Source organism: Empedobacter sp. ULE_I140, from assembly GCF_053482575.1.
This window is the reverse complement of record NZ_JBQMTX010000001.1, coordinates 1,614,799-1,730,141: the sequence shown is the minus strand read 5'-3', so window position 1 is coordinate 1,730,141 and position 115,343 is coordinate 1,614,799. Positions and strand designations below refer to the sequence as shown.

Here is a 115,343-nt window from a genome sequence, read left to right as displayed (position 1 = left end):
GTTAATTAAAGGAAAAGAAAATAATCCTTTGATGGGTCGCGCTTATTTATTGATTGGAAAATCATTATTTTATCAAAAAAAATACTTTGAAGCGCTTGATGCTTTAAACTATGTTGTCAAAAATTTCAAAGATTCTAAATACGCGCAAGAAGCGCATGTTTACAAAACTGTTGCCGAAATAAAAGGTGGAAATTACTTTGATGGAATCGAAACTTTACAAAAACTTTACGAAAACGATCCGTATAAAAGTAAAGAATTAAAAACAATGATTGCGCGTACCTATGCTCAATTTTTAATTGATCAAAAAAAGTACGAAGAAGCACTTGATCCATTGCAAAAAGCCGAATATTTTTCTACAAATAAAGATGAACGAGTTCGAATATTTTATACGTTAGGACAAGTTTTTTCTAAATTAGGAAAACAACAAGAAGCTGGTGAAGCTTTCACGCAAGTTTATAAAATGAAGCCTGGATTTGATATGGAAATCAAATCGCAGTTGGCGATTGCAGCTAATTTTGATCCAAAAATTAATAATTACGGAAATTACAAGCAAAACTTGTTGGACATCTCGAATAAAGGAATTTATGCATCGAAGAAAAACGAGTTATATTACGGAATTTCTGAAATGGCTTTTCGAGCTGACAAAATGGATGATGCTGTAGAATATGCAAAATTGAGTTTGAAGGAACCAATGTCTGATCCTTATATTCGTGGGCGCGCTTTCGAAAATTATGGTGATATAAAGTTCAAGCAAAACGATTATGTTTACGCATCGGCTTATTATGATTCGGCACAAACAAGTTATAATTTGCCAGAAGATCAAACGCGTATTCAGAAACGAAATGATGTTTTGAAAAAATTGATGGAAAAACATTATTTAGTTCAGAAAAATGATTCAATTCTAAAACTTGCTGCACTTCCAAAAGAAGATCAATCAAAATTCTTCACAGATTATATTGAAAAATTAAAGAAAAAAGAAGAAAAGCAAGCTATAGAAGAGCAAAAAGAAATGGAAACTTTTCAGTTAGAGAATAAAACAGCAAGTTTTACGACGAGTTTCAATAATGCTGATAAAGGAAAATTCTATTTCTATAATCAAAATTTAAAATCGACTGGACAGCAAGAATTCCAACGTATTTGGGGAGGAATTTCGTTGAAAGATAATTGGAGAAATTCGAATGCGATAAGTACTGTAATTGAGGACAAACAGAATGAATTGACAGGGCAAATTGCTGCTGGCGATCCAAGACGTTTTGAACTTGATTATTATTTAGATCAAATTCCAACTTCTCAAAAAGCATTGAATGAGTTGAAAGTTGTGAGAGATACAACGCAATTGTCTTTAGGTACTGGATATTTTGATATTTTCAATAACTCAGAATTAGCTGGAAAAGAGTTGAAAGCCTTGGTTGCTTCGCCTCCAAAATCGGAAGATGTGTTATTAAAAGCGACTTATCAATTGTATCGTATTTATAAAAATCGTGATCAAAAATTAGAAGATGAATACAAAAATATCATTCTAACAAAATATCCAAATACGATTTATGCAGGTTATATTCTTAATCCAGAAGTTGAATACATCACTGCTGAAACAAAAGAAGCTTTAGAAGCCTACAAAGTTGCATACACGTTGTATCAAGATAAAAAATATGATGACGTAAAGAAAAAAGTACAAGAAGCAATTGTGAAATTTCCGACAGAAATTATCGTTGCTAAATTTGCTTTATTAAATGCTTATGCAATCAAACAAACTGGAAAAGATAGCGATTTTGAGCAAGCTTTAGAAATTGTAGTTACCGCTTATGACGGAACTGAAGAAGCTAAGCAAGCAAAACGTTTGTTGGATAAATTGCGTAACACCAACCGAAAAACTACTGAAAATCAAAAGATTGAAGAAAACCAACCACAAATTAATGCTGTAGATAGATCACCTACACAAATCATTGAAAAAGAAATAAATCAACCGAAGAATAACAATGATGATAAAAATGTTCTTAAAAAAACTGTAAAAGAATCAAATACAGTTAGTCTTGAAGGAGGGGATACGAATTATTAAAATATAAATTAAATTAACACCATGAAAACAATTCATTACATCTTATTCTCTCTTTCCGTTTTGGTTGGAGGAAATGTAATCGCACAACAAACAAAAACTTATGACATTCCTTTGGTTGGAAATGCTTTTGAAGTCGGTCATAAAGAAGGATCATCTTCTACAGTTACAAAAGTGAATGCTTTAATTTCTCCACAAACTAAAAATGTAACAAAAACGTATTTCAAAGTTTTAGGAACTGGAAATGTTAATATTCAATTAAAGGGTGAAGCTAAAAATGACGCTCAATTAAATGTTGGTTTCAATAAAAAAACAAAAAAATACAATTGGAAATCTACTGATAAAACTATTTCTGTAGGTACATTCGCTATTTCAAAACCGGGTTATGTTTCTGTTGATTTAAGCGGATTGAAAGGCGAAATCCCTATTACAGATTTGATAGTTAGTGGAACTGCAGTAGACAACGGAATTATTTATAGCAACGATCCGCAGTACTATTATTGGGCGAGACGTGGACCTTCTTGCCATTTGGCTTACGAAATCCCTACAGAGAAAAATGTTTCATATTACTACAATGAAATCGTTGTACCAAAAGACGCTGATATAATTGGTTCTTATTATATGGCAAACGGTTTTGGAGAAGGATATTTCGGAATTCAAGCTAATTCACAAACGGAAAGACGTATTTTGTTTTCAGTTTGGAGTCCTTTCGTAACTGATGACCCAAAAAGTATTCCTGATGATGAAAAAATCGTTTTGTTAAAGAAAGGAGACAATGTGAAAACAGGAGAATTCGGTAACGAAGGTTCTGGTGGACAAAGTTATATGAAATACAATTGGAAAGCCGATACAACGTATAAATTCTTATTGAAAGGTGTTCCAAATGGTGATAATTCGACAACTTATACAGCTTGGTTTTTTATGCCAGAAACGAATAATTGGCAAATCATCGCAAGCTTTAAACGCCCTAAAACAAATACATACCTAAAAAGATTTCACTCTTTCCTAGAAAATTTTATGCCAACACAAGGTTACTTAACTAGAAAAGTAAACTTCAACAATCAATGGGTTTATGATGGAGAATGGAAAAAAGTAAATGGAGCAAAATTAACTGTTGATGCAACTTATAAAGCAAATCAACGTATTGATGCAACTGGAGGAACAACATCTACTGGATATTTCTTGAAGATGGGAGGCTTTTTTAATGAAATTGAACAACCTGGAACAGCTTTCAAGTTTGATAACAAACAAACTGCACCACAAATTGATTTTTCGAAATTACAATAATCAATATTGTATAAACTAAATAAAAAATCGGTTGGAATTATCCAACCGATTTTTTATTTACCTCAACTTCATATCACCATCTTTTATCCAGTTTTTCTTTTTCATGAAAATGTAAATTAAATATGAAATAATTGCTGGAGCAATGATTTGCAAAATTAATATTGAAGTTAAAATATATGAAGTATCATATTTAGATTTCATAGCATTGAAAGTTCCTATTTGTCCAACCAAACCACAAGAACCCATCCCCGATTCTAGAGCTGTATTTTCCATATTGAAATAAATAATTGCAATTGGACCTATAATCGCTGAAGCTAAAGTTGGTGGAATCCAAATTTTCCAATTTTTATAAATGTTCGGAACCTGTAACATACTTGTCCCTAATCCTTGTGCTAAAACACCTTTCAAACCATTATCCTTAAAACTGATTGTAGCAAATCCAATCATTTGTGCACAACAACCTATTGTTGCAGCTCCAGCTGCTGAACCGTCTAATTCTAACATTAGACACAAAGCAGCTGATGAAATTGGTAAAGTCAAAACCATACCGACAATTACAGCAATTACAACTCCCATTATCAAAGGATTAGAATCGGTTGAAAATATAATTATTTCACCAATCCATTTCATCATTTGTTGAACAGAAGGACCAATGATTTGTGCTAAGATTACTCCAACCAAAACAGTAATAATCGGTGTAATTACAATATCTATACGTGTTTCGCCTGCTACCATTTTTCCCACTTCAACCGCTACAATTGTCGCTATAAAAACACCTAAAGGTCCACCTAATTGATATGCTGCAATTCCTATAACTGCTGACGAAAATAACACCAATTGAGGTGCTCGTAAACTATAAGCAATAGCCAATGCTATCGCAGGTCCTGTCGCTTGATTCGCAACTGGCCAAACAATATCAGTTAAAAAAGAAATATCTAACTCTTCACCAATAGTTTTCAAAATTGTACCAACCAATAAAGTCGCAAATAAACCATAAGCCATTGCGCCCATTGCATCGATAAAATATCGTTTTGCAGAAATTTGTATATCTTTTTTGAGTAGGAAATTTTTCATGTTTGAAATTAAAAAAATCTATTATTTGTATAAAAAACTAATCTATTTCATTCTCTTTTTTACACCAATCAAGCATATATTCATATAAATCAGTCATATTAATTGATGGATTTTCTTTGTACTTTGCAAGCATTACTTGATTAAAATCTGTAAATTTCGCAAAACCTCTCATATTACTCATCATTCCATTCAATTCTGGCAAATATTTATCCAAATCTGTTTTGCTATAATTATCATGAACATATAATATATAAACAGCAAAAGTCATGTATTCGTTAAAAACCTTGTAAGGTGATTCATACATATCAGTTATTGTAGGTTTCGCCCACTTTTTACGATTTGACAATGCTTCATTGATTTGTTTCACATATTTATCAGAAACAGGATTTACATAATTATGATCGATTTCAGTAAATACAACACGTGATTCTAACAATTCATTTTGCGTAGGAGTCAATTTTGAATCAAAATCTGCACGAGCAATGAACATAATAGTTTGTGTAAATCCGTTATCCTCAAAACGCGATGTAGAATGCGCTCCATAAATTAACGGCGAAAAATATACTGCGTATGAACCATAACCAAATCCGAACTTTTTATCCAACCAATTTTGCATTTTCTGAATTGGATTTAATTGATTATACCTTTGCAAAAGTTCTGTATAATACGGTTGGTTGTTCTTATAGAATACTCTAAAATTACTCACTTTTGCAAAATCTTGGAACACTTTTGCATCTTTCATCGGATCAAACGTATACCAGCCTTTTGCCATTTGACCTATGTTTCCATTATTTTTAATCTCTCCGTTTTTATCAAAATTATATGCACAAGCATTCATTTTCAAGGCATAATAATAGCGATAACTTGTATTAGAAAACATATTTCCTTTGTAATCCTCAATATACTGTAAATCTGTAATATATTTTTTAATCGTATCTATCGCAGGATGATTCAAATAAGGCTTAAAGTACTCTTTTACTTGTTTATAATATTCTGTTTTGGTGTCAAACATATTAATTTCTTTCTCAGCATCGGGATGCAAAGCCATTAAAATATTGACCAATTCACTCACTTCCGGAATCGCAACTTCAGTTTTTCCTTTATATTTATTGATATAATCTTTTGTAAAATTTACGTTAGGTGCAATTCCAATAATACGTTGATAAGCGGTATCTTTCTTATTCTGAATGATTAAAAAATCAATCGTTTCACCTTTTTTTAAATCAAAAGAAAGATTATTCTTTCCATCAGAATAAATCACTTCACTCTTTTCATTTGAAACTTCTGCCATAAAAACATCTGGCTTAATTTTAGAATTAATAGCCCAAGATTTGCTTGATATTTTACCATTTACTTTTATTTCAAGCATTTTTTCATTGGTATGTAAAACTTTTTGTGCAAAACTTGGCATTGCTAACAAGGTGAATAAAGCTACAATTACATTTTTTTTCATATTAGTTTATAAGTATTTTTAAAAGAAAACAACCCCATCAAAAGATGAGGCTGTTAAAGTATTATTAATAAAAAAATTACATATTTCTACGGTACTGTCCGCCTACTTCGAATAAGGCAGAAGTGATTTGTCCTAATGAACAAACTTTGGTTGCTTCCATCAACACTTCAAAAATATTTTGATTGTTAATAGCCGCTTGTTGTGCAGTTTCTAATGCACTTTCAGCTTGTTGTTCATTAATTTTATTCAAGTTTTCTTTAGTTTTAATTTGAAATTGTTTTTCCTCTTCTGTTGCACGAATAACCTCCGCAGGAACCACTGTTGGCGAACCTTTTGAACTTAAGAACGTATTTACACCAATAATTGGGAACGTTCCGTTGTGTTTCAATGTTTCGTAATACAATGATTCTTCCTGAATTTTAGAACGTTGATACATCGTTTCCATCGCTCCTAAAACGCCACCACGTTCTGTAATACGATCAAATTCTTGTAAAACTGCTTCTTCTACTAAATCCGTTAATTCTTCAATTATAAATGAACCTTGAATTGGATTTTCGTTCTTCGCTAAACCTAATTCTTTATTGATAATCAACTGAATAGCCATTGCACGGCGAACCGATTCTTCTGTTGGCGTTGTAATTGCTTCATCGTACGCATTGGTATGTAACGAGTTACAGTTGTCGTAAATCGCATATAAAGCTTGCAACGTCGTACGAATATCGTTGAAATCAATTTCTTGCGCGTGTAACGATCGACCCGAAGTTTGAATATGGTATTTCAACATTTGTGCACGTTCGTTAGCTCCGTATTTATTTTTCAAGGCTTTTGCCCAAATTTTACGCGCCACACGACCAATTACTGAATATTCTGGATCGATACCATTGGAGAAGAAAAACGATAAGTTTGGCCCAAACGCATTGATATCCATTCCGCGAGATAAATAATACTCAACATACGTAAATCCGTTAGCTAACGTAAACGCTAACTGCGTAATAGGATTCGCTCCTGCTTCAGCAATATGGTAACCCGAAATAGAAACCGAATAAAAATTACGTACATTTTGATTGATGAAATATTCTTGCACATCGCCCATTAAACGCAACGCAAATTCTGTTGAGAAAATACACGTATTTTGTGCTTGGTCTTCTTTTAAAATATCTGCCTGAACAGTTCCACGAACCTGAGCTAACGTATTTTTCTTAATTTCAGCATAAACTTCTGCAGGTAAAACCTGATCACCAGTTACACCCAAAAGCATTAACCCCAAACCATCATTTCCTTCTGGTAAATCGCCATTATAACGAGGTCTTTCCAAACCTTTGTCTTCGTAAATAGCTTTGATTTTTGCTTCAATTTCAGTTTCTAAACCATTTTCTTTGATGTATTTTTCACAATTTTGATCAATTGCGGCATTCATAAAGAAACCTAACAACATAGGCGCAGGACCGTTAATCGTCATAGAAACCGAAGTAGCTGGATGTGATAAATCGAAACCAGAATATAATTTCTTCGCATCATCTAAACAACAAATCGAAACTCCAGCATTACCAATTTTTCCGTAAATATCAGGACGATGACCTGGATCATTTCCATACAAAGTTACCGAATCAAACGCTGTAGACAAACGCTTTGCTGGCATTCCTTTCGATACATAATGGAAACGACGATTGGTACGCTCTGGTCCACCTTCACCCGCAAACATACGCGTTGGATCCTCACCTTCACGTTTAAATGGATATAATCCCGAAGTAAAAGGAAACTCACCCGGTACGTTTTCTTGTAAAACCCAACGTAAAATATCGCCCCAAGCTTCGTACTTTGGCAATGCAATTTTAGGGATTTGTAAATGCGATAAAGACTCAGAATGTGTCTGAATTTTAATTTCTTTATCACGCACTTTAAATGTATAAACTGGATTTTTATATTTGTTTACCTTTTCGTCCCAAGTCGTGATTACTTCCCAGTTGAAAGGATCTAAATTCATTTTTAATTTATCAAATTCAGCTAAAAGAATTTTAACTAAATCTGCATTTTCAGTTCCAGAAATATCAATTCCGTGTTGAAAAATTGTTGGCTTTTTTCCAGAAAGTGTTTCAATTGTTTTAAAGAAACCATATAGTTTTTGAGCTACATCTCTCTGTGCATTTGCACGAACATCATATCCACGATTATTTTCAGCAATCTCTGATAAATAACGCGTTCTTGATGGTGGAATAACAAAGATTTTCTCTGACATTTCTTTTGTAATTTGAAAAGAAGATTTCAAATCTGCATTTGTTTTTTCAACCACTTTATCAATGATTGATTGGTATAATTGATTGGTTCCTGGATCGTTAAATTGTGAAGCAATTGTTCCAAAAACAGGCATTTCATCAGGATTTATATCCCAAAGATTATGATTACGTTGGTATTGTTTTTTTACATCGCGTAAGGCATCTAACGCACCACGTTTATCGAATTTATTAATCGCCACAATGTCAGCAAAATCTAACATATCAATCTTCTCTAATTGCGTTGCAGCACCAAATTCTGGCGTCATGATATACAATGAAGCATCAGAATGATCTAAAATTTCGGTATCTGACTGACCAATTCCAGAAGTTTCTAAAATAATCAAATCATATTTCGCAGCTTTCAACACCTGAATCGCTTCCTCCACATATTTCGATAACGCTAAATTTGATTGACGAGTAGCCAGCGAACGCATATAAACACGAGGATTGTTGATAGAATTCATTCGAATACGATCTCCTAACAAAGCACCACCCGTTTTCTTTTTTGATGGATCGACAGAAACCAAAGCAATTGATTTTTCTGGAAAATCAATCAAAAAACGACGCACTAATTCATCTACCATAGACGATTTTCCTGCTCCTCCTGTTCCCGTAATTCCTAAAACCGGTGCAGATTTATCAGCTACTTTATCGAAATCAAATGCCTTCAAAAAATCTTCTTCACGATTTTCTGCCAACGAAATTAGTCGCGCAATCGTCGTGATATCTTTATCTTCTAATGATTGATAAACATCTTTTCCTTCTGGCAATTCTAATGGCCCTGTCGGAAAATCTGCTTTCTCCACCATATCATTAATCATTCCTTGCAAACCTAATTCGCGACCATCATCAGGAGAGTATAAACGTGTAATTCCGTAATCCATCAACTCTTTAATTTCTGACGGTAAAATTACACCTCCACCTCCACCTACGATGCGGATGTGACCTGCTCCTTTTTCTTGAAGCAAATCGTACATATATTTGAAATATTCGTTGTGACCTCCTTGATAAGATGTCATTGCAATTGCATTTGCATCTTCTTGTATTGCAGTATTTACAACATCTTCAACCGATTTATCGTGACCTAAATGGATTACCTCGCAACCCGTTGCTTGAATAATGCGACGCATAATATTAATCGACGCATCGTGCCCATCAAACAAAGCAGCAGCAGTTACAATACGTACTTTGTTTTTAGGAGTGTATACTTCTTGTATTGGATGTACAAACTTTTCTTTCTTTTCTTCTTGAGTAATTTGTGACATTTATTTGTGATTTTGATTTTTTATGACTCTTGCTAAGATAACATAAATTTCAATGTTTTTCGTGCAGATGAAATTATCATATTCAGTAAAATATTGATGTTTTATTAATAAATCACTATAGTTTATATTGATTTATTTACAATATATTATTAACTTTAAAGAGAACTATTTTAGAATTCTACTTATGAATACTTATTCTCTAAAAGATCTATCAGATCTGTCAAGACTAGATGAACAAATAATTGTTTTATGGGATAAAAAGTTCAAATTGTTTAACGAGGATAAGATTGATAAAAATTCATTATTTAACCACGATCACTTAAAAAAAATTATTATTATTTCTTTTTTAATTGAATCAAACAAAAAATATACAGTAGAAAATTTAAGTGTAAAATCACTTTCAGAAATACAAATTTTATCCGAATTTGAAATTCAAAATTATATCCAGAAAAACAAAAGTTATGAACCAATTATTGTGTTATTAATCTGTTCTTGTTTTTCATATGATACACGTTTCTTTGACGCTATTCTTACACTTTGTTTCAATAAAATTGGAATCGAAAAATGTTGTATAGATATTGTTTTTCCTTTTTTAAGCAAAATGTCTATCATTATGGAAAAGTATACTATTCAAGAATCGGTTATTTCGTTTTCTAAAAACCTAATTAGAAAACATCTTTTTTATTTGATTAAATCAATTCCATATTCAGATCAAAATTCTCGTAAATGGCTTTTATTTTTACCTGAAAAAGAAAATGAAGATTTAGAATTAATTTATACCTATCTTCTTTTAAAAATTAATAACGAAAAAGGAATTTATTTAGGGGAAAATCAGAGTTTAAATTCTATTTTAGAATGTATTGAAAATACTCAAATAACACATATTTTTATTTATATCTCTAAAAATTATGATTCCACTTCTCTTGAAATTTATCTCGAATCAATCACGAAAAATCTTCCAAATGTTACCATTTTTGTAGCTACTTATACTATTCTAAAAGAAAAAATAACCGAAAAAGTTCCGTATATAAACGTAAACACCCCAACAGCTTTTAATTCTTATTTACAAAAAATTATGGCGATGTAAATTATTTACTTTTGATTTCCCAATTTATAGGTTGTAGATTCTTACTTTTCAAAAAATTATTAGTTTTCGAAAAAGGTTTACTTCCCCAAAAACCTCTGTAAGCTCCTAATGGAGAAGGATGAGCAGATTCTATAACAACATGCTTATTTCGGTCAATTTTTGCTCCTTTTTTTTGAGCATAAGCTCCCCAAAGTATAAAAACTAAATTTTCTTTTTGATCAGAAAGCTTCTGTATTACAGCATCTGTAAATATTTCCCAACCTTTTTTCTGGTGCGAACCTGCCTTAGAAGCTTCAACCGTCAATGTTGCATTTAATAATAATACACCTTGTTTAGCCCATGTTTCCAAATTTCCAGAAGTAGAAATTCTTATTCCTAAATCATCATTCAACTCTTTATAAATATTTTGCAAACTTGGAGGTAATTTAATTCCATCGACAACCGAAAAAGACAAACCATTTGCTTGTCCAATCCCATGATAAGGATCTTGACCAATCAAAACCACTTTAACATCATCAAAAGGCGTATAATCTAATGCAGAAAATATTTTGGATGCGGGAGGATATATTGTTTTTGTTTCATACTCATTTCGTACAAAATCTGTCAATATTTTAAAGTAATCTTTTTCAAATTCATTCTTTAAAACTTCTTTCCAAGAAGCATCTAATTTCACATCCATTTTCATATATTTATACAGAAACAAAATTAACCAATTTTAACCTCTATGAAAAAGTTTCTTTACCTAATTCCCTTTTTTATACTAAATTCTTGTATAGATTTTGCTGATGATGATCCTTATGATTTAGGCCGGAAAATTGAAAATAATATAAAAGTTTTGAATACAGATATGATATATAATGCAGACCGAACATACAACATAAGCACTGAAGTGAAGAATAAAAACAAGGATTTTTCAGTAAAAGTTAAATTAACTTTTGAATTTAAAAATCCAAATCCGACAATCAATTCCGAAACTTTAACTATTGATTTAAAACCAAATGAAACTAAAAAATCAGTTTTCAGAAGTAGCAAAGCAAATACTAACACAGATCAAATGACATATATTAATAAGGTCAAAATTAATGTCATTCACTTTGATCGGTCATAAAAAATCACGGATTTCAAAGTATTTCATGATTTTGAATTTGTCGAAATTTTATCCGTAATTTTGCGTTAATGCAAATATCAGAACAAACTTTAAAAGATTTAGAATTTAATGCGGTTCAAAAAGAAATCGCAGAATTTGCTTATACAGAAAAGGTTGAGGCACTTATTTTTAACTTAAAACCTTATCAGGATCACCAACTTTTGGTACAAGATCTACAAACGACAAACGAATATTTAACAAGTTTCGAGACGGGAAATCGTTTTCCGTTTTCAGAATATTATATTTTAGATGAAAATCTAAACCGATTAGAAATTGAGAATTATTATTTGCCTGCAGAAGAATTCTTCAAAATCAAGGCAAATACGCTTCAAGTGAAAGAAATCTTGAAATATTTGACAGCTTTCAACGAATATGCACCTGTTTTGTTTGAGAAAGCTTCAACGATTACTTACGAAAAAAATATCATAAAATTAATCGATCAAGTATTCAATAAATTTGGAGAAATCAAGGACGACGCAAGTCCTGAACTGAAAATTGTACGCGATCGTTTGCGTCATTTGAATGGACGAATTACCGAATTATTCAATAAATCGATGTCTTATCATTCGGATTATTTGGATGACATTCGTGAATCTGTTGTTGGAAATCGTCGCGTTTTGGCCGTTAAATCTGCTTTGAGAAAACGTGTGAAAGGGCAATTTTTAGGTACTTCTAAAACTGGATCGATTACGTTTATTGAGCCAGAAAGTGTACAAAATCCTCGTCGTGAATGGGAAGAATTAAAAGAAGAAGAAAAACATTTGGTTATTCAGATTTTATTAGATTTAACTGCTCAAATTGCAGAATACAAACCAAATCTTGAAGAATATCAAACGTTTTTAGAATACATCGATTTTACACAAGCGAAAGCAAATTATGCTTTTTTGATTAATGGAATTTTACCTCAACTTTCTGAGAATCGAATTATCAAATTAGTCGATGCTTATCATCCTGTTTTATTTTTAAACAATAAAAGAAAAGCTCAAAAAACGATTCCGCAGAGTTTAGAAATTAACGAAGATTGTCGAATTATCATTATTTCTGGTCCAAATGCTGGAGGAAAATCAATTACGTTAAAAACAATTGGTTTACTTCAAATTATGATTCAGAGCGGTCTTTTAGTTCCTGTAAAAGATGAAAGTCAATTTGGATTCTTTAATCAAATTTTCACAGATATTGGAGATAATCAATCCATTGAAAATCACTTATCAACATACAGTTATCGTCTAAAACAAATGTCGTATTTCTTGAAAAATGCTGATGATAAAACATTATTGTTAGTTGATGAATTTGGGACAGGTTCTGATCCAGAATTGGGTGGAGCTTTGGCCGAAGTTTTCTTTGAAGAATTTTATGAACGTAATTCTTTCGGTGTTTTTACGACGCATTATACCAATATCAAATTGAGTGCAGAAAGTTTGCCAGAAGCGATCAACGCATGTATGTTGTTCGATAAAAAAAGTTTGGAACCGCTTTATCGTTTAGAAATTGGACAAGCCGGAAGTTCGTTTACATTTGAGGTTGCAGAGAAAAATAAAATTCCGTTTCGTTTGATTAATCGCGCAAAGAAAAAGGTTGAAAGTGAAAAAGTGAGTTTGGATAAAACCATTTTGAAACTTCAACAGGAAAAATTTGAGATTCAGAAAACAAAAGATCATGTTGAAGAGTTGCGCGAAACGAATATTGAACACAATGAAAAATTAGAACAAACAAACGAAAAAATTCAACAAAAACTATACGATTTTCAGCAATTATATGATCGTGAACAAAAACGTTTGAAACTTGGAGAACGTATTTCAGACATGGCGGATTTTTACTTGAAAACGAAAAATAAAAAGCAAATGATTTCGAATTTCTTGAAATTAATTGAAATGGAAAACTCGAAAAAAACGAAAGAAGTTCAACAATTAAAGAAAATCGAAAAGATTGTAGAGAAAGAAGTTAAACGCGAATTAAAAGAAAATTCAGAAACAATTTCTCAACAAAAAGAAGTCATCGAAAAGAAAGAAAAAGCAGCTACTCAGAAAAAAATTGATGCTTTGAAAGTTGGTGATCGAGTAAAAATTCATGGTTCGTCGAGTGTTGGAACAATTGATAAAATCAAAAAAGAAATTGTTTTTGTAAACTATGGTTTATTTACAACACAGATTAATGTCAATGAAGTTAATAAAATCTAATATGATCAATCAAAAAATAATAACATTCCTCCTATTCCTTATTTTTTCTAATTTAGGTTTTGCACAAACAAATCAAAATTGGAATTGGTTAATCGGAAATTGGGAAGGTATTGGAAACGGAAAACCAGGAGAAGGAAAAGGTGTTTTTTCTTTTGAATATCAATTAGATCAAAATGTAATTGTTAGAAAAAGTCGTTCCGAGTATCCTTCGCGAGATTCTAAAAAAATGACCGTACATGATGATTTATTGGTTGTTTATTTAGATGAAAATAAAAATTTATCGAAAGCCATTTATTTTGATAACGAAGGTCATGTTATCAATTATTCGATTACTTATACCGAAAAAACGATTACATTTCTGAGTGAAACAAAACCCGATCAACCTACATTTAGATTGATTTACTCACTACTCGAAAATAATGAAGTTAACACAGCTTTTGAAATTTCAATGGATGGAAAAAATTTCAAAACATATATCAAAGGAAAAAGTAAAAAAATATAAAAACGAAAAAGGTTAGTGAATTCACTAACCTTTTTCGTTTTATCTCTTAATCTTTCTCAACTACTTGAGAACGTAATTACTTTTGCCTTTCATTGATTTTTTAGCTTTTTCTTGAAAAACTTCTTTCTCAACTACTTTAGTATTTTTTGGTATTTCTATTTTCCCTGCGTATGGTTTTAAATCAATTGCCGTAAAACTAACATTTGTATCCATATCACTTGTAAATGGTAATTTGAATTTAATTTTTAAAATCAAACCTGGTAATCCATTAAAACGAGAAGGTCCATCACGAAAAATTAAATCTGGAGCGTACCATGCTTCTACTGTCTGTGTTGGATTTATAAGTGTTGCTTTTCTAACATTATAACCTAAAATTGTTGATTCTTCTTCACTCAAAATCCATGGAAAAGACTGAATTGAATCTTTAATAAACAACTTCGGTTTCATTATACTATTTTTCATATAACTCTTTTGCATTGAAATCTTTAAAAATAGTTGCGCTTATATTAGTTGTCAATCCAAAAGAAGTTCCTCGATTTTGTTCATTATTGATCCGTTCAATTTCTGTAAAATTAGAATTTGTAGCATTTACAAATAACTCAAAATAATATCGTTTATTTTCTGAATTGACAAGCATTTCTTCCATTCTAGCAGATGTTTGTTTTAAATTACTTCTATCAAATTCTTGACGAACTTCATATTCTACACGAACAGCATCTTGGGCAAATCCAATTATTGGAAGTATTAAAAATAAATATTTTAGCATTCTATAGTGTTTATTATTCTACTAATATAGAAATAAAATTTAATTCATTTTAAATAATCATCAACATAAGGAATATCATTCTTTAAGGTAAATAATCTTCGTAAATTAGCGTAGAGGTAAGATAAAAAGGCTTGTTGTATTGAATTTCAATAAAATATTAACTCAATAATTATTATTATTAATCATATATCATAAATATAATTTATAGTTTAATCTATATTTGAAATTGAAAATATATGGACAGTTTAAAATATCAGTCTAAATTTGCATCAGTAAAAGAGATAAAAACTATTATAAGTTTTATCTAATCGAGAAGTAAAAAACAAAATATAAAAAATTAAAATTATGTCATTAGTAGGAAAAAAAGCGCCTTTATTCACAGCGCCAGCAGTAATTGATGGAGACGAAATCGTAGAAAACTTTTCAATGCCAATCGGAGAGAAAAACATCGTTTTATTCTTCTACCCAAAAGATTTTACATTTGTTTGTCCAACAGAATTACACGCATTCCAAGCTAAATTAGCTGAATTCGAAAAAAGAGATGCTGTTGTAATCGCTGCTTCTTGTGATTCAGAAGAAACTCACTTAGCGTGGTTAAACACTGCAAAAGATAACGGAGGTATCGAAGGTGTTACTTACCCAATCGTTGCTGACTTAGCAAAAACTATCGCTATGGATTACGGAGTTTTAGCTGGTGAGTATGTTTACAATGAAGAAAATGATTCTTTAAAATTTGAAGGAGCTCCAGTTGCTTACCGTGGTACTTTCATCATCGACAAAAATGGTGTTGTTCGTCACGAAACAATCAACGATTTACCATTAGGACGTAACATCGATGAGTATGTACGTTTATTAGATGCAATTTTACACGTTGAGAAATATGGTGAAGTTTGTCCAGCAAACTGGGAAGAAGGAAAAGATGCTATGAACGCTACTAAAGATGGTGTAGCTTCTTACTTAGCTTCTCACTAAAAATAACTTGAAAATCTTTTGATTTTCAAAATTCACGAAGAGGCTGTCTAAAAAATTTGACAGGAGATTTTAACGAATTCATTTTCAATAAAAATCACTAAGCTCAACACTTAGACAGCCTTTTTTATACCCAATTTTTAACTTATAAAAATTAATAAAATGTTTGCAGAATTAGAACAAGATAACTTAGCACAAGTAGTTGCTGATAACAATATAGTAATTGTACAATATGGTGCTGGATGGTGTGGAAACTGCCGTTTAGTAAAACCAAAATTCAAAAAATTAGCGGCTGAATATGAAGGTCAAGCTGAGTTTTTATATGTTGATGCTGAAAAATTAGTAGAATCAAGAAAATTAGCTGAAGTTCCAAATTTACCAACTTTCGCGGTTTTCAAAGGAGGAGAAAATGTAGGACAAGTAACTGCGTCTAAAATTGATGCTGTAAAAGAATTGATCAATGAAGTTGCCGGTATTTAAGAATTTAGCAAAAAACGTTTCTATTGAAGCAATGGAAACAGCTTTAGAAGTTTTGGAAGTTTATGCTGATTCTCCAGCTGTAAAGGAGCCAGAACAAGAAGTAATTGGAGAAATGATTTCTAACATTTGTGGAGCTATGGAAATGAAGCAAATGATGGAAGAAGAAGGATTGGACGAGCGTACTGCTGCCAATACTTTTATGCAACGCGTAATGGGTTCGATTGATAAATAATTTTATCAATTAGTTAGTATAGAAAAAGGATTTCAATTGAAATCCTTTTTTGGTTTTATATAATTAATGTTGAATCTTATAAATAATCTTCAATATCACCCTTACCTTCACGTAAAACCTCTACTCCATCCGTCATATCAACAACAGTAGACGCAATATTATCTCCATAACCACTATCAATGACAGCATCTACAAGCTTCTCCCATTTTTCAAAAATCAATTCAGGATCTGTTGTATATTCTACAATTTCATCTTCATCATAAATAGAAGTTGAAGCAATAGGATTTCCTAATTTTTCGACAATCATTTGCGGAACAGCATGATCTGGAACACGAATACCAACCGTTTTTTTACCTTTGTAAGCGACAGGTAAATTGCGCGATGCATTCATGACAAATGTAAAAGGACCTGGTAAAGCGCGTTTCAAAATTTTGAACGTACTGTTATCAATCGGTAAAGTATATTGTGACAAATGGCTTAAATCATTACAAACAATAGAGAAATGAGATTTTTCAAGTTTAACACCTTTCAATCGAGCAAGTTTCTCCATTGCTTTAATATTCGTAATATCACATCCTAATCCATACACAGTATCGGAAGGATAAATAATTAAACCTCCATTTTGTAGAATCTTAACCACTTGATCAATCGCTTTTTCTTGTGGATTTTCTGGGTGAATTCTGATATAATCTGCCATTTGTAAATCTTTATTCAAAGATACGAAATAGTTAACAATTCTTTTCGAAATCTATCTATCTCCTAACCTTTAGCTAAACCTATTATTTTCTTAACTATTGTGACAATTACCACAACCAATAATCCTGCAATCAAAGCAATCAAAGCTTCACTAATCATCATTGGAATTGCTGTAGGTAAATGGTGATGAATATAATCGATGTTATGAACAAATATCCCACCTGAAACCAATAAAAGTGCAACAGTCCCTACAAATCCTAAAATTTTGATCACATAAGGTAATGCGTCAACCAAAAAATGTCCTAATTTAGAAACAGCTCCTTTGTCATGTGATGCTTTTATAAGTTTAAAACCAGCATCATCCATACGAACAATTAAGGTTACAATCCCGTAAACACCAATGGTTGCTAAAATTGCAATAAACGAAACTGTAAAAACTTGTGTCAACATCGGTTGTTCCAAAACTGTACTCAATGCAATAATCACAATTTCTATCGAAAGGATAAAGTCCGTAATAATCGCAGATTTCACTTTTGATTTTTCCGAAACTTGCTTCTTATCTTCTACTTTATCTTCATGAATAACTTCTGAACCTTTTTTTGGACGGTGAAAAATAAACTCGATTATTTTCTCTACACCTTCAAAAGCTAAATAAAAACCTCCCAAAATCAAAACATATTTTATCACTTCTGGCATATAATGATTTAGTGTCAAAACAATTGGAACAATGATCAATTTATTGATAAAAGAGCCTTTTGTTATTGCCCATAAAACTGGTATTTCGCGCGAAGATAAAAATCCCGTTGCTTTCTCAGCATTTACAGCCAAATCATCTCCTAAAATCCCTGCTGTTTTACTCGCTGCTACTTTACTTGTAACCGCTACATCATCCATCAATGCTGCAATATCATCTAAAATTGCAAATATTCCTGAAGCCATATTATTGTTATTTTTTGGTTCGTAAAAGTAAAAAATAATGTCAAATCTTTATAGATTATTTTTATGTTCTTTCGACGATTCATTTCAAGTAAATTGCACTCCAAATTCTGACTATAAACCTGATTAATTTTAAACTAAATTAAGTCCTTTCGGAAACTAATCATTAATTTTAAAGAGAAATATATTAAGCTTATAAAATGGAAAATTCTTTCGGTCAGTTAAAGAAACATATTCAAATTTTCACTTCAATTTCTGAAGAAGAATTTCACGATTCAGTCCAATATTTTGAGAAATTTTCGGTGAAGAAAAAAGAAATGATTCATAAAGCTGGAACAGTTTGTACGTACAATTATTTTATTATTTCTGGATGTATTCGATTATTTTTCATCAATGAAAAAGGTGTAGAACAAACCATTGATTTTGCTATCGAAAATTGGTGGTTGACAGATTTGTTTTCTTACATTAATCAACAAAGTTCTGAGTTTTATATTCAAGCTGTAGAAAATGCAATTATTATGAAAATGAGTAAAACGAACGAAGAAATTTTATGCGAAAAACATCCTATTTTCAATTCGTATTTCAAACAAATTTATCAAAAAGCAAATGCTGCTGCTCAAATGCGTTCCAAATATTTGAAAGAGTTTTCGAAAGAGGAGTTTTATCTTCACTTCAAGAAAAATTTTCCTGAGTTTTTACAACGTGTTCCGCAATATTTATTAGCTTCTTATTTAGGTTTCACACCCGAATATTTAAGCGAAATCCGAAAGAAAGAGTTTTCTTAAACCAGTTTAATTTTATTGAATAAATAATCAACGAACTTTGTAAAAAATTAAGAAATGAAATCACGATTAAACATTCAAAAATTAGAACCAAAAGCTTACGAAGCAATGTATGGTCTAGAGAATTATTTAGCAAATTCTGAATTAGATAAATTACATTTAGAACTTATTAAAATCAAAGCTTCACAAATCAATGGTTGTGCTTTTTGTATTAATATGCACACCAAAGACGCGATGAAATTAGGCGAAACAAATCAACGTATTTTTTTGTTGAATGCGTGGCGAGAAACGACACTTTTTACAGAAGAAGAGCGTGTGATATTGGAGATGACAGAAGAAATTACAAATATTAGTCAACATGGTTTATCAGAAGAAACTTATCAAAAAGCATTAACACTTTTTTCTGAAAATTATATTGCGATTATCATTATTGCAATTACCACGATTAATGCTTGGAATAGAATTGCAATCAGTTCTCATATGACGGTTTAAAATTTTAGCTTCAGAAATCTGAAGCTTTTTTTGTGCTAAAAATCGGCTTTCGGATTAAAATAGTTTATTTTTGAGTCTTGAAGTAAAATTGATATGAATATTTACGATTTAATTGTTGACGATAAGGAAGAAATTTCTTTGAATGATGTTTTTTTAGATGATCAAAATCTTGCTCAAGTAAAACAACTTATCAAAGAACATAGATATATAGAGGAATTGAGTAAATATAATTTACCTGTCAATAATAAAATTTTGTTGCATGGATTTTCAGGTTGTGGAAAAACAACAACTGCAAAAGCAATTGCAAATGAAATCGGAAAACCAATATTGATTTTGAATTTAAGTAATATTGTTTCATCAAGAATTGGTGAAACTTCGCAAAATATTCGAATGCTTTTTGATAAAGCTGCTCGTGAAAAAGCAATTCTATTTTTGGATGAGTTTGACCAAATCGGAAAAGCGCGTGGAAATGATGACAAAGATGTTGGCGAAATGCGTCGTTTAGTGAACACAGTAATTCAATTAATTGATTATTTGCCACAAAATTCGTTGTTGATAGCCGCAACAAATCATCCACATATTATTGATGTTGCATTGTTGAGAAGATTTCAATTAAAAATTGATTTCAAAATGCCAACTTCTGAAATGTTAGATGTTTATTATGATAAACTTTTAAACGATTTACCAAAAGATATTCAATCACTCAAACGAAAATATAACGTTTCATTTGCAGAAGCTAAAGATTATGCACTTACAAACGCAAAAGCATTACTGATTGAAAAATTAGAACGTCAAGCAAATTCTTAAAACCAAAATATGGAAGACGAATTAATTTATTTCAGAGAACTTTTGGACACTGATGTAGCACGACTTTTCGAAATTTATTCGAATGCAAAAGCCATGAAATACCGCGAAACCGCTCCAATGAAAACAATCGAAGATTCGTACAAAATGCTGGAAAGAGATAAAGAAAAAAAGAATTCTGGATATGAATTTCGTTTTGCTGTTATCGAAAAATCTTCTGAAACCTTGATTGGTACTGTGATGTTTCAACCTGTTCACGACAAAGCGATTATTGGCTATTCGATTGATGAACAATTTTGGAACAGAGGTTACGCAACACGAATCATCAATCTGATTTCGAAAGAGTTGAAATCGAGAAAATATATGCTGATTGAAGCTTGGGTGAAAAAAGAAAATATCGCCTCGTCTAAAGCCTTATTAAAAAATAATTTTCAACAGATTTCGCAAACAATTTATCCGAAAAATCATCTTTTTCAATTAAGATTTACTTATTCTTAAGTTTTACTTAAGATAAGTCTTTAAGCATTAATTTCTAAAATCATCGTCCTAATTTTGTAACAGAATAAAATTTCTGGTCATGATTTTTACTATTTTTCTCCTATTTATTGGAGCTATTTTAGCATTTTGGATAAGTGCAATTTGTGGCGGTGGCGCAAGTTTAATCTTAATTCCAATCCTCAATCTTATTATTCCAACTTCGTTAGTCCCTTTTTCGTTAACAATCGGAACATTTACAAGTTCTGCCTCTCGAATAGCGGCTTTCAGAAAATCTGTACATTGGAAAATCTTCTTTTGGTTCGTGCCATTTTCGATTCCAGCAGTTTTAATGGGCGCTTATTTAATCAAATTTATCAACCCAATTTATTTACAAATTATTGTAGCTGTATTATTGATTTCAAATGTTCCACAATTATTTCTAAACAAAAAACAACAAGACAATGAAGAAAAACCTTCACCAAAATATATTTTGGCCATTGTTGGTTTTTTAGCTGGATTCGTTTCTGGAATAACAGGAGCAATAGGTTTATTATTCAATAGATTTTATTTAAAATATGGATTAACAAAAGAAGAAATTATTGCAACGCGAGCTGCCAACGAAATTATACTTCATATCATAAAATTAATCATTTATATTGTTCTTGCTTTATACTCAAAGAACGCATTATTACTTGGATTGACGATTGCAATTGCCTCAATTATTTCTTCTTATACGGTCAAATATATTTTACCTTATTTTAGCGATTTTATTTTCAGAAAAGTTGGCTATGCAGCGATGGTTATTTCTGGAATTACACTTTTTTATACAAGTTCCCAAAAAATCATTCAAGAAGATAAAGTTCAACTTACAACAACAAGTAAAGGTGACGAAAATGAAACCACTTTAAAATGGCGAAACAGCGATTTTGTGATGGAATATTCGTTAGATGGTGAATTTGAGATTGAACGTCCAATTCAACCGAATGAATTACCTAAAAATTTATTAAAGAAATACAATGAAATTTTACCTAATTACGATAAAATCCATCTCGAAAAAGTATTCAGAATTGGAGAAGATAGTTATGAGTTTTATTGTTACAAAGACAATAAACTGACCAAATTTGAACTGAAAGAATAGAAGATTGAACAATTAATTTTTACGAAACATTATTTTTGATAAATTATTCTTAAGTTTAACCAACATTACTATAAAAAATTTATGAATACAAAAGATAATCCCAAACTAATACGAGCTTGGATTTCTTACGACTGGGCAAATTCTGTTCATTCTTTAGTTATTGCCTCTGCTATTTTTCCGGTTTATTACACTTTAATGACCTATGATGCGAACGATCACCCAATTAAATTTTTAGGATTATTACCAGAGTCCGCATTCAATTTTTCATTGGCAATTGCTTTCTTTTTTGTGATTGTTTTGTCTCCTGTTTTATCTTCAATTGCAGATTTAATCGGAAATAAAATAAAATTTCTTCGCTTTTTTTGCTATTTAGGATCTTTCTCATGCATCGGAATGTTTTTCTTTACATCAAGCGATTTAGTTTGGTTAGCTTTATTACTCAATATCACTGCAAGCATAGGTTTTTGGGGAAGTTTAGTTTTTTACAACGCCTATTTACCAGAAATTGTCTCAGACGAAAAAATGGACAAAGTTTCGGCGCAAGGTTATATGTTTGGTTATATTGGTTCTGTCATTTTATTGACGATTTGTTTGGCAATGATACAATTCGCCCCAGAAGAACAACAAGCTATGTTTACTCGAATAAGTTTCTTATTAACAGGAATTTGGTGGTTAGGATTTGGACAAATTGCATTAAGTAAATTACCAAACCACAAATATGATCGCGAAATTCCAAAAGATATCATCAAATCGAGTTTTAGAAATTTAAAACATACCTTCAAAGATCTTAATCAATACAAAAATATTCGTGTTTTTTTGGCTGGATTTTTCTTTTACAGTTTAGCAATGCAAACTATCTTTTTGATGGCGGCAATGTTTGGAAGTTCAGAAATAGGAATGGAATCTTCAGAATTGATTATGACCATTTTATTAATTCAAATTGAAGCTGTTTTAGGTGCATGGTTATTCTCTTTTCTATCAGGAAAAATAGGAAATAAGAAAACCTTATTAATCGGGATTTTTATCTGGATTATTACATGTATTATTGGTTATTTGATTAATAAAAATGATCCTAATGTAAAAACTCAATTTTACGTAATGGCTGCAATGGTTGGTCTTGTAATGGGAGGTTTGCAAGCTTTATCACGTTCTACATACGCCAAATTATTACCAGAAACAGAAGATACTACAACCTATTTTAGCTTTTACGATGTTTTCGAAAAATTTGCCTTATTTTTAGGTTTAGTTATTTATGGATTATTGATTGAATATTCTGGCGGAATGAAAGCTTCGGCACTTGCAATGGGCGTTTCGTTTGCGATTAGTTTCGTTATTTTATTGTTCTATAAAATGGAAAAGAAGTAAAGTCATTTATATCAAATAAAAAAATAAACCCCAATATTTTAAATCAATATTGGGGTTTATTTTTAACAATTTACAATCTTCCTTTTTCCGAACTACTTTTTGATTGTTCTATTGTGAATGATTTTCCGAAATTGTATCGAATTCCAACACGATAATAGCGAGCGGATTGTCCTGTATAAACAAATTTTGTATCGTTACTAAAACTTTGATCTTGCCAAGCTCTATCTTTAAATACATTGTTCACATTAAACGAAACCTCGAATTTTTTATCCAAAAATAACGCTCTCAAACCAAAAGCTGTACTCCAATTAGCGCGACTTCTTGACATGGCATCAATTGTTTTTGTTGTATAATTTGTGGTATGATTAAACAATAATGTTTTCGATTTATTCAATTCTAAATTATTTGTCAAACGAAATTCTCCATTAAATCCATCCAATACATAATTGTATTCAGGAATAATTCCTTTTGTTTTCTTGTAATACAAATCAATCGTTCCATTGACTTTCCACCATTTTACAAGCTTGAAATTTAGATTTTCACTAATTCCAAAACTCTCCGAATCAGCATAATTATATGGAATCCAATTTTGTGTATTTTCTGTTGGATTTACAACCACAATTTGATTGATTTCATCCGTAGAATTTCTGTAATATAATGTTGTAACTGCCAAATCTTTGTATGCATATTCCAACTCATAATTATACGAATAAGAAGGTTTTAATTTCGGATTTCCTTCGGCAAAAGAATAAGGAGAATAAATGGTACGAAACGGATTCAATTGTCCCATAAAAGGTCGATCAATACGACGCCCAACATTAATACTTAACGAATGATTTTCAGCAGGTTTATACATCAAATAAGCGGTTGGAAATAATCCATCATATTTATAGGTATCATGTTGATTTTCTTGCGGAGAAAAACCTTTTGCATCTGTATTTTCGTATCTCAAACCAACTTTTGCAGACCATTTTTCTGAAATATCTTTTTCAATACTCGCATAAAAAGCCAAAATATTTTCGTCATAATAAAAACCATTACTCAACTTTTCATCATAAACAGGCGACCCAGAAGATGTGTTGTAAAATAAATTATCGCTATTATTTTTCGTCCAACTATAACGTCCACCATAATTTAGTTTCCAAGTATTAACGGGATGTTCCATATCAATATTCAAACTATAATTATTTGCTTTTTGGTCGGACAAACTTTTATTTCCTTGATATTCTGTTTTATTTTCAACATCTTCTGAATTAAAAAATCGGTTTGAAGTTACACTTGTATTGTTATTATTAAAATTTACCCAATCAAAATCAAATGTCAGTTTTTTTCCGATCGTATCCATTTTATAAATCACATGATAATTCAGCGTATTGTATTTCGTGTTTCCTTTGCTTCCATTTCGATCATTCAGAATATAACTCAACAATTCAACTTTATCCAAACTATTTATCGTTGTTTTCGTGCCACCAGTTCCTTTTCGATTTCCAGCATATAAATCAACCGTAAAACCAGTCGTCAATTTATCTGAAACTTTATAATCCAATCCTAATTTTCCGCCAATATTTCTATTTTTTCCACTATTTTTTTCTCTTTCAGTCCAAACTTCATTAGTCTTTCTAAAATAAATATCAGATTGTCCAATTCCATCATATTCACCAAAACCACCAAAAATATTCGAAACTAAAGTCCATTTATTTTTTCGGTAATTAAACGATGCACTATTGTTCCAATATGGTTTGTTATAATGTTGCAATGATGACGACAAACTTCCATTCCACGAGTCTTTTTTGCCTGATTTCAGTACAATATTGAGAATTCCACTATTTCCTATTGCTTGATATTTTGCGGGTGGATTTGTAATTACTTCAATTTTCTCAATATCATCTGCACGAAGCGTTTTTAAATAATTTGTCAATTGATCACCAGACATTTCCAATAAACGATCGTCCACCATCACACGCAAATTACTTTTACCAATTATCGAAACTACATCATTATCAACCTTTACACGAGGCGCCAATTTTAGCAAATCTAATGCATCTCCGCCTTTTGCTCCCTCCGCTAAATCAGCATTAAAAACAAGTCGATCAACTTTCTTTTCTATTAATTTTTTCTGACTCTTTACAACCGTTTCATTTAATGTAATATTTTCAGTTTTAGGAAGAATAATAACGCCTAAATCCTGATTTTTTCCACATAAAATCGTTTGAGTATGAAGCAAAACACCAGCTTCTTCTATTCGAAACATATAATTTCCTTCGGCTAAATCAACTGTAAAACTTCCTTTATCATCAGTTGAAATTTCTTCAATAATTTGATCATCTTTCAGAATAATCACATCTGCTAGACTAACAGGCATTTGATTCGTATATTGCAAGCTTCCTTTATATTGTTGTTGCGCAAAAATCGAGGTCGAGGCAAATAATAAAATTGGTATATATAATTTAGACATATTAGGTTTGTTTACTATAATGACGTGTGAATTACAGAAAAGTTACATAGAAAATGAATAATAATTGAATTTGTCTTTAAAAAATAAATTAACAATGATTTAATATTTAAAGAATTTTACTACATTTCAAAAAATAATTTTAACCGATTAAAAAAATATAAATGAATGGATTTTAATGAATTAAAAAACAAATTAGTGCAATCAACCAAACAAGCCTTTTTGAAAATTTATAACGAAAATCCTTCCCAAGACCTTTACGCTTTTGCCTTGTGCAATAACGACTCGAAAATAGCTATTCATCCTTCGGCAAATTCTGTAGAACATTTGGAAAAAGTTTCGGATGAAGACGATTTTTGTTACTACAAATACGAGCCTTCTGAATGGAAATATGATTATTTAGGAGCTGAAAATTCTTTTCAAGAAATCAATCAAATGTGTAAAGAAATCGTTGATGAACACGACGATGACGAAGATTGGTTTTATCAATTTCAGAATAAAATTAATGAAAAATGTATCGAAGTGTTGGAAGAATTAAAGAATGAAAATTTCTTTTCTAAATTAATCGGTAAAGATATTTTCTTGAACTTTTCTGTGATTGATGATGATTTGAATGTAGAAAAACAACAAAAAATTATTACGCAATTGAATGATAATTCATACAAAGAAGATTATTTTGAATGGATGACAACTTGGGGTAAAAACAAAAAAAGAGCTTTATAAAAAGCTCTTTTTTTATTGATTATATTCTAAAAATTTTAGATTTCTTTTCTCAATCTTGCAACTGGAATATTTAGTTGTTCGCGATATTTTGCAATTGTACGACGAGCAATTGGATAACCTTTTTCTTTCAAAATTTCAGTTAATTTTTCGTCTGTCAAAGGTTTACGCTTATCTTCATCTGCAATTACATCTTGCAAAATTCGTTTGATTTCGCGCGTCGAAACCTCTTCACCTTCATCATTTGTTAACGATTCTGAGAACAAATCCTTTATCAAAAATGTTCCGTAAGGCGTTGTGACATATTTTGAATTCGCAACACGAGAAACTGTCGAAATATCCATTCCAATTCTGTCTGAAATATCTTTCAAAATCATCGGTTTGATTTTCGTTTCATCTCCAGTTAAGAAATACTCTTTTTGAAATTTCATAATCGCTTCCATCGTATACAAAAGCGTATTACGGCGTTGCTGAACCGCATCAATAAACCATTTCGCAGAATCTAACTTTTGTTTGACAAACATTACAGCTTCTTTCTGTTGATTCGATTTATTTTCGGTTTTTTTGTATGTATCTAACATTTCTGCAAACGCACTCGAAATTTTCAATTCTGGTACATTACGTCCATTTAATGACAATTCTAAATCGCCATCGTTGATATGAATCGTAAAATCTGGCGTTATTTGCTCTACAATTTTACTACTACTCGAAAATGATTTTCCTGGTTTTGGATTCAAACGTTCAATCTCCGAAATTGCATCACGCAACTCATCATCATCCGCATCATATTTTGCCATCAATTTCGAATAATGCTTTTTCGTAAATGCATCAAACGATTCTGAAATTAATTTTTCGGCTAATTCTACTGCTTCTGTTTGATTTTTATTTTCTAATTGAATCAATAAACATTCTTGCAAATCTCGCGCACCTACTCCAACTGGATCCATTCGTTGAATATAATTAATCAACAAATTTTCGACCTCTTCTGGCGAAGTGTAAATATTTTGCGAGAATGCTAAATCGTCAACCAACGATTTAATATCACGACGCATGTAACCATCATCGTCAATATTTCCTAATATAAATTCAGCAATTTGAAATTGTTCCGAAGTTAATCGATTCGTATATAATTGCGAAGTCAAAAACTCGATAAAACTCTCTCCTTGTGCGTAAGTAACAGATTTATCTTCGTCATCATCACTATAATTATTCGTATACGTTTTATAATTTGGGATATCGTCATCGCTCAAATAATCATCAATATTGATATCACTTGTATCAATCACTTGTTCGTCGCCAAAATCATCACTCTGATTGTCCCATTCTTCCTGCTCTCCTCCGTAATCTTCATCATATTCAGAAGATTGATCATCCAAAGCAGGGTTTTCTTCCAACTCTTCCTTTACGCGTTGTTCAAAAGCAACCGTAGGAAGTTGAACCAACTTCATTAATTGGATTTGTTGTGGCGATAGTTTTTGTTGTAATTTTAAATTTAATTCCTGCTTTAACATATTTTGGGTTTTGGCTTATATAAAAAACGGATTTAGCTTAAAGTTACAATTTTTAAGCATAATCCGTAAAAATATTTTGATTAAAATTCAGCGTTATTCGGTGTTCTAGGGAAAGGAATCACGTCACGAATGTTACCCATTCCTGTAACGAATAATACCAAACGCTCTAAACCTAAACCGAAACCTGAATGTGGCACAGAACCGAAACGTCTTGTGTCACGGTACCACCATAATTCTTCTTTATCAATTCCGAATTTTTCCATTTTTTCGTCTAAAACTTCTAAACGCTCTTCACGTTCAGAACCTCCGATAATTTCTCCGATTCCAGGGAATAAAACGTCCATTGCGCGAACTGTTTTTCCATCATCATTCATACGCATGTAAAATGCTTTGATTTCTGCAGGATAATCAAATAAAATAACTGGCGTTTTGAAATGTTTCTCAACTAAATAACGTTCGTGTTCTGATTGTAAATCTGCTCCCCAACCTTCGATTGGATATTTGAATTTACCTTTTTTATTTGGTTTAGAATCTTTTAAGATATCTATTGCTTCTGTATAAGTTAAACGAATGAATTTGTTATTTAAAACATATTCTAAACGCTCAATTAAACCTAATTCATAACGCTCTGCTTCTGGTTTTTGTTTTTGTTCTTTGTCAAAACGTTCAGCTAAGAATTTCAAATCATCTTTACACGTTTCCATTGCATAAGTGATAACAGATTTCATAAAATCTTCTGCCAAATCCATATTTTGATCTAAACGGAAAAACGCAACTTCTGGCTCAATCATCCAGAATTCAGCTAAGTGACGAGAAGTATTCGAGTTTTCTGCACGGAAAGTAGGTCCAAATGTATAAATTTTCCCTAATCCCATTGCTGCTGTTTCTCCTTCTAACTGTCCAGAAACCGTTAAGTTAGTCGATTTACCAAAGAAATCTTGTGTATAATCTACTTTACCTTCTTCATTTTTAGGTAAGTTTTCCATATCCAAGTTTGTGATATGAAACATCTCTCCTGCTCCTTCAGCATCAGATCCTGTAATAATTGGCGTGTTGATGTAAACGAATCCATTTTCGTTGAAATACTTGTGAATCCCGAACATTAACGCGTTACGAACACGCATAGTTGCAGCAAAAACATTTGTTCTGAAACGTAAATGTGCTTGCTCACGCAAAATCTCTAAACTGTGTTGTTTTGGTTGTAAAATTGTTCCTTTTAAATCATCAGATGGCGCAGTTCCTAAAATTTTGATTTCTTTCGCAACAATTTCAATCTCTTGACCAGCTCCTTCACTTTCTACCACTTCTCCTTTTACTTGTAAAGAAGCTGCTGTAGAAATTTGTTTTATAATTGATTCGTCAAAATTTTCGAAATCTACTACTACTTGAATATTATTAATTGTAGAACCGTCATTCAACGCGATGAAACGATTACTTCTGAACGATCTTACCCATCCATTTACAACTACTTCCTGTAGCAACAAATCCTTGCCTTTTTCTAATAAGGCTTTAATTCCGTACGATTGCATAATTTTTTAATTTATCCTTACAAATTTAGTTATTATTTAAAGTTATAAAAATTATAGGCATAATTTTTGCGAATATTTTTCAACCAACCTAAAAATCCTTTACAATTTCAATGAAAATGTAAAGGATTTTTGATTTTAGTTTATTTTTTGAAGTGAAATTATTCTAGTTCTTAGATTCAAAACGCAAAAGAAGTTCATTTATTCTTTGAATAAGAACTTTATCAGAATTATTATTTTGAATTAAATAATCTACATAATTTTTTAATTCGTAAAATTGACTATCAGTTTTAATTTGATCTTTCTCAATTATCTTTTCGATTCTTTTAAAATATGATTCAAAAATATCAATGTCATAATTGGTTGTCTTTATCAAATATTCATTAAAACCAAAATCTCTATCTTCGATAAAATCAGACGTTAAATCTTTAAACCAGTTTTTTAAAATAGTTAATTTTCTTTTTGAATAATACTCCTCTGTTTGAGTTTTTAGACGAATATATTCATCTTTCATTTCATTATTAAAAGCAAGATGAACAATATAATAATCTATAGTCGCAAGTACTAAATCTCTATATTTTTTAAGTTCAAACTCTTTATTCATAAATTTAAATCAATATATACGATTCTGAAACGAGTCCAGAATGACAAAATCTAAATACCTACAAAAAATTCAAATTTACAGTTAATTTTAAATAGAAATTATCTTGGAATTTTTCTTCTGAATAAGCACCTAAACGGTAAAATGCTCCCAATCCAAATGTTTTGAAAATTAAATTATTTACTTCAACTCCTGTTTCGTGGTAATAATGATTCAATGTTTTGAAATCTAAATTTTGATGATCTGTTTTATCTTTCATATCACCTAAAACTCCACGGTAAACGAATTGTGGGAAAATAATTTTGTTTCCGACTTTAACGCCAGCAAAAATATGTTTCAATTGAAAGGATACAAATCGATCCGAATAAAATTCTCCAGGACGCATTGTTTCGAAATTTGTTAAACCTCCTACTCCAAAGTTTGCAAAATCATTACGTTTTGCGTTTCCTTGTCCTTCGAACAAGTTCATCAACGGCATTTTTCCTTCAACCCAACCCGCATTTACATTGAAATTTGTTTTACCAACTCGCGTATCGAACACATCAAAATAAGAAATATTGAAACGAAGTGGATCATAATCAGAATTGAAAATATCCCAATATTTCGTCAACATTGCATAGAAAACAGATTTCCCGCTATTCACCGTCACTTTTCCGTAAGGCGTGCGGATAAACTTGTCTTTTGGTGCAAAACGGATCGCTAATTGCGTATTATACAAATCGTACCAACCTATATTATTCAGGAAAGAATAATCAAATTCTGCTTGTTGTTTTTCATAATTTGCCGAAATATTGAAGGTTACATTCTTGAAAATATCTTGCTCATATCCAAAAGAATAATGTTTATACGAAAAATATTCGTGATTATAAATATTACTAAAAGCTCCAGAAATTAGACGTGTATAATTCGATTGTAATAAAATTGGCGTTTTCCCAGAAGCCGAAACATCTTGCGAGTATTTTGCAAAAATTCGACCCGAATAAGGCTTATTTACATAATAATCTCCACCAAATCCAAACTTGAATGTTTCATCTTTGAAACCATAAGCTGAATACGCATTCAACGAATATTTATCGCTCCAATTTTCATTTGTATTAAACGCGGCACCAAGTCTAAAACCTTCGTAATCATTAAACGCTAAGATTTTTGTTAAATCTAAATCAACTTTTCCTAATGATAATTTCCCACCAGAATTGATGATTCTCATCAATTTCATTTGACGTTCTAACTTATATTTATCGCCAATACTATCAATTGTCGTATAAGTATTTCGCTCTTTGTTTGATAATGACGAATCGCGGTAATCTTCCATCACATTGTCCCATTTCTTTTCGTTCATATTTTGAAAAGAAATTTCGTCTTCGTAACCTAAAAATTCGTTGCGTTTGAAATGTGCTGGATTTTGAATATCCTTGAAAGTTGTTTCAAGATTAATCCAAATTTTTTCTTTTTTATCAATAAAATCATCATCGGATAATTTCTCTGTAATCTTAAAATTACCAGCTTCCATGCGATATTTTTGTTGATTTGGAATCCAAGAACCATTATTCAATTTCCAATCTGCTTCTAATTCTGCAACATAATTTGAAATCGTATTTTCTGCTTCAATTTTGATTAAAGCATACGTTCTATCATCAATCCAAAGTGTTCCTTTAATTTGTCTTTTATCCGTTTTGATTGAAGGGAAAAAGCTAATAACAGCCGTTTTTCGCCCATCAATAAAAATATCCTCTTTGAAACCATAACGGTAATGCGAAAGACCTTCTCGACTTACTGGATTAATAATTCCTTTGAAGAAAAAATTGATTTTATCTTGATCAAAATTGAACGCAATTGGTTGCATCGCCAAATATTCGTACAAAGGCGAACGCATTCCAGAAATACGAGAAGATTGCACGATATTTTTTAGTCCAAAACGCTTCGAAACTTTATGATCCATTGCACGTTCTCCCAAAAATAAATGACTGTTGTCTAACAATTTTTTCCATTGATTATTGACAGAATCTTTGTGATTTTGAGGTTGAATGATAAACGGAATCGAATCGTTATTTACTGTACTCCAAAATTTAGTGTATGATTTTAGGAAAATATTTCCTCCGTTTCTGATTGTATTTTTGGATTGATTGCGAATTGCTTTGATAATCAAATTACGACCAACAGAATCATTTGTCGTAAAACTAACCTCATCCAAACTAATGAAAGAAGGTTTCATCATAATTTCCACCAACTTTTTACCATCAGTCTGAATACTTTCTGAGAAATATCCGTTTTTGATTATATCAATAAAATGAACAGAATCATTGATATCCAATTCTCCTAATTCGTCTGTTTGACCAAGAAATTGTTTGGTATCGCTGTAAACATTAGCACCAGTTAAACGAAATTCGTCTTGAGCATCGAATACTCTCACTTTAATTTGAGCAAATGTGGCAATTGAAATACAGAAATTTAGCAGGAATATATAGTTCTTCATCTTTTGAAATTGATTATGCAAATAAATAAAAAAAGCAGCGAAACGCTGCCTTAAAATATTTTTTTTTCAAGAAAGATTAAACTTTCATGATTTCAGCTTCTTTTTTCGTTAAAGCTTCTTCTAATTTCTTAGAAAACTTGTCTGTTAATCCTTGAACACGTGTTTCGTAATCTTTCACCATGTCTTCAGAAGCTTCTTTTACAGCTTTTAACGCTTTGTTCGCATCTTGACGTGCATTACGAAGAGAAATTTTAGCAGTTTCCATATCCGATTTGGCCATTTTCACCAACTCTTTACGACGTTCTTCTGTTACTGGAGGAATACTGATAATAATTGTATCTCCATTGTTAGAAGGTGCAAAACCTAAATTAGCATTGATGATTGCTTTTTCAATTTCATGAATTAAATTTCTCTCGTATGGTTGAATGCTCAATGTCATTGCATCTGGTGTATTTACATTTGCAATTTGAGTTAACGGAGATAAACTTCCGTAGTAATCAACACGAACTGAACTTAACATTGCAGGAGTAGCTTTACCTGCTCTTAATTTGTCGAATGCAACCTCTAAGTGACTTACAGTTCCCTGCATTTGCTCCTTAGCCGTTTCTAAAATAATATCTAATTCTTCCATTTCGGGATTTATTTATTTGTTACTAGAGTACCTACGTTATCTCCTAAAATTAATTTTTTCAAGTTACCATCTGTATTCATATCAAATACAATAATAGGTAAATTATTTTCTTCACTCAAAGTAAAAGCTGTCATATCCATTACTTTTAAGTTTTTATCGTAAACTTCTTGATAAGAAATTGTTTCGAATTTCTCTGCTGTTGGATCTTTTTCTGGATCTGCAGTATAAATTCCATCAACACGAGTTCCTTTCAAAATAACATCAGCTTGCGTTTCAATTGCTCTCAAAACGGCTGCTGTATCTGTTGTAAAATATGGATTTCCTGTTCCTGCACCAAAAATTACGACACGACCTTTTTCTAGATGACGCGTAGCTCTTCTTTTGATAAATGGTTCTGCGATTTGCTCCATACGAATAGCCGTTTGTAAACGTGTATTAACACCAGCATCTTCCAAAGCTCCTTGCAATGCCATACTGTTAATCACAGTTGCCAACATTCCCATATAATCTCCTTGTACACGATCCATACCAGAAGCAACACCTTGTACACCTCTAAAAATATTACCACCTCCGATTACGATTGCCACTTCGCAACCAAGTTCAGCAACTTCTCTAATTTGTTGCGCATATTGTTTCAGCATATTTGGATCAATACCATATTGTAAATCTCCCATTAATGCTTCACCACTCAATTTAAGTAATATTCTTTTGTATTTCATCTTGTCAAAGGTTTTCTTTTGCAAATATAATTTTTCTATTCTGATTTATCCTAACGTTCGAAAATGTCAAACGCATTTTTTGTTGTAATTGCTGCAATTTCAGCTGGTGTTTGATGGTAAATATCAACCAACTTATCGCAAACATGTGTCAAATAACTACTTTCATTTCGTTTTCCACGAAACGGAACTGGCGCTAAATAAGGTGAATCTGTTTCGAGAACGATATGTTTGATATCAAAATCACCTAAAAATTGATCTATTTTACCATTTTTAAAGGTTACAACTCCACCAATTCCTAATTTCAAATTGAAATCTATTGCGCGTTGTGCATCTTCTTTTGTTCCTGAAAAACAATGAAAAATTCCGAATAATTTTTCATCTTTCACTTCTTCTAACACTTCAAAAACTTCATTGAAAGCATCTCGACAATGAATGATAATTGGTAAATTCTTTTCTTTTGCCCATTCAATTTGCATTTTAAATGCATCTTGTTGCGTTTGTAAAAATTCTTTTTCCCAATACAAATCAATTCCGATTTCGCCAATTGCTTTAAATGGTCGTTTATCAATCCATTCGCGCACATGAGCCAATTCGTCTTCTATTGTATCTGGATGAACCGAACACGGATGCAAACCCATCATCGCAAACATCGAATCTTGGTGAGCAGCTTCTAACGCCAACATTCTATCCGTGTAACTTTTATCAATTGCTGGCAAATAAAATCGCTCTACTCCATTTTGCTTTGCTCGCGCAATTACTTCATCTATATCATTCTCAAATTGCTCCGAATATAGATGTGTATGTGTATCAATTAACATGTTTTATTTTTGATTTCAAAAGTTCATTTTCAACTGAAAAATCAAGTTGATTTCCTTTTTCTAATTCATTCATCAATGTAATCGTTTTTACTAAAAATTGTTGATAATTGTCTGATCCTTCATTAAAAGGGCGATGATTAATTGCTGAAATAACTTTATTTATTTTTTGAATAATTGTTTGCGTTGATTGCTCGAAATAAGTTTCTGAAAACTTTTCCCAAATATAATCAACGGCTTGTTTCGATGGATGAATCAAATCTTCTTTGAAAAAACGATAATCTCTCAAATCATCTAAAACTAATTCATATGACGGGAAATATTCAACTTGATTATTTTGAAGACTTAATTGATATAAAGCATCCAACAGTCTAGCTTTACTTACATTATTTTCGATCATTCCATCTTTTGTATGACGAACAGGACTAACTGTTGTAATGATGCGAATAGTTGGATTAATTTTCTTCAAATCTGAAACAATCAATTCCAACGATTTTAGATTATCTTCTGTTGTTAATAATCTTTTTTCAAATTGTTTTGCCTCAACTTTATGACAATTCGCGACAACTTGATTTGAAGTTTTCCATTCATAAATCCACGATGTTCCCAATGTAATCATCAACACATCACAAGAATGAATGTAATCATGAACCTGATTGATTGTTGAATTTAATTCCTCTAAAACAGCTTCTTTCGTCAACGCATTAAACGACGAATGTACATCGAAACAGAAAAATTCTTCTCCGTTTTGATGTACATCAGTTATTGTAAAATATTTTTTATGAATGCTTCTTTCTATTAAATTTTGAATGGAATGTGAATTAAAAATCACTCCAAATGGATTAATTAATCCATCAAACTTTAAATCGGTCAAACGCTTTCCAATTTCATCTGAAAAACAAGAACCTATCGTCAATATTTTGTGTTGATGATTGAGTTTAAAATCAGAAGATTGAATTTGAAAAGACGTTCGAAATTGCATTTTTTATCCTTGTCGATCAATTAAAACTTCGCTTAATTCTCTCAAATAAGATTTACGTTCTTCTGGAACATCAATTTGATCCAAATAGCTGTGCGCTTTATTCGTATATTCTCTAATTAACGTTGAAAGTTTACGGTTAACATTCAGTTTTCTGAATAATTTTTCTACCGCATATACCTTATCGATATTATCTGTATTTGAACTATACCAATATAATAATTCCTCTTTTTCTTCTTCGTTTGCCGCTTCTAAAGCAGAAATGTAAAGAATCGTTTTCTTATTCTCGAAAATATCTCCAGCGTGTTTTTTACCTAAATGTTCAAGGCTACCAAAAACATCCAAATAATCATCTTTCAATTGATACGCGATTCCTAAATTCAAACCATATTGGTACAATTTATCTGAATCCTCCTCCGAAGCATTTCCAATCATTGCGCCTAATTTCAAAGCACAACCAAGTAAAACACTCGTTTTTAGAGAAATCATTTTGATGTAATCTTCGTATGAAACATTCAATTTTGTTTCATAATTCACATCCAATTGCTGTCCTTCACAAACTTCTAAAGCAGTTTTAGAAAATAATCTTGTCGAACGTTTAAATAATTCTGGTTCTAAATCTTCTAAATATTGATATGCTTTTACCAACATCGCATCACCAGAAAGAATCGCTGTATTTAATCCAAATTTTTCGTGAACTGTTGGTTTACTTCTTCTTAATGAAGCATTGTCCATAATATCGTCGTGCATCAACGAAAAATTATGAAAAAACTCAATCGCTAACGAAGGTTTCAACGCTTTTTCAACTTCACCATCAAACAAATCAGTTCCCAATAAAGTCAAAATTGGACGAATTCTTTTACCACCAATATTCAAAATATAATCCATCGGTTCGTATAATTCTTCTGGATTTTTAGAAAATGGATTTTTATCGATTGTTTCGGCAATTAATTCGTGAAATTTATCAAATGAGTACATAGTTTGATTTTTGTAAAAATTAAGTTTTGGCAAATATAACTAAGAATGATTGATTTTGGGTTGTTTTCTTTTATTTTTGATTGAACCTAAAAATTCGTTTCCGACAATCAAATACAAAAGAATTTGACCAATAATCGCCGCAATAAAATAAGGATGACCTTTTTGTAAAACAATCTCAGCACTTTGCAGCAAAGGAATTGTCCAAAAATAAGTGGAAACAATTACTAAAAGCAACGCATTAAGCCTAAAAATCCAGATTTTATTCATTTTATATGTTCCGAAATGGATAAATAAAGCGCCCAAAAAAGTATAAGCCAATACCTCAAAAAATTCATTCAGCACAAATTGTTCTCTAAATAAGCCAAAAATATCTTTGTGACTTACAAACAAAAATTCTTCAGGAACAAGATAACTCCAATGGTTTGCAATAAAAAATAAAACAAGATTTAGCATCAAAACAATCGTCAATTGATCTTTGAATTGATCAACAAACATTGAATAATACTTGAACTTTGAGATTGATTTCTTTGATTTCATTTAACGAAATAATTCACTTACAATTTGATACGATTTTCGTTTTGCTTTTTGATCAAAAACATTCGTAGAAACCATAATTTCATCAATTTTAGATTCAAAAATAAATTCATCTAAACTCTGCGCCAAAGCACCTTTACTTCCAATAAAAGACAAAGCTGTCATTCCTTTTAGCATATATTTTTGCTCAGGCGAAGCCAATTCTAATTGTGTTTTTTCGGGTGGAACAATTGGTTGGCGTTTATCGGTAATAATATTCAAAAATCCTTGGTACATCGACATCGATAAATAATGCGCTTCTTCGTCTGTATTCGCCGCAATTACATTGACACAAGCAATCGTATAAGGTTCTTGCAAAAATTCTGAAGGTTGAAATTGAGAACGATAAATCTCTACCGCATTATAAAATTGTTGTGGCGCAAAATGCCCCGCAAATGCATAAGGTAAACCTAATTTAGCCGCCAAAAAAGCCGAATCTGTACTTGATCCCAAAATATAAATCGGCACATTTGCTCCTTCTCCAGGAATCGCACGCACTTTACTTTCTTTATTATCTAAACTAAAATAGTTTTGTAGATTTTTGATTTCAGCTTCGAAATCGTAATTCATAAAATTATCTCCTCTACGCAAAATAGAAGCTGTTAATTGATCAGTTCCTGGCGCACGACCTAAACCTAAATCGATACGATTTGGATAAAGCGCATCCAAAGTCCCAAATTGTTCTGCAACTGATAAAGCAGTATGATTAGGTAGCATTATTCCTCCCGAACCAACTTTAATTCTTGAAGTTCCATTTGCTACATAGCCTATTAATAAAGAAGTTGCCGCGCTCGCTACATTCTGCATATTATGATGTTCAGATAACCAATAACGGCTATACCCTATTTCGTCTACAAATTTTGCGTTATCTAACGTGTTTTTGAACGTTTGATTTAATGTATCTCCTTCTCTTACATAAGCCAAATCCAACACTGAGTAGTTTATTTTTCTCATCCGTTCTTTTCTAATTAAAATATTAAACTAAATTACAAAGAAAAAAATTCAAAAAAAAATCCCCCATAACATACATTATGGAGGAGATAATTTTGTAATTGGATTTATAAATAGGTTTAAGTAGTTGAAGAGTCTAAAATTTTTAATTAATAGTTTGATGATAGATTAGTAATCTTTCGAGATACTTAATTCAAAAATAGATAATAAAAAAAATAAATACTCAATTTAGAGGGGGGACAACTGGGGGGACATTTCATATTCATCTAAATATCAATACTTTGAAAATGAAGTAAAACATAAAAATAATTCAATTTTTTGTTAAGATTTACAATTTTTTCGGTCTATATTTGAAAAAATAATATATTGAAAGTTTCTATTTTTTTTACGCTCCTACTCTTTCCTTTTTTATTTTTATCATCATTTAGTTCTATTAGTAAAAATGATGAACGTATTCTTATTGAAAAAATCATCGAACAGAATAAAAATGTGACAGATACTATTCAATTGCAAAATAATTTCAAGAAATTAGATATCTCATCAACTTCTTTTTTATCAAAAAGTCTAAAATCAATTTATCAAGTTTATTTAGCTAATCTCTATGCACAAACCAACGATAAATTAAACAAAAAAAGTAATTCGTTATTTGAGTCTGCATTAAAAGTTTCAAAAAATGTTAACTCACCAGAATTACAAATTTGGGTGAATACACAATATGGGTATTACTATTATAATTTTAGCCAATATCAAAATGCTTATCCATATTTTATGGAAGCATCAAAACTTCTCGACTTAACAAAAGATGAGGATATTTTTTCTAAAAGTGATGTTTACAAAAAGAATGCATTCTACTTTATGAATGTAAAAGAATTTGATAAAAGTGAAAAATATCTTTTGTTAGCTTTAAAATATACCAACAAAAAAGACCACGAATATGGAACAATTCTGAATGCGATTGGTCATGTTTTTATGAATAAAAATAATATTAATAAAGCAAATAATTACTTCGAATTAACAAAAGAATATGCAATTCAAAATAAGGACGAAATTCGATATGCAAAAGCTTTAGGTGATATTGCCTCTATAAATATTCTCAACAAACAGTACGATTTAGCGATTGATAATTTGAAAAAAGATATTGAAATTTCTAAAAAATTAAAAAACGCTCGAAATTTAATGTACGCTAATATTCAATTGGGAAAATTGTACTTGCAATTAAATCGAATTGATGATGCTAAAATAATTTTGAATGAAGCAAAAGAATATGCTTCTCAGAAAATTTATTTGAACAGTTTTGAATATGACATTTATAAAATCTTATTAGAAATTGCTGTAAAAAACAATAATATCAATGAGGAGTTAATTAGCCGAAGAAAACTAGATGAATTGGAGTTAGAGTTGCAAAAAACTGATGGCCAAAATGTGATTAATGAAATTAATTGGAAAATTCAACAAGATAATTTCAACTTTAAATTTGAAGCAGAAAAAGCAGGACAAGAGAAAACAACCATCCTAAAAAATGCATTATTTCTTATTTCTTTTCTATTAATCATTATCATTTTATTTGTAATAATTTCTTATCGTCGAAAAATAAAAATACAAAATTCTACATACGATAATAAAATATTATCTATTCAAAATGAAAAACTTAAATCTGAAAATAAATTAAATAAAACTGCTCAAACTTTAGAATCTTATAAAACTTATTTGTCTGAAAAGAATAAACAAATAGTTACATTAAAAAATGAAATCAATTCTATTTCCAATTCAAGTACCATAAACAAAGAAAAACAATATAATGAATTAGTTAATCTCTTAGATTCGCATTTAATGACAGACGAAAGTTGGGGAAATTTCAAAAATATTTTTGCTCATGAACAAAACGATTTTGTAAAATATCTTTCTCAAAATTTTCCATCTTTAACCGAATCTAATTTGAGAACTATTTATTTGTTAAAATTAGGCTTGAACAATTTAGAAATTTCGCAAATCTTAGGAATTTCGGCTGATTCAGTCAAAAAAGCGAAACAACGCTTAAAAAAGAAATATAAAAATTTTGATCAAATTTTTCAAGATTAAGAAAATAGGAGATAAAAAAGATGATTTACTAAATAGTAAATCATCTTTTCACTATTACTTCAACTCGAAGAAATCTCGTTTTCCTATTTTAATTTTAGTTTCGGTTTTTAATTCAAAATCATCAAAAGCATCCATTTTTTTCTCTCCATTAATTTGTACTGCACCGCTTTCTATCAAACGTCTGATTGCATTTCTCGATAAATCTTTCTTTAATTGATGACAAACATCTAACAATGTAATATTATCATTCTCAAAGTTTAAAGAACTAATTTTAACAACTTCGAAAACTCTATTTTCATCATTTCTTTTCTGAAATTGATTGTTAAAAAATTCTTCTGCTTGTTCAGCTTCATTTACAGAATGGTATTGAATAATAATATTTTTTGCAACTAATTTCTTAATTAACATTGGGTTATCTGTTTTTAATCGCTCATTCAAATTCATTTTTTCTTCAATAGAAAAATCCGTTGCTAACGCAATATATTCTTCTAATAAATCATCTGGAATAGACATTGTTTTCCCAAACATTTCATTTGGTTCATCCGTCAAACCAATAATATTATTCAACGATTTACTCATCTTTTCTTTTCCATCGGTTCCTCTCAAAAGTGGCATACACATTACAATCTGAGCAGCTTCTCCATTGGTTTCTTGCAATTGTCGTCCCATTGTACAATTAAATAATTGATCCGTTCCTCCCATTTCGATATCAGCACTTATCTGAACAGAATCGTATGCTTGTAAAATCGGGTAAACCAACTCATGCATTGCAATCGGCGTATTTTCGGTGAAGCGTTTATTAAAATCATTTCGATGCATCAGTTGTGCAACCGTAACTTTTGACAACAACTGAATAATATCCGAAAAAGGTAAATGATCTAACCAGTCTGAATTAAACACAATTTCAGCCTTATTCACATCAATAATTTTTGACAATTGATTAATGTAGGTTTCCGCATTGTTCTGAACTTGTTCTGCATTCAGCGGTTGACGACTTTTATTTTTTCCTGTTGGATCTCCAATCTGAGCTGTAAAACTCCCAACCAAAATAACTATTTGATGTCCCAAATCTTGAAATTCTTTCAATTTCTTCAATACAACGGCGTGACCAAGATGTAAATCTGGTGCGGTAGGATCAAAACCTAATTTGATTCGTAATGGTCGATTTTCTTTTTCAGCTAATTTTAATTTTTCTTCCAATCCATTTTCTGGTAAAAAAATAGCTACATTTTCCTTTAAACTTTTTAAATTTTCCATGATTTTTTTTAAATAAAAAAAGCCCGAGCAAAACTGCTCGGGCTTGTAGATTATGATTAAATTTTTGACGTACAAAATTAATACGAAGTATACACATAGTCTACCCGAGCAAATATTGTACGATAATAAGTGCTAAAAAACGGTAAACGTAATATGTGTTGCAAAAACTTCATTTATAATGCAAAGGTAAGAATAGTTTTGAGAATAGAAATTTTCGTTCAAAAAATTATCTTAGACAATAATTCTATAGAAAAACCTTTATAAAAGTTTTTCGTAATAACTTTGTGTAAATTATTATAGAATGAGCAATAAAACTGCTAAAACAAATGTAGTACGAATTTTAGACACACACAATATTTCGTACGAATTGCGCGAATATGAAGTTGATGAAGAACATATTGATGCTTTGCATGTTGCAAATTCATTGAACGTAAATCCGGAAGGAATTTATAAAACTTTGGTTTTGAAAGGAAATATAGAACCATTTTTAGTTGCCGTAATTCCTGCAAACACACATCTTGATATGAAAAAATTTGCGAAAATTTCTGGTAATAAAAACTGCGAAATGCTTCCTTTGAAAGATTTGCTGAATGTTACAGGTTATATTCGTGGTGGTTGCTCACCTATCGGAATGAAAAAGCAATTTCCTACTTACATAGAAGAACTGGCTGTTTTGCAAGATCAGATTTGTATTAGTGCAGGAAAAAGAGGTTTACAAATTATTCTAAACCCCGAAGATTTAAGAAATTTGATTGAGGCTAAATTTGAAGATATTACACAATTTGATTCATAATTTATTTACTATTCAGAATGATTTTTTCTAAAATAGTTGGAAATTTTGCTTCATCTTCAAACGTCAAATCTGGATTTGCATACACAATAATTCCATTTTTATCAATCACATAAGTTGCTCTATTATTGTAACCTAAACGATTATAAGAATTATACATCAACGAAATTGCATAATTCTCATCATTCAAATACGTAATATTATTTGTTCGCAAAGCTGATTTCCATAATTCTAACAACGGATTTGTAGAACTAGAAACTGCGTAATTTTTTACATTTTGTAACAATGGATTATGATCGATTAATTGAATTTGAGCAGCACAAGTCATTGCTGCTTTCGTATCAATTGACGTAAAATCAGGCAAAATTTGTCCACTAAACGCCGCAGGATAAAACGTTAAAACTTTAAAAGTCGATTTATCATTCAAAAATTTATCTGTCGAATTAGTCTTATAATTCGGTCCATTCAAAATAAAATCTGGTGCTTTATCACCAACCTTCAAGGTTTTATTTTCTGTGATATTTACTTCTATGTTATCGATTTTAGACGTTCTTTTAATCAATCTTTCCAAAGGTTTCAGATGTTCGCCTTGCGCACGATAATCATTATCTCGCATCAAAATTTTATTGTTTTGATCCACTAGAAAAAGAATCGAACTTTCTACTAAAACATTGTTAGAATTTGACGTTGGAATTATACTCGAAATTGAATTTTGCTTAAAAGGTTTCAACCCTATTGCATTGTAAATTTTTCCAACTTCATCATAAATTACCTTCGTTCCATCCAACTTATTTTGATTAGTCGTTTCATTAAAAGCAAACGTTTGCTGCGGTTCTTTACTCCATTTATTATCTTCATTTACAAAATAAATCACATCAATTTTTGGTGGATTTTGAGACGAAAATGCCAAATTCTTCACAAAATAATAATTCAGCGAAGTTGTCATCATGCTCGCATACGGATTCGTTTTGTATAAACTTGGCGTAAATACAATAATTTTAAAGTTTGAAGATTGATTGATATTTTCAATTTTATTAATCGGAAACTGAGCGCCAACATTCAAATTTTGAGCTTTTGTAAAACAAAAACCACATATAATTAGTACTATCGAATAGATTCGTAACATAAAACGTTTATTTTAAATAAACTAATAAAAACTACCACAAGATAACTAAAATTCTACTTTCTCAAAAAAACTATTCATTAAATTCTCATTAGAATTGACGATTAACTTTTGAAATTATCAAGTTTTTTTTGCAGTAAATCAGTTACCTTTGTGTTGATTTTTAATTTAAAATTTACACAAATGGAATTCAATGTTAGCAATGCTTTGAAACAATTAAATAATGATTATTCAGAAGATAAGGCGTCAGAAATTATCGAAAATCTATTGTATAATTCAACTGATTTTTCTGATGAAGACCATGAAATAATCGATCAATTGGGTGATAAATTTCTACGAATTGCTGCACAAATTTTTGTGGAAGATTTGGCGTATGATTTCAATACTTTGGTGAATTATTGGGAAGCTTTTATTGGACAATTAACAGAAGAACAATCTCAAAACTTATTGAATTTCGCTATTGAACAAACAGATACAGAATTTGTAGAAGATTTTATTATTGGATACCGAAAATTTTATTCAAATCCCAAAGAAAGTATTACATTTTTCAATAAACTGAATGAAGACGAATTTTACGAAATTAAATTCTTCAAAGCACGTTGTTATGAGGTTTTAGGTGAAAATGAAAAAGCTGTGGAAGCTTATAATAGTTACTTAAATTCTGCACATTTCAAAAAAGAAGAAAATGCTGAACAAGCTGCTGTAAACGAGTTTTATATTAGTCATAGCATTGCGCCTTTGTTAGTGAGCATGAAAAAATATGATGAAGCCAAAACTTACTTTGATCGTGTTTTAGGAAATATCGATTTCGAAGATTATTTAGCTAATTTTGAAGGTTCTAATCAACAAGAAATCAAAAGTTTCTTAGAGGATTATGTAACAACTTTGGAAGAAACTGAAGATAAAACAACTGCTGAAAAAATTTCAAAAAAAATAATGCAATATTTTTCTTAGAATTACAACATTCGGAAATGTAGTATTGATTTTTTAGCAAATATTCATAAATAGGTAAATTTAATATTTTCTTAACATTAATATAAATTCTATCTATTTGAGTATAAAAAAATAAATATAAATTTATTTATCAAATTAAGAAATCTACCTACCTTTGTACCATAAATAATTTATTCATAGTTGTTAAGGATAATGAAGTTGATTTTCTGAAGAAGAATATCCTTAATCAAATAGAGTTTTTTTATAGTATTTTTAGGTTGGTTAGTGGTTCAATGTAAGTTGAACCATTTTTTATTTCTTATAACCATAAGCACAATGTCTGCAACCATTTTGGCAACATTTTCCTTTCTGATAATGGAAAAATTCTGTAAAAACCCAATACCCATTTTCGATATAATAATGTATATGAGGAACAAACTCCGAAGGCATTGTTGGATGTGGATATTCTTGATCTAATTCTACAAAATAATTCAGTTTTTCTATACAAGAATTACACAAACATTTGTAATGCGTTTTCTTCAAAAACTCTTTTATTTCATCTTTTATAACAATTGTAGTACAAGCACAATTCGAAATATCATCTACCTTACACTCCATTGTTTCGTTACAACGCGAACAATTTTCGATCATTTTTTTGGATTATTTTTTTGATTTTTCAAAATACGAAAAATTCATAAACTTATCTTAAATCATGTGATTGAAATTCTCTATAACCATCATAAATAAATAGTTATAAATTAATTCTATCTAGACATAAAAGAAATCATTTAAGAATAATAGATTTAAAGTCAAAACTTTAAGAAATTTGTAAAAGAATAAAAGATAGACATTATCATTATTCAATTAGTGTTTTTATAGTAGTTTTGATTGGTTAAAATCCTCGGAATAATTTTCCGAGGATTTTTTATTTTCTTAATCTATCAACTAATAAACCAATTACAAAACCGATAATCGAAGGTGCAATCCAACCTAAATCGTATTCGAAAAATGGAATTTTATTCAGATTTTCTATAGTCGATTCATCTAACTTTCCTAATAATTTCAATAATCCTAAAATTGCGATGATTGTAGACGCTATTAATGCAAAAATATAAGGAGTTTTGCTTTTAATTGTTTTTCCAAACAACACTATATAAATAACTAACGTGATTGTAATTGGATATACGAAAGCCAAAGGTGGATATGCAAAATTAATAATTTCGTCTACACCTTTTATTGATAAACCAAACGATATTACTGTACATAAAATCACTAAAGCAGTGTAACTTACTTTTCCATTTGTTAAACGTCCAAAAAATGTACCTACCGCAGATGTTAATGCGATTGAAGTGGTAAGACAAGCAAACGCCATACATAACGCAATTGCAATTAACCCATACTGTCCTAATGTATTTCGAGAGATTTCTATTAATAATTCTGCACGAGAAATTTCTGGATTTGTAATTCCAGAAGTAGCACCTAAATAAATCAATCCACCATATACAAATAACAAACAAGTTGTAGACAATAAACCTGATATAATTACAATTTGAGATTTACTTTTTGTATCAGTATACCCTTTATCTCGTGCTGCTGAAATAATAATTCCAGCAAAAATAACAGAAGCCAAAACGTCTAATGTTTGATAACCTTCTATAAAACCTTTCGAAAAAGATTGCATCATCGTTAAGTCTGAAGGTAAGAAATCAGCGGTTGGGTATATAATTCCAATGACTATTAATAAGGTCAATAAAATCAATAATACTGGTGTTAAATAATTTCCAATAACGTCTACCACTTTTGAGGGACGAATCGCTAAAATAAGTGTTACTGCAAAAAATAGTAACGATCCCCACATCGGATCCAATGTTGGAAAAAATGGTTTTAATCCCACTTCGAATGTTGTTGCGGCAGTACGAGGAATCGCAATTAACGGTCCGATACAAATCATAATAATTGTACCTAAAATAGCCGCCAAATGTTTGTTCACACGATGCCCTAAATCATTAAAATTATCACCCGAAAAAACAACAGATAAAATACCAGTAAATGGCAATAAAATACCAGTTAACCCAAATGCTATCATCGCGACGAAATAATTTGAACCCACTTCTAATCCTATCAAAGGAGGTAAAAGAAGGTTTCCTGCACCAAAAAACATCGCAAACAACGCAAATCCAAGTGTTAATACATTGGTTAACTTTTTACTTTTCATATATTTAATAATTCTATCTGTTTTAAAAAACGGTTCGCAAATTACTACAATTGCATTTTCAAGCCTTAAACTTAGTAGAATTATTCGATAATCACACAGCTAATTTATAAATTTGACAGATTTGAATAATAATTTTTATATTTATCAGATTTTAAACTTTATATATTATGAATGTTTTAATCATCGATATCATCAAATCTTAATTGATTTGAAATTTTATCTAAAGTGATAATTCGATTCGTTGGTGTATAACCTTCTCCTTTTGGCTGAAAATATTGAATATCTATCTTCATAGTTTCAAAGTAAACATTCATAACAAAAATTTTTAAGCTTTTAATTTTAAAATTTTTGTAATAATATTTATGAGGTAAATATTAAACATCATAAAACAGATTGATATTGAAGGATACTCAAAAACAGCGAAAAGTATTATAATCAAACTAAAAAATAGTATTAAAACTACCGCTAAAAAAATCGAAAAATAATTAAGATAATTAAAACCTATCGTTTCTTCATCATCAAAATTAGTGTAGAATATTGCTGCAAAAAAATCGACTATAATTAAAAGAAACAATAAATAACCTAAAAGCGGCAAATAAAAACTTAAATCATGAAATCCTCGAATAATTGTTACATCCAAAACAAAAGCTACTGGAATACAAAGCCATGTAATGTTGGTCCAAACAAATATTTGTCCAGAATTAGAGAAAATTTTTCCTAAAAACAACTCCGAAATCTTATCAATTTTCAAATAAAATGACATTGCAAATAAGCAAATCACAAGCTCTAAAATAAGAATAGAAAAGCTGAAAATTGTATCATTATTTTTAATCACAATATCCGTAAAGGAAATTGCCATCAGTACAAGACCGATGACAAAAATCCCAAAAAATAAGTGTGCAAATGTTATTTTGTTTTGTTCCATTCGATGTTTTTTGAATAGTACATTAGGATTGCAACAATGATAAATAATCCTATACTTCCTACTAATAACGCGTGTTCTTTGAGTTGTAAAACACTGTAAATAAATGTGTATAATAAAATTAACATTAATGTAATTTTGAATGTGAAACCAAATGATTTTAGGAAAGAATTGACAAAAAATGTAATCAATAAAATAGTTGCACCAGATGAAATAAAGTAAGCAATATCAAATCCTAAATATTCTGACAACGATAACAATAACACAAAATTGACACAGATTGCAAATCCAACTAACGCATATTGTACCAAGTGAATGTTGAAATTATTTCGGCTTTCGATAAAGAAAAATGCTACAAATGTTAATCCAATGAACAGAATCGCATATTTTGTCGAACGATATGTTTTGTCATAATGATCGTTCATCTGCAAGAAATTAACGCCAAAACTATAATCAGAAAAGTTAGAAGCGTCTTGCCAAATCTGTCCTTGCAAAGGATTTTGTTGATAAATAGACCATTTTACATTTGTTTTTCCATTCTTCGTTTCGGGATCAGAATTAGGTAAAAAATTTCCATCATATTTCAAATCTTTCCAATTTGTAGCCAAATCAACTTTTGTATTAATCGCAGATGGAATGATATTCAACATTTGAGAACCTTTCATCACCAAATTGATTGAAACTTGATTAAAATCGAATGTAGAAGGATCTATTTTTTGAGACATCATTTGCACAGGCATCACTTTTTTAGTGGTACTCACTTGTTCCAAATATTCTCCATTTTCTACTCTAACTTCTGGTTGAATAGTAATTGTAGAAGTTATATTATCCATATTCAATGGATAATTTTTGTTGTTAGATTGTACAATTACTTTGTTCTCATATCCTTTAGAATCAGAGATTCCAAAAACAATTTTAGTCGAAACTACATTTTCTGCACTTACTTCCACTTCATTAAGCATATCGCTATAATTCTTAAATTTCGAATTGATATTCAGTTTCGAATTGTAAACTACTGCTTCATAAATACTACGACTTTTTAACTGCGTATCAATCGTTCCATTTATATTTAAATCATTAGCAGAAATATACTTTTTCACTTGTTGCTTCACAACTTTTCCTTGTCCATCATTTACATTTTCCATGTAAGTAACCTCGATAAAAGGACCATAAATCGTCTGTTTCCCACTCCATTTATCTGAAATTTCGGTAATTACTTTTTCCTTGTTTCCTTGTCGTTCTTCAATTAAATTTAATATGAACGGAATCGGAATTAAAAGTCCTAAAACTAAAAGACATACCAAAAATCCTTTTATCATTGTTTTGTTTTGTGAATAAACTGATTGATTTTCAGGTTGATATTCATTTTTTAAATCATTGTTTTCCATAAGTTTGAATTTTATTATTTATTTTATAAAGTACTTTGTTTTTCAAAGTTTAAATGCAAAAAAAATTATTTTATATTCTTTATTAATTTTTCAAGATAGTTCAAATGCTCCTGAAAAGCTTGTTTTCCAAGTGCTGTTATCGAATAAGTTGTATTCGTTTTTCGACCTATAAATCCTTTGTGTACAGTAATATAATCGTTTTCTTCTAGGTTTTTTAAGTGCGAAGCCAAGTTACCATCAGTCAAATCTAAAAAGTCTTTCAAATCCTTAAAAGAAATTTCTTCATTCATGACCAAAGCACTCATAATTCCCACACGAATACGATTATCAAAGACTTTGTTTAATTTATTAAGATTAAAATCCATGTTGCAAATTTAAGCTTTGTAATCATATTTTCGTACCATCCAAATCCCAAAAATTAGATGTAAAAGCCCGAAACCGATAAACCAAAACAATAAACCATTGAAAATAAAATAGAAAGCCAATAACCCTAAAAATATTTCGCACATTGCCAAATATTTTATTTCTACAATTGTGTCACGTTCTACCGTATACAAAGCTAAGCCGTAAAACAAAAGCGTTGCTGGAGCTACATAAGCAAAACTAAAATTATTGATAAAAATCAAACTTACTATTCCTCCAACGATTAAAACAAAAAGAAATTTACGCAATATTCGTTTTGTAACTGGATTTATAAATTTAACGTCATCTTTTGTCGATTTTCTGGTCATAAAAAAGAAACCTCCAATACATGCAACCATTAAAGTTACAATTCCTAAAATGAATAATTTAATTTCTAAATTATTCATTAAAATAGGTGTCAATGTTCCTCTATAATTTACTTGAAGTGCATCTTGTAGAATCAAAACATAAGCGATAAAAGCAGAAATCATTCCCACTACTCCAACCCAAACACCACTCCATCCACTAATACTTGTGAATTTTGATGTGCGTTGCATCATTGATTTGATTTCGTTTAAACTTTCTACAGGATTATTTGTGCTCATATTAAAAGTACTTTGCAATTCAAAGTTAATATAAAAAATGATTCTGCAAAATATTTTTTCAAAAAAAATCCAATTTCTAAATGAAATTGGATTTTATAAATATGATTAATTAATCAATTTTTAAGGATTTGTAGACCACAAAGAAGCTGATGCCAACATTGCGCGTTTATCTAATTTTAATAAATCGACAATTAATTGAGCAAAATCTTCAGGCTGAAGCACTTTTTCTGGATTTCCGTCTGTGATTTTCAACACATCTTTTGACATCTCAGATGCAATTGTACTTGGAGTTAAAGTCGTAACACGAATGTTTTTCTTTCTTAATTCGAACATTAATGATTCTGATAAACCTATCAATCCCGCTTTTGAAGCTGAATAAGCAGAAGTTACTGCGTTTCCTTTTAATCCTGCAGTTGAAGATACATTGATAATATCACCACTTCCTAACTCTACCATCGAAGGAATTACAGCTTTAGAAACATAATATGGTCCAAATAAATTGGTACGCACAATCTCTTCCCAATCATTTTCTGGCATTTCCAAAAAACTTCCGAAAGCCGCAATACCGGCATTATTAATCAAAATATCAAACGCTCCAAAACTCTCAATTAATCGTTCAAGTTGCATTTTCACTTCAACTTTTTCAGCTACATTAAAAATCGAATAATCCGCTTTTACTCCAAAACTTTTGATCTCTTCTACAGTTTCTTCTAATGTCTTTGTATTTCGTCCTGTCACAGCTACATTAACACCTTCTTTAGCCAATGCCAAAGCAACAGCTTTTCCTAAACCTCTACTACCTCCTGTGACTAAAGCATTTTTCCCTTTTAAATCTTGCATAATTATTTTATAATTAGAATTTTACAATTTATTTTTTGAAGATTTTTTATGATTTTGAAGTACAAAGATAAACAACATAGATTTCTAGGAAAAATATTTTTTATCTACCTAATTATAAGTATTTTTACTACTTAATCACACACTGAATGGATAAATATTTATTTTTTACTCTACTCCTTATCAACGTCCTCTCTTTTTTTTTATTTAAAATAGATAAAAAAACTCAATTATTGGTAAAAGACGTGTATCTGAATTAGCACTTTGTTTTGTGACTTTGATTGGTGGAACAATTGGTTCTCTTATGTCAATGCAGATTTATCGTCATAAAATAAGAAAAAAGTCTTTTATTTTTAAAATAGTAATGATTATAGCAATACAATGTAGTTTATTAATTTTTTTAGTTGATCGAATTTAATTGTTCTAAAATTTAAACCTACGACAGTCTTTTTTCTCAGCTTGTTGTTTCTTTTGATTCAGTCTTTTTTGCTGAGAAGCTTTAGTAGGTTTAGTCTTTTTTCTAAACTTTGGAATAATCAATGCTTTTTCAACTAATTCTAACATTTTCTTTGTTGCAGATTCTTTATTGTCCAATTGAGAGCGAGATTCTTGCGAATTGATTTGTAAAAATCCTTCTGAATTAATCTTATTTTTTAGCTTTTCTGTGATTAATGCTTTTTCTTCATCAGAAAAAAATTGGGAAACTTCAACGTTCCATTTTGCTAAAACCATCGTTTCAACCTTGTTTACATTTTGCCCTCCTGCACCGCTACTTCTCGCTGTTTTATATGTTATTTCATAAGAAAAATCTTTCATCACTTATTATTTTTATTGAATAAAATATGAGAAATCAAACAGATTAAAGTAAAAAAAACGCCAACAGCAACCACTCCATTCCATTGAAATTTATCCCACGCATTTGCTGCAATAAATGTTCCTAAAGATCCACCAATAAAATAGCTTGTCATGTAAACTGTATTCACTCGATTTCCTGCTTTGGCATCTAATCCAAAAATAATGGTTTGATTAGAAACATGCATTGCCTGTAAACCTAAATCGATCAAAATTACACCAACAATTAATCCCCAATATGTATAGCCAAATTCATAGAAAAATCCCCAAGAAATTAGCATAGTAATGATGGAATAAAAGATAATTTTTGATGTTGACAGAACTTTTGAAACTCTACCAACTAATGCAGCAGCTAATGCTCCTACTGCTCCAATTAATCCAAAAGCACCAGCAATATCGCTTCCAACAAAAAATGGTGCTTCTTCTAAGTGAAAAACCAATGTTGTCCAAAATGCACTAAATGCTGCAAAACCTGTAGCTCCACGAAAAGAAGCTAATCTTAATTGTGGTTGATTTTTTACTAAATCTACAATCGATTTCATCAAATTACCATAAGTTCCTTTGAAATTTGGTTGTATTTCTGGTAAAAATATATAGATAAAAATCCATAGAACAAACATTAAAATTGCGCCTATCATATAAACTTCTCGCCATCCTAAATATTCACCAATAAAGCCACTAAAAACACGAGAAAGTAGAATACCAACAAGCAAACCACTCATAACCATCCCGACAGCTTGCGCTTTTTTTTGAGGTTCAGCTAATTCAGCCGCCATTGGCACAAAAACTTGCGGAATAACTGAGGTGAAACCGATTAGAAAACTTAATGGAAAAAGCCAGCTTACAGATGGTGCAAAATACATTCCCAAAAGAGCTGCGATTATAAAAACAAAATCGATTAAGATCATTCGTTTTCGTTTCAGTAAATCTCCTAAAGGAATAATAAACAACAATCCACAAGCGTATCCAATTTGTGTTAACATTGCAATATTAGAAACTTTACTTTCGGAAACATTAAAATCTTTAGCGATTAATGACAATAATGGCTGATTGTAATAATTATTTGCCACAACCAAACCGCTCCCAATAATCATTATCCATAAAATGATTGGAGTTAATTTGGGTTTCATTTGTAAATTTTCCATTCTAATATTCGCTTGCTTCAGTCAAAAGTTTAACATCATCATGAGATAATTGCACATTTACACCTTCTACAAAAGCATCAAGATGTTGTTCCTTAGTTGCCTACAACAGTTTTCTGATCCATTAACCAAGCCAATGCAACTGCCGAATAAGAAATATTATATCGTGTAGAAATAGTTTGTAAAGCGTCCAAAATTTTGAATCCTCTTTCATTCAAATACTTTTTGATTCCATTACCGCGCAAACTTTGTTGTAAATCTTCTTCAGTTTTATATTTACCTGATAAAAAACCACTCGCTAAACTGTAATAAGGGATAACAGCTAAATTATATTTCTCAGCAACAGGTTGCAAAAATTCTTCAAAATGCTGACGATCATACAAATTATATTCAGGTTGCAAGGTTTTGTATTGCGGCAAATTATAAAGTTCTGATTTATCCAACGATTCAATCAATCGCTCCGAAGAAAAATTAGAAGCTCCTATAAATCTCACTTTTCCTTCTTTTATCAATTGATTATAAACGGATAAAGTTTCTTCTACAGGTGTATTTACATCATCATAATGAGTTTGATACAAGTCGATATAATCTGTTTGTAAACGGATAAGTGATTCTTCTACTTCTTTTAAGATATGAGCTTTTGTAGTATTTGGCTTATCTTGAATCATATTTCGTCCACCAACTTTCGTTGCCAAAACAATTTGATCTCTCACTCCTCTCGATTTTAACCAATTTCCGATAATTCGTTCAGACTCTGTTCCAACATTACCTTCCACCCAATACGAATAGTTATTTGCAGTGTCTATCGCATTAAATCCTCTGTCCAAAAATCCATCTAAAATTCGAAAAGATTCTTCTTCATTCAATGTCCAACCAAAAACATTTCCTCCGAAAAAAATTGGTTTTATTTCTAAATCTGTATTTCCTAATTGTACATTTTTCATGGGGATAAAGATAAAAAAAAGCTACTTTGCAGTAGCTTCTTGTTGTAAAATTTTTTGACTCACACGTCGAAAAATGTAACTTTTAAGATACTTTTATGGTGTCTTCATAGGTTTAGAAAACAAAGCATCAAAGTTTAATACTTAGTTTGAAATCGATACAACAAATATATATACTGAATAATATCTATCATTAAAATAGAGTTCAGATTTCGTTAATTCACGTTTCAGCAAGGTGAATTGTGAATTTATTCAGGTGAAATTTTAATCAACTTTCAAAATCATTCGAACTTTTGTTCCTTTTTCATGAAAATTTATAAAAATATTTTCTTCAATATTACGATTAAGCAATTGTAAACGCTCATTAACTATCTTAAGTGCTTTCGAATCGTGAGTTTTATTTTGCGTAATTTGTGTTGTATTTCCCTTTCCATTATCTTCAATGATTATTTCTAAATAATCAATTTTTACACGAATAATCAATTTGATAATCGGTTGTAAATGATTTTGATCAAATGCGTGAACAAAAGAATTTTCGATAATTGGTTGAATCAACATTGGAGGAATTTTGATGCGATAAATATCCAATTGACTATCAATTTGAACATCAAATTCTATTTTATTTTTCCATCTAAAATTCTCAACTTCAACATATAATTTCAAAAAATCAATTTCGTCTTTCAAACTAATTTCATCTTTTGTTGAAAGATTTAACATCTGACGAATCAAGTGAGAAAAACGTCCCAACGAATTTAACGCATTATCAATATCATTATCCAAAATATAAAACTGAATAGAATTCAGCACATTGAAAATAAAATGCGGATTCATTTGCGATTGTAAAGCTGTTAACTTCGTTTCGGTTAATTGCCGCTCTAATTGCAAACGTTGATTTTCTTGAGTATTTTTTTCATTTAATTGACTAATTTTTAATTGATTAAATTTATTTAACGTCTTGATTTTATTTGTATTATAACGATAAATAATCAATCCTAAAGTTAAGACTGACAACAAAATAAAATAAATATTCAAGTAAAAAGGTTCGTCAACATTAAACGAAACCAAATCAATAATTTGTTTTTGTCCATTGCTTGTATCCGTTATTTCTAATTGAACACGATATTTACCATATGGTATATTCCGCAAATAAATAGATGGGTTATAAAAATACTCGTTCCACTTTTCATCAGGATTTACACGATATCTGTACTTATAACTTTGAGCAAAATTAGCATCAACCACAGCAAAATTTAATGTAATATTATTCTCATTATTCTTTAAATTCAAATCTTTATCAATCAAATCAAACCACATAAATTTATCTATTCCAAAAGATTGATCATTAATTTTAAAACTTGTAATTATAATCTCTTTCGACTGATTTTTTTGCTTTAATAAATTCTCAAGATTTAACTTATAATATCCATTTTCAACACCAATTGTAGCCGTTTTTCCGTCAAAAATAGACGAATGTATATCCTTATTTACAAAACCTTGTTCATTACCAATCATATATGTTTTACCATTATTGAAAACGAGTAAATTACGATTGGTTCCAATCAGAATTGAGTTCCCAAAAATGTCAATTGAACTGATATTTTCCCCGCCAATTTCACGAATATTGATTACTTTTTTTGTGATTAATTCATCTCCTTTTACCTCTAAAATATAGACTTTCGCAAATTCTGTTGCAACCAACAACTGATTATCTCCAACGCATTTTATCATTTTAATTTTAGATTCATTAAACTGATTATTTTGCAAATAAGAAATAAAATTTCCATTTTCATACTTGAATAATCCATCCAAAGAAGAACCAAAAAATACAGCTTTTTTATTTTGACAAATCGAAACAACATCTTTCGGAACATTCGCTTGCGTAGCTGAATATGCGTGATATTTTAGATTATTCAGATCATCAAAAACCAAAATTCCTCCAAAAGGATTTGTCTGAATAAATTGATTATTAAAATATGTAAATTGACTTGTTCGATTAGGTAAATAATCTTTGAATTCTCCATTAAAATCTAACTCGAAAAGTCCTAAATTAGTTGCTATAATAAACGAATTATGACGAATAATCATTTTATAAAAACGAAGATTTTTTTCTTTCAAATCAAAATCAATTTCATAAAAATCTTTATTTGATTGACTTAAAAAATCTTTGAATTTTGACTTATTTCGAAGCATATATTGATAAAAAGCATTTCTCTTTATCTGCTTATTGAATACATTATTCTCTTGAAAATAAAGTCCTTCTGGTGTTAAAAAATATTGTGTATTCGCAACTTTTAGAATTTCAATGACTCTTTTATTATCAATCGTTGAAAAATCTAAAAAATGATTAAAATGAACTTCAAAAAGTCCTTTATCAGCACTTCCAACATAAATTAAATCATCCGTTTTACTACTAAAAACTCGATATGGATAATCCGAAGTGATTTTAAAATTTTCTGTTTGATCTGTTATTTTATTGTCCTTTAATTCGGCAACCATTCCATTTCCTGCACCCGTTTCGTAACCAGCTAATAAAAGAGAATGACGTTTATCTGAAATGTTGTGATTTCTAAAAACTGGAAAATCGTAGGTTTTAAAATTCAATTTTTTATTCAAAAAATCGTTTATCGAAATGATATTAAGACCTTTAGAAGATGACAAATACAAATCATTATTATTCAAAAAACTATAATTAATTCGATTGAAAGGATTGACCAACTTCAACTTATCGCGATGAACTTCATAAACACCATGATCTATTGTTGCAACATAAACCTTGTTTTGATATTCGAAAAAAGATACCGCTTCGAACACAATATTGTTATTTTTTTCAAAAGAAGGATTATAAATTTTCTTTGATTTTGTATCAATAATCGAAACGCCACCTTGCGCAGCAACATATATTAAATCATCTAAATAAAATAAATTTCGAACACGATCCGAAACTAATCCTTTCGCTGTATTAATTTGTTCAAAACGTTGACCAGTAAATTTCAATATCCCTTGTCCGTAACTTCCGAACCAAACATTATATTGCTTATCTTCTATTATTGTCCAAACATTATTGTATTGTACTTTCTCGAAGCGTTTCATCATTTTGAAATTGTCCATGTCTTTCACAAATACGCCAAAACGAGTTCCAACCCACAAGATTTTACGAGAATCTTTGTAAACACTCAAAATCTCATTGGCAGGCAAGCCATTTTCGTACGTGTATTGTTTTGTCAGAACATATTGCGCAGAAAGTTGATGAGAGCAATGAAATAAAACAAGTAAAAAAATGAAGTTACGCAACCACATTCGATAAAATTTTATACCCCAAAGAAGTTACAGGAAGATTTGATTCACCATCTTTTGGATGACAATTCAGAATCAATAAATTGTTTCGTTTATCAAATTTTTTAGCAAAATTAATATTAACCAAATACGATCTATTGACACGGAAAAAATTGGTTTGATCAATTAAATTTTCTACCTCTTTCAGCGTTTTAGTTACCATGTACGCCTCTTTTTCAGTAAAAATTGTACAATAACTATCATCTGCTTTACAGTAAATAATATTTTCAATTTTCAGTACCAAAACCTCTGTTATAGATGGAATAAATATAATTCCATGCTCATTTTTGAAAACGTCTTTCAGATTATCAGTTTCTACTTCATCTTCAAAATCATCTGCAATATTAATAATCTCTTTCGTTATTTTTGTTTGATTTTGACGCTCTACAAAACGATTCAATAATACTTTAAGATCAGAAATTGAAATAGGTTTCATCAAATAACCCAAACATCCCCATTGATTTACAGCTTCTAAAATATAGTCTGAATGAGCTGTTGTGAAAATGACATCAAACGTAATATCATCGAAATAATCAAATAATTTAAACCCAAATTCCTCTGGCATGTGAATATCCAAAAAAACGATATCTGGTTGATTTTCCTTAATTTTTTCAACGCCTTCTTTTACAGAATTTGCAGTATCAATGGAAACAAAAAAATCTGGCAAAGCATGTTGAATAATTTTCTTTAACCCTTGTTGAGCAAAGTGTTCATCATCTATAATAAGAGCTTTGTAATGATTCATTTGAGTTTAATTTGTTACAAATATAAACTAAAAAAGGATGCTCCGTAGAACATCCTTTGATTATGATTGAAGTAATATTTTTAAACTCTTTTCGATTTTAATTGTAAAAAGATTGCTGCAATTATTGATCCTACCGAAGCCATAATAAAGCCAACCCACAATTGCGAATTAAATCCTAACCCCATTGCAATCGGAATTCCTCCTAAAAATGCACCTAAAGCATTTCCGATATTAAAACTTGCTTGACCAGCTGCTGCGGCTAAAGTTTCGGATCCTTTTCCGTTATTAATCAACATCATTTGAATTGGCGAACCAATTGTAAACGCAATTAATCCCGTAATAAACGACATAATATAAGCCATTATTTGTATGTGAGAAGTGAAATAAACAATCACTAAACAAATCGCCATCGAAGCAAATGAGATAATTGCAGCTTTATTTGGCGACATGGTATCTGCCAATTTTCCACCTATAAAATTACCTACAAACATTCCTAGACCAATCAAGGTCATAATAATTGGAACTTTTGTTTTGGGTAAATCTGCCACATTTGTCATTAATGGAGAAATGTAACTTATCCACGCAAATAATCCTGAAGTTCCGATAGAAATCATCACAATTAATACCCAAGCTTCCCATTTTTTGAAGAAACTTAATTGCTCTACTAAACTTCCTTTGTTTGTATTTTTAAGATTTGGAACCCAAAGCGAAATCGCTAACATTGTGATTAATCCTAAACTTGCAATAATCCCAAACGTTAATCGCCACGAAAAAACTTGTCCTAATTTCGTCCCTAATGGAACTCCGACTAAATTCGCAAACGTTAATCCCGCAAACATAATCGAAATAGCTTGCGCTTCTTTTCCTTTTGTTGCTAATTGTGCTGCCACAACAGATCCTACACCGAAGAATGCTCCATGAGGTAAACCAGACATAAAACGAGCAATTAATAAGGTATTATAACTTGGTGCGATAACAAAAAGTGAGTTAAAAATGGTAAACAATAACATAAAAAAGATTAATACTTTTTTAGGCGAATATTTACTTGTAGCCATGATCAATGTTGGAGCTCCAACCATTACGCCCATTGCATACATTGATATAAAATTCCCTGCTGTTGGAATTGAAATATTCAAATCTTTTGCAAAATCTTCTAAAACTCCCATCATCGAAAATTCCGTCATTCCGATGGCTAAACCTCCCATTGCTAAGGCAAGTAAACTCTTTTTTACCATTTATTCTTCTATTCTTCGTATAATTCTATCGGCAAACCGTCGGGATCTTCAAAAAAAGTAAACTTCTTTTGCGTGTATTTATCCACACGAATTGGCTCTACCATCACATTCAACTGCGTTAATTTTTCTACTTCATTTTCTATATTTTCCACAGCAAAAGCAATATGTCTCAATCCAGAAGCTTCTGGTCGAGAAACACGTTTTGGTGGATTAGGAAAAGAAAATAATTCGATGCAGTAATAATTTTGCAAAGCTAAATCTAATTTATAAGAATCACGTTCTTTTCGGTAAACTTCTTGCACAATTTCGAATCCTAAAATTTCTGTGTAAAAATGTTTTGATTTTTGATAATCCGAACAAATGATTGCAATATGATGGATTTTTTTTAATGCTAACATAATTTATGCGTAATGATTATTTTTTGCTCTTTCATATTGTGGCAACCACTTTATATCTTCTTCTAACTCTTTTGCAGCACGTAATGCAAAATATGGATCGCGTAATAATTCTCTTCCTAAAAAGATTAAATCTGCTTCTTCATTTTGAAGAATTTCTTCGGCTTGTTTTGGCTCAAAAATTAATCCAACAGCTCCAGTAATGATTTCGACTTGGTTTTTAATTTCATTTGCGAATGGAACTTGATAATTTTTTTTGACATCAATCTTTTGATGACTCACTCCTCCTCCAGACGAAACATCAATCACTTCTACTCCATTTTGTTTTAAAATCTTACACAATTCTATTGTTTCTTCTAAATTCCAACCATTTTCTGCCCAATCCGAAGCTGACAAACGAACCCAAAGCGATTGAGTTGTAATATATTTTTGCATTTCAGCAACAATTTCCAACACAAAACGAATTCTATTCTCGAAACTTCCACCATATTCATCTGTTCGATTATTGATTAAAGGCGACAAAAATTGATGAACCAAATATCCATGCGCACCATGAATTTCTAAAATTTCAAAACCAGCTTTTATCGCGCGTTCAGTTGCTTTTCCCCATTCTTTTACAACATCTTTAATTTCAGAAATTGTTAATTGATGTGGAATTTCATCCGATTCATTAAAAGGTAAATTAGAACTCGAAACTGTTTTCCAACCATTTTTTTCGTCAGATTTTATTTGATGGTGTCCCAACCAAGGCTTTTCTGTACTTGCTTTTCTTCCTGCATGCGCTAACTGAATCCCAGGAACACAATTGTATTTTTTAATTTCGGAAGTTAATTTTTGATACACTTCGATATGTTCATCTTTCCAAATTCCTAAATCGCCATACGAAATTCGACCATCTGCAATAACAGCGGTAGCTTCTTGTATAATCGCCGAAACATTGCCAACTGCACGCGAAACATAATGTTGAAAATGCCAATCATTTGGAAAACCATCTTCCGAAGAATATTGGCACATTGGCGACATAATAATTCTATTTTTTAATGAAATAGATTCATTTATACTGATTGATTCAAATAATTTGCTCATTACTTGTTTTTTTGACTTAATTAATTTGGAATAAAATTCGTGAATTTGATTGATTTCTTAAAACGATTCAGCTTAAAAATTGTTTAAATTCTAATCTTTCAACAAAATTAAAAAAGCTTAGAAATACATGAAATCACAAATAATTTTAACAATTTATTTAAAACTGACAAAAAACATAAATTTAAAAAAATCTAATAATCAATCCGATATCATAGTAAATATCTAAGGTTCAGAATAATTTTTAATAAATCTTTCATTGTTTCTTAGTTTGTTCGTAATTTTACAAAAAAGTGAATTTTGGAAAAGAAAAAGATTGTCATTTTAGGTGCTGGATTTGCCGGACTTAAATTAGCCCGTAAATTAAATAATAACCCACACTTTTCTGTTACACTTATTGACCGTTATAACTATCATCAATTTCAACCTCTTTTTTATCAAGTTGCTACAGCAGGAATAAACGCTAGTGATATTTCGTTTCCTATACGAAAAGTATTTCAAGGAAGTAAAAATGTCAGCGTACGATTAGCTGAAGTAACAGCTATAAAAAAAGAAGCTAATATTGTTGAAACCACAATCGGAGATTTTTCTTACGATTATTTGGTTATTGCCATGGGATGTACCACAAATTTCTTTGGTAATAAGCAAATTGAGGAATTATCATTCCCAATGAAATCCACAAACGAAGCTTTAACGCTAAAAAACAGATTGTTAACAAATTTTGAAAGTGCTTATTCTGCTGAGTCAGAAGAAGAATTAGAAGAAATTTTGAACATTGTTGTTGTTGGTGGTGGACCAACTGGAGTAGAACTTTCTGGTGCAATTGCACATATGAAAAAACACATTCTACCAAAAGATTATCCAGATTTAGATTTCTCTAAATTGAATATTTATTTGATTGAAGGAAGTCCTAATTTATTAGGACCTATGTCTGATTTAGCTCATAAAAAGTCTCACGAATATTTGACAAATATGGGAGTGCATATTTGGACAGAAGGACGAGTTACAGATTATGATGGAAAAACTATTTCCTTAGCTGACGGACGCACAATCAAAACAAAAAATTTAATTTGGTCTGCTGGTGTTACAGGAAATATTCCTGAAGGAGCTGTGTCTCAAGAAGAGTTACAAAGAGGTAACCGTTTTAAGGTAGATCGTACAAGTAAAATTATTGGAACTGATAACATATATGCTATTGGTGACATTTCTTGTATGGAAACACCTAAATATCCTCATGGACATCCTCAATTAGCACGTGTTGCTGGGGATCAAGCTATGAATTTAGCCAAAAATTTCAATAAAATTGGACAAGGTTTATCAGAAGATAAATTAACTTTATTTGAATATCAAGATCCAGGATCTATGGCTACAATAGGAAAACATAAAGCTGTTGTTGACTTACCTAAATTCTCTTTCTCTGGACGTTTGGCATGGTTTACATGGATGTTCTTACACTTAATGTTAATCTTGACTGTTCGCAACAAACTGGCTATTTTCTTTAATTGGGCTCAAAATTATTTTACAAATGATTCATCATTACGTATTATTGTTCGTCCAACGAAAAAAGATTTTAGATTTAATTTGAAAGGTTATCGCCGTTTTCCAAAGAATCGTGATAAAGAAGTAGAAGCTTAATCAAAAAAGTATATCAATAAAAAACTCCGCTAAATATTTAGCGGAGTTTTTTGTATCTATGAATTGAAATTTTATTTTCTTGCAGAAGGTGTTCTCACTCCTGTTTTTACTCTTTCTGTTGATGCAGATTTTGCACTTACAGCATCTTTAGCAGATTTGCTGTATAATTGGATAAAATCAAATAATCCATCAAAATCACCAGTCAATGTTTTACCATTCGAAACTCTCAATGCAAAGTTTGTAGATAATAAACTTCTGTTATAAGGGTCAAAATAATTTTTTAGATTAATAGATCCAGAAGAAAAATCTGTATCTAACAAAGCAAACGTTCCAGAATTAAGAACTGGCACATAATTTTGCATTATAGGATCTTCATAATATTCGATATAATCCAATCCTCTATCATTATTTTCTGTTACGTAAGATCCATTAAAACTTAAATCACCTCTTTGGAAAATTTCTAAATACAAATAAGCTCCATTTAATTTACCATTCTTAGGAACTGGATTTGTAGATAATTCTACACTATAATAAAATCCGCCATCAGCCTTTTTTATATCTGCAACAACTGCATTTCGAAGCGGAAATGATACACCATCATAATTGATTTGTCCAACATTAACAATTTCAGGTTCATAATAGCCATCATCATTATTCACACAAGATGTTAATGAGATAGACGAGACAGCTAACATTGCTAAAAATATAATTTTTTTCATAATTTCTAAATTTTCAAACTAATTATATTGCCAGTATTACAAATAGCGTGCTAAAAAATAACAACAACTAGTTTTAGCATAAAAAAAGTGTTACACAATCGTGTAACACTTTGATATTAAATAAAATATTTTTTAACAAAGAAAATTATCCTTTGATAATGATTTCCATTTTTTCTTGCTCTTCTAAAGCTAATTCCAAATCAACTAAGATACGTCCTGAATGTTCGTCAGCGATAATTTTTTTACGTTGAGCGATATCCATTTGTCTTTGTGGTGGAATTGTAAAGAAAGATCCCGCAGAAGCTCCACGTTGTACAGGAACAACAGCTAAACCATTTTTCACAGAATTTCTGATACGGCTGTAAGCGTCTAATAATCTTTGTTCGATTTTAGCAGAATATTCAGAAGATAATTTCAATAAATTACTTTCTTCTTTTTCTGTATCTTTTACAATTGTATCCAACTCAGCTTGTTTGTGAGATAAATGCTCTTTCATTGAGTTTAATTTTGCATTAAATTCTTCAACTTGTGCATTTTTTTGAGAAATTTTAACTGTAAACTCACGAATACGTTTCTCAGATAACTCAATTTCCAAACCTTGATACTCTACTTCTTTCGCTAAAGCATCAAATTCTCTATTGTTTCGTACGTTATCTTGTTGTTTCGTGTATTTTTTAATTAAAGCTTCAGCATTTTTGATTGCTTCTTTCTTCAATTTAATTTCTTCATCCAAACCTTTAGTTTCGTCAACTATTTTTTGGATTCTCGTTTCTAATTGTGCAACATCGTCGCTCAAATCTTCAACTTCTAAAGGTAATTCACCTCTTGTGTTTCTGATTTCATCTAAACGTGAATCAATTAATTGCAAGTCGTATAACGCGCGAAGTTTTTCTTCTACGCTTAGTTCTTTGATATTTTTTGTTTCAGACATAGTTAACAATAATTAACAGGATTGGTATTAATTCCAGAATTAAAGACCACAAAATTAGTAAATTTTTCTTTAAGATACGAAGTTATTAAGTTTTTTGTAAACTGTTCCGATTCAAAATGTCCAATATCTGCCAAAACAAGCTTATTTTCAGCTGTAAAAAAATCGTGATATTTCAAATCAGCCGTGATATAAATGTCCGCTCCAGCCGAAATTGCATTTTTTATTCCAAATGCGCCAGAACCTCCAAGTACAGCAACCTTCTTTATTTTTTTGTTTAATAATTTCGAGTGACGAATAACGGGTATATTCATTTGAGTTTTTAGATAATTGAAAAAATCGAGTTCTTCCATTTCATTTTCCAACTCTCCAATCATTCCAATTCCAATATAATTATTTTGATTATTCAACGAAATAACAGAATAAGCAACTTCTTCGTACGGATGATTTTTGAACAAAGCATTCATCACATCACCTTCCAAATGTTGCGGAACAATAACCTCTATTCGCGTTTCGTTTACTGCTTCCAATTTCCCTATTTCGCCAATAAACGGATTTGCACCAGCAGTTGGTCGATAATTTCCTTCGCCTTCTATCGCAAAACCACACGAATCATAATTCCCAATTTTTCCTGCACCCGCTTCATACAACGCAAATTTCAATTGCTCAGCATGTTCTGTTGGTACATAGGTAATTAATTGTTTGATAGTTTGCAATTTTGGAATAAGAATTTTCGTATTCAATAAAGCTAATTGTTCAGAAATTTTGAAATTAACTCCAACTTTCGAATTATCTAAAGCTGTATGCGTTGCATAAATATTAATTCCATTTTTGATTGCTGTCATCACAGCTTTTTCAACATAATTTTTTCCGTTCAATTTCTTTAAACCAGAAAAAATAATTGGATGAAAACTCACAATCAAATTACAATTTTTCTCAATCGCTTCTTCCACAACTTCTGGTGTTGTGTCCAACGTTACCAAGATCTCTGTTACCTCATTATTGTAATCACCAACTAGCAATCCAACATTGTCAAAATCCTCTGCATACGCCAAAGGCGCTATTTCTTCCATCGCCAAAGCGACATCTTTTACTCGTATCATTTCTCTTTTAAAAGCAATTTTTCTGTAGGCAAATCATTTTCGATGCCTTTCCAATACGATTCAAAATTAAACTTTTCTAACAACTTTCTTGAAGCAACATTATCAGGATCGATGACAGCCATTACTTGCAAATCAGGAAATTTTTCTTTTGATTCTGCTAATAAATGTTCGCAAATCATTGATCCAAAACCTTTTCTCCAAAATTCTTTTTTCAATAAATAACCTATTTCAAGTGAATTTTCGATATGTTTGTTATACACCAATTTACAATCACCTAAAAGTGTGTCGTTTTCGTCATAAACCTTAAAAAAACCAAGGTTTTCGTTAACGCTACCTTTTTCTAAGATTGATGTAAATTTGTGATTTGCTTGCTCTTCATTCAAACCTTTTCCAGAGATATATTTCATCACTTCGTCGTCCTGAACAAGTTTAAAAAAGTTATTAAAATCTGTAGGTTTATATTTTTCGAACCGAATTTTCTTCATGAAATTTTGTTAATGCTTTTAATAAATTGATTTGATTAATCGTACGATTTAGATTTTGTTTTGGATAAGAAATCGAATAATAAATATCGTTTTCTAAATAATCTGCCAAAAATCTAACCGCCTGAATATAAATCACAATATACGCAACAAAATCCATATTTTCGATCTCTATTGGTTGTAAATCATATTTTAAATGTTCTAAAAACCCATTTTTAACCGCTTTATAATAATCAGGTTCAAACAATTTTTCAGGATTAGGATCGTCTTCAGCTTTCAGGTTTGCGTATGTACGAATCATATCTCCAAAATCGCACAAAATATTCCCTGGCATTATTGTATCCCAGTCTATCACAGCGATTGCTTGCGAATGATTATCATTATTAAATAAGAAATTACTGATTTTAGCATCAGCATGAACGACACGCTTTGGGAAATCTATTTCTAAATACTTTTCAACTTGATACAGATTATCCAAAATATAAGCAACTTCTTCTTTCGTTTCTTCTAAACGCTCTGTTGAAGCATTTTTCAATGCATTTTTGAAATCATTTACACGTTTATGATAATCTAAAAACCCGACAATCGAAGGATAAATTTCATCAACATTAACATCTAACAAATACGAATGAAATTCACTAATTGTTTTCGCCGCTTCATACGCTTGTTCCGCAGATTCCACTTTCTCAAAACAAATAGAATTTGGAATAAAAGAAGTCATTCTCCAAGTTTCTCTATCTTCTTTTGCTAATAAATTTCCTTGCAAATCTTTTACAATTTCGATTACCGAATTTTGATAATTCTTTGCTTTTAGATGGCGAGAAATGATGTCAATATTGTTCGAAATTACTTCTGGTTGAGGAAAAACGTGCGTGTTTATTTTTTGTAAAATATATTTTTTTCCTTCATACTCAACTTCATAAGTAGAATTAATCCAACCAGAACTGATTGGATTAATACTAACTTGATCTATATTTTCGAAATAATGTTTTAATATTTTCTCCATTATATTTTATGTCCAAAGAGAATTTGGATATTTTTGATCATTGATTAAATTGTGAATAGAATTTACTACAACTTCTCTATCTTCTGGATAAGTCATTCCGAACCAATTGTCATCCGATTTTTCTACAATCACTTCCAATTGATCTTCTTTGATCATATCATTTACAACTTTCGGCAAGAAAAATTCTGCTTTCAATTGAGAAGCATTTTCGTGAAGAAATTCCTCAAATTTATCTTCTAATTTTCTGAAAATAGAAGGATGTAAAACAAAGAAATTCATCGATACAGCCGTATCTCCATCTAATGGTAAAACGTTATCATCTTCTTCGAAAACAATTTCTCCATTTTCGTTAGAATAGATATTTGTACGTTCTACAACATTCTCCAAATGACCGTTAGTTACAGTACATACTCCGCGAGAAACAGAACCATTTTCGCTAATCGTATTGGCCAATTTGTACGCAACCATACCATAAGTATTTGCAGTGATTTTTTCGTTTTGAACCAATTCACTTGCTTTTTCAAATGCTTTACGACCATAAAAATCATCTGCATTAATTACAATAAATGGATTGTTTAAATGATTTTTTGTAATCATTAACGCATGTCCAGTTCCCCAAGGTTTTTCACGTTTTTCTATTGTATCATAAATTCCTCTCGGAACAGATGTATACGTCGTTTGAAGAACAAATTCTACTTTACCTCCATTTTTTTCAATTAAATTTTGAAAATATTTTTTAGTTTCTGCATTAAATTGTTCATTAATAATGAATACAAAATGTTTTATTCCGCAAGAAAAAGCATCGAAAATTGAATATTCCATCAACGTTTCTTTACTTGGTCCAATTGAATCAATTTGTTTTTGTCCTTTGTAGCGGCTTCCCATTCCACCTGCTAAAATGACTAATGATAAGTTTTTAGATTCCATAATCTTCTGTACCAAAAACTGGTTTTATTGTTTTATATTTTCCTTTTGTAAAGTTTGGCATTTCTTCAGAAGCACCATTTCCTTCGATAGATTTTTCACTTAATGGTGTTACTGCATACCAAGTTGCTAAATCGTATACATCGAATGGGAATTCTTTGTTTGCTTTAATACACTCGATAAAATCATTCATTAAGAAGAAATCCATTCCTCCATGTCCTGCTACTTCTGCTTGAATTTCGTATTTTTTCCAATATGGGTGATCGTAAGATTTTAAATGATCTTCTGAGTTCGCCCATTTATGAGAATCTTTCATTTCATCTTCGAAATAGATGAAACCTTGGCTAAATCCACCTGAACCAATATCTTGCCAAATACCATCAGTCCCTTCAATACGGAAACCTAAGTTATATGGACGCTGTAAAGATGTATGATGTGTTAATAGGATTGTTTCTCCGTTCTCACATTTTAACATTGTTTGAACGATATCTCCTTGCTTGAATTTAACTTTTGCATTTGGATGATCTACTCCTCCATTTTTCACGATATAATCAGTTAAACCTGCTTGCTGAGAAGCCATAGAAGTTAAGTGTGTAATTCTATTTCCACGGTTAACATCCATCATTGTACCAATTAAACCATGCGTTGGATATAATTCTGCATTACGTTTTACATAATAATTTGTACGCCAAGCAGCTTCAGAGAAACCTTTGTCTCCAAACTCAATTCCACCTCCATAAGGTTGTTCACCATCATTAAATAATACATTTCTTAAATCGTGTTGGTAACCACCTTGTCCATGAACAATTTGTCCAAACATTCCTTTACGAACCATATTTATTACAGCCATCACATCGCGACGGTAACAAACATTTTCTATCATAAATACTGGAACTTTAGTTTTTTCATATGTATCTACATAATTCCAACATTCTTGTAAATTCATCGCTCCACAAACCTCTAAGCCTACAAATTTACCAACATTCATCGCTGCAATTGTTTGCTCCTCATGAAACTCCCATGGCATAGCAATAACTACAGCATGCATTTCTTTATTCTTATATAATTTTTTGTAACCGTCTAAGCCTTTGTACTATTCTACAGGTTTTTTCTTGTGTTTTGCAAAAATTTTGTTGCAACGATCAATCATTCTTTGATCTGGTTCAGCGATCCCAACAACTTCTACATCATTTCTTTTTAATAACTCATCTAAATGTACCTGCCCTCTCATTCCACAGCCAACAATTCCTACTTTCACCTTATCAATTTTTGATGAAAAATCAAATAATGAATCTGGTGATACTAATGCTACCGTAGATGCTGCAGCAGTCGATTTAATAAAATTTCTTCTGTCCATAGTTGTATTTAATTGTTTGCTTTATTTTTTAAAATGCAAAATATGAAAAATAATCAATAAAACTTTCTGCTTATAAGTAAAATTAGTAGGTTTTAGGCGAATCCTTAGGAAATACTATAATAAATTCTGTCGTAGTAACATTTTCGTTTTTAGATTTAATTACAGATAATTTTTCATTTAAATCTTCACTTTCTAGAATTTCAATTACGGCGATTTTGAGCTCAGGTCGAAAATATTTCAAATACCAATAAATTCCGCCATAATTTTTAGAATGATAATCACCATTGTAATGAATGAATAGATTATTTTTCTTCAAATTATTCAAAATTGATTCTGCCATTGTTGCATCCTTTGTAGCTTGTGCTGCAACAAACTGTTTTGCCTTCACTCCAGCATGATCTCCCATCATTTTAATCATCTCAGGATAACCAGGTGCATCATAATCTATGGTAATAGGAAGTTTCGCAATAAAGGCTTTCTCATTATTTGGAACTGTATCCAAAGCTTCAAGTCCATTCTTAGCGACATACGAAGCATATTTGCGCGTTACATTAGTTGCTACAAAATCTAAATTCTTTTCTTTCGCAAAATCAACAAGCGGTTTGTAATCTGTTTTGTAATTATTCCAAAGATTTGTACTCTTTTGAAACTCATCATCCGTCGTTTTGCTTTTCAAATAATTCGTTAAATCATTTTGTTGATGACGCTCGAACATTTCTGCTCCAAGAATCAGTTGTTTTCCTTTTATCTTATACAATTCTTTTGTCGTTTGCAATTGCAACCAATGATTTACCGCATTATTATGATGTTCACCAAATAAAACAACATCATATTTTGCTAATTCTTTAATCATTTTATCAAAATCAACTTTCTTTTCTTGTTGATTATAAATTTGATAAGTTTTTCCGTTTTGCGCTTTAGCCTGAATTGTTAGTACAATTAATAAGGTATAAAGTATCGTTCTCATGTTATTTAAATTAATTCTAAATTGTAACAAATTAACAAAAAACTCTACATATAAAGAAAACAAATTCAACTACTATGAATAAAGTTCTTGAAATTAATCAACTTACTAAAAAATTTGGCAGTTTTACAGCGGTCAACAATGTCACTTTTTCGGTAGAAAAAGGAAACGTTTATGGATTACTTGGTCCAAACGGAAGTGGAAAATCGACAACATTAGGAATGATTCTTAATGTAATCAATCCTACAGCGGGTTCGTGGAAATGGTTTGATCAAGAACCAGATAACGATTCATTAAAAAAAATTGGTGCAATTATCGAAAGCCCAAAATTCTATCCTTATTTATCAGCAGAAAAAAATCTTGAAATTGTTGCTGATATTAAAGAAGTTAATTATGGAAAAATTGACGAAAAACTTGAATTAGTTGGATTACTTTCTCGTAAAAAAGATAAATTTCAACAATATTCGTTGGGAATGAAACAACGTTTGGCAATTGCGGCTGCGTTATTAAATGATCCTGAAGTGCTGATTTTAGACGAACCTACTAATGGTTTAGATCCACAAGGAATTATTCAGATTCGTGAATTGATTATTAAAATTGCTCAACAAGGAACTACAATTATTCTAGCAAGTCATTTATTAGACGAAGTCGAAAAAGTATGTTCGCATGTAGTGGTTCTGAATCAAGGAAAAATGCTTTATGCGGGTTCTGTAGATCAAATGAATTCAAGTTTTGGAAGTATAGAAGTTGCTGCGCAAAATATGGAAAGTTTGGAATATACACTAAAAACGTTCTCATTCGTTTCAAAAGTTACCAAAGAAAACAACAAACTTTTTGCTGTTTTATCAGAAGAGAAAGATCCAGCAGAAATTAACAAAATGCTTTATGAACAAGGAATTATCGTGAATCATTTAGTAAAACGTAAAGAATCTTTAGAACAACAATTTTTCCAACTAATCCAAAAACAGAACTAACATGAAAAGATTATTTAGCATAGAATGGAATAAATTATTCTACAATAAAGGAACGCGAATTTTCATCATTTTATATTTTGTGATGATTCTGTTAATGGGAATTACGTTACCGAATTTCAAACCAAATATGAATGAAATTGAAGTTGATTTAATCAAATTGGGAGCATTAGAGTTTCCTATAATTTGGCATAATACTACGTGGTTAATTGGTTTTGGAAAATTCTTTTTAGCTATTATTGTTATTAATAATATTACAAACGAATACTCTTTCGGAACTTTCAAGCAAAATACAATTGATGGTTTATCTAAAACTGAATTTTTAAACACAAAAGTTTTGATGAACGTTGTGATAACTTTGATTTCTACACTTTTAGTTGGCGTTTTAGTTTTTGCATTAGGTTCTATTTTTAGCGAAAAGTTTGATTTTGTAAACGGAATCGAATTCTTAGGAGGATATTTCGTCGAAATCTTCGCTTATATTGTATTCGCCATGTTTTTATCATTCCTATTAAAGAAAAGTGCTTTTGCGATTTTATCTTTAATTGTTTTGAATATTATAGAATCTGTTGCTAAAGTTGTTGAATTTTTAGTTCGTTTTGGTAAAAATCCTCCAAAAAATCCTAATGAAATTAAAATCTTAACTAATTATTTACCACTTAACTCGAACGGAAAAATAATTGATTATCCTTCTGTAGATATACAAAAAGCAATTATGGAAGGAAAATTATTTGTTGCGGATCATGTACAATGGGAATATTTTGCTGCAAATGTTTTCTACATCATTTTATTTCTTGGTTTATCCTTATTAATTATCAAAAAAAGAGATTTATAAATTATAAATATTTCATAAAAACAAGAAAACCTCCAAATTTGGAGGTTTTCTTGTTCAAAGCAATTTACAATATCACTTGTTTGTTTATCTTTGCAACTATGCAAATGACAAATTTCGAAGAGCTAAAAGCTCTGTTAAAATCAACCCCAAAGAAAATTGCAATTCTACCGCACAAAAATCCTGATGGAGATGCGATAGGTTCTACATTGGCGATGTTTCATTATTTGAATAAATTGGGACATACGTGTAACATTGTTTCACCAAACGATTTTCCGAAGTTCCTAAAATGGATGCCTTCAGCAAAAGATATTGTAATTGCAGATTACCGACCAAAAGTTTCTGAAGCAATTATACATCAAGCTGAGTTGATTTTTATCTTAGATTTCAATACTGTAAAACGAATTGATGACTTAGGAAACTGGGTTGAACGTTCGAAAGCTCCAAAAATATTAATCGATCATCACCGCGAACCAGATACATTTGATTTTATGTATTCGGATATCGAAATGCCTGCGACTTGTCAAATGGTTTATAATTTTATCGAAGCGATGAATGATTTAGATAAAATTGATAAAGGCATTGCTGAATGTATTTATACTGGAATAATGACGGATACAGGCGGATTCCGTTTTCGTAATACATCGGCAGATACGCACAGAATTGTAGCAGAGTTAATTGATAAAGGTGTAGAAGTAGACAAAGTAACTTCATACGTTAATGATTCACAAACTCAAGGACGTTTAAAATTATTATCATTAACCCTTAATAATCTAACTTTTTTACCAGAACATCGCACAGCTTTCATGTTTTTAAAACGTGAAGATTTGTTAGCAAATGGTTTTCAAAAAGGAGATACAGAAGGTTTTGTAAATTATGGTTTGAGTGTAGAAAATTTTATCTTTTCTGTAATTTTTATTGAAGACACACATCATAATTTTATTAAAATTTCGTTACGTTCGAAAGGTGATTTTGATGTGAATGAATTCTCTCGTAAACATTTTAACGGCGGTGGTCACATGAATGCAGCAGGTGGACGTTCAGACATGAATATGGAAGAAACAATTGCTTATTTCCAATCACTTTTACCAGATTATCAAGAAAAATTAGCTAGTATCGTTATCTAATGAAAAAAGTTATTGTATTCACGTTTGCAATATTTGCGTTAATAAGCTGTGATCAGAAAGTTATTCAATATCCTGTTTCATATTCCAATGACGATTTTATGAAACGTTCGCAAGAACGTGGAAAATTATTGCATCAAGAAGAATTACAATGGTTTGATGATTATATGAAAACATCTGACCTAAAATTTGTTAAAACGAGTTCGGGTTTTTGGATTTCGAACAGTGGTCAACGAACAGATCAAACAGCTAATAATGGAGACTACATCGAATTTGAATACCAAGTAACTGATCTTGAAAACAACATTTTATATTCGCTTAACGATAATAAAGTTCAGAAAATAATTTTAGGAAAAGCTGATGTTGTGAGAGGTTTACAAGCTGGTTTACAATTAATTCCTGAAGGTGAAACTGCTAAATTATTGTTACCTTCGTTTTTAGCTTATGGAGGTTATGGTGATACGCAAAAAATTGCGCCAGACTCGCCTATTATTATGGATGTAAAAGTTTTAAAAATAAAAAAACACTAATAAACACAAAGAATGTAAAGTTAAAATGAGAAAAATATTATTAATCTTAACTGTCATCACTACCCTTGTTAGTTGTGGCGTTAAAATTCCAAAATCGATGAGTAAAGAAGAATTTAAAAGTTTAGAAGATGGATTGTATGCAAAAATGACAACAAATCATGGTGCAATGACAATCAAATTATACGAAGAAGAAGCACCAATGACGGTTGCTAACTTTGTTGGATTAGCAGAAGGTACAAAAGAAAATAAAGCAAAAGCAAAAGGAGTTCCTTTTTATGATGGAATCATTTTTCACCGTGTGATCAAAGATTTCATGATTCAAGGAGGTGATCCAGACGGAATTGGTACAGGAGGACCTGGTTACGATTTCGAAGATGAGTTTGAACCAACTTTAAAACACGATAAAAAAGGTGTTTTATCTATGGCAAATTCAGGACCTGCTACAAACGGTTCTCAATTCTTCATCACAGAAGTTCCTACACCATGGTTAGACGGGCGTCACACTATTTTCGGACAAGTTGTAGAAGGTTTAGATGTTGTTGATTCTATTGCAAATGTAGAAAAAACACCAAGTGATAAACCAGTTGTTCCTGTTGTAATTGAAAAAGTAGAAATCGCTCGTAAAGGTGATAAATATGCTAAATACAACGGAGCTGAAGCATTTGAAGCTGCAAAAGCAAATCACGCAAAAAAACAAGCTGAAGCTGAAGCGAAAGCAAAAGCTGAAAAAGATGCAGAAATTGCTCGTCAAAAAGAATTAGAAGCAAAAGCTCAATCAACTCCTTCTGGATTAAAATATGTAATTTTAGAAGAAGGAAACGGAGCAAAACCTGTACAAGGAGATCCAATTCAAGTACATTATACTTTACGTTTAAATGATGGTGAAAAATTAGATTCATCTTACGATCGCAATCAACCACTAGACGCAACAGTTGGTGTTACAGGATTAATCCAAGGTTGGATGGAAGCATTAACAATGTTCAACAGAGGTTCTAAAGTTTTCTTAATTATCCCTGCCGAATTAGGTTACGGATCAAGAGGTGCTGGAGGTGTTGTACCACCAAATGCAACTTTATATTTTGATATGGAAGTTTTAGATAAATAATTTATCTATTCAAAATAAGTAGAAAAGCCACTCAAATCGAGTGGCTTTCTTTTTTGCCTACATTTTTGAAATTACTATTTTTACTGCTTATCAAAACTCACATGAAAAATTTAACATCTCTAATTTTACTCTTTATCGGTTTACAAATAGTAAATGCACGAGAAATAGTAAACTTCAACTCTAATTGGAGCTTTAAAAAAGGGCCATTTACCACTGCAGAAATTAATTACAATTCTATCTTCAAAGGCGATTGGCAATTGGTTCAAGTTCCACATACATGGAATGCAACTGATATGCAAACGAACCAAGTTACACCTGGTTTTTATAGTACAAACGAGCGTTTTTATGTGGGTGATTCGTATTACAGAAAATCTTTTACGCCAAAAACAAACTGGAAAGGTAAACGAATCTTTATCAAATTTGAAGGTGTTGGAGCAAATGCAGAAGTTTACATGAATAATTCTCCTTTAAAATCAACTCAAAATAAGAACAAAGTAAGCTATCAAAGTGATGTAAACAACGGAAATTATAATTTTGTAGGTCGTCATCAAGGTGGATATTCTGCTTTTGTTTTGGAATTGACAGGAATGTTAAAATTTGATCAAGAAAATGAAATTTTGGTTAAAGCTAATAACGAAGAAAATCCAGCAATTATTCCTGTTAATCATGTTTTATTCCTGTTTATGGCGGAATTTATCGTCCTGTTTCGTTAATTGTTACTGATCCTATCAATATTGCTGTAAATGATTTTGCTTCGGCTGGAATTTTTATTTCTCAGAAAAATGTTAGTAAAAAATCGGCTGATATTCATCTTAAAGTCAAAGTTGATAATAAATCAGCTCAAACAAATAACATCGAAATTTTCACTTCGATCATCGATCATAACAATAAAACTGTAAAGTCTATCAGCACTCCTTACACTCTATCACCACAAGGAAGACAAGAAATTATTCAAGATATTAAGGTTAATAATCCACATTTATGGAATGGATTAGAAGATCCATATTTATATAAAGTAGTGACACAAATCAAACAAAATAATCAAGTTTTAGATGAAGTAACACAACCTTTGGGTATTCGTAAATTTGAACTAAAAGCGAACGAAGGTTTCTTCTTAAACGACAAAAAATATCCGCTTTATGGCGTGACAAGACATCAAGATCGCTGGGGAAAAGGTTCGGCTTTATCAAATGAAGATCACGATGAAGATTTAGCAATTATAAAAGAAATTGGTGCAACTTCTATTCGATTAGCTCATTACCAACAATCTGATTATTTTTACTCGAAATGTGATAGTCTAGGATTGATTGTTTGGGCAGAAATTCCGTTTGTGAATCAGGTTACAACCTTGGAAGAAAATAATGCAATGCAACAATTAAAAGAGTTGATTCGTCAAAATTACAATCATCCATCTATTTACACTTGGGGATTACACAATGAAGTTTATTCGCCAAATAATTACACCATCGAATTGACAACAAAGCTAAATGACTTAGCTAAAACAGAAGATTCTGATCGTTATACAGTACAAGTAAGTGGTTATAATGTGGTCGATCATCCAGTTAATAATAATGCGGATATACAAGGAATTAATCATTATTTTGGATGGTACAATGGCGAAGTAGAAAATTTGACAGACAAAGAAGATGTTGAAACTTGGGCGAATGAAATTTCGAAAAAATTCAAAGATTACAAAATCATTTTCTCTGAATATGGCGCAGAAGCAAAACCTGAAGATCAAGTTGAAGTTGCTGGGAACTATGGAAATCAATGGAGTGATCCTGCATTTTTTCCAGAAGAATTTGCAACTAAATTTCATATTGTTCATTGGGCAACAATAGAAAAACATCCAATATTTTTGGGATCTTATGTTTGGAATACTTTCGATTTTGCAACGCCTATTACACGATTAAATGTTAATCCAAGAAATTTCAAAGGTTTGGTTTCGTTTGATCGAAAAATTAAAAAAGATCCTTTTTATTGGTATAAAGCAAATTGGAGCAAAGAACCTGTTGTTTATTTAACGCAACGTAGAATGGTAAATAGAGGAAATGAATTTACAACTGTTACAATCTTCTCTAATCAAGGAACGCCAACGTTAACTGTAAATGGTAAAAAGATTGAAAATGTAAAAAATGGCTATAATAAGATTCATTTCGTTGCTGAAAATGTTCAATTGCAAAAAGGTGAAAACATAATCATTGCAGAAACTAATCTTAATGGAAAAACCATTTCAGATAAGATTATTTGGAACTATGATTCAAAATATAAAACTTCTCAAAAAGAAGCCACTACGAAAGATATTCATGTTGGACTTTAGTGAGAAATAATATCATTAAAAAAGGCTTAAAAATTAATTTTTAAGCCTTTTTTAATTGTAGTTTACTACTTATTTTTCAAAATCTCGTGAAAAACGGTTTGAGCTGAGAAAATTCGGTTCGTTGCTTCATCAATTACGATAGAACGATCAGAATCTAAAACTTCATCAGATACTACTACATTGCGACGAACTGGTAAACAATGCATAAATTTTCCGTTATTTGTCAAATTCATTTTATCCATTGTCACTTCCCAATCCTTATCACCATCATTCGGTTGACCATAATTTTCATAAGAAGACCAGTTTTTTGCATAGACAAAATCAGCATCTTTCAACGCTTCATCTTGATCATAAGCAATCGTTGCTCCATCAGTAAATTTTGGATCTAGCTCCAAACCTTTTGGTTGTACAACTGTAAAATCTACCCAATCTACTTTAGAAAACCATTGCGCAAAAGAATTCGGAACAGCTTGTGGCAAACGACGTGGATGCGGCGCCCAAGTCATCACAACTTTCACTTTCTTTTCAGGTTTTGTCCCAGGCGTATAACCCGTTTTTTCTGCAATTGTAATTAAATCAGCAAAAGATTGTAATGGATGTAATGTTGCACTTTCCAAAGACACAACAGGAACAGAAGATAATTCTTTTACTTTATTGAACATGATTTCGTTATAATCTTCATCACGATCTACTAATTTCGGAAAAGTACGAACGCCTAAAACATCACAATACGCACTCATTACCTGAATTGCTTCTTTGATATGTTCTTGCGAATCTCCGTTCATCACAGCACCATCAGCCATTTCCAATGTCCAAGAATCTGCTCCAGCATTCAAAACCCAAGCATTTGCTCCAAGATTATAAGCCGCTTTAATAGAGCTTAGACGTGTACGTAAACTTGGATTAAAAAATATTAAACCAATTGTTTTGTTTTTACCAACCTCTTGTTGAGCAAAAGGATTTGCTTTAATTTCTAAGGCTATTTTTAGTAATTCGTCGATGTTTTCTACATCATTAACCGAAGTAAATTGTTTCATAATTGAGAAGAATCTTTTGTTTTATTTGTTCTGCAAAATTAGTTGAAACAATCGAGGTTTAAAGAATTATTTTTTCTAATTTTCACTTAAAACAACGTCAATTCATCTTGAGGACCACGAATATCTAAATCTAAATCATTGTTTAATTTCTTAATAAAATATTTGGTTAACATTGGCGATTCTAACTCTAAATTTTGATGAATAAAAAAGTACAATTTCTGCAAACCTTCTGCTTTCCAAAGTTTAATTGTTTCAATCCATTCATCTAATCGTTCATAATCGGAGGGAATATTTGCTCCAACAAAACGCACAAAAGCTTCATTCGAAGTCAATCGCATATGCACCATATCTCTCCTACCCGCTGTATCAACAATAATATTTGAAATGTTATGCTTTTCTAATAACGAAACCAATCGATTAAAATTTTCTTCGTTCGAAAACCAATCTTCATGACGAAGTTCTACAGCTAACGGATAACCTTTCGGAAAATTTTGAATGAAATTTTCTAATTTTTCAAAATCTTTTGGAGCAAAATTTTCGTGCATTTGTAAGAAAATCATTCCTAATTTTTCTTCAAATAACGCAACTGCATCCAAATATTCATTCAATTTATCTGTCACATTTTGCAATCGTCCATAATGACTAATACTTTGTGGAATTTTCGGGAAAAATTTAAAATCTTTTGGAGTTTTATTTGCCCTAGTTTCGACATTTTCTTTACTTGGCGAACGATAATATGTCGCATTTAGCTCGATACTATTAAATTGCTTTGAATAATAACTCAATTCATCTTTTGTTTTAGGCGGATAAAAATTCTTCAAATCTTGCTTATTCCATTTTGCACAGCCTACATATACTTCGAAATTATCTGATTTATCAGCTTTATTCAACAAATCAATCGTTTCTTTTGGCGTTTTTGGCAATGTAAAATTAACCAATTCTGGGTTTTCTACTTTTCCGAATTTCATCTTTCTAAATTTGAACGAAAATTAAGCAATTATAAGCAGTTCTCATGATCTATTTTACGACAAAATGTCAGAAAAATTTCATTTGGAATATCTTTTGAAATTTAGAATTCGTCAATAAATCTTATGATTTAGACTATTTACAAGAAAAACTAATTATTAAATAATAAAAATACAATAACGATGAATAAAGGAAATATTAATGTTTCGGTAGAGAATATCTTTCCATTAATTAAGAAGTTTTTATACAGCGATCACGAAATCTTTTTACGTGAATTAATTTCAAATGCTTCTGACGCAACCCTGAAATTAAAGCATTTAACAAGTATTGGTGACGCAAAAGTAGAATACGGAAATCCAAAAATTGAAGTAAAAATCAATAAAGACGATAATACTTTGCACATTATTGACCAAGGTTTGGGAATGACAGCTGATGAAGTGGAGAAATACATCAATCAAGTGGCGTTTTCTGGAGCGGAAGAATTTATCAATCAACACCAAGATGCGGACGGAATTATCGGACATTTTGGTTTAGGTTTTTATTCTGCATTTATGGTTGCGGATAAAGTAGAAATCATAACAAAATCATATAAAGACGAGCCTGCAGTTCATTGGACGTGTGATGGTTCTCCTGAATTTACATTAGAAAATTCGGATAAAACAGATCGTGGAACTGAAATCGTTTTACACATTGCAGAAGACTCGAAAGAGTTTTTAGACGAATGGAAAATCCGTGAATTATTGAATAAATACAATAAATTCATGCCAATTCCGATCAAATTTGGAACGAAAAAAGAAACACTTCCTTTACCAGAAGATGCTTCAGAAGATGCAAAACCTGAGGAAATCGAAGTTGATGATATTATCAATAATACAAATCCGGCTTGGACAAAAGCGCCATCAGAATTGTCTGACGAAGATTATCAAAATTTCTACAGAGAATTGTATCCAATGCAATTCGAAGAACCTTTATTCCATATTCACTTAAATGTTGATTATCCATTTAATTTGACTGGAATTTTATTCTTCCCAAAATTAGGAAACAACATCAATATTGATAAAGATCGTATTCAATTGTACCAAAATCAAGTGTTTGTAACAGACGAAGTGAAAGGAATTGTACCTGATTTCTTGATGTTATTGCGCGGTGTGATTGATTCTCCAGATATTCCGTTGAATGTTTCGCGTTCGTACTTACAAGCTGATGGAGCAGTTAAGAAAATTTCTGCGCATATTACGAAAAAAGTGGCGGATAAAATGTCTTCATTAATGAATCAAAATCGTGAAGATTACGAGCAAAAATGGAACGATATTAAAGTTGTCATTGAATATGGAATGATTTCGGAAGATAAATTCTTCGAAAAATCTGACAAATTTGCATTGTATCCAACAGTTGATGGTAAATATTTTACTTGGGACGAATTAAATAGTGCGATTAAAGACAACCAAACAAATAAAGACGGAAAATTAGTTATTCTTTACGCATCTGATGTTGATGGACAAGATCAATACATACAAATTGCGAAAGAAAAAGGTTACGAAGTAATTTTATTAGATTCTCCTATTTCTTCTCACTTGATTCAGAAGTTAGAATCTACAAAAGAAAATGTAACATTTGTTCGTGTTGATGCAGATCATATCAATAATTTGATTGAAAAAGATGAAGTTAAAATTTCCAAATTATCTGATGATGATAAAGAAAAATTGAAAACTGAAATCACAGAATCAATCAACAATAAATCATATACAATTCAATTAGAAGATTTATCTGGAACAGATGCACCTTTCATCATTACGCAATCAGAATTTATGCGTCGTATGAAAGATATGCAAGCTTCTGGCGGAGCTGGGATGTTTGGAATGGGTAATTTACCTGAAATGTATAATGTTGTTGTGAATGCAAACTCGGATTTAGCAACAGAAATTTTAGCTAAAGATTCGAAAGAAGAAAAAGAAGCGTTGATTAATCAAGCATTAGATCTAGCAAAATTATCACAAGGTTTGTTAAAAGGTAAAGAATTAACAAATTTTATCAATAGAAGTTTTAAGAACATTAAATAATCTCAGAACACTATATTTTAGTAATCTTAAACTTAAAATCCAGCACATAATGTGCTGGATTTTTTATTTCTAAATAGATTTATTGATGTGTTAAACTTTTAAAATTAATCTGAAATAATTTGTAAAACATGATTTTTATCATTAATTTTACATCAAGGAATTAATAATTATTCGTTCAGGACTTCAAAATACTTTAGTTGTTTTGAAACAGAACATTAAAATTAATAGTTGTTTTTCCACAAAATAACGAAATTTTTAAGCCGACAGAGAATTTTCATAATAAGGTGAAAATTAATTCAAATCATTATCAAAAATTTCGGGAAGGATTTCAAGAAATTGAAATCCTTTTTTCTCCAGACGTTCTTTTTAAATCGATTTTGCTCATAGTTTTTGCATTTTTACATATAATTAATAATCAATCAGACATGAGTACATTTCATTTATTATTTACAATAGATATTTGTTCTATTTATAAAAATTCTTTTTTTATAATCATTTAAATAGAACAAGTTACAATGGACTTATTCAGAAGAAAGAATTTGACATTGGGAAGGATTTCAAGAAATTGAAATCCTTTTTTTATGCAATTATTATAACAAAAAAAGAGCGACAAATATGTCGCTCTTTTAATATATATCAGAATGTTATTATTCTTGTGATACAATTTTTGCAGATAAATACTCACGGTTCATACGTGCGATGTTATCTAAAGAAATTCCTTTTGGACATTCGATTTCACAAGCTCCTGTATTTGTACAGTTACCAAAACCTTCTAAATCCATTTGTGCAACCATTTTTTGAGCACGACGAGCAGCTTCTACTTGTCCTTGTGGTAATAATGCGAATTGAGAAACTTTAGCTCCTACGAATAACATTGCAGATCCATTTTTACAAGTTGCAACACAAGCTCCACAACCAATACATGTTGCAGCGTCAAACGCTTCATCTGCATGCATTTTGTTTACTGGAATGTTGTTTGCATCTACTGTACGTCCTGATGTGTTTACAGAAATGTAACCACCAGCTTGTTGGATACGGTCGAAAGATGAACGGTCTACAATTAAATCTTTGATTACTGGGAATGCAGCAGATCTCCATGGTTCGATGTAAATCGTTTCACCATCTTTGAACATACGCATATGTAATTGACAAGTTGTAACACCTCTATCTGGTCCGTGCGCTTCTCCATTGATGAATAAAGAACACATACCACAAATACCTTCACGACAGTCGTGGTCGAATGCAACTGGCTCTTTTCCTTCCTCTATTAATTGCTCGTTTAATAAATCAAGCATTTCTAAGAAAGAAGAATCAGTAGAAACATCTTTTAAGGAATATGTTTCCATTTTTCCTTGAGCATTAGCGTTTTTTTGACGCCAAATTTTCAGCGTGATGCTGATTGTTTTTGATGATGCCATAATTCTATATGATATTTTGACATTTTGCTTGAAGGTTTGTTATCAAGCAAAATGATTTTATTATTTATAACTACGAGTTTTAAGCTCGATATATTTGTAATTTAATTCCTCTTTGTGTAAAACCTCAGTGTTGATATCATCACCTTTATATTCCCAAGCGGCAACATAAGTATAATTTTCATCATCACGCATTGCTTCACCTTCTTCTGTTTGGTACTCCTCACGGAAGTGACCACCACAAGACTCATTACGGTTAAGAGCGTCAATTGCCATTAACTGTCCTAATTCTAAGAAGTCAGCTACACGTCCAGCTTTCTCTAACTCAGTGTTCATTTCGTTAGCATCACCAGGAACTTTTACATCACGGTAGAATTCTTCACGTAAAGCAGCAATTTCAGCAATCGCTTCTTTTAAACCTTGAGCATTACGAGCCATACCTACTTTGTTCCACATAATATTTCCTAAACGTTTGTGGAAACTATCTACAGTTTTAGTTCCTTTATTGCTTAAGAAATGTTGAATTTGGTCTTTAACAGCCTTTTCAGCTTCATCAAATTCTGGCGTATTTGTAGGAATTTTACCTGTACGAATATCTGCTGATAAATAATCTGCAATTGTATAAGGTAATACGAAATAACCATCTGCTAAACCTTGCATTAATGCAGAAGCTCCTAAACGGTTAGCTCCGTGATCAGAGAAGTTAGCTTCTCCTACTACGAAACATCCAGGAATTGTTGATTGTAAGTTGTAGTCAACCCAAACACCACCCATTGTGTAGTGAATTGCTGGATAGATACGCATTGGATTTTCGTATGGATTCTCATCTGTAATTTTCCAATACATTTGGAATAAGTTTCCATATTTCTCTTCAATCCATTTTTTACCTAATTTCTCGATTTCAGCATCTGATGGATTTTGATCTCCGTTTGCGAAAGCAACCTCACGACCTTTTTTCTTGATCTCATCTGTAAAATCTAAATAAACTCCTTCTCCAGTTTCATTTGCTTCAATACCATAACCAGCATCACAACGCTCTTTTGCAGCACGAGATGCAACGTCACGAGGAACTAAGTTACCAAATGCAGGATAACGTCTTTCTAAGTAGTAATCTCTGTCTTCTTCTTTGATATCAACTGCTTTTTTCTTACCAGCACGGATTGCTTCAGCATCTTCTTTCTTTTTAGGAACCCAGATACGACCAGAGTTACGTAAAGATTCAGACATTAAAGTCAATTTAGATTGATTTGTTCCGTGGATTGGAATACAAGTTGGGTGAATTTGTACATAACAAGGGTTAGCAAAATAAGCACCTTTTTTGTGAATTTTCCATGCTGAAGTTACGTTAGAACCCATTGCATTAGAAGATAAGAAATATACGTTTCCGTAACCACCAGTAGCAATAACTACTGCGTGAGCAGAATGTCTTTCGATTTCACCTGTAATTAAATTACGAGCGATAATACCACGAGCTTTACCATCTACAAGTACAATATCTAACATTTCGTGACGGTTGTACATTTGGATGTGCCCTAAGTGGATTTGCTGATTCATTGCTGAATAAGCTCCTAATAATAATTGTTGCCCTGTTTGACCTTTCGCATAGAAAGTACGAGATACTTGTACCCCACCAAAAGAACGATTATCTAATAACCCACCGTAATCACGTGCAAAAGGAACCCCTTGCATTACACATTGGTCGATAATATTACCAGAAACCTCCGCTAAACGATAAACGTTAGACTCACGAGCGCGGTAATCACCACCTTTGATTGTATCGTAAAATAAACGATAGATAGAGTCGTTATCTCCTTTATAATTTTTAGCAGCATTAATACCCCCTTGTGCAGCAATAGAGTGAGCACGACGAGGTGAATCTTGGTAACAGAAAGCTTTTACTTTATATCCTAACTCTGCTAAAGTAGCAGCTGCAGAACCACCAGCTAAACCAGTACCTACAACAATAACATCAATTTTATCACGGTTATTTGGAGCCACTAAGTTTAGGTGTGCTTTGTGTTCGCTCCATTGTTTTGCGATATCTCCTTCTGGAGTTTTAGAATCTAATATACTCATTTCTTGATATTATTTAATTATTTAACAAAAAAATGGTAAACAGCAATGATAATGAAACCAGCTGGAATTAAAATAGAGTACCATTTTCCGAAAGCAACAATTACTGGCGTGTATTTGTTGTGTCTTGCTCCAATAGATTGGAATGCAGACGCAAAACCATGTTGTAAGTGTAATGATAAAAATACAAATGCAACAATGTAAATTACTAATCTTACAAAACTTAAAGCACCTTCTAATGTGAAAACGTGGTTTAAGTGATCCATAAAGTAATTTCCTTGAGCAAACTCAGGATTTGGAGCAATGTAGTGATCAGTAATTGTAGGAACCCAAAAGTCATACAAGTGTAATAATAAGAAAATTAAAATTACAGATCCAGAAACTAACATGTTTCTTGACATCCAAGAAGCATTTGCAGCACCATTATACTTTTGATAAGCAACTGGTCCACGCGCTTTCTTGTTTTGCGCTTCTAATACAAACCCCATTACAAAGTGGTATACAACACCAATTAATAAAATAGGCTGCATTAAATATTGGATAAAAGGGTTATCACTCATGAAAGCCGAAACTTCATTGAACCCATTCGGATTAATAACAGATAATGCATTAATCACGAAATGTTGTAACAAGAACACGATCAAAAATAACGCTGAAAGCGCCATCGCGAACTTCTTACCAATCGAAGATTTTAGTAATGATTCATTTGCCATAAAGCAATTCGTTTAATTTTTTAGATATTTCCACAAATTTAATCATCCCATTGCTCTAATCACAATGAAATATATCATTTCGTTAACAGATTTCGATAGTTTAGAATCATTCTTAGTTAATTAAGACATTTTTAACAATTTTTCTAAATTTTTATTGCTTAATAAATAATTAATTTCTATACTTGCAGTAGAAAAGTAGAACAACTTTTCATAGGTTTAAGTTAGTTAGGTTAATCCTCTTATAGAAATATAAGAGGATTTTTTATTTTTTTAGTTGTATGTAACATTATTCTTTTTTTTACTACATATAAAGAGCAACAGAATAATAGTTTGAATAATAAAGCAAAAATATTTACCGAATTAGTCGAGAAAAATCAGGGAATTATCCATAAGGTTTGTCGTATTTACACAGACGACAAGGATTCTCATGACGATTTATTTCAGGAAATTGTATTGCAATTATGGCGTTCTTACGATTCCTTCAAGGGAGATTCAAAATTTAGTACGTGGATGTATCGTGTTAGCTTAAACACAGCAATTACATTAATCAGAAAAAAAACAAAATCCAGTGAAACTGATTTTAATGAAGCTCAATTTTTAAACTTAACATCAGACGACAAAGACGAATTTTTAGAAGAACGTATCACACTTTTATACGCGGCAATTAGATTATTAAACGACGTAGAACGTGCATTGGTACTGCTATTTTTGGAAGACTTACCTTACAAAGACATTGCCGAAACTTTAGGAATTTCGGAAGTAAATGCACGAGTAAAGATGAACAGAGTGAAGATAAAATTAAAAGAAATAATGTTTAAAATGGAACAATAATGGAGTTAGATGACTTAAAATCAATTTGGGGTTCCATAAAGGAAGAAGAAAAGTTTGATCAAAATCAAATTTTTCAAATGTTGAAGAAAAAATCATCAACGACAATAAAATGGTTATTTATATTCACTTTTTGCGAATTTATCCTTTTTCTTGTCTACAATTTATATGTTTTAATTTCAGGAAAAAATTTTTTTAATAACGAAGTCAAAACATTAGTCGAAGAAAAAACAATTAACAATTACGAGATCGCTTCGGTTTTTAGTATTGTGATTACGTTTGGATTTTTGGTGATGGCTTATCGTTATTTCAAAAAAATAGATCTTAATCAATCTGTGGTCGATTTGATGAAAAACATTATTTCATTTCGTCGATTGGTGAACTTGTTTATTCTTTTCACCGTTTTAAGTTTAATTGTTTCTTCTGCCCCATTCTATTACGAATTAGGCCAATCTATTTATTTGGCAAAACACGCTCATGATATACAGCCAATTGTGAATAATGCTGCTGTTTATGGTTGGATTGCAATAATAACTGCTGTTGCTTTTATTGTGATTATAGGAACGGTTTATTATGGGATTATTTATTTTTTATTTTTAAGAAAACTTCAACAAAACATGAAAGAGTTGAAAGAAATGAAATAAAATCTTATTTTTGTAAACTGAATGAAAAAATTTATCCAATATCTTATGCTAACGATTTCACTGTTTATGACAGTGTATCAGTCTGCGCATATATTGGATCATGCTCTAAATAAAGAGCACAAAGAGCTGAAAGACAAATTCTCTAACGTACACGATCATAGCTGTACAATTTGCCATTTCAATCAACATTTTATAGAAAATGATTCAGAAATTGAGTTATTTGAATGGTCACAATCATTTATCCAAAAAGATAAAACACTTTACACAACTCGTGTAAAACAAGCTGTATTACTTACTCAAAAAAGTCTTCGAGCACCGCCCTACGCAATTTAATTTCAGAAAAAACCACCTTATTTTTTTAACGTTATTAAATTATTGTATTTATGTCAATCAACATAAAATGTAGTATTGCGGCTACATTATTGTGCGGAACTGTGTTTGCACAAAACATTTTCGAAGGTCAAATTATAGATAAAAATCAAAAACCAATTCCTTTCGCAACTGTATACTTCAACAACGAAGAATATCACACAAATGCCGAAGGAAAATTTAGAATTGAGAATTTAAACAAAGGAAATTATCAAGTTCAAATTGATGAGCAAGGTTACGAACCTTTTTCTCAAAATATTACGTTTGATTCTCAACAAAAATTTGTTTTTACACTTACTTTTCACAAAGCATATAATTTAGATGAAGTTACTGTTTTAGGGCATCATCACGATTTTTCAACAGCTAATGTAGAGCGTGTCGATCAATCTTATATTCAAGAAAACTATGCAGGATCATTAGCCAAATCACTTGAAAATATTGCAGGTGTTAATGCTTCTGGAATTGGATCATCAGCTTCAAAACCAATTATTCGTGGACTTGGTTTCAATCGATTAATTGTTGCTGAAAATGGTGTAAAACAAGAAGGACAACAATGGGGAGCCGATCATGGTTTGGAGATTGATGCGCTAAATGTTGAAGATGTCGAAGTGATAAAAGGGCCTGCGGCTTTGGAGTACGGAAATGAAGCTATTGCTGGAGTTATCAAGATTAACAATAACAATTTACCAGCGAAACATTCACTTTCTGGAGAAGCAAAAACTTTATATCAATCAATAAATGATAATTACGGAATTGGATTTAATTTGAAATCTCGTAACGATCATTTTTTCTATAAAATAAAAGGTTCTTATTCTGATTATGCAGACTACAGAACGACTACCGATCGCATTTATTACCTGAATCGCTATTTACCAATTTACAATAAACGTGTAAAAAATACGGCTGGACAAGATTTGAATGCTGAAATACAAACAGGTTATATTGGTGAGAAATTTCGTTCAATTTTAACGGTTTCTAACGTTAATCAGAAAATCGGTTTCTTTCCTGGTTCACACGGAATTCCTTCTGTAGATAGACTTCAAGATGATGGAAATTATAGAAATATCGAATTTCCTTATCAAAAAGTGAATCATTTTAAAGTAATTTCCGAAAATGAATTTCGTTTAAATTCAAAAGACGTTTTAAAATTTTTAGCAAGTTATCAAAACAATCGTCGACAAGAAGTTAGTTCATTTCACACACATTATGCAAATCAACCAGTTCCAACAAAAAATCCTGATTTAGAATTAGATTTTAATTTATCAACGTATGATTCTCAATTAAAATTTGAACATAATCATAGCAAAAATTTCAAAACAATAATTGGCGCACAAGCGCAATTACAAGCCAATAATATTGCCGGTTACAATTATTTATTACCAAAATATGACCGAAATATTTTTAGCGGATTTTTGATTGAAGAATTCAAAAAAGGAAATCGTTGGAAAGTAACTGCTGGTTTACGTTACGATTATTCGACGTTCAAATCGGAAGGTTATTTTGATGAATTTCTTTACAATTATTTGATTGAAAAAGGTAATTCTGAAGGCATTGCAGATTATTATGCAAATCGTAGCAAATCAATCGATCGTAGTTTCAGTAATTTAAACGGAATGATTGGTGCAACTTTTCAACCAAATGATTTATGGGATTTCAACTTGAATGTTGGAACAAATTTCCGTTTACCAACCGCTATAGAATTGGGTTCTAACGGAATTCATCACGGTAGTTTTAGACATGAACGAGGTGACGAAAATCTTGATATAGAAAAAGGAATTGCTGTAGATTTCAAATCTGTTTTTCACAAAAATGATTGGAATATTTCGCTAAGTCCGTATTTATATTATTTCAGCAATTATATTTTCTTAAAACCTTCGGGACAATTTTCGATTCTTCCTCATGGTGGACAAATTTATCAATATACACAAAGCAAAGCTTTGTTGACTGGTTTTGAATTTGAAGTTCGTAAGAAAATCAACGAAAATTTTGATGCAAATCTTGTGTACGAATATTTATACAATCGACAAATTACGGAAAATAAAAAATTCGGAAATTATCTTCCTTTCACTCCTGCAAATAATTTATTTGGACAAATTAATTATAAAATCAATCAAAATATTGCATTTTTAGAAGGTTTGAGCTTTTTTGCAAATGGAAAATATACATTTGAGCAAGATAAAATTGCACAAAATGAAGATATCACTCCAAGTTATTTCTTGGTTGGAATTGGAGGAAAAACGAAACTTAAATTCAATAATTTTAGTGCAAATTTAAGTGTTCAGGTTTCTAATTTATTCAATAAAAACTATTACAATCACACCAGTTTTTATCGTGCATTGCAATTACCAGAACAAGCTCGAAACATACAAATTATGTTAGGAATTCCGTTCGGAAAATAGTTGATACATGAAAAAGAAACATCCTATTTTTGGACTTTTCTTTAGTATTATTCTTTTTTCGATTCCAACTTTTAATCAATTACATTTTTCTTTAATCGATCATTCACAAGATTTTTCGAATCAAAAGAAAGAAATTATTCATCATCAATGTAATCATTTCACCTATTACTCTGTCTTTATTGACACGCATGATGAACCAAAAATAGAATCAAAACCGAACGAAGAATTTTACAGTAAAGAAAGTTTTGAACAAGTAGAAAAAATTAAACATTCTACAATTGAATATCATTTTACACGAGGTCCGCCTCAGGATTTTGTTTATTAATAAATCAACCAAAATCTTAAAAAAATAATATTCAATTCAAAAAAAATAAAACAATGAAAAATTCAATTTTAAACTATTCATTTATAACATTATCAGCATTATTCATTACATCTTGTTCATCAGATGATTCTTCATTAGATACAACAAAACCTGAAATTAATTTGATTGCACCTAAAGACCACGATGAATTTCATTTAGGCGAAACCATCTCAATTGATGCTATTTTGAAAGACAATGTAGAATTGGGAACGGTAAAAATTGAAATTCATTCCGCAGAAGATGGTCATCAACACAGAACAGCAAATGTTAATTGGACGTATGATGCAGAAGAAGCTATTCCAGCAGGAAAAACTGAGCACACATTAAGTCATAAAGTAAATATTCCTACAGAAGGTATTACGGAAGGACATTATCACTTAGGATTATTCTTAATTGATCGCGCTGGAAATCAAACGCAATCTTTTATCGAAATCGTTGTAGGTGAAGATTACGACCATGATCACTAAAAAAAAAATTTGAAAACGTCCGAAATTTCGGGCGTTTTTTTATGTGCATTGTTAAAAGAATACTATTTTAGCACTCTTCAATTATATCAAAACAAAAAAATGATTGCAATAGCAGATAGTGGTTCTACTAAAACGGATTGGGTAATTTTAGATAGCGACCTTAATGAAGTTTTTAGAACAAGTACAATTGGATTTAATCCGTATTTTGTAACAGCAGAAGATATTACGACTGAATTACAAAAAAATGAAGATTTTGCACCTGTTGCAAATGATTTCGCAAAAATCTTTTTTTATGGTGCTGGAACTTCCAGCGAAACAATGCATGCTGTTGTTAAAGAAGGTTTACAAAACTTCTTTACAAATGCTGAATTTGTAATAGACCATGATTTATTAGCCGCTTGTTATGCCACTTACATGGGAAAACCTGCAATGGTCTGTATCTTAGGAACAGGTTCTAACTCTTGTTATTTCGATGGAACAACAATGCGTGAAGAAACAAAATCTTTAGCTTATATCTTAGGAGACGAAGGTTCTGGAAATGACTTAGGAAAACGTGTATTACGCGCTTTTTATACAAAAAAAATGCCTCCACATTTAGCAAAAGCTTTTGATGATTATTATAAATTATCTGTAGATGAGTTAAATAAAAATGTGTACCAAAATAAATTTGCAAATACATATTTAGCTTCTTTCAATAAATTTGTTGTTGAACATAAAAATGATCCATTTATTCAGAAAATTATTTATGATGCGATGTCTTCTTTTATCGAATATCAAATTATGCCTTACGAAGAAGCTCGTCATTCTGAATTAAATTTTATTGGTTCAATTGCTCATATTTACGAAGATGTTATTCGTTCAGTTGCGGCAGAATATCACTTAACAGTTGGTCATATTATTAGAAAACCAATTGATAATGTTGTTGATTATCACAAAAAATATTTGATTAAATAAGCATGGCAGCTCAACCAAAAATAGCGGTAATTTCTTACAATACTCCTCATCGCAAAACACAAGATGTTTTGCACGGATTAAAAGCTAAAGGTTATCAAAATGTAAAAATATTTGCTTTGCCTTTTGTACAAAGAGAAAATCCGTTCAAACCAATTTATCAACATCGTCCAAGTAAAGCGATTCAAGTAAATTTAGATGATTACTGTAATAATTTTGGTTATAATTTCGATTTGACAACTGCTGAAACGTTGAATAATCAATTAAACGATTATAAAGCTGAATATGTAATTATTGCAGGTGCGGGATTATTACCAGATGAGTTGGTTGACAATCATAAAATTATCAATACACACCCAGGTTTTTTACCTTTGACAAGAGGTTTAGATTCATTAAAATGGGCAATCACAAAAGGAGTCGAAATTGGTGTTACAACTCATTTTGTAGACACAGAAGCCGATGCTGGCTTTTTGATTGAACAACAATATGTTCCTGTTTACGGGAATGATACGTTTCATTCTTTGGCTAATCGTCAATATGAAACAGAAATTGAAATGTTAGTTAATTCGATTGAATTAATACCAACACTTTCAGAATTCAAATCACTTTCATCAAATGAATTTGAAGCGACGCGCAGAATGCCAAAAGCTATTGAAGAAAATTTGATGCAAGCATTTGACACTTACAAAGAAAAATATAAAAGGGATTAAAAATTTTTTAGAAAAAAATTAAAAAGCTAACCGAATTGGTTAGCTTTTTTGTTGAATCTATTTTTTAATTTGATTTTACTATCTTTAATAAAACAATTAAAATGAACAAAGAAAAATCTTTGAGCGAATTATCATTAGAAGAATTAAATGAAAAAAGAAAAAAAGTTAACAAACTAAATCTTAGCATTCAAATTCCATTATTACTCATTGCAATCGCTTTATTAATTCTGAAAATGACAAACAAATATGATATCAATGTAACATTCGTTATTTTATTATCATGTTCTGTAACTTTTATTCCTCTTATAACAGGTTTAGCGAAAATAAATGCAGAAATTAATACCAGAAAAAAAGCAAATCAATGAGTTTCTTTTCTCTTTTTCCTAAGATGTAAAACATTTTTGATTGGATTATAAATCATAATAAAAACCATCATTACAATTCCGAAATAAAATAAGGTTCTAAAAATTTGAATATCTGCAATCAACAAAGCTTGGTTATACAATTGAGATTTTAGATTAGTTGCTGTCAAACTGATCGATTCATTTACTAAATGAGTTGTATTGTGTTTATTGAATAAATTATTCCATTGTTCTTGAAAAATTGTATTGGTAATATCTAGATTTTTCGTCATCAAAAATTGATGTTTAGTCGTCAAGAAAAGAATTGCATTCTGCATAATCGAAAAACTAATTGTCGACGACCAATAACGCATTGCGACTGCTGCTTGCATGGTATTCATAGAAAAATTAGCATGTACAGAACAAACCATATATTGCAAAATTGGCGCAAACAACATTCCTTGTCCCATTCCTTCCATCAACAATGGCGGAATAACTGCATTTGGACGCGTGTCTGGAACTAAAATGTAACTAAACCACAACATAGCAGACGTTAAACAGAAAAATCCTCCAAGAAATACATATTTATATTGCGTTTGAAATTGTGTGATGATATAATAAGCAAACAATGCTCCGATGTAAATTCCTGCACAATTATAATATTGTATTTGCAAAACAAACTCCCAATGCCATTTCCAAACAACATTCATCACTTGATAAATGTTACTCATACTCGATTTGAATATATAAAATGTAAAAAACAACAACATACCTACAATAACTCTTTCGGAACGAAGAATCTCGAAATGGAAAATCGGTTTTTTAGACGTTAATTGTTGCAAAATAAATAAGCCCGAAAAAATAAGCATTGCAGCAAACGCAATAACGATATAAAGCGATTCGAACCAATAATATCTTTTACCATAAATCAGCAAAAAAGCTCCTGCTATTAATGACATCATCATCAAAAAATAACCAGCTAAATTCAACTGATACAAAGGTTTTTGGGGATACAATCTACCATGACTAAAAAGAAATACGTAAATCAATAATGATAAAACATGAAAAAAGATAACAGTATAAATCACCATATTGAAATTATAATTTTCGATGGCAAATTTTACAATAGAGGTCGTGTATTTATCAGCCGTCATCATAAATCCATACAAAAACGTATTTCCTAATAACCGTCCATATTCGCCTTTTATACGCGACATAATTAGCGGAACAATAATACAACCTTCGAGATAAGATGTTGTTCCTTGTATCACACGAAGCAAATAAATCAATTGCGTATTTGTTGTCAACGAAATCATTAACATTAATACAATATTGATAATCGTCATAAACAATAAATAGGAGCGAATATTAAAGAACTGAAAAAGCCGTTCGTTAATAAAAAGCCCACATACAATCGTTGCGTAAGCCAAAGAAAAAATGAATTGTAAATCGTCTACATCAACATCAAGAAATGAAGCTGTAAACGTACTATTCATATTGAAAAGTGAGAGAATCATCACATGCGGAATCAACGCGGCAATGAGAATTGGAAGCACCAATTTTTCTGGTATCCATTTCTTGAAAATGGGATGTTGATTGTGCATTGAGTTATTTATTCAATTTTACAATCAAGTTCAAAACATTCATTCGAAAGTTTGTCTAATTAAAAATATTTTATTGATTTCGTGATTATCTTACCTAAAAAGTAAAAAAGGAAAGCTGCCTGAGAAAAGTCAAAAGGCTAATATGTGATTCTGAATAATAAATCGTTAAAATACGATGATTCATTTTTATAAAACTATAACAAATTTAAAATCAATAAAATACAATTAATATTTTCTGTAACATTAATTATTTTTCGTTTGATTTATTTTGATGGCAAAAGTAAGTGCTGTCTCAGAAAAACAAGTTGATTATTTGAGAATATAATTTGTTCATTTACGCCATTTTTAAATTAAAAAAACTTTAAACTATCTCCTTTCTACCAGATGATTTTGATAAAACATTCATTTTTAAAAATTTGTCATAAAAAAACGTACTTGATTCTATTAAACCAAATACGTTAACTAAATAAAAAGTAATATATAAAAATTATTTTAACGATGTAAAAGTCTATTCTTTAATGGTTGATAAAGAATCACAAAAATTGCAGCAATAATTCCCACAACAAACAATGTTCGGAAAATCTCAATATTACTAACCAACAAAGCTTGGTTGTACAATTTTACTTTTAAAGCTGCAGCAGTAATACTTTCTGCTTCATTTGGGAGATGATTCGCAATATTTTTATTGAACAAATTATTCCATTGTTGTTGGAAAATAGGACTCGTTTTATCTAAATTTTTGGTCATCAAAAATTGATGTTTAGTCGTCAAATATAAAATTGCATTTTGCATTAACGAAAAACCAATTGTTGTAGTCCAAAAACGAATTGCCGTACCTGCTTGTGCCGCACTACCAGTAATAGAAGGATGTACAGAACCTGTAATATACAACACTAATGGCGTAAAAATAACACCTTGCGCAATTCCTTCTAACATCAATGTTGGTGCTATTGCCTCGACTTTTGTGTCTGGATAAAACAAATAACTAAACCACAACATGCTCATGGCTAAAAGTACAAATCCAAGAAAAAATATTTTTCTAAAATCGACTCTATTCTTAACCATAAAAAATGAAAACACAACACCAATGATAGAACCAGCCACATTAAAATATTGAATCTGCAACACATATTCCCATTGCCATTTCCAAACTGTTGACATAACTTGGTAAATATTGCTCATCCCAGCACGCAAAGTATAGAAAACAAAAAACATTAATATTCCTAAAATGACACGTTCTGATTTGAAAATCTCAAAATGAAACAAAGGTCGTTTGGCTGTTTTTTGATGCAATAAAAATAAACCACTAAAAACGAGTGTTGATGCAAATGCTATGATAATAATTGGCGATTCGAACCAATAATATTTTTTTCCATAAATCAAGAAAAATGCACCAGAAATTAGAGAAATAATCATCAAGAAAATTCCGCCTAAATTTAATTGATACAATGGTTTTTTAGGAAACATTCTGTTGTGATTAAAGAAAAATACATAAATAATTAATGCAACAACATGAAAACTCATAATCGTATACACCATCATATTGTGGTTATAATTCTCAATCGCAAACTTCACAATAGAAGTCGTGAATTTATCTCCCGTTAACATTACGCCGTACAAAAACGAATAAGCAATCAATTTTGAATGTTCACTTTTAATATTCGACATAATAATTGGTAACAAAATACAACCTTCGAAAAGTGATAAAGGCCCTTGAATAAAACGCAGAATCAAAATCATTTCTGTATTTGTTGTCAATGTCATTCCAAACAATACCAAAATGTTAAGCATGGTCATTGTTAGCAAATAACTTCTGATATTGAAAAAGTGAAAAAATCGAACGTGAATAAATAAACCACAAACAATAGTGGCATACGCCATCGAAAAAAGGAACTGCAAATCGTCGACCTCCAAATCCAAAAATGATGCAGTAAACGTACTATTCATGTTGAATATCGTCAAAATCATCAAATGTGGAAATAGCGCAAGGATAAAAATTGGCACAACCAATTTTTGCGGAACCCATTTATTGAATATTGAATTTTGTTGTGACATTTATTTAATTTACTTTTTCTGCGGAAACATTTACATTCATTCCGGTACGTAATTTTTCGTTATTTTTAGACTCTTTCAGAATTATTTTCACAGGAAAACGTTGTTCAATTTTCACGAAATTCCCTGTTGCATTATCAGGTTTTATCAAAGCAAACTCAGACCCAGAAGCTGGCGAAAGTGATTCAATTTTTCCTTCAAACTCAATGTTTTTGTAGGCATCAGCTTTTATAATAACTGGTTGATCCAAATCGATTTCTCCAATTTGCGTTTCTTTAAAATTCGCAACAATCCATTTCTCTTTCGAAACTACTTGCACCAAAGCTTGTCCTTCTTTTATTAACTGACCTTCTTGTATATTTTTTGTTCCAACCCAACCATCGTAAGGCGCCACAACATAAGTATATGAGAGAGTAAGTTTGGCATCGTTCAATTGGGCTTTTCGTTGTAAAATTTGAGTTTTTGCAGGCGCAACTTTTGTTTGTTCTGCAGACGCACTAACATTCACGGCATTACGTTGTTGTTCCAAAGCACTCAAACTTGCTTTTGCTTGTTTATATTTCGCTTCAACTTCTTCAAACTGTTGCACGGTTGCAGCATCTTCTTGCACTAAATTTTTGAAACGATTATAATCTTTTTCAGTTCTCCAAACCTCTATTTTAGCAGCTTCTATATTTGCATTAACAATATTAACATCACTTGATTTTGTATCTACCGCTTTTTCATATGTTAAAACAGATTGCGAAGTCGATTCTAAATTTGCTTCTGCAATATCAATCTGGTTCTGAAATTCTCTATTGTCAATCACAACAAGCGTATCACCTTTGTGTACAAATTGATTTTCTTCGAAATTTACTTTTTTGATAAAACCAGAAACTTTACTCGAAACTGGCGTAATATATTGTCGCACTTGCGCGTCATTTGTATTGACATGTGAACTCGAAAAGAAATAAAACCAAGCTACTGCAGTGATTCCTATGATAATAAAAATCCAAGCAATCGCAGAAAGCGTTCTATTCATTCGTTTTTCTCCTTTTGTCTGTTGTTTTCCCATTTTTATAAGTTTCCTAAAATGTATTGTAATTGATAGTATTTTAATTGTTTGTTAATTTGCAATGAAATCAAATTCGATTGAGCTTCTAAATAAGCGTTATCCGCATCGATAAGTTCTGTAATCAAACTCAATTTGTTGACATATTTTGTTCTAACAATTCGATAATTTTCTTTGGCTTGACCAATTGCATCTTCCGCAATTTTTATTTTATCGATCGATTCTTCTAATCGTTTATTCGCTGCAAAAACATCATGTCGAATTTGTTCTTCTTTCTCTTCTATTTCTAATTTTGCAATTGAAATGTTACGATCTGCGATTTGCATTTTTTGTTTATTCTTGAAAAAATTACTCAACGGAATCGAAACATTTACACCAACAGAACCAAATCTGTACAAATATTCTTCTGGTGGAAAAAACATAAAGTTTGGATAATTATATCCATATTCCGCTCCAGCAGTTATTTTTGGTAATGTATTAGCTTTGGTAATTTTCTTATCAATTTCTTTCAAATTCAAATCATCTTTCGCAATTTTCAAGCTTTCACTTTGATCTATTGCTTCCAAAATCATTTCATCAACCAAACCCAAATGCTCTTCATTTGTAAACAAATCATTGGTGTCAATATGCATTTCTTGATTTTCTGGTAAGGCTAAAATTGTTTTGATTTGATGTTCAATAATCGAAATTTCATTCGCCAATTCTGTAAAAGACATTTTATGATTTGACAATTGCAATTCTGTTCTCAAGACTTCGTTGTAGGTTACCAAACCATTTTTTTTCAAGGATTCTGTTTGTTTAATCACAACCGAATCTTCTCTCATTTTATCTGAAATTAACTTTTGTTGTTCTTGCAAATGCAACGCTTGTAAATAAGCTGTGATGATTTGCATTCTCAATTCTCGTTCATCTTTTCGAACTTGCAGTTTCGAAATATTAGTTTCTATTTCAGATTTTTTCTCATCATTTTTTAATTTACCACCTAAATAAATTGGAATTTCTGCCGAAAGTGTAAAATCGTATTTCACTCGAGGAACAGCATATTTTGTAGAAGGTTTTAGAAAACCGTCTTCATATTGGCGTAAATTACTCAAAACATGAAAACCAGTATGAAAGTCTACATCTGGCAATTTCTCATTTTTAAGATCTTTCTCTTTTAATTCAGCAATATTAGTTTTTAAAGCGCTAATTTGTAATTTTTTATTATTTTGAAGTCCAATTTCAATTGCTTTGCTTAATTTCAGTTGGTTATAGTCTATTTCATTTTGAGCATAACTCAACCCACTCAGCATTAACAACAATGTAAGCAACTGATATTTAACGAATTTAAATATCATTTTGTATTATTTATAAGTCTGTTATTGATTTTTAGTGATGCAAAGTTACATTCAAAACACCTTTACCCTCTTGATAAAAAAAGAAAATAATTTGCTCATTTACGCCAAAATAAAGTAATTTGCAAAAGCAAAAATATTTCACTTTATAAAAGTATAAAACAATGTTGTTTGATCAGTTTTTTTTTAACGAAGTTGACAAATCTAAAGTCCATTTTTACATACAACATGCACATTTAGATACGATAGGAACGCGCGTACATGAACACAAAAAAGCACAATTATTATATGCAGAAGGCGGAATTGTACATGTTTTTGTAAACGACAAACATTGGTATTTGCCTGCGCGTTGTTTTATGTGGATTCCTGCAAATACGCCACATTCTATCTTAACGAATAGTAAAACAGGCGATTTGTATAACTTTTATTTCAAGACCGAAAAAGAAGAAAACGATTTTTATTCGATTACAAATATTTATTACACGAATGAGTTGTTAAGGGAAATGATTTTGTACACCAAAAATTGGAGTGGATCAATTTCGGAAAAAGATCCTGCAAAATATGATTTTGTAAAAGCCATACGATCTATTCTACCCGAAATGGAATCGAACAAATTACCTGCTTTTATTCAGCATCCATTTCCAAAAGATCAGAAACTGATTGATATTGCTCGATTTCTGATGAAAAATATCGAGAAAAACTATACAATAGATGAAGTTGCGCAACAATTTGGTTTGAGCACGCGAACATTATCTCGAAAATTCAAAGATAATATGGGAATTAATTATGTTCGATTTTTACGCGCATTACGTATCACAAAATCATTGGAATTGATTGCTGAAAATAAATACAATATGTACGAAATCGCAATGTTAGTTGGTTATAATTCGTTGTCATCTTTCAGTAATATTTTTCAGAAAGTATCAGGAATTCGACCAACAGAATATACGCAATTATTACACACAAAAAAACAATAACTTAAAATAAAAACTATGATTATTAAAGCTTTTGCCGGAAGTAACAGCTCTACTTCTATCAATAAACAACTCGTAACTTATGCTTCTTCTTTATTAAACAAAGATCAAATTGAGATTTTAGATTTAGATGACTTTGATATCCCTACTTTTGATATTGATATAGAAAAAGAGCAAGGTTTTTCTGATGAAGTAAAACGATTTTATCAAAAACTTGTTGATTCTGATATTTTGCTTATTTCATTAGCAGAACATAATGCTTGCATTACAGCAGTTTTTAAAAGCTATATGGATTGGTGCTCAAGAATTAATTATAAATTTCTGGAAGGAAAAAAGGTCTTCGTTATGAGTACATCTCCTGGTGGTTATGGAGCAAAAAACTCTTTAGAAATAGGTTCTAAATTAATTACAAAATTAGGAGGTGACATTTTAGTCGATTTCTCTTTGCCTAAATTCAACGAAAATTTTGCAGAAGGTAAAATCACTAATGAAGAGTTAAACAGAGAATTGATTCTTAAAATTGATGAATTTAGAAAAAAAATATAAGTTTTTATCTTTTCCTAACATAGGTCAATAAAATTTATGGTTGCTTGCAATAACTTTGCTTCATCAAAAATGAAAATACTCAAGTAAGAATATGAAAATTTTAGCTTTCGCTGGTAGTAACAGCAAAAAATCAATTAATAAAGAATTATTAAATTATACTTTAAATCAAATCGAAAATGCAGAAATCGATTTAGTTGACATCAATGATTTCGAGATGCCTATCTATTCTATTGACCGTCAATTAGAAAATGGATTTCCACAAGAAGCACAGAATTTTTACAATAAAATCAAAAATGCAGAAGGTGTTGTAATTTCTTTGGCAGAACACAATGGAAATTTTTCTGTTGCATTAAAAAACATTTTGGATTGGGTTTCGCGTATCGAAATGCCATATTTGAAAGATAAAAAAGTGTTATTATTAAGTACATCTCCAGGTGCTTATGGTGGAGGAAATGTAATGGAAGTTGCAACAAAATATTTTGGAATGTTTGCAAGCGGAGAAATTGTAGCAAGCACGACTTTCCCATCTTTCAACGATAATTTCCAAAATAACGAAATTGTAAATGAAGAATTAAAAAATAAAGTACTAGCTCAAGTTAGTATCTTTCAAAAAGCTTTAACTATTGTTGAAGCTTAATTGAAAAAGTATGTATTAAAAAGGTCTTTCGTTCGAAAGACCTTTTTTTGTTATCAATTTAATTTATATTTATCTCGTAAGTGATATCAATTCCTCCATTTGCAAGCATATCATGTACACTACAATACTTCTTAACCGCTAATTCAGCAGCCTTATTTGCTTTATCTAAATCAATATTTCCTTTTAAGAAAAATTTGATATGAATATTCGTGAAAATATTTGGAATTTCATCTCGACGCTGACCTTCAACCTCAACTTTAATATCTTCAATTTCTTGGCGTTTTTTCTTCAAAATTTCATTCAAATCAAAAACACTACAACTTCCCAAAGCAATCAAAACCAACTCCATTGGGCGAACTCCTTTTCCTTCTCCTCCAATCGATTCAGGTCCATCAATATTTACTTTTACCGAAGAACTTGACGCAGTCGCTTCATAGTGAGAAGCCTGATTTACTCTATTTAATTCAATTTTCATCTTATTTCTTTTAAAGTATAAAAATAATCATTCTCTAAAGATTTATTCTAATATTTGATTGAATAATGATTTTCTGAATAAATTTAGCTAAATTTAAATTCAATTATAGAAATTTTTGAAGTAGATCGAAGCACAAAATAGCAACAAAGGCTGTCTCACGACAGCCTTTATATTTTTTAATCACTTTATAATTTAAACAGTATGATATTTAAAACTTTGTTCGTTTTTAATTGTTTTCACTGATTCGTAAATCAACTCGATGACATTTTTTACATCAGCTTGATGAACCATTTCTACAGTTGTGTGCATATAACGCAAAGGCAACGAAATTAAAGCTGAAGGTACACCACCATTACTATATGCAAAAGCGTCTGTATCCGTTCCTGTTACACGAGAACTTGCAGCACGCTGAAAAGGAATATTGTTTTTCTCAGCTGCATCAATAATTAATTCGCGTACATTATTTTGCACAGCAGGCGCATAATAAACAACTGGGCCATCACCACATTTTTGCTCACCTTCTTTCGATTTTGTAATCATTGGTGTCGTTGTATCATGTGTAACATCAGTAATAATCGCAACATTTGGTTTGATTGTTTGCGTAATCATTTCCGCGCCACGCAACCCTACTTCTTCCTGAACCGCATTTACAACGTATAAACCAAAATCTAATTGATCTTTATTTTCTGCCAATTTACGCGCAACCTCAGCAATCATAAACCCTCCCATTCTATTGTCTATTGCACGACAAACAAAATAACGATCGTTCAATGTAAAAAATTCATCAGGATAAGTAATCACACAACCAACGTGAATTCCAAGTTCAAGAACTTCTTCTTTCGATGTACAACCTGTATCAATCCAAATTTTATCTGGAGTTGGCGCTTCATCTTTTCCTGCTTGACGCAAATGAATTGCTGGCCAACCAAAAACTCCTTTTACAATTCCTTTTTTGGTATGAATATTAACCACTTTAGAAGGTGCTATCATATGATCTGATCCTCCATTACGAATCACATAAATCAATCCATCATCAGAAATATAATTCACAAACCAAGAAATCTCATCAGCATGGGCTTCAATCACAACTTTATACTTCGCTTCAGGATTTATTATACCATAAGCAGAACCGTAATTATCTGTTTTTACTTCATCTACATATGGTTTGATATAATCCATCCAAACTTTTTGTCCTTCACTTTCAAAACCTGTAGGTGAAGCTATATTTAAATATTTTGTCAAAAAATCCAAAGATTGTTGATCAAACAAATTATTTGTACTCATTTTAGTTTATTTATCTAACAAATGTACTAATTTTAGGAACAATTTTTGAACTAATTCTGATATGAAATTTTATATCTATCATATAACTTTACTACTTACTTTTGTTGGATTATCTAATGTTAATGCTCAAATTTTTGGGTTAGATTTAGGTGGAAAAAATCCTGCACAAGAAATTAAAAATGATTCAATTAATTTAGATGAATTTGCGTTTAATCCTTTAGACACAATACATCTTAATGAAATGAATAGTTATTCGGTTCATTTAAAAACTGATTTAGAAAAAAAATATTATTTATGGCTAAGAAAGCGTGTTCGCGATGTTTGGCCGTATGTAAGAACTGCTGTTAGAGAATATAATTATGTATCAGACACCATTCAAACAATGGATAAAAGACGAGACAAAAAACGTTTTATTAAATCTCGCCAAAAGGATTTGGCTGATCAATTTGAGAATCAATTAAAAAATATGTCAAGTTCTCGTGGACAAATTCTTACTAAATTAATCTATAAAGAAACAAATAAAACAACATACGATATTATAAAAGAATTACGTGGCGGATTGAATGCTTTTCTTTATCAAGCAGCAAGTGGCGCGTTTAATATTGATCTAAAACAAACTTATGATCCGAAGCGAACACGAGAAGATTTGTATATTGCGGTTATTCTTCAACGAGATTTTGCAGACGGAACGTTAAAACCTGTCGACGAAGATTAATTTATCTTTCATACTACCAATTATAATAATATTCTGATTTTTTATTATATTTGATTTAATAAAGGGAAAAACGTGGGAAACAATATAAAAAGAATTGGTGTATTAACCTCTGGAGGTGATGCGCCTGGAATGAATGCGGCCTTACGTGCCGTTGTAAGAGCATGTAAGTACTACGATATCAAATCAGTAGGGATTCGTCAAGGTTACGAAGGTTTGATTAACAATGATATGATTGAACTTGGACCTCGTTCAGTGAAAAATATTATCAATCAAGGTGGTACAATTCTTAAAACTGCTCGTTCTTTAGAATTCAAAACTACAGAAGGTCGTCAAAAAGCATACAATCATCTAAAACAAAATAACATTGATGCTTTAGTTGTAATTGGTGGAGATGGTTCTTTTACTGGAGCAAATATCTTTCATCAAGAGTTTGGTGTTCCATTTATTGGAATTCCAGGAACAATTGACAATGATATTTTCGGAACAGATTTTACAATTGGGTACGATACAGCTTTGAATACTGTAATTGATGCAATTGATAAATTAAGAGATACTGCTACATCACATGATCGTGTATTTTTTGTGGAAGTAATGGGACGCGATGCAGGTTTTATTGCTTTAAATAGTGGAATTGCTTCAGGTGCACAAGATATTTTGATTCCAGAACAACGTGATAGTGTCGAAGAATTATGTTCTTCTTTAGAACGTTCAGAAAAATCTGGAAAAAAATCAAGCATCGTTGTAGTTGCAGAGGGTGAAAAATTAGGTGGAGTTTTTGAATTAGCAAAACAAGTACAAAATCGTCATCCAGAATATGATATTCGTGTAACAGTTTTAGGACACATACAGCGTGGTGGTTCTCCATCTTGTCACGATCGTGTTTTAGCAAGTCGTTTAGGAATTGCTGCTGTCGAAGGTTTACTAGAAGGTAAAACAAATCTTATGGCTGGTATTCGCTCTAATAAAGTTGTATTTACAGCGATAGATGAAGCCATCAAAAAACACAATGAGATTGACGAAGAGTTAATCAAAGTAGCTAATATTTTAGCGATTTAAACATTTAATATAAAGGGAAATTATATATACTATGTCAAAAATTAAAATTGGAATCAACGGATTCGGAAGAATTGGTAGCCTTGTTTTCGGGGTTGCTATTGAGAGAAACGATATTGAAATCGTAGGTATTAACGATTTAGTAGACGTTGATTATTTAGCTTATATGCTAAAGTATGATTCAGTTCACGGAAAATTTAACGGAGAAGTTAAAGTAGAAAACGGAAACTTAATTGTTAATGGACAAACAATTCGCGTTACAGCTGAAAGAGACCCAGCGAACTTGAAATGGGACGAAGTTGGAGCTGATATCGTAATCGAAGCAACAGGTTTATTCTTAACAAAAGAAACTGCAGGAAAACACATTGAAGCTGGAGCAAAAAAAGTTGTTTTAACAGGTCCTTCTAAAGATGATACCCCTATGTTTGTAATGGGTGTTAACCACGAATCTGTAACAGCAGAAGACACAATCGTTTCTAATGCTTCTTGTACAACAAACTGTTTAGCACCATTAGCAAAAGTAATTCACGAAAATTTCGGAATTGTGGAAGCTTTAATGACAACAGTTCACGCAACTACTGCAACTCAGAAAACAGTTGACGGACCATCAATGAAAGATTGGAGAGGTGGACGTAGTGCAATGGTAAACATCATTCCTTCATCTACTGGAGCTGCGAAAGCAGTTGGAAAAGTAATTCCAGAATTGAACGGAAAATTAACAGGAATGTCTTTCCGTGTACCAACTGTTGATGTCTCTGTAGTTGATTTAACAGTTAAATTAGCAAAAGAAACAAACTACGACGAAATCAAAAAAGTAATGTGCGAAGCTGCTGAAGGAGATTTGAAAGGAATTGTAGGATACACAGAAGATGCTGTTGTTTCTCAAGATTTCGTAGGTGATACAAGAACATCTATTTTCGATGCAGAAGCTGGTATCATGCTAAACCCTACTTTCGTTAAGTTAGTTGCTTGGTATGACAACGAAATTGGTTACTCTAACAAAGTAGTTGATTTAGTTCAGCACATCGCAAAGATTTAATTCTTAATTAATAATTAACAAAAAGGCTGTTCTCAATAAATGAATGGCCTTTTTTGGTTTAGACTTCTAAAATTTTAAGAAAATTTTATTCTTTTTTAAGACTTTTTATGACACTGTACCAAAAACTGTGTAAGTATAAAATTCTGCTTGGGTTAAAATCGAGCAGAATTTTTTTTATACATTTAATATTTACATATTTATGGAAACAAAAGACCTATTTCCGGATGATTTTTTCAAACAGTTTAAAACTGGCGATGAACTCCAAAACTTTCTCAAAGACTTACAAAAGCGAGGAATTGAAAAAATGTTAGAAGGTGAGTTAGATGCTCACCTGGATTACGATAAGCATGATTTACGCAAGCAAGAAAATGCGCGTAATGGTTATTCTAGTAAAAAGATAAAAACGAGTTATGGCGAAGAAGAAATAAAGGTTCCTAGAGATCGTGATGCTAGTTTTAATCCGATGCTGATACCTAAACGAAAAAGCATGGTTGAAGGCTTAGAAAACGTCATTGTGTCGCTTTACGCCAAGGGAATGTCCGTTTCTGATATTGAAGAACAGATCAGAGAAGTCTACAATTTTGACGTTTCTCAATCGACCATTTCACGTATAACTGATGCTATAACTTCTGATATCGTAGCTTGGCAAAATCGCCCATTAGAACCTGTTTATCTAATCGTTTGGATGGACGGAATTGTTTTTAAGGTTAGAGAAGGTTCCAAAGTAATTAATAAAACCATTTATATCGCAGTAGGCTTAAAACGCGATGGACGCAAAGAAGTTTTAGGATTATGGTTAGGTAAAAATGAGTCATCATCCTTTTGGATGAGTGTTTTAACCGATATGAAGGCTAGAGGAACTGAAGATATCTTGATTACAGCAACCGATAACTTAAATGGTTTTACCGATACCATACGTACCGTTTTTCCTGAATCTAAAACACAAATATGTGTAGTACATCAGATTCGAAATGCTTGTAAATACGTTGTTTGGAAAGATAAGAAACAGTTTACTGCTGATATGAAAGAAATCTACAACGCGCCAACTAAACAGGCTGCTGAAGCTGCTTTAAATGATTTTGCTTCTAAGTGGGAACATAAATATTCTTATGCCATCCAAAGCTGGAAAAACAACTGGGAAGACCTTACGGTTTTCTTTGAATTCCCCGTAGATATTAGGAAAATCATATACACCACCAATCTAATTGAGAATCTAAACGGTAAAATAAGGAAGTACACTAAAAATAAATTATCCTTCCCTACAGATGAAGCTGTTATGAAATCCGTATATTTGGCTGTGAGAGAAGCAACTAAAAAATGGTCAATACCAGTAAGAAACTGGGGAGTTATTATTGATCAATTTTTAATCCTATATCAAGAAAGGGTTAGACTCTAAAAAGTAGAACCTAACCCAAGCTTAATTTTTGAACTTACACACTTTAAGAGACAGTCCTCTTTTTATGTTAATTCACTTGTTTTGATTCAAACTTTGACTATATTTGAATCACTTATAAAAAAACAAGAAGCCTATAGATAAAAAAATCTACTTACTAAACCAAATTATCTACCTTATGAATTACGAAGAAGACTCATTGCTAATCAAAGACTATGTTGATGGTAATGAATATGCTTTAGAAATTTTAATTGAGAAGTATAAAAGTAGAATCTATAGTTTCATTTTCTCAAAAGTTTTAGACAAAGATATCACTGAAGATATTTTCCAAGATACTTTCATAAAAGTTATTCTTACACTAAAAAGTGGCGGATATAATGAAGAAGGAAAATTTTTACCTTGGCTAATGCGTATTGCGCATAATTTAACTATTGATTATTTTCGAAATATTAAGAAAATGCCTGCTGTTAGAGAAACTATAGGTAAATATGATGACGAATATAATATTTTCGATTTTATTGGAAATTCTGACGAATGTTCCGAAACCAAAATCATTAAAAAGCAAATTGAAAATGATTTAAGATACCTTGTTACTTTATTACCAAGTGATCAAAGAGAAGTCTTAGAACTGAGAATCTTCAAAGAATTAAGTTTCAAAGAAATTGCGGAAGAAACAAATGTTAGTATTAATACAGCATTAGGAAGAATGCGCTATGCAATTATCAACTTAAGAAAAGTTATCGAAAATAATAACATTATTTTAACAATCGATTAAAAAATAAACTTATCTATTTAACGTTTTTAAAGTAAATAAGTTTTTATGATTGAATTTTACTCAGAAAAATTTGAACCAAAACAATCAACGATTGAAAAATTATTAATGTTTTCAAAATCAATTTCAGCATTGAAATTAAATAACGTGAAGGAAATAATAATCCTAAATTTAAATTAATCGAACACTGCTTTTATCAAATAAAAAATCCTGAAAATATTAAACATTTCAGGATTTTTTTATGCAAATAAATTAATCTTTTCTGAAAATCATAACTCAATTTATAACTATATTGCATCCTATACCACATCAAAAAAATTTTAGTATGACCCTACAAGAATTTAAAAATAGTTTAGATTTACCTTTAATCACTTCACCTATGTTTCTTGTTTCTCGAACTGAATTAGTTGTAGAAGCATGTAAAAATGGTGTATGTGGAACTTTCCCTTCTTTGAATGGAAGAACAGCCGAAGATTTCGAACAAATGTTAATTGATATCACTTCTCAATTAAAACAATTTGAAGATGAAACAGGTAAAAAAGCAGCTCCATTTGGAGTGAATTTAATCGTTAACAAAACAAACCCTCGTCTCGAAGGTGATTTAGCTTTATGTGCAAAATATAGAGTACCGCTTATTATTACGTCGCTTGGTGCTGTAAAACAAGTTGTAGATGCAGTTCATAGTTATGGAGGTTTGGTTTTTCATGATGTGATCAAAAAACGTCATGCGGAAAAAGCTGCTGAAGCTGGTGTAGATGGAATTATTGCTGTAGCTTCTGGTGCTGGTGGACATGCTGGTACGGCTAATCCTTTTGCTTTGATTGATGATATTCGCACTTTTTACGATGGTTGTTTAATTTTAGCAGGTGCGATGAACAACGGAAACGATATCTTAGCAGCTGAAAATATGGGTGCTGATTTTGCATACATCGGAACTCGTTTTATCGCGACAAAAGAAGCCTCTGCGAATCAAGATTATAAAACAATGTTAGTCGATTCTACTTTCGAAGATGTAATTTATACAGATGGAATTTCTGGTGTAAATGCAAATTTCTTGAAACCAAGTATTATACATTCTGGAATTGATTTAGACGAAAAGAAAGAAGAAGATTTTTCGAAATTAATTGGAGGCGATGGACATAAAGCATGGAAAGACATTTGGTCTGCTGGACACGGAGTTTCTGGAATTCATGATATTATTTCAACCGAAGAATTAGTCTATCGAATGAAAAATGAATATAAATGTGCATTAGAACAAAATGTGCAGAAATTAAATAATTTGAAATTTTAAATTTAATAATGAAAACTACTCAAGAACTCATCGAATTAATTTCTCTCAAAAAATTAGAAGAAAATTTATTCGAAGGGAAAAGTTCTTTTATGGGAAGTCCAAATGTTTTTGGAGGACAAGTTGTAAGCCAAGCTTTGCATGCTGCGTATCAAACTGTTCCTTCAGATCGTTTTTGCCATTCCCTTCACTCCTACTTTATTTTACCTGGACATTTAGAAAAACCTATCTATTTTGAAGTAGCAAATCTTCGTGATGGAGGAAGTTTTAGTACACGTGTTGTCACAGCAAAGCAAGACAGTGTGCCTATTTTTGTAATGGCTTGTTCCTTTCAGTTGAAGCAAGAAGGTTACGAGCATCAAGAAAAAATGCCTGTTGTAACGCCTCCTGAAGAATTAATGAGCTGGAATGATGTAGCAGAACAATTTGGTTCAGTTTTACCAAAATCAATTATGCGATTTGTCTTAGCAGAGCGTCCGTTAGATTTTAAACCTGTTGAATTTGTGAATCCTTTTGAGAAAAAAGATTATCCTAATTTTAGTAATGTTTGGTTAACTTTTAATGATGTTCCAAAGGATTTACCTTTACCAATTATTCAGCAATTAATTGCGTATAGCTCTGATTACAATTTATTATCAACAGCAATAAAACCTCATGCTTCTAAAGCTCATTTTGGAAATACACAAATGGCAAGTTTAGATCATTCAATTTGGTTTCACCGAGAACCAAATTTGCATGGTTGGATATTAGTTAATGTTGAATCTCCAAGTGCAAATGACACAAGAGGTTTTACACGAGGAAATTTATTCAATCGTTCTGGTGAACTAATTTGTAGCGTTGCGCAAGAAGGTCTAATAAGACCAATAGTAAAAGAGAAGGAATAATTTATATTTCAAAAAGTCTTGTAAAAAAATTACAAGACTTTTTCTATTTTATAAACTTAACTTCTAGTTAATCTTATTCTAAATATTTTTGAATTAATATTTACTTAAAAAGAAAAACTTAAAATACTAATATATAACAAAAAAAGAGCTAATAATTTAGCTCTTTTATATATTCAATTCTTCACTCTTTCACAATTCTTCCGCCAATAACTGATCACCTTTTTTTCTAACACTTTTATACGCTCTATAACACACATATAAAATAATCAGTACAAAAATAAACGCCAAAGGAGCCAATACAATCGCCGTAATACTTAATACAATAGAACTAAACGTTTCACCTGTATTAACCAAAAAATTTCCAGCTCCCGCAGTTGTGGTGGTCGAAACAGCTCTTGCAGCAGCAGTTGTACCGCTAATCGTAGCCGCAGTTCCTCCTCCTGCTATAATCGCCAAAGCCCAAGTTGCAACTTCGTTCATTTCAGGCATCGTAATTCCAACCGCTATTGTTCCAGCAATTCCAGCTAAGGGAACCGCAATCGTATCCAACAAATTATCAATAATTGGAATATAATAAGCTCCAATTTCCACTAACATCGCTACACCAAGTGTTATAAGAGCTGGTGTACTCCCAACCCACATCCAACTTTCGTCGAGATTAATAAAACTTCCTGCAAATTTGACAGCTAAACTCAATATAAATAAGGGAAGAAAAATCCGAAAACCAGCGGCGGCGGCTAATCCTATTCCGAGAAATAACGAAAAAATAGTAGACATTGAGATTAAATCGTTCATAGTTTAGTATTTTTAATAGTTCTGATCTTATAAATATAATGATAAAAAAGATAAAGTTTTTATATTTTTTTCTTTCCTTTGCATCCGATTAAGAGAAACCAAGTACTGCAAAGTACTTTTTTTGTATAAATAAACCTAAATGTTTGAGTTACATCTAAATAATCGAATAATAAATCAATCATTTTTTAAATGCATTGATAATTATTTCTTTTCTCAAAATCAATCAACCAAAACTTCTTCACGACAACATTTAAAATTTTGCAAGAATCGATTTCTTTTTATTTTAATTTCTGATAGGAAAATTTTATCTTTAAGGAAATTTTACGAGAACTCTTGCAATGGAAACATCAAACGAAATTAAAAAAAATAATAAAACAAAAATGCTAGTAATAGGAATTGCAGGAGGAACAGGTTCGGGAAAAACAACTGTTGTAAATAATATTTTAAGAGATCTTAACGCGGAAAGCGTTATCGTTATTTCTCAAGATAATTATTATAAAGATCATCCTGAATTATCTTTTGATGAACGTTCTAAGATCAATTTTGATCACCCAAGATCAATTGATTTCGAATTACTAAAAGAACATGTCGCTTTATTGAAAAATGGCGTATCAATAGAACAACCTGTCTATTCGTTTATTACGCATAGTCGCAAGGAAGAAACGATTTTAACACATCCACAATCGGTTATTATTGTAGAAGGAATTTTGGTATTGACTGACCCAGATTTACGCGATTTATTTGATGTAAAAATCTTTGTTCATGCAGATTCTGACGAACGTTTAATTCGTCGCGTACGCCGTGATATACAAGAACGTGGGCGCGATTTAGACGAAGTTTTAACACGTTATCAAAAAACGTTAAAACCTATGCATCAGCAATTTATAGAACCATCTAAAAACTATGCAGACATTATTATTCCGAATATGAAAAAGAAAAATTCTGTCGCAATCAAAGTTTTATCAACTGTAATTAAAGAAAAACTCAACTCGAAAACTACTGTATAATGAAAGAAAAATCGGAAGAAATCTTTGACAAAGAACTTACACCAGAAGTACCGAAAAGAAAAATTAAGGATACACGTGTATTCAAATTTGTTTGGAATCGTTACTTTGTTCTAACGGTTGCGTTTGCTGTTTGGATGATTTTTTTCGACCAAAATTCTTTTTTCGTACATCGCGAGTTGGATAAACAAATCAAATTATTAGAAGTTGATCAACAATATTACCAAGAACACTTGGATACTGAGTCTGAAAAATTAAATCAACTAAATAGTAATCCTGCTGAAATTGAAAGGATTGCAAGAGAAAAGCATTTCTTGAAAAAAGATGATGAAGATATTTTTATCATTCAGCAAGAAAAAGTTACGAAGCCGCAAAATAAAGAAAATGAGTAAGTTATTTGAAAATTTTGATTCTATTTCTGAAAAAGAATGGAAAAATAAAGTTCAAGTCGAGCTAAAAGGTTTAGAATATAATGAAACTTTGGTTTGGGGAACGAACGATCAAATAAATGTAAAACCATTATATACAAAGGATGATGTCGATTATTCGGCTGTACAACCATTACCAAAATCCTCAAAAGATTGGAAAATTATTTCGAAATATACTGGAAATAAAAACCAAGATTACAGCTTTTTGTATGGATATTTGATTAATCAAAATCAAATTGATTCATCGTTAGAACTTCCTAATTATCTAGATTTATTTATTAAATATAATGGAACTTCTGATTTAAAATCGCTTGAAAATCTTCCAAATCTGAAATATTTAGATTTAGATATTTATGGATATTTGGCACAGAATGGACTTTGGCAAAATGATTCAGAAAAAGCATCAAAAGAATTGGTGAAAGAAGCTTTGGCATTGAAAAATTTCGAAAAAGTAATTTCAATTCAAGGAGATGTTTATCAAAATGCTGGAGCAAATCATGTTCAACAAATTGCGATTACACTTGCACATGCAGTAGAATATTTAGAAAATTTTGGAGCTGATATTGCGGACAAAATTTATTTTAAATTTGCTGTTGGAAGTAATTATTTCTTCGAAGTTGCGAAATTAAGAGCATTTCGCTTTTTATGGAAAATGATTTTGGAGCAATATAATAAAGAAAGTGAAGCATTTATTTTCACTTCAACATCCGATCGCAATAAATCTAAATTAGATATTTACAACAACGTTATTCGCTCTACAATAGAAGCTTCTTCGGCTATCTTCGGATCAAGTGACGCTATTTTTGTTGGATCATATGATGAAGTTAATAAAGAGTCTGATTTTGGATTAGAATTAGCCGCAAAACAACAATTATTGTTACAAAAAGAATCTTATTTGAATCAATTTACTGATCCTGCTGCTGGTTCTTTCTACATCGAAAGTTTGACAAATCAAATGGCTGAAAATGCGTTAGAATTGTTTAAAACAATACAAAATGTAGGAGGTTTTGTAAATGCTTTACAAAATGAAACTATTCAAGATTTTATTTACACAAGCGCGAAAAAAGAGCAAAAAGATTTCGATGAGCAAACCATTAAATTAATTGGTGTAAACAAATTTAGAAACCCTGCAGATGTGATTGAGAAATCGCCAAAAGAAAAAGTGGTAAAACAAGCACTTTTTGTTCCGATTGTTCCAACTCGTTTGGCAGAAAAAGAGGAAAAAAAATAGTTTTTACATGAATTGGATGCCAATTTCATTAAAAGAACTCAACAATATAATCGAAACTTCAGTAGCTGTGATGGATACTGAAGTTTTGTGTTTAATAAAATAATATTTTACGTCAAAAAATAACATTTTGAATCCAACTATTTTAACAAAAGAATTTCAAGATTATCTGAAAATAATCGAACATGAAGACATCAAATCTATAGGTTTGAAAAAATCGTTGTTTGAAGAAATTTCTTCTGCTGAAATTGCACAACAATTGAAAGGAATTCAAGTTTCAAAACATAAATTTCCAACACTTTATTCGACAGAAAATATTTATTTTCCGCCTTCAATTAATTTGGAACAAGCAAGTTCAGAAGCCACAGCAAATTATAAATCAACTTTAGTTAAAGGAAAAAATTTGATTGATTTAACCGCAGGTTTTGGAATTGATACCATGGCTTTTGCAAAGAATTTTGACAAAGTATATCACATCGAACAAAATCCTGAATTGAGTGAGATTGTACAACATAATGCTAAAATTTTAGCGCCAAATTTAGAAACCTATACAGGAACTTTTCAGTCTTTTTTTGAAGAAAATCCTACATTAAAATTTGATGTTATTTATCTCGATCCAGCAAGAAGAAATTCGAGCGGAAGAAAATTTATTTTGGAAGATTTAGAGCCAAATATTATAGAATGGATTCCAACTTTTTCCGAAAAAACAGAGAAAATTATCATCAAGCTTTCGCCTTTATTAGACATCACTTCTACCCTACAACAAATTGATTCAATTTTTGAAATACACATTGTTGCATTAAAAAATGAAGTGAAAGATTTTCTAATCATTTTAGATAAAAATTCTTCAACAAAAAACCCTTTGATAAAAGCTGTTAATTTAGAAAATAATCAATCCGAATTTTCTTTTCATTTTGAAGAAGAATATAGTGCGAATGCAAGTTTTGGAGGAATTCAACGTTATATTTACGAACCAAATGTTGCGATTCTAAAAACTGGTGCTTTCAAATTATTGAGCGAAAAATTCAATCTTCATAAACTTCATCAGAATACTCATTTGTATACTTCGAATGAACTTTTAGAGAATTTTCCTGGAAAAATTTACTTGATTGAAGAAGAAATTAAAAATCAAAAAAAAGAAATTCTAAAAACAAAAGCGAATTTATTAGTCAAAAATTACAATCAGCCAATAGACGTTATCAAGAAAAAATTCAAAATTATTGATGGTGGTACAACAACTTTAATTTTTACTCAAAGCATTGATGGTTTTCATATTCTAAAAACTTCACGAGTTTAGTTGGGTTTCGAAAAAAGTTGTGTTAATTTTATACAACAATTTTCAACCTTAAAAAATTACACTTGAAAATCATCAATAAAATTGAAAACTTTATCTACGGAGAAGCGCTTTCAGATGGCTTAAAAACTTCTTTAGCGATTATCATTCCGCCTATCGTAGCCAGCTTGTTTGGCGATTTATATGCCGGTGTAACGATAAGTCTTGGTGCAGTTTTAGCACACATGACGGATACACCTGGTCCATTTAAAGAACGCCGAAACCTGATGTGGCTTTCCGTGCTCTTGATTTTCCTTGTTTCATATTTCACCAAAACGATTAACAGTTACCCAATATTTCTAGGTATTTGTTTAACACTTATCGTATTCTTTTCTAACATGTTAACCGTTTGGGGACAACGTACAAGTGCGCTTGGAATGGTCATTATGATGTCAATGGTAATGAATATGAATGATTTACGACATGAGTTAAGTCCTCTTCATATTGCACTTTTTGTGACTGCTGGAGCAGCTTGGTACACTATTTTTAGCCTAGCTATTAGTACCTTTCGTCCTTATCGTATGGCGCAGCAAAACTTAGCTGATACAATGATTCATATTTCTGAATACATTCGAATCAAGGCTTCTATGTTTGATAAAGACTCTAATTACGATGATATTATCAAAAAATTAATCGATGAACATGTTGTAATTAACGAAAAACAAAGTTTAGTTCGTGAATTAGTTTTTTCGAACAAAAAATTGGTAAAAGACCAGACACCAATTGGGCGTTCGATTGTGTTTATTTTTTCTGATTTGGTGGATATATTTGAAAATGTAACAGCAAATCAATACGATTATGTGAAAATTCGAGAAGTTTACGGTGATACAAAAGCAATGCGCAAAATCTATAATTTAATGAATAAATTAGCGCATGAGCTTAAAATGATTGCTTATCATATTAACTCGAACAAACGTCCTAAACAACCTACTTTTGACTTTGAAGTTGAGTTGAAAAAGATTGATGATGCTATCAAAGAATTATATGCAGAAGGACAAAAACCAATCGTTTTATCTAAAATTTACATCAATTTAAAGCAAATTGTTTATAAAATAGAGTTTATCCATAAATTTTTCTATGATGATTCATTCACAGAAAAAAAGAAAAATCCACTGGATCATGCCGAACATTTTGAACCTACAGTTGATTATTCTTTACGAAAATTAAAAGATCATCTGAATCTAAAATCTTCAATTTTTAGACATGCAATTCGTGCATCAATTGTAATGTTATTAGCTTATGGTGTCACGTTTATTATTCCGATGACTTACCATAGTTACTGGATTTTGATGACAGTTTTAGTGATTTTAAAACCTGGTTTTAGCGTAACAAAAAAGCGAAACTTTCAGCGTTTGAAAGGAACAATTGGTGGTGGATTAGTTGGGGTTTTAATATTATTGATTATTCCTCAACACAGTATCCGATTTGCTTTAATGCTTATTTTCATGTTGATGGC

111 protein-coding genes (2 of these 111 only partly in view) are annotated in these 115,343 nt (G+C 30.9%); 53 read left to right on the top strand and 58 right to left on the bottom strand.

Annotated elements, in window-relative coordinates; all coding sequences use genetic code 11:
• Window positions 1-2,056, top strand: partial view of a type IX secretion system periplasmic lipoprotein PorW/SprE gene (porW, locus tag ACTS9J_RS08185; protein WP_448353120.1) — the 3' portion only. It extends 368 nt beyond the left edge of the window; the window shows 2,056 of its 2,424 coding nt (coding positions 369-2,424); its start codon lies off the left edge, out of view; it ends in the stop codon at window positions 2,054-2,056.
• Between the two features lie 21 nt (window positions 2,057-2,077).
• On the top strand, window positions 2,078-3,340 hold the full coding sequence (locus tag ACTS9J_RS08180; RefSeq protein WP_125350328.1) for a DUF3472 domain-containing protein: 1,263 nt from the start codon (window positions 2,078-2,080) through the stop codon (window positions 3,338-3,340).
• 57 nt (window positions 3,341-3,397) lie between these two features.
• Here ACTS9J_RS08180 and ACTS9J_RS08175 read toward each other — a convergent pair whose 3' ends face one another.
• The 3 genes from ACTS9J_RS08175 to ACTS9J_RS08165 form a co-directional block, all read right to left on the bottom strand.
• Window positions 3,398-4,414 carry a PTS transporter subunit IIC gene (locus tag ACTS9J_RS08175; RefSeq protein ID WP_125350329.1) on the bottom strand — a complete coding sequence of 339 codons (1,017 nt, stop codon included), beginning with the start codon at window positions 4,412-4,414 and terminating at the stop codon, window positions 3,398-3,400.
• A gap of 37 nt (window positions 4,415-4,451) precedes the next feature.
• The gene (locus ACTS9J_RS08170) at window positions 4,452-5,867 is read right to left on the bottom strand and encodes a DUF4932 domain-containing protein (protein WP_291049241.1); all 1,416 of its coding nucleotides are present in this window, start codon (window positions 5,865-5,867) and stop codon (window positions 4,452-4,454) included.
• Between the two features lie 76 nt (window positions 5,868-5,943).
• On the bottom strand, window positions 5,944-9,405 hold the full coding sequence (locus ACTS9J_RS08165) for a methylmalonyl-CoA mutase family protein (RefSeq protein WP_448353119.1): 3,462 nt from the start codon (window positions 9,403-9,405) through the stop codon (window positions 5,944-5,946).
• A 184-nt stretch (window positions 9,406-9,589) separates the two neighbouring features.
• Between ACTS9J_RS08165 and ACTS9J_RS08160 the strand changes: the two genes are divergently transcribed.
• Complete coding sequence (locus tag ACTS9J_RS08160; protein WP_291049235.1) at window positions 9,590-10,492, top strand: hypothetical protein; 903 nt, start codon at window positions 9,590-9,592, stop codon at window positions 10,490-10,492.
• Between the two features lies 1 nt (window position 10,493).
• On the opposite strand, the gene ACTS9J_RS08155 is transcribed toward ACTS9J_RS08160, so the two are convergent.
• Window positions 10,494-11,171, bottom strand: coding sequence for a uracil-DNA glycosylase (locus tag ACTS9J_RS08155; protein ID WP_219034364.1), 678 nt, complete (start codon window positions 11,169-11,171; stop codon window positions 10,494-10,496).
• 45 nt (window positions 11,172-11,216) lie between these two features.
• Between ACTS9J_RS08155 and ACTS9J_RS08150 the strand changes: the two genes are divergently transcribed.
• From ACTS9J_RS08150 to ACTS9J_RS08140, 3 genes are all read left to right on the top strand, one after another.
• Window positions 11,217-11,600, top strand: a complete 384-nt coding sequence (locus ACTS9J_RS08150) for a DUF5004 domain-containing protein (RefSeq protein WP_115000084.1) — start codon at window positions 11,217-11,219, stop codon at window positions 11,598-11,600.
• A 68-nt stretch (window positions 11,601-11,668) separates the two neighbouring features.
• Complete coding sequence (locus ACTS9J_RS08145; RefSeq protein ID WP_448353118.1) at window positions 11,669-13,816, top strand: endonuclease MutS2; 2,148 nt, start codon at window positions 11,669-11,671, stop codon at window positions 13,814-13,816.
• Window positions 13,797-14,318: a hypothetical protein gene (locus ACTS9J_RS08140; protein ID WP_291049227.1), complete on the top strand. Its 522-nt coding sequence runs from the start codon at window positions 13,797-13,799 to the stop codon at window positions 14,316-14,318. Before ACTS9J_RS08145 ends, ACTS9J_RS08140 begins: the two co-directional genes overlap by 20 nt.
• Window positions 14,319-14,378: 60 nt before the next feature.
• Here ACTS9J_RS08140 and ACTS9J_RS08135 read toward each other — a convergent pair whose 3' ends face one another.
• Together ACTS9J_RS08135 and ACTS9J_RS08130 are read right to left on the bottom strand one after the other, a co-directional pair.
• Window positions 14,379-14,780 carry a GLPGLI family protein gene (locus ACTS9J_RS08135; RefSeq protein WP_291049224.1) on the bottom strand — a complete coding sequence of 134 codons (402 nt, stop codon included), beginning with the start codon at window positions 14,778-14,780 and terminating at the stop codon, window positions 14,379-14,381.
• On the bottom strand, window positions 14,770-15,084 hold the full coding sequence (locus ACTS9J_RS08130; RefSeq protein ID WP_291049221.1) for a hypothetical protein: 315 nt from the start codon (window positions 15,082-15,084) through the stop codon (window positions 14,770-14,772). Before ACTS9J_RS08130 ends, ACTS9J_RS08135 begins: the two co-directional genes overlap by 11 nt.
• Window positions 15,085-15,429: 345 nt before the next feature.
• Here ACTS9J_RS08130 and ACTS9J_RS08125 point away from each other — a divergent pair, with 345 nt between their 5' ends.
• The 3 genes from ACTS9J_RS08125 to ACTS9J_RS08115 all read left to right on the top strand — a co-directional run bounded on the left by ACTS9J_RS08125 (window position 15,430) and on the right by ACTS9J_RS08115 (window position 16,765).
• The gene (locus ACTS9J_RS08125) at window positions 15,430-16,056 is read left to right on the top strand and encodes a peroxiredoxin (RefSeq protein WP_038336698.1); all 627 of its coding nucleotides are present in this window, start codon (window positions 15,430-15,432) and stop codon (window positions 16,054-16,056) included.
• A gap of 159 nt (window positions 16,057-16,215) precedes the next feature.
• Window positions 16,216-16,533, top strand: coding sequence for a thioredoxin family protein (locus ACTS9J_RS08120; RefSeq protein ID WP_286495177.1), 318 nt, complete (start codon window positions 16,216-16,218; stop codon window positions 16,531-16,533).
• Window positions 16,514-16,765, top strand: coding sequence for a DUF6952 family protein (locus ACTS9J_RS08115; protein ID WP_038336694.1), 252 nt, complete (start codon window positions 16,514-16,516; stop codon window positions 16,763-16,765). The genes ACTS9J_RS08120 and ACTS9J_RS08115 overlap by 20 nt, the downstream gene beginning before the upstream one ends.
• A gap of 76 nt (window positions 16,766-16,841) precedes the next feature.
• On the opposite strand, the gene ACTS9J_RS08110 is transcribed toward ACTS9J_RS08115, so the two are convergent.
• Entirely contained in the window at window positions 16,842-17,462 is a 621-nt protein-coding gene (locus ACTS9J_RS08110) for an L-threonylcarbamoyladenylate synthase (protein ID WP_219034359.1), read from the bottom strand.
• Between the two features lie 62 nt (window positions 17,463-17,524).
• Window positions 17,525-18,400, bottom strand: a complete 876-nt coding sequence (locus ACTS9J_RS08105; RefSeq protein ID WP_291093282.1) for a DUF808 family protein — start codon at window positions 18,398-18,400, stop codon at window positions 17,525-17,527.
• A gap of 197 nt (window positions 18,401-18,597) precedes the next feature.
• Here ACTS9J_RS08105 and ACTS9J_RS08100 point away from each other — a divergent pair, with 197 nt between their 5' ends.
• The 6 genes from ACTS9J_RS08100 to ACTS9J_RS08075 all read left to right on the top strand — a co-directional run bounded on the left by ACTS9J_RS08100 (window position 18,598) and on the right by ACTS9J_RS08075 (window position 23,455).
• Window positions 18,598-19,182 (top strand): Crp/Fnr family transcriptional regulator, encoded by a 585-nt coding sequence (locus ACTS9J_RS08100; RefSeq protein ID WP_286495180.1) that lies wholly within the window; start codon window positions 18,598-18,600, stop codon window positions 19,180-19,182.
• Between the two features lie 54 nt (window positions 19,183-19,236).
• Window positions 19,237-19,671 (top strand): carboxymuconolactone decarboxylase family protein, encoded by a 435-nt coding sequence (locus ACTS9J_RS08095; RefSeq protein ID WP_286495181.1) that lies wholly within the window; start codon window positions 19,237-19,239, stop codon window positions 19,669-19,671.
• A gap of 93 nt (window positions 19,672-19,764) precedes the next feature.
• Window positions 19,765-20,478, top strand: coding sequence for an AAA family ATPase (locus tag ACTS9J_RS08090; RefSeq protein WP_115000956.1), 714 nt, complete (start codon window positions 19,765-19,767; stop codon window positions 20,476-20,478).
• A gap of 9 nt (window positions 20,479-20,487) precedes the next feature.
• On the top strand, window positions 20,488-20,973 hold the full coding sequence (locus ACTS9J_RS08085) for a GNAT family N-acetyltransferase (protein WP_286495182.1): 486 nt from the start codon (window positions 20,488-20,490) through the stop codon (window positions 20,971-20,973).
• A 79-nt stretch (window positions 20,974-21,052) separates the two neighbouring features.
• Window positions 21,053-22,090, top strand: coding sequence for a sulfite exporter TauE/SafE family protein (locus ACTS9J_RS08080; protein WP_286495183.1), 1,038 nt, complete (start codon window positions 21,053-21,055; stop codon window positions 22,088-22,090).
• Between the two features lie 81 nt (window positions 22,091-22,171).
• Window positions 22,172-23,455, top strand: coding sequence for an MFS transporter (locus ACTS9J_RS08075; RefSeq protein ID WP_280061172.1), 1,284 nt, complete (start codon window positions 22,172-22,174; stop codon window positions 23,453-23,455).
• 70 nt (window positions 23,456-23,525) lie between these two features.
• Here ACTS9J_RS08075 and ACTS9J_RS08070 read toward each other — a convergent pair whose 3' ends face one another.
• Window positions 23,526-25,910 carry a TonB-dependent receptor domain-containing protein gene (locus ACTS9J_RS08070; RefSeq protein WP_448353117.1) on the bottom strand — a complete coding sequence of 795 codons (2,385 nt, stop codon included), beginning with the start codon at window positions 25,908-25,910 and terminating at the stop codon, window positions 23,526-23,528.
• A gap of 165 nt (window positions 25,911-26,075) precedes the next feature.
• On the opposite strand from ACTS9J_RS08070, the gene ACTS9J_RS08065 reads away from it, so the two are divergent.
• The gene (locus tag ACTS9J_RS08065) at window positions 26,076-26,630 is read left to right on the top strand and encodes a DUF4303 domain-containing protein (protein ID WP_180904647.1); all 555 of its coding nucleotides are present in this window, start codon (window positions 26,076-26,078) and stop codon (window positions 26,628-26,630) included.
• 35 nt (window positions 26,631-26,665) lie between these two features.
• Here the strand turns inward: ACTS9J_RS08065 and rpoN are convergent, their stop codons facing one another.
• The 11 genes from rpoN to ACTS9J_RS08010 all read right to left on the bottom strand — a co-directional run bounded on the left by rpoN (window position 26,666) and on the right by ACTS9J_RS08010 (window position 38,387).
• Window positions 26,666-28,138, bottom strand: a complete 1,473-nt coding sequence (gene rpoN, locus ACTS9J_RS08060; RefSeq protein WP_448353116.1) for an RNA polymerase factor sigma-54 — start codon at window positions 28,136-28,138, stop codon at window positions 26,666-26,668.
• An 80-nt stretch (window positions 28,139-28,218) separates the two neighbouring features.
• A complete protein-coding gene (gene asnS, locus ACTS9J_RS08055) occupies window positions 28,219-29,667 on the bottom strand; it encodes an asparagine--tRNA ligase (RefSeq protein ID WP_448353115.1) in 1,449 nt (482 codons plus the stop codon).
• A 163-nt stretch (window positions 29,668-29,830) separates the two neighbouring features.
• Window positions 29,831-30,268, bottom strand: coding sequence for a hypothetical protein (locus ACTS9J_RS08050; RefSeq protein ID WP_280051165.1), 438 nt, complete (start codon window positions 30,266-30,268; stop codon window positions 29,831-29,833).
• 58 nt (window positions 30,269-30,326) lie between these two features.
• The gene (locus tag ACTS9J_RS08045) at window positions 30,327-32,738 is read right to left on the bottom strand and encodes a DUF5686 family protein (RefSeq protein WP_219034348.1); all 2,412 of its coding nucleotides are present in this window, start codon (window positions 32,736-32,738) and stop codon (window positions 30,327-30,329) included.
• 76 nt (window positions 32,739-32,814) lie between these two features.
• The gene (gene frr / locus ACTS9J_RS08040; protein ID WP_115000990.1) at window positions 32,815-33,369 is read right to left on the bottom strand and encodes a ribosome recycling factor; all 555 of its coding nucleotides are present in this window, start codon (window positions 33,367-33,369) and stop codon (window positions 32,815-32,817) included.
• Window positions 33,370-33,377: 8 nt separating this feature from the next.
• Window positions 33,378-34,088, bottom strand: coding sequence for a UMP kinase (gene pyrH / locus ACTS9J_RS08035; protein ID WP_115000992.1), 711 nt, complete (start codon window positions 34,086-34,088; stop codon window positions 33,378-33,380).
• 50 nt (window positions 34,089-34,138) lie between these two features.
• Entirely contained in the window at window positions 34,139-34,906 is a 768-nt protein-coding gene (locus tag ACTS9J_RS08030; protein ID WP_221855403.1) for a TatD family hydrolase, read from the bottom strand.
• On the bottom strand, window positions 34,896-35,885 hold the full coding sequence (locus ACTS9J_RS08025) for a GSCFA domain-containing protein (protein ID WP_221855401.1): 990 nt from the start codon (window positions 35,883-35,885) through the stop codon (window positions 34,896-34,898). Before ACTS9J_RS08025 ends, ACTS9J_RS08030 begins: the two co-directional genes overlap by 11 nt.
• A 3-nt stretch (window positions 35,886-35,888) precedes the next feature.
• Window positions 35,889-36,860: a polyprenyl synthetase family protein gene (locus ACTS9J_RS08020; protein ID WP_115000998.1), complete on the bottom strand. Its 972-nt coding sequence runs from the start codon at window positions 36,858-36,860 to the stop codon at window positions 35,889-35,891.
• 39 nt (window positions 36,861-36,899) lie between these two features.
• Window positions 36,900-37,397, bottom strand: a complete 498-nt coding sequence (locus tag ACTS9J_RS08015) for a hypothetical protein (protein ID WP_115001000.1) — start codon at window positions 37,395-37,397, stop codon at window positions 36,900-36,902.
• Window positions 37,398-38,387, bottom strand: coding sequence for an LLM class flavin-dependent oxidoreductase (locus tag ACTS9J_RS08010; protein WP_115001001.1), 990 nt, complete (start codon window positions 38,385-38,387; stop codon window positions 37,398-37,400).
• A gap of 363 nt (window positions 38,388-38,750) precedes the next feature.
• Between ACTS9J_RS08010 and ACTS9J_RS08005 the strand changes: the two genes are divergently transcribed.
• Window positions 38,751-40,463 (top strand): hypothetical protein, encoded by a 1,713-nt coding sequence (locus ACTS9J_RS08005; RefSeq protein ID WP_448353114.1) that lies wholly within the window; start codon window positions 38,751-38,753, stop codon window positions 40,461-40,463.
• Window positions 40,464-40,517: 54 nt separating this feature from the next.
• On the opposite strand, the gene tyrS is transcribed toward ACTS9J_RS08005, so the two are convergent.
• Window positions 40,518-41,720, bottom strand: coding sequence for a tyrosine--tRNA ligase (gene tyrS / locus ACTS9J_RS08000; RefSeq protein ID WP_125349288.1), 1,203 nt, complete (start codon window positions 41,718-41,720; stop codon window positions 40,518-40,520).
• Between the two features lie 301 nt (window positions 41,721-42,021).
• On the opposite strand from tyrS, the gene ybaK reads away from it, so the two are divergent.
• Window positions 42,022-42,513, top strand: a complete 492-nt coding sequence (gene ybaK, locus ACTS9J_RS07995) for a Cys-tRNA(Pro) deacylase (protein WP_125349287.1) — start codon at window positions 42,022-42,024, stop codon at window positions 42,511-42,513.
• Between the two features lies 1 nt (window position 42,514).
• Here ybaK and ACTS9J_RS07990 read toward each other — a convergent pair whose 3' ends face one another.
• Complete coding sequence (locus ACTS9J_RS07990) at window positions 42,515-43,636, bottom strand: redoxin domain-containing protein (protein WP_448353113.1); 1,122 nt, start codon at window positions 43,634-43,636, stop codon at window positions 42,515-42,517.
• Between the two features lie 180 nt (window positions 43,637-43,816).
• On the opposite strand from ACTS9J_RS07990, the gene ACTS9J_RS07985 reads away from it, so the two are divergent.
• Window positions 43,817-44,587: a hypothetical protein gene (locus ACTS9J_RS07985; RefSeq protein ID WP_286495190.1), complete on the top strand. Its 771-nt coding sequence runs from the start codon at window positions 43,817-43,819 to the stop codon at window positions 44,585-44,587.
• 291 nt (window positions 44,588-44,878) lie between these two features.
• Here ACTS9J_RS07985 and ACTS9J_RS07980 read toward each other — a convergent pair whose 3' ends face one another.
• The 7 genes from ACTS9J_RS07980 to ACTS9J_RS07950 all read right to left on the bottom strand — a co-directional run bounded on the left by ACTS9J_RS07980 (window position 44,879) and on the right by ACTS9J_RS07950 (window position 50,938).
• Window positions 44,879-45,217 carry a cysteine-rich CWC family protein gene (locus ACTS9J_RS07980; protein ID WP_038331257.1) on the bottom strand — a complete coding sequence of 113 codons (339 nt, stop codon included), beginning with the start codon at window positions 45,215-45,217 and terminating at the stop codon, window positions 44,879-44,881.
• Window positions 45,218-45,491: 274 nt separating this feature from the next.
• A complete protein-coding gene (brnQ, locus tag ACTS9J_RS07975) occupies window positions 45,492-46,781 on the bottom strand; it encodes a branched-chain amino acid transport system II carrier protein (protein WP_286495192.1) in 1,290 nt (429 codons plus the stop codon).
• A gap of 325 nt (window positions 46,782-47,106) precedes the next feature.
• Window positions 47,107-47,706: a hypothetical protein gene (locus ACTS9J_RS07970; RefSeq protein ID WP_219034339.1), complete on the bottom strand. Its 600-nt coding sequence runs from the start codon at window positions 47,704-47,706 to the stop codon at window positions 47,107-47,109.
• A complete protein-coding gene (creD, locus tag ACTS9J_RS07965) occupies window positions 47,688-49,091 on the bottom strand; it encodes a cell envelope integrity protein CreD (protein ID WP_286495193.1) in 1,404 nt (467 codons plus the stop codon). The genes ACTS9J_RS07970 and creD overlap by 19 nt, the downstream gene beginning before the upstream one ends.
• A gap of 65 nt (window positions 49,092-49,156) precedes the next feature.
• Entirely contained in the window at window positions 49,157-49,456 is a 300-nt protein-coding gene (locus ACTS9J_RS07960; protein WP_038331250.1) for a winged helix-turn-helix domain-containing protein, read from the bottom strand.
• Window positions 49,457-49,465: 9 nt separating this feature from the next.
• On the bottom strand, window positions 49,466-50,098 hold the full coding sequence (locus ACTS9J_RS07955) for a hypothetical protein (protein WP_219034337.1): 633 nt from the start codon (window positions 50,096-50,098) through the stop codon (window positions 49,466-49,468).
• A 120-nt stretch (window positions 50,099-50,218) separates the two neighbouring features.
• Window positions 50,219-50,938, bottom strand: a complete 720-nt coding sequence (locus tag ACTS9J_RS07950; RefSeq protein WP_221856283.1) for a 3-ketoacyl-ACP reductase — start codon at window positions 50,936-50,938, stop codon at window positions 50,219-50,221.
• A gap of 226 nt (window positions 50,939-51,164) precedes the next feature.
• Here ACTS9J_RS07950 and ACTS9J_RS07945 point away from each other — a divergent pair, with 226 nt between their 5' ends.
• A complete protein-coding gene (locus ACTS9J_RS07945) occupies window positions 51,165-51,353 on the top strand; it encodes a DUF1294 domain-containing protein (RefSeq protein ID WP_409516647.1) in 189 nt (62 codons plus the stop codon).
• Between the two features lie 5 nt (window positions 51,354-51,358).
• Here the strand turns inward: ACTS9J_RS07945 and arfB are convergent, their stop codons facing one another.
• The 8 genes from arfB to ACTS9J_RS07905 all read right to left on the bottom strand — a co-directional run bounded on the left by arfB (window position 51,359) and on the right by ACTS9J_RS07905 (window position 60,664).
• Window positions 51,359-51,751 carry an alternative ribosome rescue aminoacyl-tRNA hydrolase ArfB gene (gene arfB, locus ACTS9J_RS07940; RefSeq protein ID WP_286495197.1) on the bottom strand — a complete coding sequence of 131 codons (393 nt, stop codon included), beginning with the start codon at window positions 51,749-51,751 and terminating at the stop codon, window positions 51,359-51,361.
• Window positions 51,751-52,917, bottom strand: coding sequence for an MFS transporter (locus ACTS9J_RS07935; RefSeq protein ID WP_291096557.1), 1,167 nt, complete (start codon window positions 52,915-52,917; stop codon window positions 51,751-51,753). Before ACTS9J_RS07935 ends, arfB begins: the two co-directional genes overlap by 1 nt.
• A 107-nt stretch (window positions 52,918-53,024) precedes the next feature.
• Window positions 53,025-53,873 (bottom strand): aldo/keto reductase, encoded by an 849-nt coding sequence (locus ACTS9J_RS07930; RefSeq protein WP_448353112.1) that lies wholly within the window; start codon window positions 53,871-53,873, stop codon window positions 53,025-53,027.
• Window positions 53,874-54,134: 261 nt separating this feature from the next.
• On the bottom strand, window positions 54,135-57,167 hold the full coding sequence (locus tag ACTS9J_RS07925) for a sensor histidine kinase (RefSeq protein ID WP_448353111.1): 3,033 nt from the start codon (window positions 57,165-57,167) through the stop codon (window positions 54,135-54,137).
• The gene (locus tag ACTS9J_RS07920; protein WP_221856275.1) at window positions 57,154-57,948 is read right to left on the bottom strand and encodes a LytR/AlgR family response regulator transcription factor; all 795 of its coding nucleotides are present in this window, start codon (window positions 57,946-57,948) and stop codon (window positions 57,154-57,156) included. Before ACTS9J_RS07920 ends, ACTS9J_RS07925 begins: the two co-directional genes overlap by 14 nt.
• A gap of 80 nt (window positions 57,949-58,028) precedes the next feature.
• Window positions 58,029-59,183 (bottom strand): MFS transporter, encoded by a 1,155-nt coding sequence (locus ACTS9J_RS07915; protein ID WP_286495202.1) that lies wholly within the window; start codon window positions 59,181-59,183, stop codon window positions 58,029-58,031.
• Window positions 59,184-59,191: 8 nt separating this feature from the next.
• A complete protein-coding gene (gene gloA2 / locus ACTS9J_RS07910; protein WP_448353110.1) occupies window positions 59,192-59,581 on the bottom strand; it encodes an SMU1112c/YaeR family gloxylase I-like metalloprotein in 390 nt (129 codons plus the stop codon).
• Window positions 59,582-59,584: 3 nt separating this feature from the next.
• Window positions 59,585-60,664: an NADH:flavin oxidoreductase/NADH oxidase gene (locus ACTS9J_RS07905; protein ID WP_291049159.1), complete on the bottom strand. Its 1,080-nt coding sequence runs from the start codon at window positions 60,662-60,664 to the stop codon at window positions 59,585-59,587.
• Between the two features lie 297 nt (window positions 60,665-60,961).
• Here ACTS9J_RS07905 and ACTS9J_RS07900 point away from each other — a divergent pair, with 297 nt between their 5' ends.
• Complete coding sequence (locus tag ACTS9J_RS07900; RefSeq protein ID WP_286495204.1) at window positions 60,962-62,296, top strand: NAD(P)/FAD-dependent oxidoreductase; 1,335 nt, start codon at window positions 60,962-60,964, stop codon at window positions 62,294-62,296.
• Window positions 62,297-62,367: 71 nt separating this feature from the next.
• Here ACTS9J_RS07900 and ACTS9J_RS07895 read toward each other — a convergent pair whose 3' ends face one another.
• From ACTS9J_RS07895 to ACTS9J_RS07855, 9 genes are all read right to left on the bottom strand, one after another.
• Entirely contained in the window at window positions 62,368-63,015 is a 648-nt protein-coding gene (locus ACTS9J_RS07895; RefSeq protein ID WP_125349271.1) for a hypothetical protein, read from the bottom strand.
• 145 nt (window positions 63,016-63,160) lie between these two features.
• Complete coding sequence (locus ACTS9J_RS07890; RefSeq protein ID WP_115000894.1) at window positions 63,161-63,946, bottom strand: zinc ribbon domain-containing protein; 786 nt, start codon at window positions 63,944-63,946, stop codon at window positions 63,161-63,163.
• Between the two features lie 2 nt (window positions 63,947-63,948).
• On the bottom strand, window positions 63,949-65,046 hold the full coding sequence (locus ACTS9J_RS07885) for a Nif3-like dinuclear metal center hexameric protein (protein ID WP_416410180.1): 1,098 nt from the start codon (window positions 65,044-65,046) through the stop codon (window positions 63,949-63,951).
• Window positions 65,043-65,531 carry a GNAT family N-acetyltransferase gene (locus ACTS9J_RS07880; protein WP_115000896.1) on the bottom strand — a complete coding sequence of 163 codons (489 nt, stop codon included), beginning with the start codon at window positions 65,529-65,531 and terminating at the stop codon, window positions 65,043-65,045. The genes ACTS9J_RS07885 and ACTS9J_RS07880 overlap by 4 nt, the downstream gene beginning before the upstream one ends.
• The gene (locus ACTS9J_RS07875) at window positions 65,503-66,534 is read right to left on the bottom strand and encodes a phosphotransferase enzyme family protein (protein ID WP_115000898.1); all 1,032 of its coding nucleotides are present in this window, start codon (window positions 66,532-66,534) and stop codon (window positions 65,503-65,505) included. Before ACTS9J_RS07875 ends, ACTS9J_RS07880 begins: the two co-directional genes overlap by 29 nt.
• Before the next feature lie 6 nt (window positions 66,535-66,540).
• Complete coding sequence (locus ACTS9J_RS07870; RefSeq protein WP_416410178.1) at window positions 66,541-67,461, bottom strand: nucleotidyltransferase family protein; 921 nt, start codon at window positions 67,459-67,461, stop codon at window positions 66,541-66,543.
• Window positions 67,451-68,506 (bottom strand): Gfo/Idh/MocA family protein, encoded by a 1,056-nt coding sequence (locus ACTS9J_RS07865; protein WP_448353109.1) that lies wholly within the window; start codon window positions 68,504-68,506, stop codon window positions 67,451-67,453. The genes ACTS9J_RS07870 and ACTS9J_RS07865 overlap by 11 nt, the downstream gene beginning before the upstream one ends.
• A gap of 45 nt (window positions 68,507-68,551) precedes the next feature.
• A complete protein-coding gene (locus tag ACTS9J_RS07860; RefSeq protein ID WP_416410177.1) occupies window positions 68,552-68,815 on the bottom strand; it encodes a twin-arginine translocation signal domain-containing protein in 264 nt (87 codons plus the stop codon).
• 82 nt (window positions 68,816-68,897) lie between these two features.
• Window positions 68,898-69,782 carry a ChaN family lipoprotein gene (locus tag ACTS9J_RS07855; RefSeq protein ID WP_448353108.1) on the bottom strand — a complete coding sequence of 295 codons (885 nt, stop codon included), beginning with the start codon at window positions 69,780-69,782 and terminating at the stop codon, window positions 68,898-68,900.
• Window positions 69,783-69,856: 74 nt separating this feature from the next.
• Here ACTS9J_RS07855 and ACTS9J_RS07850 point away from each other — a divergent pair, with 74 nt between their 5' ends.
• The 7 genes from ACTS9J_RS07850 (at window position 69,857) to ACTS9J_RS07820 (ending at window position 76,661) form a co-directional block, all read left to right on the top strand.
• Window positions 69,857-70,753, top strand: a complete 897-nt coding sequence (locus ACTS9J_RS07850) for an ABC transporter ATP-binding protein (protein ID WP_221856261.1) — start codon at window positions 69,857-69,859, stop codon at window positions 70,751-70,753.
• A 1-nt stretch (window position 70,754) separates the two neighbouring features.
• Window positions 70,755-71,585, top strand: a complete 831-nt coding sequence (locus ACTS9J_RS07845; protein WP_416410173.1) for an ABC transporter permease — start codon at window positions 70,755-70,757, stop codon at window positions 71,583-71,585.
• Window positions 71,586-71,683: 98 nt separating this feature from the next.
• Complete coding sequence (locus ACTS9J_RS07840) at window positions 71,684-72,709, top strand: DHH family phosphoesterase (RefSeq protein ID WP_416410171.1); 1,026 nt, start codon at window positions 71,684-71,686, stop codon at window positions 72,707-72,709.
• The gene (locus ACTS9J_RS07835) at window positions 72,709-73,236 is read left to right on the top strand and encodes an FKBP-type peptidyl-prolyl cis-trans isomerase (protein ID WP_416410169.1); all 528 of its coding nucleotides are present in this window, start codon (window positions 72,709-72,711) and stop codon (window positions 73,234-73,236) included. Before ACTS9J_RS07840 ends, ACTS9J_RS07835 begins: the two co-directional genes overlap by 1 nt.
• A gap of 25 nt (window positions 73,237-73,261) precedes the next feature.
• Window positions 73,262-74,341: a peptidylprolyl isomerase gene (locus tag ACTS9J_RS07830; protein WP_244957946.1), complete on the top strand. Its 1,080-nt coding sequence runs from the start codon at window positions 73,262-73,264 to the stop codon at window positions 74,339-74,341.
• Between the two features lie 101 nt (window positions 74,342-74,442).
• The gene (locus ACTS9J_RS07825) at window positions 74,443-75,054 is read left to right on the top strand and encodes a sugar-binding domain-containing protein (RefSeq protein ID WP_286495215.1); all 612 of its coding nucleotides are present in this window, start codon (window positions 74,443-74,445) and stop codon (window positions 75,052-75,054) included.
• The gene (locus ACTS9J_RS07820) at window positions 75,015-76,661 is read left to right on the top strand and encodes a glycoside hydrolase family 2 protein (RefSeq protein WP_313636225.1); all 1,647 of its coding nucleotides are present in this window, start codon (window positions 75,015-75,017) and stop codon (window positions 76,659-76,661) included. Before ACTS9J_RS07825 ends, ACTS9J_RS07820 begins: the two co-directional genes overlap by 40 nt.
• Window positions 76,662-76,726: 65 nt before the next feature.
• Here the strand turns inward: ACTS9J_RS07820 and ACTS9J_RS07815 are convergent, their stop codons facing one another.
• Together ACTS9J_RS07815 and ACTS9J_RS07810 are read right to left on the bottom strand one after the other, a co-directional pair.
• Window positions 76,727-77,698: an N-acetylornithine carbamoyltransferase gene (locus tag ACTS9J_RS07815; RefSeq protein WP_416410166.1), complete on the bottom strand. Its 972-nt coding sequence runs from the start codon at window positions 77,696-77,698 to the stop codon at window positions 76,727-76,729.
• 86 nt (window positions 77,699-77,784) lie between these two features.
• The gene (locus ACTS9J_RS07810) at window positions 77,785-78,666 is read right to left on the bottom strand and encodes a DUF72 domain-containing protein (RefSeq protein WP_416410164.1); all 882 of its coding nucleotides are present in this window, start codon (window positions 78,664-78,666) and stop codon (window positions 77,785-77,787) included.
• A gap of 180 nt (window positions 78,667-78,846) precedes the next feature.
• On the opposite strand from ACTS9J_RS07810, the gene htpG reads away from it, so the two are divergent.
• Window positions 78,847-80,724 (top strand): molecular chaperone HtpG, encoded by a 1,878-nt coding sequence (gene htpG, locus ACTS9J_RS07805; protein WP_416410162.1) that lies wholly within the window; start codon window positions 78,847-78,849, stop codon window positions 80,722-80,724.
• 647 nt (window positions 80,725-81,371) lie between these two features.
• Here the strand turns inward: htpG and ACTS9J_RS07800 are convergent.
• The 3 genes from ACTS9J_RS07800 to ACTS9J_RS07790 are packed head-to-tail and all read right to left on the bottom strand — an operon-like array spanning window position 81,372 to window position 84,925.
• Entirely contained in the window at window positions 81,372-82,142 is a 771-nt protein-coding gene (locus tag ACTS9J_RS07800) for a succinate dehydrogenase/fumarate reductase iron-sulfur subunit (RefSeq protein ID WP_038337216.1), read from the bottom strand.
• 60 nt (window positions 82,143-82,202) lie between these two features.
• Entirely contained in the window at window positions 82,203-84,215 is a 2,013-nt protein-coding gene (locus ACTS9J_RS07795) for a fumarate reductase/succinate dehydrogenase flavoprotein subunit (RefSeq protein WP_448353107.1), read from the bottom strand.
• Window positions 84,216-84,232: 17 nt separating this feature from the next.
• On the bottom strand, window positions 84,233-84,925 hold the full coding sequence (locus ACTS9J_RS07790) for a succinate dehydrogenase cytochrome b subunit (RefSeq protein WP_125349257.1): 693 nt from the start codon (window positions 84,923-84,925) through the stop codon (window positions 84,233-84,235).
• 330 nt (window positions 84,926-85,255) lie between these two features.
• On the opposite strand from ACTS9J_RS07790, the gene ACTS9J_RS07785 reads away from it, so the two are divergent.
• The 9 genes from ACTS9J_RS07785 (at window position 85,256) to ACTS9J_RS07745 (ending at window position 92,022) form a co-directional block, all read left to right on the top strand.
• Window positions 85,256-85,756, top strand: coding sequence for an RNA polymerase sigma factor (locus ACTS9J_RS07785; protein ID WP_291061969.1), 501 nt, complete (start codon window positions 85,256-85,258; stop codon window positions 85,754-85,756).
• Window positions 85,756-86,397 (top strand): hypothetical protein, encoded by a 642-nt coding sequence (locus ACTS9J_RS07780; protein WP_115001090.1) that lies wholly within the window; start codon window positions 85,756-85,758, stop codon window positions 86,395-86,397. Before ACTS9J_RS07785 ends, ACTS9J_RS07780 begins: the two co-directional genes overlap by 1 nt.
• Before the next feature lie 66 nt (window positions 86,398-86,463).
• Window positions 86,464-86,730 (top strand): hypothetical protein, encoded by a 267-nt coding sequence (locus ACTS9J_RS07775; RefSeq protein ID WP_148098210.1) that lies wholly within the window; start codon window positions 86,464-86,466, stop codon window positions 86,728-86,730.
• 50 nt (window positions 86,731-86,780) lie between these two features.
• On the top strand, window positions 86,781-89,165 hold the full coding sequence (locus ACTS9J_RS07770; RefSeq protein ID WP_221855587.1) for a TonB-dependent receptor: 2,385 nt from the start codon (window positions 86,781-86,783) through the stop codon (window positions 89,163-89,165).
• A 7-nt stretch (window positions 89,166-89,172) separates the two neighbouring features.
• Window positions 89,173-89,490 (top strand): hypothetical protein, encoded by a 318-nt coding sequence (locus ACTS9J_RS07765; RefSeq protein WP_038337229.1) that lies wholly within the window; start codon window positions 89,173-89,175, stop codon window positions 89,488-89,490.
• 53 nt (window positions 89,491-89,543) lie between these two features.
• Window positions 89,544-89,996: a DUF4625 domain-containing protein gene (locus tag ACTS9J_RS07760; RefSeq protein WP_115001091.1), complete on the top strand. Its 453-nt coding sequence runs from the start codon at window positions 89,544-89,546 to the stop codon at window positions 89,994-89,996.
• Window positions 89,997-90,095: 99 nt separating this feature from the next.
• A complete protein-coding gene (locus ACTS9J_RS07755) occupies window positions 90,096-90,950 on the top strand; it encodes a BadF/BadG/BcrA/BcrD ATPase family protein (protein ID WP_221855585.1) in 855 nt (284 codons plus the stop codon).
• 2 nt (window positions 90,951-90,952) lie between these two features.
• Window positions 90,953-91,657, top strand: coding sequence for a formyltransferase family protein (locus ACTS9J_RS07750; protein ID WP_286495224.1), 705 nt, complete (start codon window positions 90,953-90,955; stop codon window positions 91,655-91,657).
• Window positions 91,658-91,758: 101 nt separating this feature from the next.
• On the top strand, window positions 91,759-92,022 hold the full coding sequence (locus ACTS9J_RS07745) for a hypothetical protein (protein WP_448353106.1): 264 nt from the start codon (window positions 91,759-91,761) through the stop codon (window positions 92,020-92,022).
• Here ACTS9J_RS07745 and ACTS9J_RS07740 read toward each other — a convergent pair.
• From ACTS9J_RS07740 to ACTS9J_RS07725, 4 genes are all read right to left on the bottom strand, one after another.
• Window positions 92,016-93,602 carry a hypothetical protein gene (locus ACTS9J_RS07740; RefSeq protein ID WP_448353105.1) on the bottom strand — a complete coding sequence of 529 codons (1,587 nt, stop codon included), beginning with the start codon at window positions 93,600-93,602 and terminating at the stop codon, window positions 92,016-92,018. The two genes, ACTS9J_RS07745 and ACTS9J_RS07740, sit on opposite strands and share 7 nt — an antisense overlap.
• 492 nt (window positions 93,603-94,094) lie before the next feature.
• Complete coding sequence (locus ACTS9J_RS07735; RefSeq protein ID WP_448353104.1) at window positions 94,095-95,657, bottom strand: hypothetical protein; 1,563 nt, start codon at window positions 95,655-95,657, stop codon at window positions 94,095-94,097.
• Window positions 95,658-95,661: 4 nt separating this feature from the next.
• The gene (locus ACTS9J_RS07730; RefSeq protein ID WP_219034486.1) at window positions 95,662-96,708 is read right to left on the bottom strand and encodes an HlyD family secretion protein; all 1,047 of its coding nucleotides are present in this window, start codon (window positions 96,706-96,708) and stop codon (window positions 95,662-95,664) included.
• A 2-nt stretch (window positions 96,709-96,710) separates the two neighbouring features.
• The gene (locus tag ACTS9J_RS07725) at window positions 96,711-98,042 is read right to left on the bottom strand and encodes a TolC family protein (RefSeq protein ID WP_291049100.1); all 1,332 of its coding nucleotides are present in this window, start codon (window positions 98,040-98,042) and stop codon (window positions 96,711-96,713) included.
• A gap of 161 nt (window positions 98,043-98,203) precedes the next feature.
• Between ACTS9J_RS07725 and ACTS9J_RS07720 the strand changes: the two genes are divergently transcribed.
• From ACTS9J_RS07720 to ACTS9J_RS07710, 3 genes are all read left to right on the top strand, one after another.
• Window positions 98,204-99,016 (top strand): AraC family transcriptional regulator, encoded by an 813-nt coding sequence (locus tag ACTS9J_RS07720; RefSeq protein ID WP_280051127.1) that lies wholly within the window; start codon window positions 98,204-98,206, stop codon window positions 99,014-99,016.
• 15 nt (window positions 99,017-99,031) lie between these two features.
• Window positions 99,032-99,559 (top strand): NADPH-dependent FMN reductase, encoded by a 528-nt coding sequence (locus ACTS9J_RS07715; RefSeq protein WP_115001105.1) that lies wholly within the window; start codon window positions 99,032-99,034, stop codon window positions 99,557-99,559.
• A gap of 91 nt (window positions 99,560-99,650) precedes the next feature.
• On the top strand, window positions 99,651-100,196 hold the full coding sequence (locus ACTS9J_RS07710) for an NADPH-dependent FMN reductase (protein WP_291090043.1): 546 nt from the start codon (window positions 99,651-99,653) through the stop codon (window positions 100,194-100,196).
• Window positions 100,197-100,254: 58 nt separating this feature from the next.
• Here ACTS9J_RS07710 and ACTS9J_RS07705 read toward each other — a convergent pair whose 3' ends face one another.
• Together ACTS9J_RS07705 and ACTS9J_RS07700 are read right to left on the bottom strand one after the other, a co-directional pair.
• Window positions 100,255-100,671, bottom strand: coding sequence for an OsmC family protein (locus ACTS9J_RS07705; protein WP_291090040.1), 417 nt, complete (start codon window positions 100,669-100,671; stop codon window positions 100,255-100,257).
• 192 nt (window positions 100,672-100,863) lie between these two features.
• The gene (locus ACTS9J_RS07700; protein WP_416410764.1) at window positions 100,864-101,955 is read right to left on the bottom strand and encodes a M42 family metallopeptidase; all 1,092 of its coding nucleotides are present in this window, start codon (window positions 101,953-101,955) and stop codon (window positions 100,864-100,866) included.
• A 61-nt stretch (window positions 101,956-102,016) separates the two neighbouring features.
• Here ACTS9J_RS07700 and ACTS9J_RS07695 point away from each other — a divergent pair, with 61 nt between their 5' ends.
• From ACTS9J_RS07695 to ACTS9J_RS07665, 7 genes are all read left to right on the top strand, one after another.
• The gene (locus ACTS9J_RS07695) at window positions 102,017-102,670 is read left to right on the top strand and encodes a DUF4294 domain-containing protein (RefSeq protein ID WP_286495232.1); all 654 of its coding nucleotides are present in this window, start codon (window positions 102,017-102,019) and stop codon (window positions 102,668-102,670) included.
• Window positions 102,671-102,742: 72 nt separating this feature from the next.
• Window positions 102,743-103,726 (top strand): 6-phosphofructokinase, encoded by a 984-nt coding sequence (gene pfkA / locus ACTS9J_RS07690; RefSeq protein ID WP_260391944.1) that lies wholly within the window; start codon window positions 102,743-102,745, stop codon window positions 103,724-103,726.
• 31 nt (window positions 103,727-103,757) lie between these two features.
• On the top strand, window positions 103,758-104,762 hold the full coding sequence (gene gap / locus ACTS9J_RS07685) for a type I glyceraldehyde-3-phosphate dehydrogenase (RefSeq protein ID WP_286495233.1): 1,005 nt from the start codon (window positions 103,758-103,760) through the stop codon (window positions 104,760-104,762).
• Window positions 104,763-104,961: 199 nt separating this feature from the next.
• On the top strand, window positions 104,962-106,158 hold the full coding sequence (locus ACTS9J_RS07680) for an IS256 family transposase (protein ID WP_291060211.1): 1,197 nt from the start codon (window positions 104,962-104,964) through the stop codon (window positions 106,156-106,158).
• 175 nt (window positions 106,159-106,333) lie between these two features.
• Complete coding sequence (locus tag ACTS9J_RS07675; protein ID WP_115001114.1) at window positions 106,334-106,930, top strand: RNA polymerase sigma factor; 597 nt, start codon at window positions 106,334-106,336, stop codon at window positions 106,928-106,930.
• A 322-nt stretch (window positions 106,931-107,252) separates the two neighbouring features.
• Window positions 107,253-108,218 (top strand): NAD(P)H-dependent flavin oxidoreductase, encoded by a 966-nt coding sequence (locus tag ACTS9J_RS07670; RefSeq protein WP_280049291.1) that lies wholly within the window; start codon window positions 107,253-107,255, stop codon window positions 108,216-108,218.
• Between the two features lie 8 nt (window positions 108,219-108,226).
• Entirely contained in the window at window positions 108,227-109,099 is an 873-nt protein-coding gene (locus ACTS9J_RS07665; protein WP_448353103.1) for an acyl-CoA thioesterase, read from the top strand.
• A 189-nt stretch (window positions 109,100-109,288) separates the two neighbouring features.
• Here the strand turns inward: ACTS9J_RS07665 and ACTS9J_RS07660 are convergent, their stop codons facing one another.
• A complete protein-coding gene (locus ACTS9J_RS07660) occupies window positions 109,289-109,894 on the bottom strand; it encodes a DUF4126 domain-containing protein (RefSeq protein WP_448353102.1) in 606 nt (201 codons plus the stop codon).
• Between the two features lie 338 nt (window positions 109,895-110,232).
• Between ACTS9J_RS07660 and udk the strand changes: the two genes are divergently transcribed.
• The 5 genes from udk to ACTS9J_RS07635 form a co-directional block, all read left to right on the top strand.
• Window positions 110,233-110,901: a uridine kinase gene (gene udk / locus ACTS9J_RS07655; RefSeq protein ID WP_260392473.1), complete on the top strand. Its 669-nt coding sequence runs from the start codon at window positions 110,233-110,235 to the stop codon at window positions 110,899-110,901.
• Window positions 110,901-111,290, top strand: a complete 390-nt coding sequence (locus ACTS9J_RS07650) for an FtsB family cell division protein (RefSeq protein ID WP_221855581.1) — start codon at window positions 110,901-110,903, stop codon at window positions 111,288-111,290. Before udk ends, ACTS9J_RS07650 begins: the two co-directional genes overlap by 1 nt.
• Complete coding sequence (locus ACTS9J_RS07645; protein WP_219034475.1) at window positions 111,283-112,557, top strand: methylmalonyl-CoA mutase family protein; 1,275 nt, start codon at window positions 111,283-111,285, stop codon at window positions 112,555-112,557. The genes ACTS9J_RS07650 and ACTS9J_RS07645 overlap by 8 nt, the downstream gene beginning before the upstream one ends.
• A gap of 127 nt (window positions 112,558-112,684) precedes the next feature.
• Entirely contained in the window at window positions 112,685-113,851 is a 1,167-nt protein-coding gene (locus tag ACTS9J_RS07640; RefSeq protein WP_448353101.1) for a THUMP-like domain-containing protein, read from the top strand.
• 62 nt (window positions 113,852-113,913) lie between these two features.
• Window positions 113,914-115,343 carry the 5' portion of an FUSC family membrane protein gene (locus ACTS9J_RS07635; RefSeq protein WP_280050133.1) on the top strand. The gene runs 748 nt beyond the window's last position, so only the first 1,430 of its 2,178 coding nucleotides appear in the window; it begins with the start codon at window positions 113,914-113,916; its stop codon lies off the right edge, out of view.

Coding starts and splice junctions, on each gene's coding strand:
- ACTS9J_RS08180 (WP_125350328.1), top strand. CDS start 2,078: ATGAAAACAATTCATTACATCTTATTCTCTCTTTCCGTTTTGGTTGGA.
- ACTS9J_RS08175 (WP_125350329.1), bottom strand. CDS start 4,414: ATGAAAAATTTCCTACTCAAAAAAGATATACAAATTTCTGCAAAACGA.
- ACTS9J_RS08170 (WP_291049241.1), bottom strand. CDS start 5,867: ATGAAAAAAAATGTAATTGTAGCTTTATTCACCTTGTTAGCAATGCCA.
- ACTS9J_RS08165 (WP_448353119.1), bottom strand. CDS start 9,405: ATGTCACAAATTACTCAAGAAGAAAAGAAAGAAAAGTTTGTACATCCA.
- ACTS9J_RS08160 (WP_291049235.1), top strand. CDS start 9,590: ATGAATACTTATTCTCTAAAAGATCTATCAGATCTGTCAAGACTAGAT.
- ACTS9J_RS08155 (WP_219034364.1), bottom strand. CDS start 11,171: ATGGATGTGAAATTAGATGCTTCTTGGAAAGAAGTTTTAAAGAATGAA.
- ACTS9J_RS08150 (WP_115000084.1), top strand. CDS start 11,217: ATGAAAAAGTTTCTTTACCTAATTCCCTTTTTTATACTAAATTCTTGT.
- ACTS9J_RS08145 (WP_448353118.1), top strand. CDS start 11,669: ATGCAAATATCAGAACAAACTTTAAAAGATTTAGAATTTAATGCGGTT.
- ACTS9J_RS08140 (WP_291049227.1), top strand. CDS start 13,797: ATGAAGTTAATAAAATCTAATATGATCAATCAAAAAATAATAACATTC.
- ACTS9J_RS08135 (WP_291049224.1), bottom strand. CDS start 14,780: ATGAAAAATAGTATAATGAAACCGAAGTTGTTTATTAAAGATTCAATT.
- ACTS9J_RS08130 (WP_291049221.1), bottom strand. CDS start 15,084: ATGCTAAAATATTTATTTTTAATACTTCCAATAATTGGATTTGCCCAA.
- ACTS9J_RS08125 (WP_038336698.1), top strand. CDS start 15,430: ATGTCATTAGTAGGAAAAAAAGCGCCTTTATTCACAGCGCCAGCAGTA.
- ACTS9J_RS08120 (WP_286495177.1), top strand. CDS start 16,216: ATGTTTGCAGAATTAGAACAAGATAACTTAGCACAAGTAGTTGCTGAT.
- ACTS9J_RS08115 (WP_038336694.1), top strand. CDS start 16,514: ATGAAGTTGCCGGTATTTAAGAATTTAGCAAAAAACGTTTCTATTGAA.
- ACTS9J_RS08110 (WP_219034359.1), bottom strand. CDS start 17,462: ATGGCAGATTATATCAGAATTCACCCAGAAAATCCACAAGAAAAAGCG.
- ACTS9J_RS08105 (WP_291093282.1), bottom strand. CDS start 18,400: ATGGCTTCAGGAATATTTGCAATTTTAGATGATATTGCAGCATTGATG.
- ACTS9J_RS08100 (WP_286495180.1), top strand. CDS start 18,598: ATGGAAAATTCTTTCGGTCAGTTAAAGAAACATATTCAAATTTTCACT.
- ACTS9J_RS08095 (WP_286495181.1), top strand. CDS start 19,237: ATGAAATCACGATTAAACATTCAAAAATTAGAACCAAAAGCTTACGAA.
- ACTS9J_RS08090 (WP_115000956.1), top strand. CDS start 19,765: ATGAATATTTACGATTTAATTGTTGACGATAAGGAAGAAATTTCTTTG.
- ACTS9J_RS08085 (WP_286495182.1), top strand. CDS start 20,488: ATGGAAGACGAATTAATTTATTTCAGAGAACTTTTGGACACTGATGTA.
- ACTS9J_RS08080 (WP_286495183.1), top strand. CDS start 21,053: ATGATTTTTACTATTTTTCTCCTATTTATTGGAGCTATTTTAGCATTT.
- ACTS9J_RS08075 (WP_280061172.1), top strand. CDS start 22,172: ATGAATACAAAAGATAATCCCAAACTAATACGAGCTTGGATTTCTTAC.
- ACTS9J_RS08070 (WP_448353117.1), bottom strand. CDS start 25,910: ATGTCTAAATTATATATACCAATTTTATTATTTGCCTCGACCTCGATT.
- ACTS9J_RS08065 (WP_180904647.1), top strand. CDS start 26,076: ATGGATTTTAATGAATTAAAAAACAAATTAGTGCAATCAACCAAACAA.
- rpoN (WP_448353116.1), bottom strand. CDS start 28,138: ATGTTAAAGCAGGAATTAAATTTAAAATTACAACAAAAACTATCGCCA.
- asnS (WP_448353115.1), bottom strand. CDS start 29,667: ATGCAATCGTACGGAATTAAAGCCTTATTAGAAAAAGGCAAGGATTTG.
- ACTS9J_RS08050 (WP_280051165.1), bottom strand. CDS start 30,268: ATGAATAAAGAGTTTGAACTTAAAAAATATAGAGATTTAGTACTTGCG.
- ACTS9J_RS08045 (WP_219034348.1), bottom strand. CDS start 32,738: ATGAAGAACTATATATTCCTGCTAAATTTCTGTATTTCAATTGCCACA.
- frr (WP_115000990.1), bottom strand. CDS start 33,369: ATGGAAGAATTAGATATTATTTTAGAAACGGCTAAGGAGCAAATGCAG.
- pyrH (WP_115000992.1), bottom strand. CDS start 34,088: ATGAAATACAAAAGAATATTACTTAAATTGAGTGGTGAAGCATTAATG.
- ACTS9J_RS08030 (WP_221855403.1), bottom strand. CDS start 34,906: ATGTTAATTGATACACATACACATCTATATTCGGAGCAATTTGAGAAT.
- ACTS9J_RS08025 (WP_221855401.1), bottom strand. CDS start 35,885: ATGCAATTTCGAACGTCTTTTCAAATTCAATCTTCTGATTTTAAACTC.
- ACTS9J_RS08020 (WP_115000998.1), bottom strand. CDS start 36,860: ATGTACTCATTTGATAAATTTCACGAATTAATTGCCGAAACAATCGAT.
- ACTS9J_RS08015 (WP_115001000.1), bottom strand. CDS start 37,397: ATGAAATCAAAGAAATCAATCTCAAAGTTCAAGTATTATTCAATGTTT.
- ACTS9J_RS08010 (WP_115001001.1), bottom strand. CDS start 38,387: ATGAGAAAAATAAACTACTCAGTGTTGGATTTGGCTTATGTAAGAGAA.
- tyrS (WP_125349288.1), bottom strand. CDS start 41,720: ATGGAAAATTTAAAAAGTTTAAAGGAAAATGTAGCTATTTTTTTACCA.
- ybaK (WP_125349287.1), top strand. CDS start 42,022: ATGAGCAATAAAACTGCTAAAACAAATGTAGTACGAATTTTAGACACA.
- ACTS9J_RS07990 (WP_448353113.1), bottom strand. CDS start 43,636: ATGTTACGAATCTATTCGATAGTACTAATTATATGTGGTTTTTGTTTT.
- ACTS9J_RS07985 (WP_286495190.1), top strand. CDS start 43,817: ATGGAATTCAATGTTAGCAATGCTTTGAAACAATTAAATAATGATTAT.
- ACTS9J_RS07980 (WP_038331257.1), bottom strand. CDS start 45,217: ATGATCGAAAATTGTTCGCGTTGTAACGAAACAATGGAGTGTAAGGTA.
- brnQ (WP_286495192.1), bottom strand. CDS start 46,781: ATGAAAAGTAAAAAGTTAACCAATGTATTAACACTTGGATTTGCGTTG.
- ACTS9J_RS07970 (WP_219034339.1), bottom strand. CDS start 47,706: ATGGAACAAAACAAAATAACATTTGCACACTTATTTTTTGGGATTTTT.
- creD (WP_286495193.1), bottom strand. CDS start 49,091: ATGGAAAACAATGATTTAAAAAATGAATATCAACCTGAAAATCAATCA.
- ACTS9J_RS07960 (WP_038331250.1), bottom strand. CDS start 49,456: ATGGATTTTAATCTTAATAAATTAAACAAAGTCTTTGATAATCGTATT.
- ACTS9J_RS07955 (WP_219034337.1), bottom strand. CDS start 50,098: ATGAGCACAAATAATCCTGTAGAAAGTTTAAACGAAATCAAATCAATG.
- ACTS9J_RS07950 (WP_221856283.1), bottom strand. CDS start 50,938: ATGCAAGATTTAAAAGGGAAAAATGCTTTAGTCACAGGAGGTAGTAGA.
- arfB (WP_286495197.1), bottom strand. CDS start 51,751: ATGAAAGATTTTTCTTATGAAATAACATATAAAACAGCGAGAAGTAGC.
- ACTS9J_RS07935 (WP_291096557.1), bottom strand. CDS start 52,917: ATGAAACCCAAATTAACTCCAATCATTTTATGGATAATGATTATTGGG.
- ACTS9J_RS07930 (WP_448353112.1), bottom strand. CDS start 53,873: ATGAAAAATGTACAATTAGGAAATACAGATTTAGAAATAAAACCAATT.
- ACTS9J_RS07925 (WP_448353111.1), bottom strand. CDS start 57,167: ATGTGGTTGCGTAACTTCATTTTTTTACTTGTTTTATTTCATTGCTCT.
- ACTS9J_RS07920 (WP_221856275.1), bottom strand. CDS start 57,948: ATGAATCATTACAAAGCTCTTATTATAGATGATGAACACTTTGCTCAA.
- ACTS9J_RS07915 (WP_286495202.1), bottom strand. CDS start 59,183: ATGGTAAAAAAGAGTTTACTTGCCTTAGCAATGGGAGGTTTAGCCATC.
- gloA2 (WP_448353110.1), bottom strand. CDS start 59,581: ATGTTAGCATTAAAAAAAATCCATCATATTGCAATCATTTGTTCGGAT.
- ACTS9J_RS07905 (WP_291049159.1), bottom strand. CDS start 60,664: ATGAGCAAATTATTTGAATCAATCAGTATAAATGAATCTATTTCATTA.
- ACTS9J_RS07895 (WP_125349271.1), bottom strand. CDS start 63,015: ATGAAAAAAATTATATTTTTAGCAATGTTAGCTGTCTCGTCTATCTCA.
- ACTS9J_RS07890 (WP_115000894.1), bottom strand. CDS start 63,946: ATGTCTGAAACAAAAAATATCAAAGAACTAAGCGTAGAAGAAAAACTT.
- ACTS9J_RS07885 (WP_416410180.1), bottom strand. CDS start 65,046: ATGATACGAGTAAAAGATGTCGCTTTGGCGATGGAAGAAATAGCGCCT.
- ACTS9J_RS07880 (WP_115000896.1), bottom strand. CDS start 65,531: ATGAAGAAAATTCGGTTCGAAAAATATAAACCTACAGATTTTAATAAC.
- ACTS9J_RS07875 (WP_115000898.1), bottom strand. CDS start 66,534: ATGGAGAAAATATTAAAACATTATTTCGAAAATATAGATCAAGTTAGT.
- ACTS9J_RS07870 (WP_416410178.1), bottom strand. CDS start 67,461: ATGGAATCTAAAAACTTATCATTAGTCATTTTAGCAGGTGGAATGGGA.
- ACTS9J_RS07865 (WP_448353109.1), bottom strand. CDS start 68,506: ATGCATGCTGTAGTTATTGCTATGCCATGGGAGTTTCATGAGGAGCAA.
- ACTS9J_RS07860 (WP_416410177.1), bottom strand. CDS start 68,815: ATGGACAGAAGAAATTTTATTAAATCGACTGCTGCAGCATCTACGGTA.
- ACTS9J_RS07855 (WP_448353108.1), bottom strand. CDS start 69,782: ATGAGAACGATACTTTATACCTTATTAATTGTACTAACAATTCAGGCT.
- ACTS9J_RS07850 (WP_221856261.1), top strand. CDS start 69,857: ATGAATAAAGTTCTTGAAATTAATCAACTTACTAAAAAATTTGGCAGT.
- ACTS9J_RS07845 (WP_416410173.1), top strand. CDS start 70,755: ATGAAAAGATTATTTAGCATAGAATGGAATAAATTATTCTACAATAAA.
- ACTS9J_RS07840 (WP_416410171.1), top strand. CDS start 71,684: ATGCAAATGACAAATTTCGAAGAGCTAAAAGCTCTGTTAAAATCAACC.
- ACTS9J_RS07835 (WP_416410169.1), top strand. CDS start 72,709: ATGAAAAAAGTTATTGTATTCACGTTTGCAATATTTGCGTTAATAAGC.
- ACTS9J_RS07830 (WP_244957946.1), top strand. CDS start 73,262: ATGAGAAAAATATTATTAATCTTAACTGTCATCACTACCCTTGTTAGT.
- ACTS9J_RS07825 (WP_286495215.1), top strand. CDS start 74,443: ATGAAAAATTTAACATCTCTAATTTTACTCTTTATCGGTTTACAAATA.
- ACTS9J_RS07815 (WP_416410166.1), bottom strand. CDS start 77,698: ATGAAACAATTTACTTCGGTTAATGATGTAGAAAACATCGACGAATTA.
- ACTS9J_RS07810 (WP_416410164.1), bottom strand. CDS start 78,666: ATGAAATTCGGAAAAGTAGAAAACCCAGAATTGGTTAATTTTACATTG.
- htpG (WP_416410162.1), top strand. CDS start 78,847: ATGAATAAAGGAAATATTAATGTTTCGGTAGAGAATATCTTTCCATTA.
- ACTS9J_RS07800 (WP_038337216.1), bottom strand. CDS start 82,142: ATGGCATCATCAAAAACAATCAGCATCACGCTGAAAATTTGGCGTCAA.
- ACTS9J_RS07795 (WP_448353107.1), bottom strand. CDS start 84,215: ATGAGTATATTAGATTCTAAAACTCCAGAAGGAGATATCGCAAAACAA.
- ACTS9J_RS07790 (WP_125349257.1), bottom strand. CDS start 84,925: ATGGCAAATGAATCATTACTAAAATCTTCGATTGGTAAGAAGTTCGCG.
- ACTS9J_RS07780 (WP_115001090.1), top strand. CDS start 85,756: ATGGAGTTAGATGACTTAAAATCAATTTGGGGTTCCATAAAGGAAGAA.
- ACTS9J_RS07775 (WP_148098210.1), top strand. CDS start 86,464: ATGACAGTGTATCAGTCTGCGCATATATTGGATCATGCTCTAAATAAA.
- ACTS9J_RS07770 (WP_221855587.1), top strand. CDS start 86,781: ATGTCAATCAACATAAAATGTAGTATTGCGGCTACATTATTGTGCGGA.
- ACTS9J_RS07765 (WP_038337229.1), top strand. CDS start 89,173: ATGAAAAAGAAACATCCTATTTTTGGACTTTTCTTTAGTATTATTCTT.
- ACTS9J_RS07760 (WP_115001091.1), top strand. CDS start 89,544: ATGAAAAATTCAATTTTAAACTATTCATTTATAACATTATCAGCATTA.
- ACTS9J_RS07755 (WP_221855585.1), top strand. CDS start 90,096: ATGATTGCAATAGCAGATAGTGGTTCTACTAAAACGGATTGGGTAATT.
- ACTS9J_RS07750 (WP_286495224.1), top strand. CDS start 90,953: ATGGCAGCTCAACCAAAAATAGCGGTAATTTCTTACAATACTCCTCAT.
- ACTS9J_RS07745 (WP_448353106.1), top strand. CDS start 91,759: ATGAACAAAGAAAAATCTTTGAGCGAATTATCATTAGAAGAATTAAAT.
- ACTS9J_RS07740 (WP_448353105.1), bottom strand. CDS start 93,602: ATGCACAATCAACATCCCATTTTCAAGAAATGGATACCAGAAAAATTG.
- ACTS9J_RS07735 (WP_448353104.1), bottom strand. CDS start 95,657: ATGTCACAACAAAATTCAATATTCAATAAATGGGTTCCGCAAAAATTG.
- ACTS9J_RS07730 (WP_219034486.1), bottom strand. CDS start 96,708: ATGGGAAAACAACAGACAAAAGGAGAAAAACGAATGAATAGAACGCTT.
- ACTS9J_RS07725 (WP_291049100.1), bottom strand. CDS start 98,042: ATGATATTTAAATTCGTTAAATATCAGTTGCTTACATTGTTGTTAATG.
- ACTS9J_RS07720 (WP_280051127.1), top strand. CDS start 98,204: ATGTTGTTTGATCAGTTTTTTTTTAACGAAGTTGACAAATCTAAAGTC.
- ACTS9J_RS07715 (WP_115001105.1), top strand. CDS start 99,032: ATGATTATTAAAGCTTTTGCCGGAAGTAACAGCTCTACTTCTATCAAT.
- ACTS9J_RS07710 (WP_291090043.1), top strand. CDS start 99,651: ATGAAAATTTTAGCTTTCGCTGGTAGTAACAGCAAAAAATCAATTAAT.
- ACTS9J_RS07705 (WP_291090040.1), bottom strand. CDS start 100,671: ATGAAAATTGAATTAAATAGAGTAAATCAGGCTTCTCACTATGAAGCG.
- ACTS9J_RS07700 (WP_416410764.1), bottom strand. CDS start 101,955: ATGAGTACAAATAATTTGTTTGATCAACAATCTTTGGATTTTTTGACA.
- ACTS9J_RS07695 (WP_286495232.1), top strand. CDS start 102,017: ATGAAATTTTATATCTATCATATAACTTTACTACTTACTTTTGTTGGA.
- gap (WP_286495233.1), top strand. CDS start 103,758: ATGTCAAAAATTAAAATTGGAATCAACGGATTCGGAAGAATTGGTAGC.
- ACTS9J_RS07680 (WP_291060211.1), top strand. CDS start 104,962: ATGGAAACAAAAGACCTATTTCCGGATGATTTTTTCAAACAGTTTAAA.
- ACTS9J_RS07675 (WP_115001114.1), top strand. CDS start 106,334: ATGAATTACGAAGAAGACTCATTGCTAATCAAAGACTATGTTGATGGT.
- ACTS9J_RS07670 (WP_280049291.1), top strand. CDS start 107,253: ATGACCCTACAAGAATTTAAAAATAGTTTAGATTTACCTTTAATCACT.
- ACTS9J_RS07665 (WP_448353103.1), top strand. CDS start 108,227: ATGAAAACTACTCAAGAACTCATCGAATTAATTTCTCTCAAAAAATTA.
- ACTS9J_RS07660 (WP_448353102.1), bottom strand. CDS start 109,894: ATGAACGATTTAATCTCAATGTCTACTATTTTTTCGTTATTTCTCGGA.
- udk (WP_260392473.1), top strand. CDS start 110,233: ATGGAAACATCAAACGAAATTAAAAAAAATAATAAAACAAAAATGCTA.
- ACTS9J_RS07650 (WP_221855581.1), top strand. CDS start 110,901: ATGAAAGAAAAATCGGAAGAAATCTTTGACAAAGAACTTACACCAGAA.
- ACTS9J_RS07645 (WP_219034475.1), top strand. CDS start 111,283: ATGAGTAAGTTATTTGAAAATTTTGATTCTATTTCTGAAAAAGAATGG.